Genomic DNA, 111,881 nt, shown 5'->3' with positions numbered 1-111,881 from the left:
AACAGCGCCAAGGCTGAGTGTGATTGTGCTTCAAGCCCGGCAGCTAGTGCGCTGCCGGGTTGATTATTTGTTATTACAGCGATATTATCTCGCGCCCTATTTCTTGGCTTCCGGGGCGTAGGTAGCTGTCAATTGGAGTCCCACTGAATGGCCCGTATTGCAGGCGTTAACATTCCAGATAACAAGCATACTGTTATCTCGCTGACCTACATCTATGGTGTTGGTCGCACTACTGCACAGAAAATTTGTGCAGAGACTGGGGTAAACCCAGCAGCAAAGATCAAAGATCTGAGCGACGAGCAGATTGAACAGCTGCGTGGCGAAGTGGCGAAGTTCACCACTGAAGGTGACCTGCGTCGCGAAATCAACATGAAAATCAAGCGCTTGATGGACCTCGGTTGCTATCGCGGTCTGCGTCATCGTCGTGGTCTGCCAGTACGCGGTCAGCGTACCAAGACCAACGCGCGTACCCGTAAAGGTCCGCGTAAGCCGATCCGCAAGTAATCGCCCCAGCGAATCGACAGGAAAATTATCATGGCAAAACCTGCTGCTCGTCCTCGTAAAAAAGTTAAAAAGACAGTGGTTGATGGCATCGCCCACATCCATGCATCTTTTAACAACACCATCGTGACCATTACCGACCGTCAAGGTAACGCTCTTTCCTGGGCTACCTCCGGTGGTTCGGGTTTCCGCGGTTCCCGCAAGTCCACCCCGTTTGCTGCTCAAGTAGCTGCTGAACGTGCTGGTCAAGCTGCGCTGGAATACGGCCTGAAAAACCTCGACGTAAACGTCAAAGGTCCAGGTCCAGGTCGTGAATCCGCAGTCCGCGCTTTGAACGGCTGTGGCTACAAGATCGCCAGCATCACCGACGTGACGCCAATCCCGCACAACGGGTGCCGTCCGCCGAAGAAGCGCCGCGTGTAATCCAGGAGATTGTAAAGAATGGCTCGTTACATTGGTCCAAAATGCAAACTCGCTCGTCGCGAAGGCACCGATCTCTTTCTGAAGAGCGGCGTGCGCGCGATCGAATCGAAGTGCAACATTGAAGCAGCACCTGGTATCCACGGCCAACGCCGCGGTCGCCAGTCCGACTACGGCACCCAACTGCGTGAAAAGCAGAAGGTCCGTCGTATCTACGGCGTTCTCGAGCGTCAATTCAGCGGCTACTACAAAGAAGCTGCTGGCAAGAAAGGTGCAACCGGTGAAAACCTGCTGCAACTGCTCGAATGCCGTCTGGACAACGTTGTATACCGTATGGGCTTTGGTTCGACTCGTGCCGAATCCCGTCAGCTGGTATCGCACAAGTCGATCAGCGTAAACGGTCAGACCGTTAACGTTCCGTCCTACCAGGTTCGTGCTGGTGACGTGGTCGCTGTTCGCGAGAAAGCAAAAAACCAACTTCGCATTGTCCAAGCTCTCGATCTGTGTGCCCAACGTGGCCGCGTAGAATGGGTAGAAGTAGACACTGAGAAGAAGTCGGGCGTTTTCAAGAACGTTCCAGCTCGCAGTGATCTGTCCGCCGACATCAACGAAAGCCTGATTGTCGAGCTCTACTCCAAGTAAGGGCTAGAAAATAGGTGCATCCATGCAGATTTCGGTAAATGAGTTCCTGACACCTCGCCACATTGATGTGCAAGTTGTCAGTCCAACCCGCGCCAAGATCACGCTCGAGCCTCTCGAGCGTGGCTTTGGCCACACCCTGGGCAACGCGCTGCGCCGCATCCTGTTGTCCTCAATGCCCGGCTGTGCAGTAGTCGAGGCCGAGATTGACGGTGTGCTCCACGAGTACAGCGCCATCGAAGGTGTACAGGAAGACGTAATTGAAATCCTGTTGAACCTTAAAGGTCTGGCTATCAAGCTGCACGGCCGTGACGAAGTTACGCTGACCTTGTCGAAGAAGGGTTCGGGGGTGGTTACCGCTGCCGATATTCAGCTGGATCATGATGTCGAGATCGTTAATCCCGATCACGTAATCGCTAACCTGGCGTCTAACGGCGCCCTGAACATGAAGCTCGTAGTAGCTCGTGGTCGTGGTTATGAACCGGCAGACTCGCGTCAGAGCGATGAAGACGAAAGCCGCAGCATCGGTCGCTTGCAGCTTGACTCTTCGTTCAGCCCGGTTCGCCGTATCGCATACGTGGTGGAAAACGCCCGTGTCGAACAGCGTACTAACCTGGACAAGCTGGTTATTGATCTGGAAACCAACGGTACCCTGGATCCTGAAGAGGCTATCCGCCGTGCTGCAACCATCCTGCAACAGCAGTTGGCTGCGTTCGTCGACCTCAAAGGTGACAGTGAGCCAGTGGTTGTCGAGCAGGAAGACGAGATCGATCCGATCCTGCTTCGCCCGGTTGACGATCTGGAACTGACTGTACGTTCGGCTAACTGCCTTAAGGCGGAAAACATCTACTACATCGGCGACCTGATTCAGCGTACCGAAGTAGAGCTGTTGAAGACTCCGAACCTGGGCAAGAAATCCTTGACTGAAATCAAGGACGTTCTGGCCTCCCGCGGTCTGTCCCTCGGCATGCGCCTCGACAACTGGCCGCCTGCAAGTCTTAAGAAGGACGACAAGGCGACTGCCTGATCGTCGTAATCACCGAACGTAGTGTTTGGTAAGGAATGAACCATGCGTCATCGTAAAAGTGGTCGTCACCTGAGCCGCACCAGCTCGCACCGCAAGGCCATGTTCCAAAACATGGCGGTGTCGCTGTTCGAGCACGAGCTGATCAAAACTACTCTGCCAAAAGCTAAAGAACTGCGCCGCGTTGCCGAGCCGCTGATCACTTTGGCCAAGACAGATAGCGTTGCTAACCGCCGTCTGGCTTTCGACCGTACTCGTTCGAAAGCTATCGTTGGTAAGCTCTTCAACGACCTGGGCAAGCGTTACGCTACCCGTGAGGGTGGCTACCTGCGCATCCTCAAGTGCGGTTTCCGCGCTGGCGACAACGCGCCTATGGCGTACGTCGAGTTGGTTGATCGTGCTACTGCTGGCGAAGCTGTATCTGCCGAGTAAGACGTCAGTCTGAAACAAGGAACCGGGCCTAGTGCCCGGTTTTTTGTGCGCGTTCGAAAAGTCCTATTAGGTATTCTCTATCGATTGCCATGGGTTAATGAATTGGAAGCTGTCATCTAGTTCGTCAATACTCCCTCTCAGCCGATTAGCCGGCCGTTTGAGACTGACAAAGGATGAGATCCCATGAGCCAAAGCAAAACGCTAACCACTGCAAGTGGCGCACCCGTCGCTGACAACCAGAATTCTCGCTCCGCCGGCCCGCGTGGCCCGCTGCTGCTCGACGATTTTCACCTGATCGAGAAGCTGGCCCACTTCAACCGCGAAAATATCCCGGAACGCCGTGTGCACGCCAAAGGCTCAGGCGCCTACGGTACCTTTACCGTTACTCGCGATATCACCCAATACACCAGCGCCAAGTTGTTCGAGACAGTTGGCAAGCAAACGCCAACCTTTCTGCGGTTCTCCACTGTCGGTGGTGAGCGCGGTTCGGCGGATACCGAGCGCGATCCGCGCGGTTTTGCGTTGAAGTTCTACACCGAGGAAGGCAACTGGGACATTGTTGGCAACAACACGCCGGTGTTCTTCATTCGTGATCCGCTGAAATTCCCGGACTTTATCCACACCCAGAAGCGCCTGCCGCAAAGCAACCTGAAAAGCGCACAGGCGATGTGGGACTTCTGGTCGCACTCTCCTGAGGCGCTGCACCAGGTCACCATCCTGTTTTCCGATCGAGGCATTCCCGACGGCTACCGTCACATGCACGGCTTCGGTAGCCACACCTACAGCCTGATCAACGCCAATGGCGAGCGTCATTGGGTCAAATGGCACTACAAGACCAAGCAGGGGATCAAGAATCTCGCGCCTGCAGAGGCCGCGCGCCTGGCAGGTACCGATCCGGATTACGCCCAGCGCGACTTGTTCGAAGCCATTCTGCGTGGTGACTTTCCGAAATGGCGTGTGTGTATCCAGATCATGACCGAGGCCCAGGCTGCAGCGCACTACGAGAACCCATTCGACGTGACCAAGACTTGGTCGCAGAAGGAATTCCCGTTGATCGAAGTCGGCGAGTTGGAACTCAATCGCAATCCACTGAACTACTTTGCCGAAGTCGAGCAAGCCGCGTTCGGCCCAAGCAACATGGTGCCAGGCGTCGGTCTGTCGCCAGATCGCATGCTGCAAGGTCGTGTGTTCGCTTACGCGGATGCGCACCGCTACCGTGTCGGCACCAATCACCAGCAGTTGCCGGTCAACGCGCCACGAAGCCCGGTGAACACCTATCAGCGCGATGGCTCGATGGCTTTCGGCAGCAATGGTGGGGCGGCACCGAACTACGAGCCCAATAGCTACATCGAGTCGCCAAAACAGGCGCCTCGTTACGCCGAGCCTGCGCTGGCCTTGAGCGGTGCGGCCGATCGCTACGATCATCGTGAAGACACCGACTACTACAGCCATGCCGGCGCGCTGTTCCGCCTGATGAGTGACGAGCAGAAAGCGCTGCTGGTTCATAACATCGCTGGAGCCATGTCGGGTGTTTCAAGCGACGTCGTCGATCGCCAGTTGCAGCACTTCTTCAAGGCCGATCCCGCGTATGGAGAAGCAATTGCAACGCTGCTCAACGTACAGCTTAACGAAGTCTAAATGAGAAGCAGAACCGCCCTTGTTTGGGCGGTTTTTGCGTTATTTAAGCTGCTTTTCTCAGAATATCTTCGCTTTTATTGCGTCTTCCCAGTGACGTTATGGTCAGGTTGGTTCAAACTACAGACTTTCAAGCAGGGAGATGTAGGGCGATGCAAGGCCACCCAGACGTTATCGATTACCTCAACACGTTGCTGACCGGCGAACTGGCCGCGCGTGATCAATATTTCGTCCACTCGCGGATGTATGAGGACTGGGGTTTCACCAAGCTCTACGAACGAATCAACCACGAGATGGAAGAGGAAGCAGGGCACGCTGATGCACTCATGCGCCGAATCCTGATGCTCGAAGGCACGCCGCGGATGCGTCCGGACGATCTCGATGTGGGCACCACGGTGACAGAGATGCTCGAAGCTGACCTGCGCCTGGAGTACAAGGTCCGTGCCGCGCTGTGCAAGGGCATCAAGCTCTGCGAGCAGCACAAGGACTATGTCAGCCGCGAAATGCTGCGGGTCCAGTTACACGACACCGAAGAAGATCACACCTACTGGCTCGAGAAGCAGTTGGGCCTGATCAAGTTGATCGGTCTCGAGAATTACCTGCAATCCCACGCCTGATTGCGGCGAATACAAAAAGCCCCTGTCACTGATGAAGTGACAGGGGCTTTTTCATGGGGCCCGATTAAGCCCGGTCGCGCTCCAGCAAAGGCTTGAGGTAGTAACCGGTGTGAGACTGTTTCATCTCGGATACTTCCTCAGGCGTACCGACGGCAATGATCTGCCCGCCCTTGGAACCACCTTCCGGCCCCAGGTCTACCAGCCAGTCAGCGGTCTTGATCACGTCGAGGTTATGCTCGATCACCACCACGGTGTTGCCGTGGTCGCGCAGGCGATGCAACACGTCCAGCAATTGCTGGATGTCCGCGAAGTGCAGGCCGGTAGTGGGTTCGTCGAGGATATACAGGGTCTTGCCGGTATCACGCTTGGACAGCTCGCGGGACAGTTTCACCCGCTGGGCTTCACCGCCGGACAGCGTGGTCGCCGATTGCCCCAGCTTGATGTACGAGAGGCCGACGTCCATCAGTGTTTGCAGCTTGCGCGCCAGGGCCGGTACCGCATCGAAGAACTCCCGGGCTTCCTCGATGGTCATCTCGAGGGTTTCATGGATGCTCTTGCCCTTGTACTTGATCTCGAGGGTTTCACGGTTGTAGCGCTTGCTCTTGCAGACATCGCAGGGCACATAGATGTCCGGCAGGAAGTGCATTTCCACCTTGATCAACCCATCACCCTGGCAGGCCTCGCAGCGTCCGCCCTTGACGTTGAAGGAGAAGCGCCCAGGGCCATAACCGCGAGAGCGGGATTCCGGCACGCCGGCAAACAGCTCGCGAATCGGAGTGAACAGGCCGGTGTAGGTGGCCGGATTGGAACGCGGCGTACGACCGATGGGGCTCTGGTCGATGTCGACGACCTTGTCCAGATGCTCCAGGCCCTTGATGCTGTCGTGAGCGGCAGCTTCGAGGGTGGTTGCACCGTTGAGTGCCGTGGCGCTCAGCGGAAAGAGCGTATTGTTGATCAGCGTCGACTTGCCTGAACCGGACACGCCGGTCACGCAGGTCAGCAGGCCGATCGGGATCTCCAGGTCGACATTGCGCAGGTTGTTGCCACGGGCGCCCTTGAGTGTCAGTGAAAGCTTCTTGTTGCGTGGCGTACGCTTGGCCGGCACCGCGATCTTCACCCGGCCCGACAGGTACTTGCCGGTCAGGGAGTCGGGATGCGCCATTACCTCGGCCGGCGTACCTTCAGCGACGATGTGCCCACCGTGAACCCCCGCGCCCGGGCCGATATCCACGACATAGTCGGCCAGGCGAATCGCATCTTCATCGTGCTCGACCACGATCACCGTGTTGCCGATGTCTCGCAGGTGTTTCAGGGTGCCGAGCAACCGGTCGTTATCGCGCTGGTGCAGGCCGATCGAGGGTTCGTCGAGGATGTACAGCACGCCGACCAGGCCGGCGCCAATTTGGCTGGCCAGGCGAATGCGCTGGGCTTCACCACCGGACAGGGTGTCCGCGCTCCGATCCAGCGACAGATAATCGAGGCCGACGTTGACCAGGAACTGCAGGCGTTCGCGAATTTCCTTGAGGATCTTGTCGGCAATCTCGCCACGACGGCCAGTCAGCTTCAACCCACCGAAATAGTCGCAGGCATCGCCGATGGGCAGGTTGGTCACCGCCGGCAGGGTTTTCTCGCCGACCCACACATGCCGTGCCTCGCGACGCAGGCGGGTGCCGCGGCAATCTGGGCAGGACTGGGTGCTGAGGAACTTGGCCAGCTCTTCGCGCACCGAGGCCGACTCGGTTTCGCGGTAGCGACGTTCCAGGTTCGGCACGATGCCTTCGAACGGGTGCGAGCGCTTGACGATATCGCCCCGGTCATTCAGGTACTTGAAGTCGACATTTTGCGAACCGCTGCCGTGCAGGATGCTCTTCTGCTGATCGGCCGGCAGTTCGTTGAACGGCACTTCCAGGCTGAACTTGTAGTGGGAGGCCAACGAGCCGAGCATCTGGAAGTAATAGACGTTGCGCCGGTCCCAACCGCGAATCGCACCTTCGGCCAGGGTGAGTTCACCATTGACCAGGCGCTTGATGTCGAAGAACTGCTTCACCCCCAGGCCGTCGCAGGTCGGGCAGGCGCCGGCCGGGTTGTTGAAGGAAAACAGCTTGGGTTCAAGTTCGCTGATGGCATGCCCGCAGATCGGGCAGGCGAAGCGTGCGGAGAAGATCATCTCTTCACCCGGCTCGTCGTCCATCGGCGCCACCAGGGCGATGCCGTCTGCCAGCTTCAGCGCGGTCTCGAAGGATTCGGCCAGGCGCTGTTGCAGGTCGGCACGCACCTTGAAACGGTCGACCACGACATCGATGGTATGTTTTTTCTGCTTGTCGAGCTTGGGCGCTTCATCAAGCTCATACAGCTTGCCGTTGATCCGGGCACGGACGAAACCTTGGGCGCGCAGCTCTTCGAAGACTGAGAGGTGCTCACCTTTGCGCTCGCGGATGACCGGGGCCAGCAGCATGAGCTTGCTGCCTTCAGGTTCGGCGAGGACCAGGTCGACCATCTGGCTGACGGTCTGTGCTTCCAGGGGAATGTCGTGATCCGGGCAGCGTGGAATGCCGACGCGTGCATACAGCAGGCGCAGGTAGTCGTAGATTTCGGTGATGGTGCCGACGGTCGAGCGCGGGTTGTGCGAGGTCGACTTCTGTTCGATGGAGATCGCCGGCGACAGGCCTTCAATGGTGTCGACGTCAGGTTTTTCCATCATCGACAGGAACTGCCGGGCATAGGCCGACAGCGACTCGACATAACGGCGCTGGCCTTCGGCGTACAGCGTGTCGAACGCCAGGGAGGACTTGCCGGAGCCGGACAGGCCGGTGATGACGATCAGCTTGTCCCTTGGCAGGGTCAGGTCGATGTTCTTCAGGTTGTGGGTTCGGGCCCCACGAATCAGGATCTTGTCCAAAGTGGCCTCGCTCGGCGGGCGTCGAAAACGTAGGAGTATACGGCCAAATACTGGATGGATGCACACTATCGAATACTGGTTTTGTCGCCTTACATGAAAGCTCTGTCATCTACACGTGGCAAAGCGTCGCGATATACCCTGTCAATCGATGGGACTGGTAGAATCGCCGCCGGTTCACATGAGGTTTTTCCATGCACGATCCCCACAGCGAGCGCATGAGTGGCAGCGAGACCCGCGCGGCAAGCGGTCTGGCCCTGGTGTTCGCCTTCCGTATGCTTGGCATGTTCATGGTGTTGCCGGTTCTGGCGACCTACGGCATGGACCTGGCAGGAGCGACCCCGGCCCTCATCGGGCTGGCGATTGGCGCTTACGGCCTGACCCAGGCGATTTTCCAGATTCCCTTCGGTTTCATTTCCGACCGTATCGGCCGCCGCCCGGTGATTTACCTGGGGCTGATCGTTTTCGCCCTCGGCAGCGTCCTGGCGGCCAACGCCGACTCGATCTGGGGCGTGATCGCCGGGCGCATCCTGCAAGGCGCCGGGGCGATTTCCGCGGCGGTGATGGCGTTGCTGTCAGACCTGACCCGCGAGCAGCATAGGACAAAAGCGATGGCCATGATCGGCATGACGATCGGCCTGTCGTTTGCGGTCGCCATGGTGGTAGGGCCGTTGCTGACCCGTGCTTTCGGCCTGTCCGGATTGTTCCTGGCTACCGGTGGCATGGCGCTGTTCGGCATTGTCATTGTGATGTTCATGGTGCCGCGTTCCACGGGGCCGTTGCAGCACCGTGAATCCGGTGTCGCCCGCCAGGCGCTGATACCAACGCTCAAGCACCCGGACCTGCTGCGCCTGGATCTTGGTATCTTTGTGTTGCACGCGATGTTGATGTCGAGTTTCGTTGCCTTGCCCCTGGCGCTGGTCGAGAAAGCCGGGCTGCCCAAGGAGCAGCATTGGTGGGTGTACTTGACCGCGCTGCTGATTTCCTTCTTCGCCATGATTCCGTTCATCATCTACGGCGAGAAGCGACGCAAAATGAAACGAGTTTTACTCGGCGCCGTCGTGACGCTGATGCTCACTGAGCTATTCTTCTGGCAGTTCGGCGACAGCTTGCGGGCCCTGGTGATTGGAACCGTGGTGTTTTTCACCGCCTTCAATCTGCTGGAAGCTTCGTTGCCGTCGCTGATCAGCAAGGTTTCACCGGCAGGCGGCAAAGGCACGGCGATGGGGGTCTACTCCACCAGTCAGTTCCTCGGTTCGGCACTGGGCGGCATACTCGGTGGCTGGCTGTTCCAGCATGGCGGTCTGTCGGTTGTGTTCCTTGGATGCGCCGGTCTGGCTGCCCTCTGGCTGGCCTTTGCTGTTACCATGCGTGAACCTCCCTACGTGACAAGCCTGCGCTTGCCATTGTCGCCCGAGGCGATCCGCGAAGCGGGGCTGGTTGAGCGCCTGAAGGCCGTCGTAGGGGTAACAGATGCAGTGATAGTCGCTGATGAGGCGGCCATTTACATCAAATTGGACACCGAACTATTGGATCGCACCACCCTTGAAAGCCTGGTGAACAACCCGGCCGGGGCAGCGTGCGTAGCCTAGGAGAACGTAATGGCCCGTGGGGTTAACAAAGTCATATTGGTCGGCACTTGCGGCCAGGATCCTGAAGTTCGTTACCTGCCGAATGGCAACGCCGTGACCAACCTGAGTCTGGCAACCAGCGAACAGTGGACCGACAAGCAAACCGGTCAGAAAGTCGAAAAAACCGAATGGCACCGTGTGTCGATGTTCGGCAAGGTCGCAGAGATCGCCGGCGAGTACCTGCGCAAAGGTTCGCAGGTCTACATCGAAGGCAAGCTGCAGACCCGCGAGTGGGAAAAAGACGGTATCAAGCGTTACACCACCGAAATCGTGGTCGACATGCAAGGCACCATGCAACTGCTGGGCGGTCGTCCACAGCAGGGTGACCAGCAAGGCCAGGGCGGTGGTAACAACTACCAGCAATCCGCCCCACGCCAACAGGCTCCGCGTCCACAGCAGTCGGCCCCGCAGCAGTCGCGCCCGGCTCCTCAGCAGGCCGCTCCGCAGCCGGCCCCGGACTTCGACAGCTTTGATGACGATATTCCGTTCTAAAACAGCTGTAAGCCCTAAGCTACAAGCGGCCAGCTGAAAAACAAAACCCGCGCTTCGATCTGAAGTGCGGGTTTTTTTTGCGGTGAAGTTTCTTTAAATGGAATTTCAGTTCGCGAGGAATTCGTCCGTCGACACCACATTGGCGTAGGCAAAGCCCAGGGCCGACATGAACGCCGCATGTACATGCGCTGCCGGAACGGTCACGCCGTTGAACTCCAGGTCCCGGGACGCACAGGCATCATGGATTACCGTGACGCTGTAACCGAGGTCGTTGGCGGCGCGGGTGATGCCGTCGACACACATGTGGCTCATGCTGCCGACCACCACCAGCTCCTTGATGCCTTGCTCGTCGAGAATGGACTGCAGTTCGGTTTCACGGAACGAGTTGACGAAGTGCTTGAGCACTACCGGCTCATTGGCCTGGTTGAGGACTTTAGGGTGCAGCTTCGCGCCGTCGGAGCCCGGGGTGAAGAACGGTGCGTCTTCGGAAGTGAATTCGTGGCGGATGTGCACCACCGAATCGCCGGCATCACGGAAGGCCTTGAGCAGGCGGACGGCGTTGTCCGCGGCGGCATCGGCGCCGGCCAGCGGCCACTTGCCTTGTGGGAAGTAGTCTTTTTGGATATCGACTACGATGAGTGCTTGCTTGGCCATGACTGTTTCCTCGGAGTGCGGTTTGGGTGTGGAATGGAGTATTGACCCTGGCCGACCGTCCGGGGATTGGCCGCACCGACAATAGAAGGGGGAAAACTGACAATGGATGCACAAAGGGCGATCGCCGAGCTGGGCGTGTTGATCTATCCCGGCGCGCAGATGGCGGCGGTGCATGGTTTGACCGACCTGTTCGGTGTGGCCAACCGGATCGCCGCCGAGCATCAAGAGGCTCGCTTGCCCTTGCTGCGGGTCAGCCATTGGCAGGTCGATGGCGAGCAGGCGCCAGTTCGTGTCTATGACAGCCATCCCGCGACCGACGGCGCATTGGTGGCGGTATTGATTCCCCCGTCGATTGCCGGGTTTACCGAGGGCCAGGCGCCGCAGACGCTGCTTCACTGGTTGCGCCAACAACACGGCAGAGGCGCGACCCTCGGTGGCGTCTGCGTGGGGTCGCTGTTGTTGGCTGAAAGCGGACTGCTCGACGGTCGCAGCGCCACCACTCACTGGACTTCGGCAAAGTCCTTCAGCGAGCGTTACCCGGCAATCAAACTCAAGGCCGACACACCCATCGTCGATGACGGCGACCTGATTACCACAGCCGGGCTAATGGCCTGGTCTGAATTGGGTCTGCGCTTGGTGGATCGTCTTTTGGGGCCATGCATTGCCACTGGCACTGCGCGTTTTCTGGTGGTGGAGCACAGCGACAGCGCCAGTGAGTGCGGCAGCAATTTCGCGCCGATTCTCAACCATGGCGATGCCTCGATCCTCAAGGTTCAACACTGGCTGCAAAGCACCGGGGCCACGGATGTCTCGCTGGCGACGATGGCTGAGCGGGCAGGGCTGGAAGAGCGTACGTTCCTGCGCCGTTTCCGCTCGGCGACCGGGCTCAAGCCAACGGAGTACTGCCAGCATCTGCGAGTCGGCAAGGCCCGTGAAATGCTCGAATTTACCAACGGCACCATCGATCACATAGCCTGGACCGTGGGGTATCAGGATCCGGGGGCGTTTCGTTCGACGTTCAAGAAGATTACCGGGCTGGCGCCGAGTGATTATCGGGCACGGTTCGGGGTTACGCCGAGTGTTGCAGCCCGTTAGAAGCAGCATGGACCGTGCAAAATGCCAGAGTGTCGAAGTGGGTCGTGCAGAATAAAGCAGGCGAGTTGCCACTATCGTTTCTGCGACAGGCTGATTTACATAGCATTTTTCTAAAGAAGCGGTTGGCCTGAACCCTGCACCCCATCCGCTACATTCATATCGCGACAACTGAAGGGGGACGCATGACCCCAACAAACCGCAAGAAACTGCTCGTCGCCCATTCGGTGCGCGCCGATGCACCGGTTCACGAAGTCGAAACCAATCGCGCGCTGGCTCGTTGGCTTGCGCAAATCCTCGGGCTCAAATTCGGCGGCAGTTTCGACCCCCAAGTGCACAGCGACCGAGACATCTATCTGTTGCCGACCCAGACCCTGGTGGGTGCCGCTGCCGCCCTGCAGTTGGGCGTCAAGGGACCGGAGGATTTGTGGGGCGGTTACGTCGAGCATGATTTCATCTGCACCAAAGCCATCAGCCATGGTTTGTTGAATAGACATGCCCATGCACCGCCAGGCTGGGCGCCGTTGTTTTCCGAGCGGGTGCGCACCGTGGTGCTTGATGGTCTCAGTGTTTTCTCGTTCGACGATGCGCGGCCGGCGGCGGAGCATCTGCTCTACAACGGAACGATCCGCATCAAGCCGATTCATGCCTGCGCCGGGCGTGGTCAGGAAGTCATCAAGAGCCTCGACCAGTTCGACGAAATCCTCGCCCGTCCCGAAGCGAAAGCGCTATTCAGTGAAGGCGTGGTGCTGGAGCAGGACCTGGACCAGGTGATTACCCACAGCGTTGGGCAGAGTTTCATCGGCGAAAAGGTGCTCAGCTACTGTGGTGATCAATACTTGACCAAAGACGCCCACGGCGAAGAGGTCTATGGTGGTTCCAACCTGTTGGTGGTGCAGGGTGGCTACGACGATCTGCTGACCCTGGATTTGCCCGACGGTGTGCAACTGGCGATCCGGCAGGCCCAGGTGTTCGACGATGCCGCAGACGAAGCCTATCCCGCTTTCTACGCCTCACGGCGCAATTACGACATCGCCCAGGGCATCGCCAGTGATGGCCAGCAACGCAGCGGCGTGCTCGAGCAATCCTGGCGCATGGGCGGCGCCAGCAGCGCGGAAGTGGCGGCCTTGCAGAGCTTCGTCAACGATCCGGGGATGCGCGCGATTCGCGTGTCTTCGGTGGAAACCTACATCGATCAACCGCTGCCGGCGGACGCCATCGAGGTGTACCGCGGGCCGGCGGAAAACAGTGACTTCCTCCTCAAGTACGTAACGGTCAAATCCTATGACGGCTAGAAGCGAAAGCATTCAAATCGACATCGACGACGAACAGATGAGCGGGACTTTTCTCAGCCCCAAATCGAAAGTCCCCGGCGTGTTGTTTGTGCACGGCTGGGGCGGTAGCCAGGAGCGCGACCTGGAACGGGCGAAGGGCATCGCCGGATTGGGTTGTGTGTGCCTGACCTTCGACCTGCGCGGACACACCGGCGGTACAGGTATTCCGCTGACCCGGGTAACCCGCGAAGACAACCTGCGCGACCTGCTGGCAGCCTACGACCGGCTGCTCGCGCACCCGGCGCTGGATACGTCAGCGATTGCCGTGGTCGGCACCAGCTACGGCGGTTACCTGGCCGCGATCCTTACCTCGCTGCGGCCAGTACGCTGGCTGGCGTTGCGGGTTCCGGCGCTGTACCGCGACGATCAATGGCACACGCCCAAGCGCGATCTGGACAAGCTCGACCTGCGCGATTACCGCAGCACGCTGGTGCGCGCCGATAGCAACCGGGCGCTGCATGCCTGTTCTGAATTTACCGGGGATGTTTTGCTGGTGGAGTCGCAGACCGATGACTACGTACCCCACGCGACCATCATGAGTTATCGCGCGGCGTGTCAGCAGACCCATTCGCTGACCCACCGCATCATCGACGGTGCCGATCACGCACTGAGCGATCCTGTATCACAGCAGGCCTACACCTCGATCCTGGTGGACTGGATCACGGAAATGGTGGTGGGTGAGCGGTTGAGCATCATTCAGTCCTCATAAAAAAAGCCAAAGATCGCAGCCTGCGGTGCAGGAGCTGCCGCAGGCTGCGATCTTTTGATCTTGCGATTAACTCTTAGGTTTTCTCGAGATCCGCAACGACTTGGCCTTGGCCTCCACCAGCAGGTACATCACCAGCGTGATCAACAGCGGCAACAGGAAATAGATCGCCCGATAGGCCAGCAACCCCGCCACCAGGCTGCCCCTCGAGACCTCGTGTTGCAGCAGTGCCACGAACACCGCTTCCAGCACACCGAGCCCGGCCGGAATGTGGGTGATGACCCCGGCGATGGCGCTGATCAGCAGCACGCCCAGCACCAGCGGATAATCCAGCTTGCTCGGCAGCAGGGTGAAAATCACCGCGGCCATCAGCGACCAGTTCAGCGCCCCCAGGGCCAGTTGCAGGATCGCCATGCGCAGCGACGGCAGGTTGATTTCCACCCCGCGAATCGCCCACTCCCGACGTTTGGAAAACTGGCACGCCACCAGATACCCCGCACTCACCAGCAGCAGCAACACACCCACCGCCTGTAGCGCGCCGCTGCTCAGTTTCCAGCCTGGTGGCATGCGCACCAGCCCGCTGCTGAACACCGCCCCGGCAATCACCATGTAGCCAAACCAGTTGGTCGCCAGGCTCAGGCCGAGGATTTTCGCAATGTTGGCTTTGCTCACACCGAGCCGCGAGTACAGGCGATAGCGCATGGCGATGCCGCCGACCCAGGCGCTCAGGTTGAGGTTGAAGGCGTAGCTGATGATGCCCACCGGCAGGATCTGTTTCCACGTCAGGTCCTGGCGGATGTAGGTGCGGCCAATCAGGTCGAAACAGGCGTAGACCAGAAAACTCACCAGGGTCAGGCCGGACGCGATGATCAAGGTGCGCACTTTGAAATCGGCCAGGGTGTCGAACACCTCGTTCCATTCGATGCGTTGGGCGAACATCGTCAAGAGGATGATCAACGCCAGGAAAAACAGCATTGTCAGCGGTCTTTTCCAACGGCTCCAGCGCGACTTGGCCGAGTGCTCGGCGTGGGATGCCGCCTGTGCTTCAGTGCGGCTCATGTTGATTGCTCCCGGTCGGTGGGGTGAATGCTTTCAAGCGTGGTTTGTGCGCGGGCAACCAACCGGCCCATGCCGGAAAATGCCGCAGGAAGTGGAACACCAGGAAGCCCACGGTCATGTGCCAGATTCGCCCCCGTGGGGCCTTGTCCACCGACATGGCCTTGCAATGGTGATCGGCGAGTGCTTCGAGCCGTTCGAACAGGTCCCGGTTGAAGGCACGGTCACGGATCAGCACGTTGGCCTCCAGGTTCATCGACAGGCTCAACGGGTCCAGGTTGCTGGAGCCGACGGTGCTCCAGTCTTCGTCCACCAGCGCGACCTTGCCGTGCAGTGGCCGGTCGCAGTATTCGAAGATTTTCACCCCGGACTTGAGCAGGTAGTCGTAGGTCATGCGCGCCGCCAGCTTGGCCACCAGCATGTCCGGCTGCCCCTGCAAAATCAGACGCACTTCAACGCCGCGGCGCGCAGCGTTGCGAATTTCGCGCAGCAACCGGTAGCCAGGAAAAAAGTAGGCGTTGGCGATGACCACGCGCCTTTGCGCCGTGCGCAGCGCCAGGCGGTAAACCTCTTCGATGTCGGTCGAATGCTCGGCGTTATCGCGGTACACCAGCCGCACCTGGCCATCGTGATCGGTAACGACCAGTTCCGAGCGCCGTTGCCGACGGCGTTGCCACCAGTATTTGGCGCGGGCCGGGCGACCGCATTGCAGCAGGGCAAAGTGATGGATGTCGGCCACCGCCGGGCCTTGCACTTCCACCGAATAGTCCTGCTTGGCTTCCGGGCCGAAGTCGGCCAGATGATCGGCGGAGAAGTTGATCCCGCCAATGAATGCAAGCGTTCCGTCTACCACCACGATCTTGCGATGCAGGCGGCGGAACCAGTTGGTGCGGATGCCCAGGCGCTTTGGGGCCGGGTCGAACATCTGCAAGTGCACGCCAGCAGCGCTCAAGGCGGTGAGATACCCGGCAGTCAGCTCGCCGCAGCCAAACCCGTCGAAGCTCGCGGTGACGCGTACGCCCCGTTGAGCCGCCTCGATGAGCACGGACTTCAGTTCTTCGCCGACCTTGTCCTCGAACACAATGAAGGTTTCCAGGAGAATCTCGGTTTTAGCCTGGCGCATGGCCTCGAATACCCTGGGGAAATAGGCTTCGCCGTTTTCCAGCAGTTCAACCCGGTTGTTGCCTTGCCAGCCGTACTCGACGTCGACCCTTTGCGGCTCGCTCATGGGCGGCGCGGCTATCGTTTTTTCCAGCGCGGCTTTTTCCATCGACGGGCTGCTCATAGCTCAATCTCCACCGACAACGGTGCGTGATCCGAAAGGTGGGACCAGGGCCGGGTGGCCAGAACCTGCGGACGGCTGGCCTTGAGGTTGCGCACATAGATGCGGTCCAGGCGCAGGGTCGGCAGTCGTGCAGGAAAACTGCGTGCCGGCTTGCCATGGTGCTCGGCGAACACTTCGCGCAAACCGCAGGGTTTGAGCAGGGCATCGGCGCGTTGGCGCCAGTCGTTGAAATCACCGGCCACGATCACCGGCGCATCGGCAGCTAACGACTCAAGACGGCGCCCCAGCAATTTGAGCTGTTCATTACGATGGGTTTCGCGCAAGCCAAGATGGACGCATATGGCGTGCACCTCCGGGCCTTCGCCCGGCAGGCGCAGCACGCAATGCAAAATGCCGCGGTTCTCGTGGCCGCTGATGGACACGTCGAGGTTATCGTGGCGAACGATCTGGAATTTCGACAGCAAGGCGTTACCGTGATCGCCGGCCGGATAGACCGCGTTGCGGCCATAGGCAAACTGCGGCCAGAGCGTGTCGGCGAGGAATTCGTACTGGGGTATCGCCGGCCAATTGTCGTAGCGCTTGGGGTGTTGTTCGTGGGTGCCGTGAACCTCCTGCAGAAACACCACGTCGGCAGACACGCTGCGCACCGCTTCGCGCAGTTCAGGCAGGATGAAACGCCGGTTCAACGCCGTGAAACCCTTGTGGGTGTTGACCGTCAGTACGGTGAAGCGGTGCACCGTGCTATCGATGGTCGCCTGCTCGTCGGTGGTGCCAACCGGTTCGGAAATGCTCATGGCAACACTCCTTCGGCAGCCGGTTCACCGGGGGCGGTGAGCAGCTCTTTGTCGAGGTCGAAGCGTTCCAGCAAGCGACGCGCATCGAAGGGTGCACGGACCTTGATGTCGTTATCGAAATAGCAGAACACTTCCCGGGACTTGCGCGCCCTGGGTTTCAGGCGCGGCGCGATCAGATGCGGGTCAGCCGGTTGCCGTCCATGGTGCCAGGCCTCGATCCGGTCGCCCCAACGCTTCAATGCCTGAGGGGTGTAGCCGCTGGCGTAGAGCGCTTCGGCACCGTGCAGGCGAAGGTACACGAAGTCGCTGGTGAGGTCCTCGCGATACGGCCATTTGCCGGCGGTATCGGCGATGACCAGGGCCGTATTGTGGCGTTTGAGCAGGCGGACAAATACCGGGTCGATGAAGCTTTCGTTGCGGATTTCCACGGCGTGTCGCAAGGGCTGTTTCCTGCTCGCCTTCAGGCTGGCGTGGCCGTTCACATGCGAGTCGTGCTGGCGGGCGAGGGCGGCGGCCTGTTCGGTGTCGTGGGGCAGTTGCTCGAGGAAAGTATCGAACAGTTCGGCGTCGAATTTGAAGTTGGGTGGAAACTGCCAAAGAATCGGGCCGAGTTTTTCCTTGAGTTCCAGCACTCCGGAGGCGAAGAAATTCGCCAGGGGTTTGTGGATGTCACGCAGGCGCTTGATGTGGGTGATGAAACGCGGGGCTTTGACGCTGAACACAAAGTGCGCCGGGGTTTCGGTATACCACTGGGCGTAGCGTTCGGGCCGTTGCAGGGCGTAAAACGATCCATTGATCTCGATGCTGTTGACCGCCCGTGAGGCGAATTGCAATTCGCGCTTCTGGGCCAGGCCCTTCGGGTAGAAATCCCCCCGCCAGGGCGTGTAGCGCCAACCTGAAATGCCGATGTGAATCGCCGCCATGTCGCCTCCCGTCTGACTGCCCCCTGATCTTTTGATGACTGTGGGGCGGGGGCGAAAGTTTCGGCGGGGCTACGGACGGTATTTCTCGAGCCACCACGACGCCCGTGGGAGCCGGCTTGCTGGCGATAGCGATATGTCGGACACACCCGTGTCGAATGTGCCGCCGCCATCGCCGGCAAGCCGGCTCCTACAGGGGGATCAGTGACCGGCGATGACGTGGTTTGAACCCGTGGCATAGACCGGGCCCAGCCGATCCAGGCGACCGCTCCAGGCCGTCAATGCCAACGCTACCAACACCACCAACCCGCCGATCCACGCGGTATGGATCAAGCCCATGTGTGCGACGATCAAGCCACCACCCCACGCGCCCCCTGCGATACCGAGGTTGAACGCGGCGATGTTCAGGCCGGAGGCCACGTCCACCGCATTCGGCGTGTGATGTTCAGCCTGGCGCACCACATACACCTGCAACGCCGGCACGTTGCCGAACGCCACGGCGCCCCAGACGAGTACGGTCGCCAGTGCCAGCCATGGATTGCCGGCGGTGAAGGTCAGCACGAACAGCACGGCGGCGAGCAGGGCGAAGATGATTTTCAGGGCGCTGATCGGGCCACGCTTGTCCGCCAGTTTGCCGCCCCAGAGGTTGCCGACGGCCACCGAGATGCCGTAGACCAGCAGCACCAGGCTGACGGTGCTGGCGCTGAAGCCGGAGATATCCTGAAGGATCGGCGCCAGGAAAGTGAAGGCGATGAACGAACCACCGTAACCGACTGCCGTCATGGCATACACCAGCAGCAGGCGCGGTTGCTTGAGCACTTGCAGCTGCTGCAACAGTGAGGCGGGTTTGCTGTGGGCGATGTTTTTCGGCACATAGAGCAGGCTACCGATAAAGGCGATCACACCCAGGGCCGATACGGCGAGGAAGGTTTCACGCCAGCCGAAATGCTGACCGATGAAGGTCCCCAGCGGGACGCCGGTGACCAGGGCCACGGTCAGGCCGGTGAACATGATCGCGATCGCGCTGGCGGCTTTTTCCTTGGGCACTAGACTGGTGGCGATGGTCGAACCGATCGAGAAAAACACCCCGTGCGCCAGGCCGGTGACGATCCGCGCCAGGATCAGCGACTCGTAGCTGGGCGCCTGCCAGGCCAGAAGATTGCCCAGGGTGAACAGCACCATCAATGACAGCAACAGCAGTTTACGCGGGACTTTACCGGTCAGGGCGGTCAGTATCGGGGCGCCGACGGCGACGCCCAGCGCATACAGGCTGACCAACAGGCCGGCCGACGGCAGGCTGACACCTAGGTCGGCGCCAATGGTAGGTAACAGGCCAACGATGACGAACTCGGTCGTCCCGATGGCAAAGGCGCTGAGGGTCAGCGCGAGCAAGGCAATGGGCATGACTGCAACTCCGGTGGGATGATTTGATGGAGCGCAGTGTCAGGGTTCCGGTTGTGCGGAAAAATACAGGGATGAGCATTTGATATTTGTCTTGAGCGCAAAGATTGCCGGGTATTGGCCGGCCAGCAGCGAACTAGTCCGGCATTTCTCGATCAGTTCCTTACAGTCCTATCCAGAGGAGCGGATGCCTTGATCAGGCTCAAGACGGCGATATTAGTGGGGGCGCTGTTGTTGTTCGGCAGCGAGGAACTGCAGGCGGCGGCCATACCGGGCGTGCCGGCCGCCGCCACGCCGGCGGCACACCCTGAGCCTTTGGTCCAGGGCGGGTTGCTGGGTGCCATCAGTTCGAGCATCGACGACGTCCAGAGCAAGCTCAATCTCGACAGGGACCTGCTCGACGCCTGGCGTTTGCGCGCTGACCGTGCGGCCGATGAGGTGGATCAACTGGTCAATCGCCCATCGGCGCGCTCAAGCTGGAGCGTGGCGGGGGACTTCCTGTTGCTGACGGCAGTGTGGGCGGGTGTCTTCGGCCTACTCTGGATGTTCGGCAAGTTCTTGACCGAACGCCTGTGCCGCCATCGGGTGCTGCTCAGCCGAGAGCGTGGGCAGGCCTTGCTGGGTTATGTCTTGCCTTACAGCATCCCGGCGGTGATCAGCCTGCCGTTGACGATTTATGCCAGCCAGTTATTGCCGGTATCGGCCGGCAGGGCGCTGGCGTTGTGTTTTGCCTATGCCACCAGCAGCGGCGTGTTCGCTTCGTCATTAGTGATGTCCCTGGTGGTGCTGTTCAATGTCGGTCACAAGCGCCGGGCGGTGCAGATCATTCGCCAGGACAGCCCACGACCACTGTTCGCGATCGGCTTCCTGGTCGCCCTGAGCGACGCCTTGACCAGCCCGCAGATCGCCCATCAACTGGGCAACAACCTCACCAGCAGCATCGCCGTGTTCACCGGCCTGGCCGCCTCGATTTCCTTTGGTTTGCTGGTATTGCGCATGCGCCGTCCGGTCGCCCAGGTGATCCGCATCCTGCCGCTGGCCCAACGGCGGGCACAGCCAGCCTTGCGCGAAACCCTGCGGATTTTTTCCGGGCTCTGGTACTGGCCGATCCTGTTGATGGTGCTGGTCTCGATCATCAACCTGATCGGCATTGGCGATGACAACCAGCAAGTGCTGCGCAGCGCGCTGTTGACCACGGTGTTGCTGATTGCCACGGTGTTTCTCAGCACGACGCTGCATCACCTGTTCAAGACCCGCAGCGAGTCCGACGTGCGCCGCAGTGGCGCCTACAAGGAACGCTTCCTGAGCCTCTCCCACGCGTTGTTGCGCATTGCCATGGCCATCGTGTTCATCGATGTCCTCGGACGAATCTGGGGTGTGTCGCTGTTCGATTTTGCGGTGAGCAATGCCGTGGGGCGGGCGATCAGTGATTCCTTGAGCCATATCGGCCTGATCTTCCTGGTGACGTGGATGGTCTGGGTGGTGCTCGACACGGCGATCCAGGAAGCCCTGAAACCACCGGCCAGCAAACGCGGGGCGCGCCAGCCGAGTACGCGGATCAAGACCATCCTGCCGTTGCTGCGCAATGCGATCAAAATCATCCTGGTGGTGATCTGCGCCATCACCACCATGGCCAACCTTGGCATCAATGTCGCGCCGTTCCTGGCCGGTGCCGGGGTCATTGGCCTGGCCATAGGTTTCGGCTCTCAGCAACTGGTGCAGGACGTGATCACGGGATTGTTCATCATCATCGAAGACACCCTGTCCATCGGTGACTGGGTGGTGCTCGATTCCGGGCATGCCGGCACGGTCGAAGGCCTGACCATCCGCACCTTGCGCCTGCGCGACGGCAAAGGCTTCGTGCACTCGGTGCCCTTTGGCCAGATCAAGGCCGTGACCAACCAATCACGGCAATTTGCCTATGCGTTCTTCTCCGTGCAGTTCACCTATGACACCGATGTCGACAAGGCCATCGAGCTGATTCGCGAGGCCGGGCATTCGATCAGTGAAGACCCGTTCCTGCGGTACAACCTGCAAGGTCCGCTGGATGTGTTCGGCGTCGACAAGATGGACCTCAATGGCGTGGTGCTGACGGCACAGTTTCGCACCGTGTCGGGCGGGCAATATGCGGTGAGCCGGGCGTTCAACCAGCGTTTGAAAAAGCTTGTGGATAACAGTCCGTGGGTGCATTTCGCGCAGACTTATCCACAGCAGGTTTTAGTGCAGAGGCCGGCGGCGGAGCCTGTGCATGATGGGGCGGCTGAGCCGGAGCATGCGGCGGTGTTGATGCCGGATCGGCCTCGGCCCCAATAAATTTGTCGGTTTTGATGGCCCCATCGCCAGCAGGCTGGCTCCCACAATGGATCTGGGTACACCGGTCCATTGTGGGAGCTAGCCTGCTGGCGATAGGGCCCGCCCAGACAACCTCAATGCCGGATCAGCTTGTTCTGCACTTCAGCCATGGCCTGCTGATCCAGCTCAAGCCACATATACTGCTTGCCCGCAATCTGCGCCGCAGCCGGCAGGCCATCGCGATACACCAGCCGATTACTCGCCAGCGCCGGCACTTTCGCACCGGGCAACAGGGTGCCGGCGAGGTTCAGCGGATCGACCCCGCACACCGAGATCAAGCTGCCGTCATGGGGTCGACGGCGGACTTCGCGCAGCAATGGAATCGCCTCCGGCAGCGCGAATTGCTCGCCCGCCAGGCCACTGACAAAACGTCCGCCACGAATCTCACCCCGCGCTTCCAGCCGATGGAAGGTGCGCAGCAATTCCCGCCAGCTCGGCAGCCAATCGGCTTCACGCTCCAGCAAGCGCCAGAACACCACGCCGTAGCGGCGCAACAAGGTCATGGCGATGTGTTCCAAGGTGTCGGCGGGGGTTGGCGTTGGTCGCGGGTTATCCACAGCCGGCGTCACCACCGCGCGTCGCAAAAGTGCCCAGCGCCCGGCGTCGTCCATGCCGCCGACAAAGGCCCCGCGCCCGCGTCGGCTGCTACGCTGCTGGCGCTTGCTGGCCGGTGTGATCAGCGCCCGCAGGCCGGCAAAACTGTCGGCGTTCACCAACCCCGCACCCACCAGTTCCTGCAGGGCGATTTCCAGTTCTGCGCGCAGCAGGTGTGCTTCGTGGATCAGCTCATCGAAAAACAGCGCGCCGTGCTGGCTGAGGGCGGCGTGAACCTTCTGGGTCTTGGGCGACAGTTCGCTGACCGGCGTCTGCTCGGTCAAGTCGCTCCAGATACCGACCCGATTACGCGGCAACAACACGATCGGCGTGCTGCGCAGGGCGGTGCCGGTGCCGCGATTGCGCGCGGTCAGTCGGGTCCAGGCCAGCTTTCCGCTGCGGCACGCATCATCGAGCCAGGTGGGCGAATAGTCCTTGAGCCGCGCGGGCAGCAGTTCGCTGTCCCAGGCCGAAGCGGCGGCGGGGTAGCCTTCGAGCTGAGTGACGATCGCCGGCAACACCGCGCTGCCCTGGCCGCGGGTGGCGTTGGACAGGTGCTGCCAGTCGAACAGGAATCGCATGAAGTCCTGCAAGGCCACGGGCTCGATTTCCCGGCGCAGGCGCTTGACGGTGTAGCGATGAATCCGCGCCAGCAAATGACGCTCGCACCATTCTTCCTCGGCGGTGCAAGGGGTGAAGCGCCCGCGCAGCACATACCCTTCGCCTTCCAGTTGCGCCAGTGCCTGGCTGACGTCCATGGCCGGCAATTCGAGGGGTTCGGCAATCGCCTGCAGTGGCAGTGGACCAAAGGCGCTGAGCCGCGCTCGAATCACTTCAACCACTGCGTCGTCCGGTGCCCAGGCCAGATCGAAACCTGGCAGAGCCTGCAAGTGTGGAGACAGATCCGCGTGTGGATAAATCGCCTGCAGGCACGTCAGTCGTTCCAGCGCCAGCCACAGTGACCGGCTGATGCGGCAGGCTCGACCGCTGTCAGCCAGGTCATTCAGCCATTCCAGCCAGTGCGGGTTGGCGCGGGCCTCGGCGTCGGTGATGCAGGCCAGGCTCATCAAGGTCTCGTGCATCTCATCGACGTTGCCGGGCGTGGGCCAGGCCTCTTCACGCACCGTGTCAATGGCTTCGGCGTCCAGCGCCCCCAGGTCGTCAGTGGACTGCGGCTCGCTCCAGCGACGGTTGAGCACCGCCTGGGTGCGGCGTTCCTCCAGGGGCGCATCGTCGAGAAAGGTGTAGGGCCTGGCGCTGAGGATTTCCGCGGCCAGGGGCGAGGGCGCGGGCAGGTCGCGGCTGATCAGGCGAATCTCGCCGCGTTCCATGCGCCGCAACAGGTCCAGCCAACCGTTGCTGTCCATGGCGTCGTGCAGGCAATCGTCCAGGGTCTGCTCCACCAGCGGATGGTCGGGGATGTCGCGCTCGCCTACGAGGTTTTCCACGCAGGCGATCTGGTCTGGGAACACGCTGGCGGTGAGGTCTTCGCTTTTCATCCGCTGGATCTGCGGCGGCACTTTGCGCCCACCGCGATAGCGCGGCAGCGCCAGCGCCACGCCGGCATTCCAGCGCCAGCGCACGCCAAACAATGGCGCATCGAGCACGGCCTGAATCAGGATGTGCTCGGCGGTGTTGCTGTGCAGGTAGCGCCACACGTCAGTTAGTTCAAAACTGTGGCTGCTGGACATCGACAACACGATGGCGTCCTCGCTGGCGGCGGCTTGCAACTCGAAGTTGAAGGTACGGCAGAACCGTTTGCGCAAGGCCAGGCCCCAGGCGCGGTTGATACGACTGCCGAACGGGCTGTGGATAACCAGCTGGGTGCCACCGGACTCGTCGAAGAAGCGCTCCATCAGCAAGGTGTCTTGGGATGGCAACGCGCCCAGTGTCTGCCGCGCGCGGGCGAGGTATTCCACCAGTTGTTCGGCGCTGGCCAGGTTAAGGCCCAGGGTCTGGGTCAGCCAGTCGAGGGCGGGCTGCAAGTTGCCCGGCGTCTCGCCGAGCAGGGTATCGAGCCGGGCCTGCAAGCGCGCCACGGCAAACGACAGTTCGGCGCTGCGACCCGGTGCCTCGCCGAGCCAGAACGGAATGGTCGGCGGCTGACCCTGGGCATCCTCGACCCGGACCTTGCCGGTTTCGACCCGCAGGATCCGGTACGACGTATTGCCCAGCTGAAATACATCCCCGGCGATGCTCTCCACCGCGAAGTCTTCGTTGACGCTGCCGATGTTCAGCCCTTGGGGCTCGAGCAGAACGCTGTAGTCGGCATTGTCAGGGATGGTCCCGCCGCTGGTCACCGCCGTCAGCTTGGCGCCCCTGCGACCGCGCAGGGTGCGGCTCACGGCGTCGCGATGCAGATAGGCACTGCGGATACCCTGGCGCCCGTCAAAGCCCTCGGCGAGCATCTGCAGCAGCGCCTGATAGTGTTTTTCGTCGAGGCCGCTGTAGGGCGAGGCGTTGCGCAGCATGTCCAGCAACGCCTGCTCCGGCCATTCCTGGCAACTGACTTCGGCGATGATCTGTTGCGCCAGGACGTCCAGCGGCGCCTCGGGGATCAGCAGGGTGTCGAGCTCACCCCGGCGCACGCAGTCGAGCAGCGCGACGCATTCGATCAGGTCGTCGCGGGTAGTGGCGAACAGGCGGCCCTTGGGTGTACCGCCGACCTGGTGCCCGGAACGTCCAACCCTTTGCAGAAAACCGGCAATCGAGCGCGGCGAGGCGATCTGGCACACCAGGTCGACATCGCCAATGTCGATGCCCAGCTCCAGCGACGCGGTGGCGATCAACACCTGCAGCTCGCCACGCTTGAGCCGCTGTTCGGCGTCCAGGCGAAACTCCTTGGCCAGGCTGCCGTGGTGGGCGGCCACTGCTTCTTTGCCGAGGCGTTCGCTCAGGTGTCGGCTCAGGCGCTCGGCCAGACGTCGGGTGTTGACGAAAATCAGCGTAGTTCGGTGCTCGCGGGCAAGGGCGGCAAGACGGTCATAGACCAGCTCCCAGACATCGTTGGCCATCACCGCCGACAGCGGCACGGGTGGCACTTCGATGCCCAGGTCACGCGGGCGGGCGTGGCCGATATCGACGATCTCGCAGGGGCGATCACGACCGACCAAAAAGCGTGACACCGCCTCGATGGGTTTTTGCGTGGCCGAGAGGCCGATGCGCACCAGCGGTTTGGCGCACAGCGCCTGCAGGCGTTCGAGGCTCAGCGCCAGGTGGCTGCCGCGCTTGCTGGCGGCGATGGCATGGATCTCATCGACGATCACCGTACCGGTGGTGCTGAGCATCTGCCGCCCGGAGTCGGAGCCGAGCAGCACGTAAAGCGATTCCGGGGTGGTGACCAGGATGTGCGGGGCGGTCTTGCGCATCGCCGAGCGGTCTTTTTGCGGGGTATCGCCGGTGCGCACGGCGGTGCTGATCCGCAGTTCGGGCAGGCCCATCACCCGCAACTGTTCGGTGATGCCGGCCAACGGGTCTTGCAGGTTGATCTGGATGTCGTTGGACAGCGCCTTGAGCGGCGAGACGTAGACCACCAGGGTTTCGTTTGGCAGGCCTTCAGAGTTTTCCAGGCCACGGTGGACCAGGTCGTCGATCACGGCGAGAAAGGCGGTAAGGGTCTTGCCGGAACCTGTGGGGGCGGCAATCAGGGTCGAGCGGCGCTGGCGGATCAACGGCCACGCCCGAGCCTGGGCGGCGGTGATCGTCGCAAACGTCTTGCTGAACCAGGCGCTGACGGCGGGGTGGAAGCCGGCCAGGGCACTGTCGGCGGGGATAGGCAGGTTCATGGGGCAATTTATGCGGGTGGGGGCGGGAAGTTGCAAGTACCGCTGAGGGATCTCTGTGGACTGACAGGGCCCCTTCGCAGGCAAGCCCGCTCCTACAATGGGCCGGTGTACGTAAATCCATTGTGGTGCGAGCCTGCTCGCGAAGAGGCCAGTAGCAGCACCACAAATCCCGCACATCTACACTTTACGGATGACGGTTGCGCACTAAACCCGCAAAATGCAACGATTCCGGCAACTATCGATGACATCGCCCGCGGGCGCTGTCGATAAAACCATTGTTCCAATCAGACTGGGCCTGCTGACTCTATGCGAATGCGCCTTATGTTACTGGGCGGCGGAAATGCCCTTGGGCAGGCGCTGATTCGCCTCGGTGCGGAGGAAGACATCGGTTTCCTCGCCCCCCGCCCACCCCAAGACGGCTGGGATGCCGCGAGCCTGACTCAACTGCTCGACGACACCCGCCCGGACGCGTTGATCAACCTCGCCTACTACTTCGACTGGTTCCAGGCGGAGACGGTCAGCGAACAGCGCCTGGCCGGGCAGGAGCGGGCGATCGAGCGCCTGGCTGAACTGTGCCAGCATCATAACATCGTCCTGGTGCAGCCCTCGAGCTACCGCGTGTTCGACGGCTCCCGGGCGACCGCCTACAGCGAAAAAGACGAACCGCTGCCGCTGGGCCTGCGTGGCCAGGCCTTGTGGCGGATCGAGCAAAGCGTGCGCGCCACCTGCCCGCAACACGTGCTGTTGCGTTTCGGCTGGCTGCTCGATGACAGTCCCGACGGCACGCTCGGGCGGTTCCTCGGTCGCGCCGAGCAACCCGAGGAACTGCTTCTGGCCGACGACCGCCGGGGCAATCCGACTCCGGTGGACGACGCGGCACGGGTGATCATTTCGGTGCTCAAGCAACTCGACTGCAGCGCGCCGCTGTGGGGCACCTACCACTACGCCGGGCATGAGGCGACCACGCCGCTGGCCCTGGGCCAGGCGATTCTCACCGAAGCCCGCGCCTTGCACCCGCTGGCCATCGAAGCGCCGACCGCCCAGGCCCACGCCGCGCGCCCGGACGCCGCGGAAGAACCGCAACACGCGGTGCTGGCCTGCAAGAAAATTCTGCACACCTTCGGAATCAAGCCACGCGCCTGGCGTGCGGCCCTTCCGAGCCTTCTGGACAGGTTCTATCGTCATGGCTGATCGCCCCGTTCTGATTACCGGGGGTGCCGGTTTCATTGGCTCCCATCTCACCGACGCCTTGCTCGCCAAGGGCTATTCGGTAAGGATTCTCGACGATCTGTCCACCGGTAAACCCGGCAATCTGCCGCTGGACAATCCCAAGGTCGAGCTGATCGTCGGCGACGTAGCCGATGCCGCCCTGGTCGCCCGTACGATGGCCGGTTGCAGCGCCGTGGCGCACCTGGCGGCAGTGGCGTCGGTACAGGCGTCGGTGGACGACCCAGTGAAAACCCACCAGAGCAACTTCATCGGCTCGCTGAATGTCTGCGAAGCCATGCGCCAGTCGGGCGTCAAGCGCGTGCTGTTCGCCTCCAGCGCGGCGGTGTATGGCAACAATGGCGAGGGCGAGTCAATCGATGAAGACACGCCCAAGGCGCCGTTGACGCCCTACGCGGTGGACAAGCTGGCGAGCGAGCAGTACTTCGATTTCTACCGGCGCGAGCATGGGCTGGAACCGGTGATTTTCCGCTTCTTCAACATCTTCGGCCCACGCCAGGACCCGTCCTCGCCGTATTCCGGGGTGATCAGCATTTTCAGCGAGCGCGCGCACAAAGGCTTGCCGATCACCGTGTTTGGCGACGGCGAGCAGACGCGGGACTTTCTCTACGTCGAGGATCTGGTCGATTTGCTGGTGCAGGCCATCGAGAAACCCCAGGTGGAAGAGGGCGCGGTCAACGTCGGCTGGAACCAGGCGACCAGTCTCAAGCAGATGCTTGCGGCCCTTGAGGTCGTGGTTGGCCAGCTGCCACCGGTGAGCTACGGCCCCGCGCGCTCAGGTGACATTCGGCATTCCCGGGCTAACAACCGGCGTCTGCTGGAGCGCTTCCGGGCGCCCGAGCCGACACCGTTGAGCGTCGGGCTGGCACGGTTGCTGGGACAATAGAAAAAGGCGCCGGTTGAGGCGCCTTTTTTTTGTTGCTGATCATTCCCGTCCACAGAGCATGGGAACGACCCATCCACCACCACGTGAATACTTAGAACTTGTAACCCAGACCGACCATGTAGATGAACGGATCGACATCCACGTTCACCCGTGCCCGGGTGCCCGGTGCCACGGCATCGTTTTCCACGGTCGCGCGGGTATCGATGTCGATGTAGCGCACTTGGGCGTTGATCATCACATTGTCGGTCAGCATGTAATCCGCACCGACCTGGAACGCCATGCCCCAGGAGTTTTCTGCCTTGAAGTTGCTGAAGCCGTTGGCCTGGGCTTGGCTGCCGACATGCTCGTCGTAGATCCAGGTGTAATTGATACCGGCGCCGAGGTACGGCTGGAAGTCGGATTTGGCATCCAGCGGGTAGTACACCACGCTGAGGGTAGGTGGCAGGTGTTTCAGCGTACCGAGTTTGCCGTTGGCTGCACTCAAGGCGGTGCCCTTGAGTTTGACGTCATGCTCGAACGGCGTGGCCGCGAGCAACTCGATCCCCCAGTTGTTGGTGATCATGTAGGCAACGTTCAGACCCAGTTGCGTGTCGCTGCTCATGGTCGCCTTGCCACCCAGGTCGGCGCCGCTCAGCGGACCCTGATCGACCTTGACCGTGGAACTGTCGGCCTCCGGGTTGACGGTAATCGCACCGGCACGAAGGATGATGTCACCGGCTTCGTGGGCGTGGGCGAACGGGGCTGCAAGCGCCAGCGCTACCAGCGAGGCACCGAGCAAGGACTTGTTCATGGGGGGCTCCAGAGGACGTTAAAATTCTTCGATGTCCAATGGTAAGGCGGCTAACGATTCGGTCTTTTGACTCAGCTCAATGAAATCGTGATGGGTTTGGTATTTGTGGTGTTTTCGATGGCCTCATCGCCAGCAGGCTGGCTCCCACAGGGACAGGCGATTCCTTGTGGGAGCTAGCCTGCTGGCGATGACTATCGACCAAACAACACACGACCACCGGATTCACTCCGGTAATTCATACAGGTAGATCTTGTCCGCCTCCATCTGGTACCCGGCATCCGCCAACTCACTGGTGGACGACTTGACCTGCATCGCCCCCTCGATCCAGTACGGCTGATACAGCTCGTCGAGCTTCACGCCGACTGCGCTTTTGACATGCACGATCTGGTTCGACGGCGGTGGCGGCACGTGGATGCAGGCGCCGAAATACGGCACCAGCAGAAAGTCCGTGGTACGACCTTCTTCACTCACTTCCAGCGGCACGATGTAGCCCGGCAAACGAATGTTCTGCCCGTCGAGGGCCTTGACCACCGGGGCGTTGGGCATGTCCTGCTTCGCCGCTGGTGCCGATTCGGCGGCCAGTGCATCGCTGATCTTCGACAGGTCGTGCAGCGGCGTCATGTTCGGCACTTCTGGCGCCGCATCCGGCGGAATCATTTCCGACCAGGTCAGCTCTTTCGGCTGGGCCGCCCACAACGGCAGGGCGACCAACATCAACAGCGCAAAGACAGCGCGGGGCATTTCAACGTCCTCATAAACGGATCGACAGGCCATCGGCCAGGGATTGGCGATAGGCGCGCCAGGCTGGCACGCTGCCCATCAGCAACGCAGCGATCAGGATGCCACCGAGTAGCGTCCATTCATATTCACTCGGCCACGCCAGCGGCAGAAACAGGCCGTAATTGGCTTGCACGTAACCCTGGGCCGCCGCGATACCAACGTAAAGCAATGCCACGCCGGCCGCCACACCGGCCAACGCCAGGGCAAACGCCTCCAGCACCAGCAGCGTCGCGACGTGCCACGGCCGCGCGCCCACCGACCGCAGGATCGCCATCTCCCGCCGGCGTTCGTTGAGACTGGTGAGAATCGCCGTGAGCATGCCGATCAACCCGGTCAGCACCACGAACAGCGACACCACGAACAACGCTTTTTCCGCAGTGCTCATCAAGCTCCATAGCTCTTGCAGCGCCACGCCCGGCAGGATCGCCAGCATCGGTTCGCCGCGGAATTCGTTGATGTCGCGCTGCAGGGCAAAGGTCGAGATCTTGCTGTTGAGGCCGAGCATGAACGCGGTGATCGCCTGGGGTGTCAGGTCCATGTTGCGCGCCTGATCGGCGCTGATCCGCCCGTTGCCACGGGCCGGCACGCCGTTGTGCCAATCGACGTGAATGGCTTCCATACCGCCGAGGCTGATGTGCAGCGTGCGGTCCACCGGGGTGCCGGTGCGCTTGAGGATGCCGACCACGGTGAATGGCTTGTCGTCGTGCTTGACCAGGCTGATCACGGCCACGCCATGGGCCAGCACCAGTTTGTCGCCGAGTTTGTAGTGCAGCGCGTCCGCGACTTCGGCACCGAGCACCACTTCGAAGGGGTCGGTGGCGAAGGCACGGCCCTCGGCCAGTTCCAGGTGTTGCTGGCGGCCGTACTGATAGTGTTCGAAATACGCCTCGGTGGTGCCCATCACCCGATAGCCGCGATGTGAATCGCCTAGGGACATCGGAATGGCCCACTTCACTTTCGGGTTGCTGGCGAAGTGTTCGAAACTGTCCCAGCGGATGTTGTTGGTGGCGTTGCCGATGCGAAATACCGAGTACAGCAGCAGGTTGACCGAACCGGAACGCGCGCCGACGATCAGGTCGGTGCCGCTGATGGTGCTGGCGAAACTGGCCTTGGCCTCGGTGCGCACCCGCTCCACGGCCAGCAGCAGGCACACCGACAGGGCGATGGCGAACGCGGTGAGGATCGCGGTGAAACGGCGGTTAGCCAGGCTGGCCATGGCTAAACGAAACAGATACATCTCAGACCTCGGACGGGGTGGCGGCGCGATTGAGCTCGGCCAGCGACAGGTTGCGATCGAACAGCGGCGCCAGGCTCTGGTCATGGCTGACGAACAGCAGGCTTGAGCCGGCCTCGCGGCATTCGGCGAACAGCAGGCGAATGAAGTTCTCCCGGGCGTCGTAGTCCAGGGCCGAGGTCGGCTCGTCGGCGATCACCAGTTCCGGCTGGCCGATCAGCGCGCGCGCGGCGGCCACTCTTTGCTGCTGCCCGATGGACAGGGAGTCGGCGCGGCGCGCGAGGATGTTGTCATCCTTCAAGCCCAGATGGGCGAGCAGGGTGGCGGCTGCCTGGTCGATGCTGCCGTGGCGCTGTTTCGCCCGCTCGGCGCGCAGTTTCGAGAAGTGGCAGGGCAGTTCGACGTTCTCGCGCACAGACAGAAACGGCAGCAGGTTGAACTGCTGGAAGATGTAGCCGGTGTGATCGACACGAAAGTGATCGCGGGCACCGGCCGAGAGTTCGGTCAGCTCCTGGCCGAGCAGGCGAATGCTGCCACGATCGGGCTTTTGCACACCGCCGAGCAGGCCCAGCAGGGTGGTCTTGCCGCTGCCGCTGGGGCCCTTGAGGAACAGGGTTTCCCCAGGTGAAAGGCGAAACGCCGGGATATCCAGCAAGGGCGGATGACCGGGCCAACTGAAGCCCAGGTCGGACAATTCGATGAGTGCTTGGGTCATGGTGCCGATTTCATGAACATTGATGACCTGTAGGAGGTAGATTCAGAATTTGAGGGAGGCAGCCGTGGCCGTCACTTCAACCCCTTGCTGCCCGTTCGGGCCGATCAGTTGTACTTCAATTTTCTGAGTTGCCGGGAAGCTGTTGAAGATATTCGCCAGATCCAGAGTCTTCAGCGCGCTCGGCGTGGCGCAGGTGAATTGATAACGGGCGTGGATCTCGCTGTGTTCATGGTGGTGTTCATCGGCGGCCTCTGGCGTGTCGCCAAACAACGGGCTTTCCAGCTCCTGGTTTTCCACCATACAACCCGCGGCCTTCGGCAGGCTGAACAGCGCCAGCGGTTGCTCGAGTCGAGCTCGGGCCGCAGTAACCTTGGCTTTGTCGACGTCGGTCGCGGCGACGTGCTCGAAACCCACCAGGTTCATCGCCGGACTGTCCAGCTCCAGCGCCAGGGTTTGGCCGTCCAGCGCCGCGTTCAGGCGAGCGACACCGTGCTCGTGCGCGCCAAGGCTGCCGTGTTCATGGTCGTGATCATGTTCGTCGGCGGCGTGGGCGACAGCCAGCGGCAACAAGGCAAACGGCAGGGCGAGAAGCAGGTGACGCATGGCGAGTCTCCGAAAGACAAGATGAAAAAAATGTTATGTAATCTTATAACATGATGCGCAGAGTGTGACTGCCTGCTTGGCGTTGCACAAGCCCCATGGGAGCATGGGTGCGAAGAATTGTTCGGGAGCTGACTCATGTTGCGAATTCGCGGAAGCATCGGCGACTGGCCGGTGGACTTGACGCTGGAGATGGATGAAGCCGATTGGGCGCGGCTGGGCGCGCAGTTAAAAGTGGAAAAGACCGAGGTCAGTGCACCAGCGGCGAAACCACTGAATCAGGACGATGCGCTGTGGCAGGTTGCCCGGGATTTGCTGCGCAAGGCGGGGCAATTGAGCGGGCCGGATCTGCTCGATCAACTGGAAGGGCTGACCGGCAGCGCGGCGGCGGGCAAGCGCCTGTTGGTACGCTTGCGGCACAGCCCGGATGTGAAGGTGGAGAGCGGCGCAGATACGCCGATTTACCGCTGGCTGTAGGAGCGAGCATGCTCGCGATGGACGTGATGCCTGGCGCGTTTCTACAGACAGTACGCGTCATCGTTGACGCCCATCGCGAGCATGCTCGCTCCTACAGGGGCTTGTTAATACAACGCGGCGAATAACTTGCGGCGGTAAGTGGTCACCAGCGGATGGTCATTACCCAGCAACTCGAACACCTGCAGCAAGGTCTTGTGCGCCAACCCTTCGCTGTAGCTGCGATTGCGGATGAACAGCTTGAGCAGTCCATCCAGCGCCGCGTCGTATTGCTGGCGGGCCAGTTGTTGAACGGCCAGTTGGTAGACCGCTTCATCGTCCTGCGCGTTTTTCGCCAGGCGTGCCTTCAGGTCGGCGGCATCCGGCAAGTCCTTGGCCTGGCCGAGGAACTTGATCTGCGCCTTGGCGCCGGCCAGGGCAGCCTTGTGTTCATCGTTCTTGACCGCGTCGAGCACGGCTTGCGCTTCGCCCAGCTCACCCCGCTCGGTGAGGCAGCGGGCGTAAAGAATCAGCGCCTTGGCGTTGGTGTTGTCTTCGCCCAGCAGTACTTTGAGCAGGGCTTCGGCATCGGCGAAGCGGCTGTCGTCGAACAAGGCCTGGGCCTGTTCGAACGGATCGGCGGCGGCCGGTGGCGGCATTTGCACATGGGGCTCGAGCAGCGCGCGCACGGCCGACTCCGGCTGTGCACCGGCAAAACCATCGACCGGCTGGCCATCCTTGAACAGCACCACGGTCGGCAGGCTGCGAATACCGAAGCGGGCGACGATGTCCTGTTCAAGGTCGCAGTTGACCTTGGCCAGCAGCAGCTCGCCCTGATAGCTCTCGGCAATGGTCTGCAGCATCGGCATCAGCACCTTGCAGGGCGCACACCATTCGGCCCAGAAATCCACCAGCACCGGTTTGTGGAAGGAATTCTCGATCACCGACTGGTCGAAATCGGCAGTCGTGGCGTCGAAGATATACGGCGTTTGCTGACTCATGGGCAATCTCTTGGAAGCGTGAATGTGCTCACTATAAGGTCTGGCGCAAAAGATCGCAGCCTGCGGCAGCTCCTACAGGTAAACCGCATCCCCTGTGGGAGCTACCGAAGGCCGCGATCTTTTGGCGGCTTCAGCCGCGCCGCGCGTGGTAGAGGCTCACATGCCGAAACTCTTGCGGCTCGGCCAGGTCCGGCAGGGTCATGGCTTCGAGCATTTCAATGCGCCGGTACAACGGATGACAAAAATCCCGCACCCGCGAATCCGCAACCAGCGCTTCCCGACCGCGACTGAGGAATTCATCCAGCAACGGCAGGTTCGCCCGGTCATACAGTACGTCCGCCACCAAAATCAGATCAAAGCGATCGGCCTCGGCAAAAAAATCCGTCGAGTAATCAAGCTGCACGTTATTGAGCTCGGCATTCGCCCGACAGGCGGCAATCGCCAGCGGATCCAGGTCACAAGCCACTACCTCCAGCGCACCGGCCTTCACCGCGGCAATCCCTGCGACTCCGGAGCCAGCACCGAAATCCAGCACCCGTTTGCCCTCGACCCAGTGCCGATTCTCGGCGAGGTAGCGAGCCACGGCCAGCCCGCTGGCCCAGCAGAAACTCCAGTACGGCGGATCATGCAGAATCCGCCGGGTTTCTTCCGGGCTGAACGCGCGGTCCATGTTGTCGCCATCGATCAGCCACAACTTCAAGTCGGTCCCTGGTAATTCACAGGCGACCAGGCGCGCATCGCCCAGCAGTTCACCCAAGGCCTGTTGCAGGTCGTGCGGTGCACTCATGGTGCTTTGACAAACTGCAGCTGGCCCAGGGCCTGGGTGGTCGGCTGGGAAATCCGCTGTGACGGCAGATGCAGGATCAACTGGCCGGACTGGCTGGCGCGGCCACGCAGTTCTACACGGGCACCGGCCGGGAACGAGTCCGGGTTGAAGCGCAAGTGAAACGGCAGCACCTGGTTGTTGCCGATCAGGCTCGAACTGGCCAGCAATTGCTGTGGACGGTCTTTATCGTCGATCACCAGCAGCGCCAGCTCCACTTCAGCACCTGCTGGCACACCTTGCAGCGTACCGCTCAGTTCGCGCTGATACGCCGGCAGCGGGCCGAGGTTCGCCGATTCCCGGGCTTTCTTCTGCGCTTGTTCCGGTGCAGGGCCTGATGGCGGCTGCGGCTGGGGTGCATCGCTGCTGCAGGCGACCAACAGACTGAAAAAACTGAGCAAAACGAGTGGTCTCAGGGACATTTGCGGCTCCGGCAACACGTGATCCATATATAGCCAATCTGTATACCGCAAACCCTATGGCTTGTCTTGCCACCGGGATGCGCTACCATGGCCCTCCCTTTTTTTGTTGCCTGCCACCATGCACTGTCCCTTCTGCGGTGCCAACGACACCAAGGTCATCGACTCGCGTCTGGTCGCCGAGGGCGAACAGGTGCGCCGCCGGCGTGAATGCCTGGCCTGCGGCGAGCGTTTCACGACGTTCGAAACCGCTGAACTGGTGTTGCCGCGCCTGATCAAAACCGACGGTAGTCGCCAGCCGTTCGACGAAGAAAAACTCCGCGCCGGCATGCAGCGTGCGCTGGAAAAGCGCCCGGTGAGTGTCGAGCGCCTCGAATCGTCGCTGGTGCACATCAAACACAAACTGCGCGCCACCGGCGAACGCGAGGTCAAGTCCCTCGTGGTCGGTGAGCTGGTGATGGCCGAGCTGCAAAAGCTCGACGAAGTCGCCTACATCCGCTTCGCCTCGGTGTATCGCCGCTTCCAGGACCTCAATGAGTTCCGCGAAGAGATCGATCGCCTGGCCCGGGAACCGGTGAAAGAATGACCACCTCCGCCGAACTTGCCATCCTCGACGCCCATTACATGGCCCGTGCCCTGGAACTGGCGCGCAAAGGTCATTACACGACCCACCCGAACCCGCGAGTCGGCTGCGTGATCGTGCGCGACGGGCAGATCGTCGGCGAAGGCTGGCACGAACGCGCCGGGGAGCCCCACGCCGAAGTCCACGCCTTGCGCGCCGCCGGTGAGCTGGCCCGGGGCGCGACCGCTTACGTGACCCTCGAACCCTGCAGTCACCACGGTCGCACGCCACCGTGCGCCGACGCGTTGGTCAATGCCGGTGTGGCGCGGGTCGTGGCGGCGATGCAGGACCCGAACCCGGAAGTGGCCGGTCGTGGTCTGCAACGCCTGGCCGAGGCCGGTATCGCCACGATGAGTGGGGTGCTGGAAGGCGAGGCGCGCAAGCTCAATCAGGGCTTCCTCAAACGTATGGAACAGGGCTTGCCGTTCGTGCGGGTCAAGCTGGCCATGAGCCTGGACGGTCGCACGGCGATGGAAAGCGGCGAAAGCCAATGGATCACCGGGCCCGCGGCGCGTTCGGCGGTGCAACGCCTGCGTGCCCAGGCCAGCGTGGTGCTGACCGGTGCCGACACCGTGCTGGCGGACAATGCCCGCCTGACCGTGCGTGCCGACGAACTGGGCCTGGACGCTGCACAAACCGCGCTGGCGATGAGTCGTCCGCCGCTGCGCGTGCTGGTCGACGGGCGTCTGCGGGTACCCCTGGATGCGCCGTTCTTCAAGGCCGGCCCGGCGCTGGTCGCCACCTGTGTCGCGGTGGAAGAGCAATACGCCAATGGCCCGGAATGCTTGATCGTGCCCGGCTATGACGGCCAGGTCGATCTGCGTCAGCTACTGGTCGAGCTCGCCAACCGTGGCGTCAACGAGGTGTTGGTCGAGGCCGGTCCGCGGCTGGCCGGCGCTTTCGCCCAGCTGGGGTTGGTGGACGAGTTCCAGATTTTCATCGCCGGCAAGTTCCTCGGCTCTTGCGCTCGGCCGCTGCTGGATTGGCCGCTTGCGCAAATGAAGGATGCGCCGCAACTCAAGATTACTGAAATTCGCGCGGTGGGCGATGACTGGCGAGTCATTGCCATTCCTTCCCCAACAGCGAGCGTATAATTCTCGGCCATCGTTTCAGCGCTGGCCCTGTTCTCGAGGAGGACTCCATGTTTACCGGCATCATCGAATCCATCGGCAGTATTCGTGCATTGACCCCTAAAGGCGGAGATGTGCGGGTCCACGTCGAAACCGGCAAGCTCGACCTGAGCGACGTCAAGCTGGGCGACAGCATCGCGGTCAACGGCGTGTGCCTGACGGCAGTTGAACTGCCGGGCAACGGCTTTGCGGCTGACGTCAGCCGTGAAACCCTGGACTGCACTGCCATGAACGACCTGAAAAGCGGCAGCCCGGTCAATCTCGAAAAAGCCTTGACCCCGACCACTCGCCTCGGCGGGCATCTGGTCAGCGGTCACGTCGACGGCGTGGGCGAAGTGGTTGCCCGTACCGAGAACGCGCGGGCCGTGGAATTCCGCATTCGCGCGCCGAAGGACCTGGCCAAGTACATCGCCCATAAAGGCTCGATCACCGTCGACGGCACCAGCCTGACCGTGAATGCGGTCGATGGCGCCGAGTTCCTGCTGACCATCATTCCGCACACCCTGAGCGAAACCATCATGGCGTCGTACCAGCCAGGTCGCCGGGTGAACCTGGAGGTGGACTTGCTGGCGCGTTACCTGGAGCGCCTGCTGTTGGGCGACAAGGCCGCAGAGTCGACCGCTGGCAGCACCATTACCGAAAGCTTTCTGGCCCAAAACGGCTACCTCAAATCCTGAGCTCTAATTTCGAAAGAAGGGGGGTGCCTTGTGGCGCTCAATAGCATCGAAGAACTGGTTGAAGACATCCGCCAAGGCAAGATGGTCATCCTCATGGATGACGAAGACCGCGAGAACGAAGGCGACCTGATCATGGCCGCCGAGTGCTGCCAGCCCGAACACATCAACTTCATGGCCAAGCACGCCCGTGGCCTGATCTGCATGCCGATGAGCCGCGAGCGGTGCGAACTGCTCAAGCTGCCGCTGATGGCACCGCGCAACGGCTCCGGCTTCGGCACCAAGTTCACCGTCTCGATCGAAGCGGCCACCGGCGTCACTACCGGCATCTCCGCCGCCGACCGCGCGCGCACCGTGCAAGCGGCAGCCGCCCGTGATGCCAAGGCTGAAGACATCGTCAGCCCGGGCCACATCTTCCCGCTGATGGCCCAGGCCGGCGGCACCCTGGCCCGCGCCGGCCACACCGAAGCCGCATGCGATCTTGCGCGCATGGCCGGTTTCGAGCCGAGCGGGGTGATCTGCGAAGTCATGAACGACGACGGCACCATGTCCCGTCGCGCCGAACTGGAAGCTTTCGCCGCCGAACACAAGATCAAGATCGGCACCATTGCCGACCTGATCCACTACCGGATGATCCACGAACGTACCGTTCAGCGGATTGCCGAGCAGCCTCTGGACAGCGAACTGGGCCAATTCAACCTGGTGACCTATCGTGATTCCGTGGAAGGCGACGTGCACATGGCCCTGACCCTGGGCAACGTGTGCGCCGAAGAACCGACCCTGGTGCGCGTGCACAACATGGACCCGCTGCGCGACCTGCTGATGGTCAAGCAACCGGGCCGCTGGAGCCTGCGCGCCGCCATGTCCGCGGTTGCCGAGGCCGGCAGTGGCGTGGTGCTGTTGCTCGGCCACCCGCTCGATGGCGACGTGTTGCTGGCGCATATCCGCGAAACCGCCGATCACGCGGCCGTGAAAAAACCGACCACCTACAGCACGGTGGGTGCCGGTTCGCAGATCCTGCGCGACCTGGGCGTACGCAAAATGCGCCTGATGTCGGCACCGATGAAATTTAATGCGATATCCGGTTTCGACCTGGAAGTTGTAGAATACGTGCCCTCCGAATAATGACCGGTCGTATCCGGCCCTGTATTCGCGGTTCAAATATCACTGAGGGGCGCGTACGAGACGCGTCCCGGCTCTTTAAGAGATCTATCGAATGACCCTGAAGACCATCGAAGGTACCTTCATCGCCCCTAAAGGCCGCTATGCTCTGGTAGTGGGCCGTTTCAACAGCTTCGTCGTTGAAAGCCTGGTCAGCGGTGCTGTTGATGCCCTGGTTCGCCATGGCGTGAGCGAAAGCGACATCACCATCATCCGCGCCCCTGGCGCCTTCGAAATCCCGCTGGTTGCGCAGAAAGTCGCTCAGAAGGGCGAGTTCGCGGCAATCATCGCCCTGGGCGCGGTCATTCGTGGCGGTACTCCGCACTTCGAATACGTGGCTGGCGAGTGCACCAAGGGCCTGGCCCAGGTGTCCATGGAGTTCGGCGTTCCGGTCGCTTTCGGCGTGCTGACCGTTGATTCCATCGAGCAAGCCATTGAACGTTCCGGCACCAAGGCCGGTAACAAAGGTGCCGAAGCTGCCCTGTCCGCTCTGGAAATGGTCAGCCTGCTGGCGCAGTTGGAGGCCAAGTGATTAGCGACGAAAGCGATCGTTTCAACCCGCGCGATCCAAAACCTGCGGATGCTGGCAAGCCATCGAAAAGCGTCAAGCGTCGCGAAGCCCGTCAGCTCGCGACCCAGGCGCTGTACCAATGGCACATGGCCAAGCAGTCGCTGAACGAGATCGAAGCGCAGTTCCGGGTCGATAACGATTTCACCGATGTCGACGGTGCCTACTTCCGCGAGATCCTGCACGGGGTGCCGCAGTTCAAGACCGAAATCGACACGGCGCTCACGCCTTGCCTGGACTTGACCATCGAAGAGCTGGACCCGGTTGAACTGGCGGTTCTGCGCCTGTCCACCTGGGAGCTGCTCAAGCGCGTCGACGTGCCGTACCGCGTTGTGATCAACGAGGGTATCGAACTGGCCAAGGTCTTCGGTTCCACCGACGGCCACAAGTTCGTCAACGGTGTACTCGACAAGCTGGCCCCACGTCTGCGTGAAGCTGAAGTGAAGGCGTTCAAGCGCTAACAGCGCTTGGATCTGCGATGGGTGAGTTTGAGCTGATCCGCAATTTCTTCGCCGCCGCGCCTTGTGCGCAGGGCGGCGAAGGCGTTGCCCTCGGAATCGGCGACGACTGCGCCTTGCTGGCTGTGCCCCCCGGGGAGCAGTTGGCGATTTCTACCGATACGCTGGTGGCCGGTGTGCATTTCGCCGACCCCTGCGATCCGTTTCTGCTCGGTCAGCGCTCGCTGGCCGTGGCCGTCAGCGACCTGGCCGCCATGGGCGCCACTCCCGTTGCCTTTACCCTTGCCCTGACCTTGCCGACGGTGACTGCCGATTGGTTGCAGGCCTACGCCCGTGGTTTGAACCTCATGGCACAGAACTGCGGCGTGGCGCTGGTGGGCGGCGACACCACCCGCGGCCCCTTGAGCCTGACCATGACCGTGTTCGGTCGGGTGCCGGCCGGCCAGGCCTTGACCCGCAGCGGTGCGCGGCCCGGCGACTTGCTGTGTGTCGGCGGCGAGCTGGGCAATGCCGCTGGCGCCTTGCCGCTGGTGCTCGGTGAGCGTGGCGCTGAAGCCGCCATCGCCGATCCGTTGCTGGCGCATTACTGGTCACCCCAGCCGCAGCTTGGCCTGGGGCAGGCGTTGCGCGGCAAGGCCACTTGCGCCATGGATATCTCCGACGGTCTGCTCGCCGATTGCGGGCATATCGCCCTGGCTTCGAAGGTCGGCGTGCTGATCGAACGGGATCGCTTGCCGCTGTCCAAGGCACTGCTTGCCTTCCTCGGCCAGCCGGGTGCGCAGAGCGCAGCCCTGAGCGGCGGCGACGATTACGTCCTGGCCTTCACCTTACCGTCCGTCGAGTTGCCGCAATTGGTGGCCGATGGCTGGCCGATCCATGTGATTGGGCGGATCGTGGCGGGGCAGGGCGTGACGCTGCTGGACACCGATGGGCATGACATCACCCCGCAAACCCGGGGCTATCAACATTTTCGGGAGACACCGTGACAGATCATCCCAAACAGGTCCCGGCGGAATTCGTCCCGCCATCGGTCTGGCGCAATCCGTGGCATTTCCTGGCGTTCGGCTTCGGCTCGGGCACCTTGCCAAAGGCTCCGGGCACCTGGGGATCGCTGGTTGCGCTACCCTTTATCCCGTTATGGCAGATGTTGCCCGACTGGGGTTACTGGCTGATGCTGGGCATCACCATGCTGTTCGGCTTCTGGCTGTGCGGCAAGGTGGCCGACGATTTGCGGGTACACGACCACGAAGGCATCGTCTGGGACGAGATGGTCGGAATGTGGATCACCCTGTGGCTGGTGCCGGAAGGCTGGCAGTGGTTGTTGGCGGGGTTCCTGATGTTTCGCTTCTTCGATATCCTCAAGCCGTGGCCGATTCACTGGGTTGACCGGCATGTGCATGGAGGCGTCGGCATCATGCTTGATGATGTATTGGCCGGGGTGTTTGCCTGGTTGGCGATGCAGGGGCTGGTATGGATTTTCGCCTGAGGGATTAATTAGGGAGAACTAGGGATGGCTCGACGCTGGTTGGTAGCGATGGTGTTTGCGGTGTTCGGTGCACTTGCCCAGGCGCAGGAGGCATCCACCCCGCCATCCGTGATTCATCTGGCCAGCGAAGACTGGGAAGACTATACCGCTGCCGACGGGCATGGCCTGGGCTGGGACGTATTGCGCAAAGTCTTCGAGCCGGCGGGGGTCAAGCTGGACATCCGCAGCGAGCCCTATGTGCGCTCGCTGGGGTTGGCCGAGCGCGGTGAGGTCGACGCCTGTGTCGGCTCCTACCATGGCGAATCCAGCGATGTGCTCTACCCACGCTGGAACTTCGATACCGACCATATCTATGCACTGGGCTTGGCCAGCATCGCGCAACCGACCCCGCAAACCCTGGGCAATTACCGGTTGGCGTGGGTGCGAGGCTACGATTACCAGGATTATCTGCCCAATATTCGCCGCTACAACGAAGTGCTACGGCGTACCGGCATCGTTTCGATGCTGACGCAAAACCGTGCCGACTTCTACATCGATGCACTGACCGAAGTCGATTGGGTGCTCAGTCGGGCGAAGGACCCTTCCCAGTTCCGCCGCACGCATATCGCCGAATTGCCGCTGTACCTGTGCTTCGCCAAGACCCCGGCGGCCCGCAGCCTGATGGAACTATTCGACCAGCGCATGGCGCAATTGGTGAAAAGCGGTGAGCTCAAGCCGATCTTCGAGCGCTGGAAACAACCCTATCCGTTCGATGAGAATGAGCAGCTATCCGGTCAGTAATCAAACTTTTAGATTGTTATGGCCGATAATTCAGCCTAAGCGTCGGTTGGAACCTGCTGTTACAATGCCGGCCTGCGAATCTTCAGACTTTTAGATCAGGAGCACACAGGTGCCTGTCGTTTTTGTCGCCGCTTCCAAGCTGCCAACGCCTTTTGCGCAATTCATCATGCACGGATTTCTCGATGAGGCCACCGGTCGCGAGCACGTCGTGCTGAGCCTGGGTGAGATCGCCGACGGCGCCCCGGTACTCGGCCGGCTGCACTCCGAATGCCTGACTGGCGATGCCTTGTTCAGCCAGCGTTGCGACTGCGGCTCGCAACTTGAGGCCGCACTGCAAGCAATCGCCCGTGAAGGTCGGGGCGTATTGCTGTACTTGCGCCAGGAAGGCCGTGGCATTGGCCTGCTGAACAAGATCCGTGCCTATGAGCTGCAGGACGGTGGTGCCGACACCGTTGAAGCCAATGAGCGCCTGGGCTTTGCCGCCGACCAGCGTGACTACGCCATGTGCCTGCCGATGCTCGAGCACCTGGGGGTGAAATCCCTGCGCCTGATGACCAACAACCCGCGCAAGGTCAAAGCCTTGACCGACATGGGCATCGTGGTCGCCGAGCGCGTGCCGCTGCACACCGGGCACAATCCGCACAACAAACTCTACCTGGCGACCAAGGCCAGCAAACTCGACCACATGATGGGCAACGAACATCAGGGCGAGGTAGGCCGGGCGTGACCCGCGGCCAGGTGCGGCGGCGACTGTCCGTCAACTGGTGGCAATACCTGGCATTGGCCTTGTTGCCGCTGTTCGTGATCAACGCGGTGTTCGGCCAGAGTGAGGCCATCCTGCCGGTGCTGGCGATGCCCTTGTTCATCGCCGGTGTCGCCTCGATGTTTGTCAGCCTGAAGTTCTTCGGCGGCTACAAACATGCGTTGATCGCCACCCAGAAAGCCCTCGACACCCCTGAAGAACCAAGCGCCTGGATCAGTCTGGCGGCCAAGCGGCGCACGGCGTTCCTCGCCGCAGGCCTGCCGGCGTGGATCGGTGCATTGGCGGTGTTCGTCGGCCTCGAAGCGGTGCCGTTGATGCTGCTGGCGCTGTCTACCGCCGTGCTGTTCTACCTCTACCGTATCCCGCGTCAGCTCGGTTGATGCGTCCTGCCTGGCTGGCAGTGTTGCTGCTGGCCATCAGCGGCTCGGTCGAGGCGGTCGAACGGGTTGTCAGTCTCGCGCCGTCACTTTCCGAAATGGTTGTCGAACTGGGTTCGGCCGACTTGCTGGTCGGCGTGCTGGACGCTGGCGAGCGTCCCGCTGAACTCAAGGATTTGCCCTCCGTGGGCCGTTACGGCCAGCTGGACATGGAGCGGCTGCTCAGCCTCAAGCCCGATTTGCTGCTGCTCTGGCCCGGCAGCGTCGGCCCGGCCCAGCGCGAGCAACTCAAGCGTCTGGGCATCCCGACCTACGTCGCCGAACCCCATGATTTCGAACAACTCACCGCGCAGATCGAGGCGATTGCGTTGCAGCTTGGCCGGCCTGAACGTGGGGCGGCGTTGGCCGGTGGTTTGCGTCAGCGGCTGGCTGAGCTGCGTCAGCGCTATAGGCGCGACCAGCCGTTGCGGGTGTTTTATCAGGTCTGGGACCGGCCGCTGTATACCGTTGGCGGTGGGCAGATCATCAGCGCTGCGCTTGAAGTGTGCGGGGCACGAAACGTGTTCGGCGACCAGGCGCTGCCGGCACCGCAGGTCAGTGTCGAAGCGGTCCTGCAGCGCGATCCCGAGGTAATTCTGGCCGGTGATCAGGCGCAATTGGCTGCGTGGAAGGTGTGGACGCAGGTGGCGGCGGTGCGGCAGGGGCAATTGCGGTTGGTGACGGATAAAGGCCTGGAGCGGCCGAGCGGGCAGATGATCGAGGCAACTGCAACCCTGTGCCAGTCAATCGCCCCCGATCGCTAAGACCGCGGCGTCTGTAATCGCGGGCAAGCCATCCGGTTCAACCGCAAACCTGTAATCAACCACAAAACCTGTGGGAGCGAGCTTGCTCGCGATGGGGCCAGCGCAGACACCATCAGAGCCCAGGCGTCCAAGTCACTCCGAACATCCATGCCCGACCCTCTTCGCGGTACCCGTACTGGCTGCCTTCATGGCTGTACAGCGCTCGGCTGTATCCTTTATCGAGCAGGTTATCGACCTTCAACTCCAGGCTGACCCCGCGGTTAAGTGCCCAACTGCTACGCAATCCCAGCAACCCATAACCACCCAATGGCTGTTGATTGTTCAAGTCATCATAGCTGCTGCTCACGGCTTGCCAGCTGGCACCCAGGCCCAGGCGGTCGAACTGTCGATCCAGATCCCAGCTCAAGGTACGCCGGGCACGACGGGCCAGGGTGTGCCCCGTGTCGCGGTCCCGCGGGTCGATGATCGCCACGCCAAGGTTGCTCTGCCAGCCGAACAACTCCTGTTTCAACGCCGCTTCAAAGCCGTTGATCCGCGCCGAGGCGACGTTTTCCGGTCGTGAGTTGCTGCCGAAGATGATCGCGTCTTCGAGGTCCGTGCGGTACAGCGAAGCTTCCAGGCGACTGTTTTCGGTCAGTTGGCTGCGCCATTGCAGCTCATAGCTTTTCGAGGTTTCGGGTTTCAGGTCCGGGTTGCTGAAATCCGGGTAGTACAGGTCGTTGAAGGTCGGTGCGCGGAAACCTTCGCTGTAGGTCAGCAGCACATCGTTGTCCGGGTTCAGCGGCAGGGTGAAGGTGCCGCTCCAGCTGTTCTGGCCGCCGAACTGCTGGTTCTGGTCGCGGCGCAGGCCCAGCTCGGTGGAGAAACTCTCGGCCTGGTAGCGATGCTGGATAAACGCCGCGCGGTTCCAGCGGCTGTCCTCATCGAACGGTGTGCTGCTGTTGACCCGGTCCTCGTACCAGTCACCGCCGAGGATCAGGCTGTTGTGCTCGTCGAGTGTCAGGTCGTTCTGCCAGTTCACCGAGTCGCGGTAAGTGTTGAACACGCTGCGTTCGTCGCTGAGCTTGTCGAACGTCTTCTCGCGGTTTTCGCTGTGGCCGAATTCGACGCGGGTTTTCCACAAGTCGTTGACCCGTGCGTCGACGTAGCTGCTGACACTGCTCACATCGAATTCGTTGTAGGGCTGCTGCTGGACTGATTCGAAGGTGTTCAGGTCGAAGCGGCCGAACGGATTGTCGAACTCGCTCTTGCCACGGTTATCCAGCAGGTTGGCGCCGATCTCGACGTCGTCGCTGAGGGCGTGACTCAGGCTCAGGCTCAGGGATTTGTTACGGTACGCGTCGTGATCGCCGTCGCTGGGGTAGGACTCATGGGTGCGGTCACTGCCAGCAGTTTCATCGAGGCTGGCGCCGAGGTTGAAACGGGTCTGCTCATCGCCACCGGACAAGCCTATGCTTCGCTCCCAGGTCTGGTTGCTGCCAAAGCCAACATGCAGGCGTGGCTGCAGGCCGGGTTCGCTGCCACGCCGGGTAAAGATCTGGATCACGCCGCCAATCGCATCGCTGCCGTAGATCACTGAACGGGAGCCGCGCAGCACTTCCACGCGCTCGACCTGTTCGATGTTGATGTGTTGCAGGTTGCTGTCGCCGGAGGACGAGTTGCCGATCCGTTGGCCGTCCACCAGCACCAGGCTCTGGGCCGACTGCGTGCCGCGAATGTAGATCCCCGGCAGGCTTGCGCGCCCGCCGGTTTGTGCCACTTGCACCCCCGGTACGCGGCGCAGCAGATCGGTGACGCTGTTCGGTTGCAGCCGGTCGATGTCTTCGCGGGTGAACACCGTGTTGGCGGCGCTGCTGTCGTTGCGTGCTTCAACCTGGCGGTTGGCGCTGATCAGCATGTCGGGCAGCTTCAGGGCCTGGTCGCGTTCGAAGGAGTCGGCCAGCAGGTGTCCGGACGGCAGAAGAGTCAGCGTCAGGGCGAGGCGAGAGAAATTCATGGTCAATTTTTGTGCATCAAGGACGGCGCGGTCCTTGTAGGAGCTGGCTTGCCAGCGAAGCTCTTGGCGTCCTTGAGGGCGCCTTCGCCGGCAAGCCGGCTCCTACAGGGGATGGGGTTTAGGCGTTGAGCAGTTGCAGACGTTCGCGGATCGAGGCTTCGATCCCGGCTTCATCCAGCCCACACTCAGCCAGCATTTGCGCCGGTTTGGCGTGCTCGACGTAAATATCCGGCAAGCCCAGGTGCAGCACCGACTTGAGGATGTTCTCGCGGGCGAGGAACTCACTGACCGCACCACCGGCGCCGCCCATGATGGCGTTTTCTTCGACGGTCACCAGCAGTTCGTGGCTGCCGGCAATTTCTCGAACGAGCGCCTCATCCAGCGGTTTGACGAAACGCATGTCGACCACGGTCGCGTCCAGCGTCTCGGCGACTTTCAGCGCCTCGGCCAGCTGTACGCCGAACACCAGCAGGGCGACCTTGCTGCCCTGGCGGCGAACCACGCCCTTGCCGATTTCGATCGGTTCGAGGTCTTTCTCGATGGTCGCATTCGGACCATTGCCGCGCGGATACCGCACGGCTGCCGGGCCGTTGTACAGATGGCCGGTGGTGAGCATCTTGCGCAGTTCGTTTTCGTCACTCGGGGTCATCACCAGCATGCCGGGGATGCAGCGCAGGAACGACAGGTCGAAGCTGCCCGCATGGGTCGGGCCGTCTTCGCCTACCAGGCCGGCACGATCGATGGCGAACAGGACGTCGAGGTTTTGCACTGCGACGTCGTGCACCAACTGGTCGTAACCGCGCTGCAGGAAGGTCGAGTAGATCGCCACCACCGGCTTCGCGCCTTCGCAGGCCATGCCGGCCGCCAGGGTCACGGCATGTTGCTCGGCAATCGCGACGTCGAAGTAGCGCAGCGGGAAACGCTCGCTGAAGGCCACCAGGTCCGAGCCTTCCTTCATCGCCGGGGTGATCCCGACCAGGCGCGGGTCGGTCGCCGCCATGTCGCACAGCCATTCGCCGAACACGCCGGAGTACTTCGGCCCGCTGGCTTTTTTCGGCGGGTTGGCTGGCGCATCGACAGGTTCGAGCTTGGTGATGGCGTGGTAACCGATCGGGTCGACTTCTGCCGGAGCGAAGCCTTTGCCTTTCTTGGTGACGATATGCAGGAACTGCGGGCCCTTCAGATCACGCATGTTGCGCAGGGTGGCGATCAGGGTGGGCAGGTCGTGGCCGTCGATCGGGCCGATGTAGTTCCAGCCCAGCTCTTCGAACAGCGTGCCGGGCACCAGCATGCCTTTTGCGTATTCTTCGGTGCGACGGGCGATTTCCCAGGCGCCGGGCAGGCGCGACAGCACTTTTTTACTGCCTTCGCGCATGCTCGCGTAGGTGCGGCTGGAAAGGATCTTCGCCAGGTAGTTCGACAAGCCGCCGACGTTGCGCGAGATCGACATGTCATTGTCGTTGAGGATCACCAGCATGTTGGCGTCCACTTCCGGGGCGTGGTTCAGCGCTTCGAACGCCATGCCGGCCGTCAGTGCGCCGTCGCCGATCACGGCAATCGCCTTGCGCTCGCTGTTCTGCAGGCGGGCGGCAATCGCCATGCCCAGGGCTGCGCTGATCGAAGTACTGGAATGGCCGACACCAAAGGTGTCGTACTCGCTCTCGGAGCGGCGCGGGAAGGCGGCAATGCCGTCCTTCTGGCGCAGGGTGCCCATGCGCTCGCGACGACCGGTGAGGATCTTGTGTGGATAAGCCTGATGACCCACGTCCCACACCAGCCGGTCGTCCGGGGTGTCGAAAACGTAATGCAACGCGATGGTCAGCTCGATGACGCCCAGGCCTGCACCGAAATGCCCACCGGTCTGGCCGACCGTGTAGAGCAATTCCAGGCGCAACTCATCGGCCAGGGTTTCCAGCTCGGCTTCGCCTAACCGGCGCAGGCCGTCCGGCGTGTTCGCGCGGTCGAGCAGGGGCGTGGTCGGGCGCTTGCGGGGAATCTCATGGAACGTCGTGGGCATCAGGCGAATCGTTATAGGTATAAAAGATGCGGCAGTTTACCTGATGCATCGGCCCCTGCCCACGCGTTGGTCTTTTTTGGCGGATACGCCGTCAGCTGCGACGCGAGACGATGTAACGGGCCAGCTCGCGCAGGGGCTCGGCAGCCGCGTCAAACGGTCGCAGCGCATGCAGCGCCTGATCGCGCAGTTCCAGGGCGTAGGCCTTGGCGGCGTCGAGGCCGAGCAGTGCCGGGTAAGTCGGCTTGTCTCGGGCAATGTCGGCGCCCTGGCGTTTGCCGAGGGTTTCGGTATCGCTTTCGACGTCGAGAATGTCGTCCTGGACCTGGAATGCCAGGCCGATAGCCTGTGCATAAGTCTGCAGGGACTTGAGTTCGTCCTTCTCGGCACGACCACTGGCCAGGGCGCCGAGCTTGACGCTGGCTTCGATCAGCGCGCCGGTCTTGTGCCGGTGCATGTATTCGAGCGCCTGCTGATCGAGCTTCAGGCCGACCGAGCCAAGGTCGATGGCCTGGCCGCCGACCATGCCCGCCGGGCCTGCCGCCAGTGCCAGCGCACTGACCATTTGCAGGCGTATCTCGGCGTCGGCATTGCTCAGGCGCGGGTCGAGCAGGGCGCTGAACGCCAGGCTCTGCAAACCATCGCCAGCGAGGATCGCGCAGGCTTCATCGAATTTCTTGTGCGTAGTCGGCTGGCCACGACGCAGGTCGTCGTCGTCCATGGCCGGCAAATCGTCGTGCACCAGCGAATATGCGTGGATCAACTCCACCGCGCAGGCCGCGCCGTTGGCTTGCTCGGCCTTTCCGCCCAGGGCTTCGCAGGCAGCGTAGGCCAGCAGCGGGCGCACGCGCTTGCCGCCATTCATCACGCTGTAGCGCATGGCCTCGTACAAACGAGCGAGCTCAGGGCTCGGCGCGATGAACAGGGTTTCCATGGCGGCGTTGACACGGGCCTGGCTGGTCGCCGAATACGCTGCAATCATTCTGGTTGATCCGCGTCGAAGGGTTCCTCGGCCAACTCGCCGTCACGCTCGAGCAGCACCTGGACCTTTTGCTCGGCCTGGGCCAGCGCCGCCTGGCAATCGCGGGTCAGGCCGATGCCTTGCTCGAAAGCGGTCAGCGAGTCTTCCAGCGATAATTCGCCATTCTCCAGACGCTCTACCAGCGTTTGCAGGTCAGCGAGGGATTGTTCGAAATCCAGTGCAGCTTTTTTGCGGGCCATGGCGGCGATTTCCGGTTGACGTTAAACCGGCGCGACACTAGCAGATAGGGGGTTTATGGGCAAATACACTGGCGTCGCAAGCCCCCTGCGGCAGCCCCTACAGCGGGTCAGGATAATTGATCTGATACCGGGTACTGCGTCCGCCACCCGGTAGTCGTATCAGGCAGCCCTTTGCCAGCAGTTCAGTCAAGTGACGGGTCGCGGTCGCTTTGGATACTGTCGCCACTGCTTGATATTGCGCGGCGCTGATCCCGCCCTCGAATCCTCGCTCCCCGCCATCGAGCAAGCGATTGAGCACCTTGGTCTGCCCGGCCGACAGCCCGGATTGCCGGTGAGCCTGCCAGAACCGCGCTTTGCCCAGCACCGACCCGATCCGCGTCATGGCCTGCTGCAAGCTGCGCAACAAGGTCTGGAGAAACCACTCCAGCCATTCAGTGATATCCAGAGTGGCTTTCTGACTGTTTTCCAATGCGCGGTAATAGCCGGAGCGATCTTCCAGGATGCTCGCCGACATGGCGTAGAAACGAATCGCTTGAGCCTCGCCCTGAGCCAGTGCAAGGTCGGTGATGGTTCGAGTCAGGCGGCCATTGCCGTCATCAAAGGGGTGAAGCGTGATGAACCAGAAATGCGCGATCCCGGCCCGCAGTAACGGGTCGAGCCCCGCCTGATTCCGGCTGCTTTCAAACCAGCCCAGGAAGCTGTCGACCTGGCGCTCAAGGCCATGGCGCGGTGGCGCTTCGAAGTGGACGGTCGGCCTGTCGAGGCGACCAGGCACGACTTGCATCGGATCATCGCCACGCAATGCGCCGACCCGGATGCTGCGGCTGGCGAGGTCGGTGTCTTGATCAGGAAACAACCACTCTTGCCACCCAAGCAATCGTTGCAGTGTCAGTGGTTCAGCGAGACGCTGCGTCGCATCGAGCATCAACTGCGCCAGACCTTCGCTGCGCTGGCTGACATGGTTGCCATCAAGTTGCTCCAGCCCCAGCCGTCGCGCCAATGAAGAACGCACCGAGCCTACATTCAACTGCTCACCTTCGATGGCGGAGGAGGTGACGATGTTTTGCAGCAATGCATCCAGTTCACTTTGCGCACTAAGCGAGCCGCCCACGGAACTGGCCATGCCCATCAATCGACCTTGTGCCTGGACGCACTCGCGCAGCAACGGTGCCAGTCGTTCGGCGTTCCAGGTGAAACTCGGCCAACCGGGCTGCTGCCAGATCCAGAAAGGAGCCATGAACTCGTTACTCTTGAAGGTGTGAGCCGATTACAAAGGATATTCGGCTCACATAATGAGCCGAATATGATCTTTATTCGGCTCACCGTCCAGCCATCGGCGTGATTCACAGCGCATTTTCAGCGTTCTCCGATTGTTAGGAACAGCCCCAGCGTCTAACCTTCGCGCCATCTACGACCCGCGAGTAGGGGTCTTTCAGACGAAACGCAGTATCCGTATCTGTAACGTGCCGAGGATCAGGCGCAAGGTTTCGTCATGCATGGCAGGAGGCGTCACATGCGCTCATTTCTTTTGCTGCTGATCGGCTGGGTCAGTGCGTCCGCCCTGGCCGCGCCGAATGCCGAGCTGTCGGAACCGGTGGGCGGCTGGCGCTTCAACGGTTTGCTCGACCGTACGGAAAACTCCCAAGTCGCCTATCCCACGCCACCCATCGACCGTGGTGTGCAGCGCAATCGCACGATGATCCAGGGCCAGCTCAAGGCCATCGGTACGCAGCGCGGGCCCCACACGTTGGCGGTCAACGGCAATCCGTTGAACCTGTACACCGACGATCAGGGTCGTTTTGCCCGGCCATACGCATTCGGCGCCGGTTCCAACAGCGTCGAAGTGCGCAGCGCTGAAGGCCAGTCGCTCAAGCGCGTGCAGTTCTATGAAGCCAATAACCTGCGCACCCCGGCGCGGATTCGCGTGGTGCTGGGCTGGGACGATCCGAAAGCCGAACTCGACCTGCACATCGTGACCCCGGACGGCCAGCACGCGTTCTGGGCACGGCCGGCGATGAGCAATGGCGGCGGCCTGGACCCGGACGGCGTCGACGGCCCGGGTCCGGAAATGTTCACCATGACCGCGCCACTGCATGGCACCTATCTGGTTTACGTCAACTATTGGGGCAACTTCGGTAGCGGCGGCTATAACTTCGATGAGACCAGCAACCAGAACGAGGTCATCACCTCGCAGATCAACCTGGTGCTCAACGAAAACACCGTCGACGAAAAACGCGAAACCTTCATCGTGCCCCTGCGTGCGATCGGTGACCTGCTGCTGGTCAAGACTTTCAACTATTAAGCATCCCGCTCCACGGATGAACTGGGTTTTGTGAAATGAGCGATAGCACTATTTTACCGGCGGCCGAAACACCGAGCGCCAAGCCGTCCCGCCGTTGGCCGGTCATTGTGGCCGGGCTGTGTCTGGTCGCGGGTGTGGCCGCTGGCATGGGCTGGTTGATGCATAAATACAAAGCCCCGGCCCCGCAACTGGCGGCTGAAAAGCTCGGCATGAGCCGCCCCGATGGCCTGCTCGAAACCCATTCCCTGAGCCAGTTGCCCAAGGACCTGCTGGCTGTGCCGTTCCTGAAGGAAACCCTGACCGAAGATTTCGTTTTCTATTACCAGGCCCACGCCGATCGCCTCGGGCTGATCGGCAGCCTGCGGCGGATCATTTACGAACATGACCTGAAGTTGCAGGACACGCTGATCGAGCAACTGTTCGATCAACCGGCGGACGTTGCGTTGTGGCGCGGGGCGGACGGCCGGCTCAAGGATTTTCTGCTGGTGATGGATCGCGGTGGCCTGGCCAAGGTACTGGAGCCGCTGGCCAAAGTGGCGCTGGATGATTCGCAGTTGAGCAAACTTGCGGACGTGAAAGTCGGCAATGACGACGTGGCGCTCTATCAGCTCACCTACAACGCCAGCAAGGCGCTGCTGTTTGCCTCCCACGGCGACAAACTGGTGGTGCTGTCGAATCCGGCCAAGCTCTACGATCCGCAAAGTGGGGCGGAGCAGGAAGCGGGCGGCGTCTCGACCCAGGCCATCGCAGCGCTGCTCAACGGCGACAAACTGTTCCCCGAAGCCTTTGGCCTGCAGCCCCGCGCGCCAGAGGTGAAACAGCGGCTGTCGGTCAATGCCAGCGTGCTGGCCCTGGGGTATCAGCGCTTCATTCCGAACTTCGCCGGGTTGCGCTTCGACATGGACGACAAGGGATGGCACAGCTTCCTCGCCATGGATGAACTGGACAATCAGCCGGACTTCGATTTCAAACCGATCTGGCAAGCCATGCCCATGGGCGCCAGCGCTTGCGTGGCCCTGCCGCTGGCGGCCGAACAACAGCAGCCGCTGCTGCTCAAGCTCGGTGCCGACGAGGCCGCCGCCCAAGCGCTGACCGAGCACATGGCCGGCGCGGCGGGCCTGTGCTGGTACGCCGATTCGCGGCTGTACACGCCGCTGCTGGTGGCTAGCCTCAAGGATGAAGACAGCGCCAGCCTCGATGGCGAACTGGGCAGGCTGTTCGGCTCGATGGTCGGCGCTTATGAGGGCAAGGTTGAGGAACATGCGTTCCCGGTGATCGAGAAACAGGAAGGCCTGAGTCATCAATGGCAGCGCCAGGTCAGTTCCAGCTTCGGTCCATATGCGGCCAAGGATGCATCCGATCCCGATCAGATCACCGGCAAGGCATTCATGAAAGTCAGCCTGGCGCGTCACGGTTCGACACTGCTGTTTTCCCTCGACGACAAGCTTCTGGACAAGGCCCTCGGCACCCTCGACAAACGCTTCCCGCCGATGGCCGACGTGGTGCCCAAGGACCTGCTGATGCCGGTGTATTTCGGCCCGGACTCCATGGCGCAACTGATGCAGCAGGAAACCCTCGACAGCCTGCCGCAGGACATGGAGCCGGTGTTCTACAACGCAGCGCAAACCTACCTGATCCCCAAACTGCGCAAACTCGGCGGTTACGGCAAGTACGCGTTGACCCTGCCCGAAGGCAGCGAGCCCGATGGCCACTGGCAATGGCTGCCGCTGGAGTGGAAAGCGCTGTGACAGCATTGATCCGAAGCCTCGGCCTGTTGGCGTTGCTGCTGGGCAGCCGCGTGTTCGCCATGGAAACGCAAGCGCTCGACCCACAGCAATCCCAGGTATTCCGCGCCTGGTTCGTGCGCATCGCCCAGGAGCAACTGAGCCAGGGCCCGAGCCCGCGCTGGTATCAGCAGGACTGCGCGGGGCTGGTGCGTTTCGCCGCCAACGAAGCGCTGAAAGTCCATGACGATAAATGGCTGCGCAGCAATGGCCTGTCCAATCGCTACCTGCCGCCGGAGTTGCAACTGAGCGATGCCCAGCGCGGCCTCGCCCAGCAGTGGCAGCAGGGCGGCGGCAAGGTCGGGCCATACGTCAACGCGATCAAGCTGATCCAGTTCAACAGCCATCTGGTCGGCCGCGATGTCGCACAGGCACGCCCCGGCGACCTGATGTTTTTCGATCAGGGCGACGACCAGCACCTGATGATCTGGATGGGCCGCTACATCGCCTATCACACCGGCACCACCACCCCCACCGACAACGGCATGCGTTCGGCAAGCCTGCAACAACTCATGACATGGAAGGACACCCGATGGATACCCGATGCAGCCAATCCCAACTTCATCGGCGTCTATCGACTGAATTTTCTCTCCCAATGACCGGTGCCCGCATGCTGCGTTTTCTGTCTCTGTTGTTGGTCTTGGTGCTGCCTTTATCGGTGGCCAACGCCGAAGACACTGTCGAGCCGAGTGGCTACACGCCGGTGGCCGGTGAGAGCTTTTTCCTGCTGGCCGACAGCAGTTTCGCCAGCGACGAACAGGCGATGGTGCGGCTCGAAGCGCCGGGTCGCGACTACCGCCGTTTGCGCATGGAGCCCTATGGCGGCGCCGACATTCGCGTGTATCGCATCGACAAGCCGCTGGACTTCCTCAAGCGTCAGAAGAACCTGCACCGGGTGGTCAGTGACGGCCAGTTCAAGGGCGAAGGCTTGTCGAATACGCTCGCCTACTTGTGGGACAACTGGTACCGCAAATCCCGCCGGGTGATGCAGCGGGCGTTTTCCTACGAGTCGCGTAAACAAGTCACCGAGCAAGTGCCGGAACTGAAAATGGGCAGCGCCATGGCCGCGCCAACGCCCTACGACGCGCAGCCACAATTCGCCCTGATCCCGGGCCTGCCGGTGGTCAGCCAGTTTCGCTATCCGCTGTGGCAAGCCAAACCAATCCAGCCACCTGAAGGCGTCAACCTCGCCGGGTCTTCCAGTGAATTCGTCAGTGTCGCGCCGGGCAACGTCTACATCCCGTTGGGCAACTTGAAACCGGGGCTGTATCTGGTGGAAGCGTTGATCGGCAAGTACCGCGCGACCACCATGGTCTTCGTCTCCAACACCGTGGCCGTGAGCAAGATTGCCGGGGATGAACTGCTGGTGTGGGCCGCGCGCAAGCACGAGGGCAGTTCGGTGCCCGAGGTCAATGTGCTGTGGACCGATGGCCTTGGAGTGATGAGCAGCGGGGCGACCGACGCCGATGGTTTGCTGCGCCTGAAACACGTCAGCCCCGAGCGCTCGTTCGTGATCGGCGAGGATGAAGAGGGCGGGGTTTTCGTTTCGGAAAACTTCTACTACGACAGCGAAATCTACGACACCAAACTCTTTGCCTTCACCGATCGCCCGCTGTATCGGCCAGGGGATTGGGTGTCGCTGAAAATCGTCGGGCGCGAGTTCAAGAATGCCAGGGATTCGGTGCAGCCAGCCGCGGCCGAGGTCAATGTGACGGTGCTCGATGCGACCGGTACGGCACTGCAAAGCCTGGACCTGAAACTCGATTCCAAGGCGGGCACCCAAGGTCGTTTCCAGTTGCCCGACAACGCCGTGGCCGGTGGTTATGAGTTGCGTTTCAACTACAAGGATCAGGCCTATAGCAGCGCCTTCCGCGTGGCTGAATACATCAAGCCACACTTCGAGATTGCCCTGAACCTGGCCAAGCAGGATTACCGCACCGGCGAGCCGGTCAAGGGCAACCTGGTGCTGCTGTATCCGGATGGCAAGCCGGTGGCCAACGCCAAATTGAGCCTGAGCCTGCGCGCCCAACAATTGTCGATGGTCGACAACGAGCTGCAATACCTCGGGCAATTCCCGGTGGAGCTGACCAGCACCGAACTGACCACCGACGCCAAGGGCAACGCCGTCCTCGATCTGCCGGCTGCGGAAAAACCGAGTCGCTACATGCTCACTGTGTTCGCGAGCGACGGCGCGGCGTATCGGGTCAAGACCACCAAGGAAATCCTCATCGATCGTGGCGCGGCGAATTTTCGCTTGAGTGCACCGCAGCGCTTCAGTGCGGTGGGCGACAAGGTTGCGTTCAGCTATGTCAATGAAAGCGAACAAAGTGCAGCGGTCACCCCGAGCAGCTATGGCTGGGTTCGCCTGGAAGACCAGAGCACGGGTAAAGGTAAACTCGCGGTAACCGACAAAGGTTTCACCCTGGCCTTCGAGCGGCCGGGGACTTACAACCTGACGCTCAAGGATGACCACGGCCGCACCCTCGGCGCCACCGGCCATTCCGTCACCGGAGAGGGCGTCAAGGCCGTACCGGGAACCGTGGAAATCGTCCTCGACAAACCCGAGTACAAGGCCGGTGATGAAGCCTTGGCGTTGATCACTTTCCCCGAGCCGATCAGCGATGCGCTGCTGTCGCTGGAGCGCGACAAGGTCGAGGCCACGGCGTTGCTGTCCAAGGGTGGCGCCTGGTTGAAGCTGGAAAAACTCAGCGACACCCAATACCGCGCGCGCATTGCGGTGCAGGACAGCTTCGCGCCGAACCTGACCTTCTCGGTGCTGTACACCAAGGGCGGCCAGTACAGCTTCCAGAACGCCGGGATCAAGGTGATCACGCCGCAGATCGACGTGGCCATCGCCACTGATAAAGAGACCTACCGCCCCGGCGACACGGTGTCGGTGGACCTGACCACGCAGTTCGCCGGAAAGCCGATTCCTGCGCATCTGACGGTCAGTGTGGTCGACGAAATGGTCTATGCCTTGCAGCCGGAAATCGCCCCGAGCATCGACCAGTTCTTCTACCATCCACGCCGCAACAACGTGCGCACCAGCGCCAGTCTGTCGTTCATCAGCTACGACGTCGCGTTGCCAGGCAGCCCCGGCGCTCCGGGCAAGGCCAACCGCAGCGAGCGCGGCGTGAAGGTGCTGGAGCGGCCGCGTCGCGAAGACGTCGACACCGCCGCCTGGCAACCGGAGCTTGTCACCGACGCCAACGGCAAGACCCGGTTCACCTTCAAGATGCCGGACTCGCTGACTCGCTGGCGTATCACCGCCCGGGCGATCGCCGATGACGGCCAGGTCGGGCAGAAGAAGCAGTTCGTGCGCTCGGAGAAACCGCTGTACCTGAAGTGGAGCGGGCCGAACACATTCCGCGCGGGTGACAAACCGGATCTCGGCGTATTTGCTTTCAGCCAGGCGCAAAACCCGGTCAAGGCTGAGCTGGTGATTCATTACGCGGGCAGCGAACAACGGGTGCCTGTCACGCTCAACAGCGGCATCAACTACCTGCCGTTGCCGGCGTTCGAGTGGGTCAATGGCGAGTGGACTGCCGAACTGGTGCAGGACGGCAAAACCGCCGATGCCCTGGCCGTGCGCCTGAGCGTTACCGGCGAAGGCTGGCAAGTCACGCAAAGCCAGCGCCTGGACGTGGCCGGCGCAGAGACGCCGCTGACCTTGCCGGCGGATGCCACGGATATTCGCCTGCGCCTGGATGACAGCCCGCAAGCGCTGTTCCGTGCTGCCCTCGATGACTTGCTGGGCTACCCGTACGGCGGCGTCGAGCAAACCGCCAGTGGCTTGCTGCCGTTGAGCATCGCCTATCCAGCCCTGTCGCCGAACCCGCAGGTTCGCGATCGCCTGCGCCTGATCATGCAGAACAGTCGCCTGCGCCTGGTGCTAATGGCCGGTCCTTCGGCGAGCTTCACCTGGTGGGGCATGGACGGCGAGCCGGATGCGTTTCTCACCGCCTACGCCTATTACGCCGACTGGCACGCCAGCCGGGTGCTGGAACTGAGCCTGCCGCCGGAGCATTGGCAGCGGGTGTTGGAGGTGTACGCGAAACAGGCGAAGAACACGCCGCTGCTGCAACGGGCACTGATCCTGTCGTTCGCCAAGCAGATGCGGTTGCCGGTCAATACCTTGCTCAGCGGATTGATGGAAGACCTCATGCAGGCAGGTGAGGGACGAGCCGCGAACGTCACGGACGTGACGGGCGATAGCCTGGTCATGGGGGATCCGGATTCGGCGTTGGGCCTGGCCGCTGCCCGGGTCTTGACCGCCTCGTTGGCCGGGCAATCGAAGGTCGCTTTGCCGGACGCGTTCAAGCGGCAACTGGCGGACGCGCAGCAGCGCCTGGCCACCAGTTCCGAGCCGTTTGCCGAGGCGCTGGATGCGTCGCTGCAGCCTTTCGATCAGGCCCATGCGCAAGCGTTGTTGCAACGTTTGCTGCCACAGCAGTCCACCCTGGAGCGTGCGCTGGCACTGACCTGGTTGCAACGCAGCATCGAACAAACCGCGCCAGCCGTGGCCCTGAAACCGGGTGACGGCTGGAAGCAGGAGCAGGGCGCCACGGGTGAGGTTTATTGGACATGGCAAGGCGCGCAGGTCCCTGCCGTACTGTCGCTGAGCGGTGCGCAAGAACGTCCACTGAGCGCCGCGTTGAGCTTCCAGAGCCAGCAGCCAGCGGTCGATCCGCTGCCCGTGACCATCACCCGTCGCCTGTCGCGACTGGTGCCGGGAGATGAAGCGTTTACCTTCAAGCTGCAGCCGGTCGGCAATGCGCCGCTATCCAGCGACAGCCTGTACCTCGACGAAGTGATCCTGACCAGCAAAGCCGCCAGCCCCCTGCGCTATGGCTTGCTCGAAGTGCCGCTGCCACCGGGCGCGGATGTCGAACGCACGACTTGGGGCATCAAGCTCATGGGCAAGGCCGGGACTGAACCGACGGCGCTGGAGAAGGCCCGTTTCGAGCCGGGACAAATGGCCTACGCCGTGCCGGTGGATGCCTTGAGCGGCGAACTGCGCCTGCGTCACCTGGTGCGTTTCTCGCAAAAAGGCCAGTTCAACCTGCCGCCGGCGCGCTTCACCCAGGTCTACGCGCCGCAGCATCAGGCCCGGGAGCAGAAACCGGCGCTGGGTCAGGTGACGGTTCACTGACATGTATCGGCCTTGGGTCTGGTTGCTGCTGAGTCTGATTCCCGCGCTGGCCACCGCGCAGGAGGAACCGCTGCGGCTGGCCTTCAAGGACCAACTGCTGACGTTGAGCCACACGCAGCTGCTGTCGCGCGAACCCTTGTCCGACAGTCTGCAGGCACCCCTGGGCAGTGTCTGGAAGCTGTTTGTGTACGCCTGGCTGGTGGATACCGGCGCGCGTGAGCCGGCGTATGAGTGTCGCGGCCAGTCGAAAGAGGAAGTTTATTGCTGCGCTGTTGGTGGCAAGGTCGAGCGGGATCAGGCGTTGGTGAAGTCTTGCGGGCTGTATTTCGAGCCGGCGCGACTGGCGCTCGACCCTGGCGCCTGGCGTGAATATTGGCAGGAACGACAGGCGCCCGAATGGCTGCTGGACTTGCCTTCACTGCAGCCCGCCACCCGGGTATCGGTGGTTGAATTGTTGCGCGCGCTGGCGCTGATGCCAGCGCAGGACCAGGCACGTCGCGTGTTGCTGGATGTGGTGCTGAACGCGGCGGATGGCAACGTCGTGGGCGAGCTCGGTAGCCGCTTGCGGGTAAAGACCTGGAGCTGGCTGGGGGATCACGATGCTGCCTCGCGTCAGGGTGGTTTCGCCGGTTGGACGTCGGATGGCACGCCGATCTGGGCAGGGGGACGCGGAACCAGCCAGCGGGTCCTGCGCGATTATGCTCAGGCGCTATCGGCGGTGGTGCCGACGTCCTGGCCGGCGGAAGCGGGGCAGTGTGTCGAGGTCGATTTGTTCTCGCGCTATCCACTTCAACGGGTTTTGTCTGGTGATGGTGTGGTGTCCTCCGCCCAGTTGCAGGGCGACTACCGCGTCGAGTTCGTCAATGGCAACCAACTGGATATCCACAGTGACGGCGAACTGTTTTTACTCAAGGACAAGCTGGTCGCCCGACTGGATCGCGAAGAGTATGTCGCCCGAGTTCTCCAGCGTGAGGCCAGTGCCGAACCCGCGGAAGCCGCCAAGGCCCTGACCGTGGCCATCCGCACTTACCTGCTGCAAAACGCCACGCGTAACGGTGATTGCCTGAGCATCGACGACAGCAGCCAACGCCAACGGGTTGCCCCACGCCCGGCCACCGCACAGACGCGCGCCATCGCCGCCTGGACCAGCGACCTGGTGCTCGCCGGCAGCACGGTGACTTACCACTCCACCCAGCCGGGCCTGGACAAATTGTCCTGGCAACAAGCCGTGGAACAAGCCAACGCCGGCCAGCGTTACGACGCCATCCTGCTCCACGCCTACCCACGCGCCAGCCTCAGCCGCTGGGACAACCCGGTTGCCTCCTGCGAAGCGCTGCCCGCGGCGCAAGACTGGCTGCAAAAGCAGCGCCGCAGCTGGCGCCCCCGTCTGGAAGGTGAAGCCGGCTACAACGAAGTCAGCACCTTCGCCGTATGCCGCCTGGCGTTCGGCCGTCCCTTCGTCGACCGCGAACGCCAGCGTATATACGTGCGCGGCGTGCGCTCGCTGCAAGACCGCCTCGACCTGACCCACGAATACCTGCACCTGGCCTTCGAAGCGCACCCCAACGGCCAGGATGAAACCTACATCGAAGGGCTCGCCCGTCACCTCTTGCTGGAATAGACCATGAACCATCGTTATCCACAGGTCTTGCTGCTGCTCTGCGCGTTCGCCATGCTATCGCCGGCAACCGCCACCGACAGCGTCAAACTCGACACCCCTTCAGGTGGCTGGCGAACCGGCGCCGCCGAAGGTGAAGGCGAGAGTTTTCGCCAGGTCGTCAACTACCCGGCCTCGTCGGTGAACACCCCGGCAGGCCAGGCCAACACCGCGCGCATCGCCGGCCAGATCAAAGCCGCGCCGAAGAACGGCGAACCCGGACGGCTGATCGTCAACGGCGTCAGCATGCCCCTGAAAATCGACCCGGCAGGTGGCTTCGATCGACCGTTCTCCTTCCCCAACGGCAGCAACAGCGTCGAAGTCCGCAGCCCAGACGGCCAGCAACGCCACCGGACACAATTCCTCAACGCCAGTGGCGGAGCAACCCCAGCCAAACTGCGCGTGCTGCTGGCCTGGGACAGCGACGGCACCGACCTCGACCTGCACCTGATCACCCCGGACGGCGCCCACATCTGGTACGGCGACCGCGTCGTGGCCAATGGCGCCGCACTCGATGTCGACGTCACCACCGGCTACGGCCCGGAAATCTTCGCCATGCCTGCGCCGATCAAGGGGCAGTACCTGGTGTATGTGAACTACTTTGGCGGAGGGTATCGCAGCGATGAAGAGGGGCAGGAGGATGCGGTGCAACCGCTGACGACGGCGCAGGTGACGGTGATTACCGAGGAGGGGACGCCCAGCGAGAAAATGGAGACGTTCCTGGTGCCGATGCGGGCGGTGGGGGAGTTGACGCTGGTGAAAAGCTTCAGCTATCCGTGAGTCAGGCTCGCCCCACCGCTCTTTGCATTACTTCGCGACCACCAGCGGGGGTGGCTGCCAGCTGCCGTTGCCAGCTGGAAGAATTGAAGGCGGAGTGGTCTTCGGCCAGTAGAGGCGCATCACCATATAGACCGTATCGTCAGGCGCCGGCAACCAGTTGGCCTCCTTCGCTTTGCCCGGCGAATCCTTCTGGATGTACAGGGTCAGCGAACCATCCGCGTTCTTTTTCATGCCCGACAGCATCGGTGAATTGATCAGGTAGCGGTTGATCGGGTTCTTGATCAGCAACTGGCTCTTGCCGTCGTACAGGGTCACCGACCAGAAGGCATTAACCGGTGGCAGTTTGCCGGCGGGGAAGGTGAGCGTGTAGTTGTGTTTGCTGGTATCCAGCGTCTGGCCAGTGCCGTCGGTGCGCGTGTAGGGGTACATCGCCTCGGCGGCGTCATTGCCGTACAAGCCACCCTTTGCAGCGCCGGCCCGTTTCAGCCAGTCGGTCTGGTAGAACGCCTGGTCACCGAAGAACGCGCCGATGTTCCAGCCGTTGATATTCTTCATGCCGCCAGAGAGAAACTTGTCGACCTTTTCGTCGCCGGCCTTCATCCCGAGCAGGACCGCGGCCTTGTGCTCGAGCGAGAGGTCCTTGAATTCAAAGTTCCGGCCGGGACCTACCCCGATGCTGGCCAGCCTGGCCCGGATCGCCTTGTCGTCAGCCGATGCTGGCACATACTGCATCGCGGCCGACAGGTACTCGAAGAAGTTGGCCTTGATGCCTTCCGTGGTAGCCGGTACGAAAGAAATCTTCGGCGCAGCGGGTGGCGCGGGTTGATGGAGGAAGGCGGACAACGGCTGGATCTTGTAGCCTGCTTGCACCTTCTCGACATTTGGCATATCGGCCGGATTGAACAGCTGGGTCCGAATCAGTGTCAGGCCGAAAGGGGTCGTGGAGGTGAACACCTTGTCGATGCCTGGAGGTGTCGTGCCCTTCCAGTCGGGGCCTGCAACCAAATAGCTCCCGGGCGCACTGGCAGTTGCCCGACTGCCGATGTAGCCATAGTTATAGGTGTTGCCGTCGATCAGTTGAATCGAGTAATAGCGCTGTTTGGAGACTGCCGGCACCGTGATCACCAACGGCTCCGCGCGCAGGTCGGCCCAGAGTATCGAGTACGGGGTGTCGCTGTTCGGCGTAATGACAGCGGTATCTGCAGGCGTCGCGACCCGATGCTCGTTGTGCAGTTGATTGAAGGGAGCCTTGAACTGACTTGAATTGGGGTCCACCGCGAACTCGTTCATCACGGCGTAGTTCATGACCAGCGGCAAGCCGTAGATAAAGCCTTCCTCGGCGATCGCCTTGGTCTGCTCAAGACTCGGCGCGGCCACGCCCTTAACCACATCCGCCTTGTCTGCCTGCGCAATCGGATCGTTCTTGCTCGCGCACCCCGCGAAAAGCGTTGAACCCGCTACGACAACTGCCGCAGCCATCGTCCAGCCCCTGTATGACATCCTGTTCATTTTCACCTCGTTAGTTTTGAGCAACTGCAGGTTATGGGCAGTCGCAAAAAAAACCGGGAATCAGGTCCGCGGACAGCATGCAGACATCAGAAATGCATCTTGCATTTTCGGACAGCCAGCGAGAGGTATAGCTCGGATTTTCGGGCAGTGCATACGAGGGGGTGATATCTCGCCAGGCGAGCCAGGACGGCTTCCACTCAAAAGCCCGGAGGGCGTTACCCCAAGTTTCTTCAGGCAGGTATGTTTTTTGGCGGGCATTAAAAAGCCGGCTTGTGGCCGGCTTCTCGGGGACTGGCTTGGTTCATTTTTGGTAAACCGCGCCAGCCTTCAAAACGTACACCCGGATCTTGCGTCCGGCTGTGGGACTTGGCGAGAAAGTCATCTGCCTTGTCGGTGCGATCAGGGCCGCTTGGCGGGGTGATGCGCAAATGTGGGGCGCAGCATACTGATTTTTTTGCAGAATTCCCAGCCTGGTGTGTGAGGTTGGGGTTCCTGGGTGTTCGGGTTGGGTGGTCTGGTGGTTGATCACTGGAGCGGCCAGAACCTTTTGTAGGAGCGAGCATGCTCGCGATGGACCCGAGAACGCTGCGAGGTGCCAGGCTTCCTGCGTAATCGTTGACGTCCATCGCGAGCATGCTCGCTCCTACAGGAACGGTAGCGGTGGCCGTCGTTTGTTGAGTGTCGACCACCAGAACACCCAGCCCAGTACCCGGATGTTCTGTTCTTCGATTTGCGCGGGGCGAAAGATTTCATCGGGGTAATCGGCGCGGTTATGGCTGCGCAAGCGCAGGGCATTGCCCGGCATTCGGTGCAGGTATTTGATGCGCAGCATGCCGTCGTGTTCGATGGCGTAGATCTGGCCATCGACAATCTGGGTCAGCCCGCGGTCGATCGCCAGGGTAGAGCCGTCATCGATTTTCTCGGCCATGCTGTTGCCGATCATGGTGGCACAGATGGCATCGGCGTGATTGATTTCCAGGGAGTCGAGGTGGCTGCGGGGCAGGCTCAGGCATTGTGCGCGGTCTTCGATGACGTGGGTCTTTTTGGAGCCGGGGGCTGTAATCACTTCCTTGTAGAAGGGCAATTCGATGTCGGTGGGCTCGAGCACCGTATAGACACCACGGATCGCCTGGGCGTCGAAGGTATTGCCGGTGTCGTCGACCAGGCGCAGGTGCCTGGCATCTTTCGAGCCGTCGCCGGTTTTCAGCCAGTCGCTGTTGACCGAGAGTTTTCGGGCGACTTCTTCCATGCAATGGGCGGGCACGCCGCGGGTGTACCAGTTGTGTACATTTTGCGGAGCCGTATCCAGGAATTCGGCGAATCCTGTCGTCGTGATGTTCGCTGCTTCAAGGAGCGCTTTAAACCGTGGGCCGCTAGTGTTTTTTTTCATGAACGGGAGTCTACTGGCGCCGGTCAGGGCTTTGAATAAACGGCTCGTTCAAATTTCGCGGGAAATTTACGACTGGATGTGAGACGCGTTGGGTGAAAAATAAACAGGAAAACCCGAAAAAGCCGCGCATTAAACAAATCGTTTAATCAGCCATAGGCGCGCAGAAAAAACCCCGGATCAACCGGGGTTCTTCTTGAAGCCTGCAGTTGCTCTTAACCTTTGTAGGCAGCAACCGACTTGGTGATCGCTTCGCGGGCGGCGTCTGCGCCGGCCCAGCCTTCGATCTTGACCCATTTGCCTTTTTCGAGATCTTTGTAGTTCGCGAAGAAGTGCTCGATCTGCTGGATCAGCAGCGGCGGCAGGTCGGTGTATTCCTTCACGTCGACGTACAGCTGGGACAGCTTGTCGTGTGGAACCGCGATCACTTTGGCATCGCCGCCGCCATCGTCGGTCATGTTCAGGATGCCGACTGGACGCGCGCGGATCACCGAGCCTGGAGCAACCGGGTAAGGAGTTACCACCAGCACGTCGAGGGGATCACCGTCGTCCGCCAGGGTGTTCGGGATGTAACCGTAGTTGGCCGGGTAGAACATTGGGGTGGCCATGAAACGGTCAACGAACAGGCAATCGCTGTCTTTGTCGATTTCGTATTTGATCGGCGCGTGGTTGGCCGGAATCTCGATCGCGACGTAGATGTCGTTCGGCAGGTCTTTGCCAGCCGGAATCTTGCTGTAGCTCATTGGGCGTTGCCCCCGTTAGTTGACCAGAAACACTTGGCCGGATTGACCAAAAAGTGGCGGCGATTATAGGCATATTCCTACGTCGGCGCCACGTACCAGAGGTCGTGTAGACCTTAGTCGTGTGCCTGATAGACCGGGTTCTCGGCCAGAAGTTGCCGCAGCCTTGCCAGTGGGTCCTGGCGATAGAACAGCTTTAGTTGCTCATAGACCTGTGGATAAGCCTCGTGCAGCAAATCCGGGGCACTGAAGAAGTATTCGCTGGTGACGGCGAAGAACTCGGCAGGGTTTTGCGCCGCATACGGATCAATGGCGGTCTCGGCGTCCGGATTGCGTTCCAGTTGACGGTCGAGATCGTCGTAGGCTTCCTGCATGACCCTGGCCCAGTCGCTGACTCGCATGTCGGGGTGCAGCGGTGGCAAGCCGTTGGCGTTGCCATTGAGCATGTCGAGTTTGTGCGCCAGTTCGTGGATCACCAGGTTGTAACCTTCCCAGCCGCCGCTGGCCATGACGCCCGGCCAGGCCAGGATGATCGGCCCTTGCTGCCAGGCTTCGCCGCTGTGCTCGCCGTCCCATTCGTGCTCGACACCACTGGCATCACGATGGCGCTGGGGGCTGAGGAAATCGTCGGGGTAGAGCACGATTTCGTGAAAGCCCTGGTACCAGTTCAGGTCACCCAGGTGCAGCAACGGCAATTGCGCCTGGGCGGCGAGCAGCAGGCGTTGTTCCTGATGCAGTTCGACACCGGGCAGGGCGGTGAGGTGTTTGTCCTGCAGGAACAGTACGCAGGCTTCGCGCAGCCATTGGTCTTCGGCGGCGCTGATGCCATCGAGAAAGCTCAGGTGATGGCGCACCCGCTGCCACATTCCATCGGCTATCGGGTGCTTGGCCAGGATGCGCCGGCGTCGCCAGGCGCCAAGGGACCACATGCTGTCAGCGTGATGCGGTTTTGGAGTTCGAGCCGCCAAAGCGGCTGCGCACAATGCCAATGATCATCGGCACCAGCGACAGCAGGATGATGCCCACCACCAACAGCGACAGGTTGGATTTGATGAACGGCACGTTACCGAAGAAGTAACCCAGGGTGACCAGGCCACCGACCCAGAGAACCGTGCCCAGCACGCTGAAGGCGAAGAAGCGCGGGTAAGGCATTTTCGCGACGCCGGCGACGAAGGGGGCAAAGGTGCGAATGATCGGCAGGAAACGCGCCAGGGTCACGGTTTTGCCGCCGTGCTTGTCGTAGAAGTCGTGGGTTTGCTGCAGGTAGTCGCGCCGGAAGATCTTCGAGTTCGGGTTGCTGAACAATCGCTCGCCGGCCGTTCGTCCGATGATGTAGTTGGTGCTGTCACCGAGGATCGCCGCCAGCATCAGCAAGCCGCCCAGCAACACCGGATCCATGCCACCACCGGCCGCAACGGCGCCGGCGATGAACAGGAGTGAATCGCCGGGCAGGAAGGGCATGACCACCAGGCCGGTTTCACAGAAGATCACCAGGAACAGAATGGCGTAGATCCATGGCCCGTAGTTGGTGACCAGCAAATCGAGGTAGACATCGAGATGCAGGACGAGATCGAGCGGGTTGAAATCCATGGACGGCACCTGTGGTAACGGCCCGACTCAGCAGGCCTACGGATGACTTCGCGTAAGACTACAGACAGGAGGTAGTTTTTCTTACAAGTCGGAAAGAACGGGATTATACGGGCTGGGAAGTGAAAAGCGCGTAGGGTTTGTAGCAGGGGATTTCGGCTTGTATTGAAGAAAAGACCGCAGCCTTCGACCGAAAGCTGCGATCTTTTTGACCTTACAACTCGTCGCTGATCGGCAACACGTAGTTCTTGAACTCGGTGTCTTCCTTGAATCCGATGGATTCGTAGGTTTTCTGCGCCACTTCGTTGTTGCTGCTGGTGGAAACGCGCATGCGTACGGCATTGGTTTCCTTGGCCATTTTCTTCGCGGTGCGGATCAGGTTGTCGGCCACCAACTGGCGGCGTGCATCTTCGGCGACATAGATATCGTTGAGGATCCACACGCGTTTAAGCGAAAGCGAAGAAAAGCTCGGGTACAACTGACAGAAGCCCAGCAGTCTGTTGCTGTCATCGTCGGACAGGGCCAGGTAGATCACCGATTCCTTGCGGCGCAGGCGCTTCTCGAGGAACGCCCGGGACGAGTCCGGATAGGCCAGGGAGCCATAAAACTCGCGATATTTGACGAACAACGGGGTCAGCTGGTCCAGGTGTTCGAGGGTCGCTTGAATAATCCGCATGGTAGGTCTCGTCTTCAAGTGGCTGTCTTCACGTGCTTTGGCGGCAAAGGGTACTCACTGGCAGCCGTGCGTCGATCCTGCCTGAAAAGGGTGAGAAAGTGCAATGCGGAAGCGGTTCAGGATTGGGGCGTATCAAGTAGGAAATTTCCCTTCATGTCCGCTCCTGCGTCCGATTCCAGCGTTTGCACCTGCGCTTCGTCCTTCAGATTGACCCCGGATAACTGTCGCCGGCATGCCTCGCGCATCAAATACAGCAAACGGTGTGCCGCCATGCCGTAAGTCAGGCCTTCAAGGCGCACATTCGAGATGCAGTTGCGATAGGCGTCGGTCAGGCCGACCTTTGGATTGTAGGTGAAATATAATCCCAGGCTGTCTGGAGAGCTCAGGCCAGGGCGTTCGCCGATCAGGATCACGGTCATTTTTGCACCCAACAGTTCGCCGATCTCGTCGGCTACAGCGACCCGGCCCTGTTCCACCAGCATCACGGGCGCCATGGACCACCCGTCGGTGGAACTCTGCTCTGCAAAGCGCGCCAGGAACGGCAGAGTATGGCGATGCACCGCCAATGCCGACAATCCATCGGCTACCACGATGGCCAGGTCGACCCCGCCAGGATTGGCTGCTGCGTATTCGCGCAGGGTTCGGGCCGACCCATCGCTCAATTTGCGCCCCAGATCGGGGCGCTGCAGGTAGCTGTTGCGATCAGGTGCTGCGCTGTGCAGCAACAGGCTCTGACGGCCCCGTTCGGCCAGTTGCTCGCTGAGGGAGGCATGATCAAACGGCAAGTGCACCGCGTCTCGCGCCTGGGCGTGGGCAAATTGAAAGTCCAGCTGGGCACGGGTGGGCAGGCTGGTACCGGTGCGGCCCAGGGCAATGCGTGCGGGCGTCAGGCGTCGCAGCTCCAGCCACGGGTTGTGCGGATCGAAGGGTGGTTTTTCCATATCACTCATCCCAATTGCGCCAAGGCCTGGCGGAAGGCCGGCGGCAGGCTGTTACCGAACAGGACCTTGCCGTCCGCCTGAGTGAAGATGCCCATTTTCGCCAGCCATTGCTCGAACTCCGGCGCAGGCTTGAGCCCCAGCGTCTGCCGGGCGTAAAGCGCATCGTGGAACGACGTGGTCTGGTAGTTGAGCATGATGTCGTCGGAACCGGGAATGCCCATGATGAAGTTGATCCCGGCCACTCCGAGCAGGGTCAACAGGGTATCCATGTCATCCTGGTCGGCCTCGGCGTGGTTGGTGTAGCAGATATCGCAACCCATCGGTACGCCCAGCAGCTTGCCGCAGAAGTGGTCTTCGAGGCCGGCGCGGATGATCTGTTTGCCGTTGTAGAGGTATTCGGGGCCGATGAATCCGACAACGGTGTTCACCAGGAACGGATTGAAATGGCGGGCCACTGCGTAGGCCCTGGTTTCGCAGGTCTGCTGGTCGATGCCGTGGTGCGCATTGGCCGACAGGGCGCTGCCCTGGCCAGTTTCGAAATACATCAGGTTCTTGCCAAGCGTGCCGCGATTGAGGCTCAAACCGGCGTCGTAACCTTCCTTGAGCACATTCAGATTGATGCCGAAGCTGGCGTTGGCCGCCTCGGTGCCGGCAATCGACTGAAACACCAGGTCCAGGGGTACACCGCGATTGACCGCTTCGATTGAGGTGGTGACGTGGGTCAGCACGCAGGCCTGGGTCGGGATTTCGTAGCGCTGGATGATCGCATCGAGCATTTCCAGCATGGCGCAGATCGAGGCGATGCTGTCGGTGGCCGGGTTGATGCCGATCATGGCATCGCCATTACCGTGCAGCAGGCCATCGAGGATACTCGCGGCGATACCGGCCGGTTCGTCAGTGGGGTGATTGGGTTGCAGGCGGGTGGACAGGCGACCGCGCAGGCCGAGGGTGCCGCGGAATTGCGTGACGACGCGAATCTTCTGCGCCACCAGGACCAGGTCCTGTACGCGCATGATCTTCGAGACGGCCGCCACCATTTCCGGGGTCAGGCCGGGGGCGAGGGCGCGAAGCACCTGTTCGTCGGCGGCGTCGCTGAGCAACCAGTCGCGAAAACCGCCGACGGTGAGATGGCTGACCACCGCGAAAGCCTGCTTATCGTGGGTGTCGATGATCAGTCGGGTAACTTCATCGTCCTCGTAGGGGATCAGCACTTCCTGGACGAAGTGGCTCAGTGGGATGTCGGCCAACGCCATCTGCGCCGCCACGCGCTCGCCGTCATTGAGGGCGGCGACGCCGGCCAGAAAGTCCCCGGAGCGGGCCGGGGTGGCCTTGGCCATCACTTCCTTGAGATTCTCGAAACGGTAGGTCTGGGCGCCGACGGAATGGGCAAATACGGCCATGGGCGGTGTCCTCCTGATTCTGTAGATGACTCAAATTCATTGTGCACTTCAATATGGCGTTGCCGGGCAATGCGCCCGGCGCCGGTGCAACTAGATACCTTCGAGCATAGCGTCCGCCGGTGCTTCGGAGCGTTGCCGCGCGGTCAGTTGGAAATACAGGTAACCGGCGGCCATGAAGCCGAGGAAGACCAGGCCGATCAAGGTGTTGAACCACGCCATCGCGACCAGGCACACCAGCGCCAGGAACAGGGCAATCCCCGGTACGATCGGATAGCCCGGCGCGCGGAAGGTGCGTTCGAGGTTCGGCTCGGTTTTACGCAGCTTGAACAAGCTCAGCATACTGATGATGTACATCACGATGGCACCAAATACCGACATGGTGATCATTGCCGCCGTCAGCGACATGCCTTGCAGGTTGACCAGGCCATCGCTGTAGATGGCGGCAATGCCGATCACCCCACCGGCCAGGATCGCCCGATGCGGGGTCTGGAAGCGCGAGAGCTTGGCCAGGCTGCGCGGCAGGTAACCGGCGCGGGCCAGGGCGAAGAACTGGCGCGAGTAGCCGAGAATGATCCCGTGGAAACTCGCCACCAGGCCGAACAGGCCGATCCAGACCAGCATGTGCATCCAGGTTGAATTGTTGCCGACCACCGTTTTCATGGCCTGGGGTAGCGGGTCGTTGATGTTTGCCAGCTGGCGCCAGTCGCCAACGCCACCGGCCATCACCATGGTGCCGATGGCCAGGAACACCAGGGTCAGGATGCCGCTGACGTATGCCCTGGGAATCGTGCGTTTCGGGTCCTTGGCTTCCTCGGCGGCCATGGCTGCGCCTTCGATGGCGAGAAAGAACCAGATGGCGAAGGGAATGGCCGCAAAAATGCCGGGAATGGACGCGATGGTGAACTCACTGGAGCCCGACCAGCCATTGAGTACGAAGTTGCTGAAGCTGAAGCCTGGCGCGACCACGCCCATGAACACCAGCAGTTCGGCAACGGCCAGCACGGTCACCACCAGTTCGAAGGTGGCGGCGATGCTGACGCCGAGAATATTGAGGGTCATGAACACGAAGTAGGCGCCCACCGCGGCTATTTTCGGGTCCAGTTCCGGGTATTGCACGTTGAGATAGGCGCCGATGGCCATGGCGATGGCCGGCGGTGCGAAAACGAATTCGATCAGGGTGGCGATGCCGGCGATCAGTCCGCCTTTTTCACCGAAGGCTCGCCGACTATAGGCAAACGGACCGCCGGCATGGGGAATGGCTGTGGTCAATTCGGTGAAACTGAAGATGAAGCAGGTGTACATCGTTGCCACCATCAGTGCGGTGACGAGGAACCCCAGGGTCCCTGCGGTGCCCCAGCCGTAACTCCAGCCGAAGTATTCGCCGGAGATCACCAGGCCAACGGCAATGCCCCATAGATGCAGGGTGCCGAGCGTGGGTTTGAGCTGTGTGGAAGAAGTCATAAGTCCTCGCTGTCTTTTTATTTTTTGATTTTGTTGGACTTTCGGGAGCTGCGTTTGGGTGTGTAGCGGGCACGCAAGGGCCGTGCCAGAGCGGCCAGGCCTTGAGTGGTTGTGTCATTCAGGACGCCATCGCTGGCAAGCCAGCTCCTACAGGTGCGGTGTGATCCCTGTAGGAGCTGGCTTGCCAGCGAAAGCCGTTACACGGTGTCGGGCCGGGTTAGAAGAAGCCCAGCGGATTGATGTCGTAGCTCACCAGCAGGTTCTTGGTCTGCTGATAGTGGTCGAGCATCATCTTGTGGGTTTCACGGCCGACGCCAGACTTCTTGTACCCGCCAAACGCGGCATGCGCCGGGTACAGGTGGTAGCAGTTGGTCCAGACACGACCGGCCTTGATCGCGCGGCCCATGCGGTAGGCGCGGTTGATATCGCGGGTCCAGAGGCCGGCGCCCAAGCCGAACTCGGTGTCGTTGGCGATGGCCAGGGCTTCGGCTTCGTCCTTGAAGGTGGTGATGCTCACCACCGGGCCGAAGATTTCTTCCTGGAATACGCGCATCTTGTTGGTGCCCTTGAGCAGGGTCGGCTGGATGTAATAACCGGAGGCCAGGTTGCCTTCGAGTTTTTCCACCTTGCCACCGGTCAGCAGCTCGGCACCTTCGCCCTTGGCGATTTCCAGGTACGAAAGAATCTTGTCGAATTGCTGCTCGGAGGCCTGGGCGCCGACCATGGTGTCGGTGTCCAGCGGGTCGCCACGTTTGATTTGCAGGACTTTCTTCATCACGACGGCCATGAACTCGTCGTAGATCGATTCCTGCACCAGTGCGCGGGAAGGGCAGGTGCAGACTTCGCCCTGGTTGAAGAACGCCAGCACCAGGCCTTCAGCGGCTTTTTCGATGAAGGACGGTTCGGCCTTCATGATGTCTTCGAAGAAGATGTTCGGCGACTTGCCACCCAGCTCCACGGTGGACGGAATGATGTTTTCGGCTGCGCATTTCATGATGTGCGAACCGACTGGGGTCGAGCCGGTGAAAGCGATCTTGGCGATGCGCTTGCTGGTGGCCAGGGCTTCGCCGGCTTCTTTGCCGTAGCCTTGCACGATGTTCAGTACACCGGGTGGCAGCAGGTCGCCGATCAGCTCGACCAGTACGGTGATGCCCAGTGGGGTTTGCTCGGCAGGCTTGAGCACCACGCAGTTACCGGCGGCCAGGGCCGGGGCGAGTTTCCAGGCGGCCATCAGGATCGGGAAGTTCCACGGAATGATCTGCCCGACCACGCCCAGGGGTTCATGGATGTGATAGGCCACGGTGTTACCGTCGATTTCGGCAGCGCTGCCCTCCTGGGCGCGGATGCAGCCAGCGAAGTAGCGGAAATGGTCGGCGGCCAGCGGGATGTCGGCGTTGAGGGTTTCACGCACGGCTTTGCCGTTGTCCCAGGATTCGGTGATCGCCAGCAGTTCCAGGTTCTGTTCGATGCGGTCGGCAATTTTCAGCAGCACCAGCGAGCGAGCCTGGGCGGACGTGGCGCCCCAGGCATCGGCGGCCGCGTGGGCAGCGTCCAGGGCCTTGTCGATGTCTTCGGCCGTGGAGCGTGGGAATTCGGCAATGGGTTGGCCATTTACTGGCGAGGTATTGGTGAAGTACTGACCTTTGACAGGCGCGACGAACTCGCCGCCGATGTAATTTCCGTATTTGCTCTTGAACGAAACGATAGCGCCTTCAGTACCGGGGTGAGCGTAACGCATGATGGTTTCTCCTTGGTTCTTGTGCTTATAAGGAAGACGCGCGTGTGCGCTTGCTTTAAGCGTAGAGCAAGGGTCGGGCCACTGCCTTGCAGGTCATGTAAATCAAGGCCTTGCGCGGTTTTTGTCGGACGGGCGGAGAGTGCATGTGACGGTATCGGTACAGTGCTTGTGACACTTTGTACCGTTTCTGGCACAGGATGTGACTGGTCGGTCTTGCCAGCATTGCAATGCAGGCCCGGCTGGAGGATGCTCGGCATCACCGCATGCACGGGTCGCCGAGCCCCGGGGAGAATAATAAGAAATGCACGACAACCATTTGAGCCGCCATGCCCAGCAGGTGTTGACCGTAGCCCAGGGCAAGGCCCACCTGCAGGGACCTGGCAGTGACCCGTCCATCGCCCGTTCCTGGCTGCGCTGTCTGGAGGACTATCACCTCGACCCGGCCCTGACCATGGCACCGACGGTGCTGGAGCATGGCCGCGTCCTGGAAAGCCGCGAACGCTTGCAGCAGGTGCTGCACATCGCCGGCAATGAAATGACCAGCCTTCACCAGCAACTTTCCGGTGCCGGCCACGCCGTGCTGTTGACCGATGCTCGTGGGGTGATCCTCAACTGCGTGACGGCACCGGCCGAACGCAAGATTTTCGAACGTGCCGGCCTCTGGCTCGGAGCCGACTGGAGCGAGGCCTGTGAAGGCACCAACGGCATCGGCACCTGCCTGGTGGAGCGCCAGTCGCTGACCATTCACCAGGACGAGCATTTCCGCGGGCGACACACGGGCCTGACCTGTTCGGCAAGTCCGGTATTCGATCCGCACGGCGAGCTGCTGGCGGTACTCGACGTGTCCTCGGCGCGGCACGAGGTATCGCGCCAGAGTCAGTTTCATACCATGGCCCTGGTCAATCTTTCGGCGAAGATGATCGAGAGCTGTTATTTCCTGCGTTGTTTCGATAATCAATGGCTGCTGCGTTTTCATCTTCAGGCCGAGTCCGTCGGTTTGTTCAGCGAAGGGCTGCTGGCGTTCGACGGTGAAGGGCGAATCTGTGCAGTCAATCAGAGTGCGCTGAACCTGCTGGGGCATATCCGTGGCGGCTTGCTGGGCAAACCGGTGGAGGCGTTTTTCGACTGCTCGCTGGACGAACTGCTCGGCCGCGCCAGCATCAATGCCAGCGCCAGCTGGCCACTGCGCACCCGGGACGGACGCAACCTGTTCGCCGTGTTGCGCGGGCAGTCGCGTAAAGTGCCGGTGCCGCTGGTGCCGGGCCCGGTGTTTGAAGAGCGCCCGCGTTTGTCGGGCATCTGCCTGGGCGATCCCACGTTGCAGGCGGATTTCCGCAAGGCCCTGCGCGTGTACGAACGGGACGTGCCCTTGCTGATCAACGGCGAAACCGGTTCTGGCAAGGAAGCCTTTGCCAAGGCCGTGCACCAGGCCAGCCAGCGCGCGGAAAAAGCCTTCGTCGCCCTCAACTGCGCGGCGATCCCCGAAAGCCTGATCGAGAGCGAGCTGTTCGGCTATCGCGGTGGCAGTTTCACCGGTGCGCGCAAGGAAGGCATGCGCGGCAAGCTGCAGCAGGCCGATGGCGGGACCTTGTTCCTCGACGAAATCGGCGACATGCCCTTGGCCATGCAGACCCGTTTGTTGCGCGTGCTGGAAGATCGGCAAGTGGTTCCGATCGGCGGCGAACCGGAGTCGGTCAACGTGCGGATCATCAGCGCCACGCACCGCAACCTGCTGGAGCGGGTGCAGGACGGCAGTTTCCGCGAGGACCTGTATTACCGGCTCAATGGGCTGGAAGTCGCGTTGCCGGCGTTGCGCGAGCGCAGTGACAAATCGCAGTTGCTCGACTTCTTGCTGGCTGAAGAGGCGAGGGGGGAGACCGTGCTGATCGACGAGCCGGCGCGAGAGGCATTGTTGGGATTCGCCTGGCCGGGCAACGTGCGGCAGATGCGCAATGTGTTGCGTACGTTGGCCGCGCTGTGTGACGGCGGACGGATCGGGTTGGATGACCTGCCGGCGATGATTCGTCAGGCGCGGCCGGTGGTTGTGCCGGCCATTGAAGCGCCTTGCGAACATCCCCTGGAAGATGCCGAGCGCCTGGCGCTGTTGAATGCGCTGGAGCACACGCGCTGGCATATGACGAATACGGCTGAGCAGCTGGGGGTCAGTCGCAATACCCTGTATCGAAAGATGCGCAAGCACGGTATCGCCCGCTAGACCGCGTCGCACCCATTCGCGAGCAAGCCCGCTCCCACAGGATATGGGCTGAATTCACAATTGTGGAACTGCCGCAGGTCTACTGTGGGAGCTAGCCTGCTGGCGATGGCGTCCTTGGGAGCGAAACAAAGGTGCGATTTTCCCCTCCCTAAGCTAACCTGCGGCCATGTTTTACGAGGTCGACTATGCACATTCATATTCTGGGTATCTGCGGCACTTTCATGGGTTCGATGGCGGTCCTGGCCAAAGAGCTCGGCCATCACGTGACCGGCTCCGATGCCAATGTCTACCCGCCGATGAGCACTCAGCTCGAGGCGCAGGGCATTGAGTTGACCCAAGGCTACGACCCGGCGCAACTGGACCCGGCCCCCGATCTGGTGGTCATCGGCAACGCCATGTCGCGCGGCAACCCGGCGGTCGAATACGTGCTGAACAAAGGCCTGCCGTATGTCTCCGGCCCACAGTGGCTGGCCGACCACGTGCTGCAGGGCCGCTGGGTGCTGGCGGTCGCCGGTACGCATGGCAAGACCACCACCAGCAGCATGCTCGCCTGGGTGCTGGAGCACGCGGGCATGAGCCCGGGCTTCCTGATCGGCGGCGTACCGCAGAATTTCTCGGTGTCTGCGCGCCTAGGTGGCACGCCGTTTTTCGTGATCGAAGCCGACGAGTACGACAGTGCGTTCTTCGACAAGCGCTCCAAGTTCGTTCACTACCGTCCGCGCACGGCGATCCTGAACAACCTGGAGTTCGACCACGCCGATATCTTCCCGGATCTGCCGGCCATCGAGCGGCAGTTCCACCATCTGGTGCGGACCATCCCGAGCGAAGGCCTGGTGATTCATCCGACTACCGAGCCGGCTTTGTTGCGGGTCATCGAGATGGGTTGCTGGACCCCGGTGCAAACCACCGGTGCCGGCGGGCAGTGGCAGGTCAAGCTGCTCAGCGAGGATGGCTCGAAGTTCGAAGTGATGTTCGAAGGCGTCGCACAAGGCGTGGTCGATTGGGACATGACCGGCCAGCATAATGTGGCCAACGCCTTGGCCACGCTGGCTGCGGCGCGCCATGTTGGCGTGGTGCCGGCCATGGGCATCGCCGCATTAAGTGCCTTCAAGAGCGTGAAACGACGGATGGAAAAAGTCGCAGAGGTGCGCGGCATCACTATCTATGACGACTTTGCTCACCACCCGACGGCCATTGCCACCACGCTCGATGGCCTGCGCAAGCGCATTGGCGATGCGCCGTTGATTGCGATCATCGAGCCGCGCTCCAACTCAATGAAGCTTGGCGCGCACCGTGACGGCTTGCCGGAGAGCGTGGTCGATGCCGACCAGGTGATCTGGTATGCCCCGGCCAATCTCGGCTGGGATCTGGCCGGCACCGCCGCACTCTGCACGGTGCCGTCGATTGTCAGCGACTCGTTGGAAGGCATCATCGAGCGGGTTAAGAGCCAGGCCCAGCCGGGCACCCACGTAGTGATCATGAGCAACGGTGGCTTCGGCGGCCTGCACGGCAAGCTGGCCGAGGCGCTCAAATGAGTAACGGCCCGGACCGCATCACGCTGGCGATGACCGGCGCTTCCGGCGCCCAGTACGGCCTGCGCCTGCTCGATTGCCTGGTGCGCGAAGAACGCGAAGTGCACTTCCTGATTTCCAAGGCCGCGCAACTGGTGATGGCCACCGAAACCGACGTCACGCTGCCGGCCAAGCCACAGATGATGCAGGCCTTCCTCACCGAATACACCGGTGCCGCCGCCGGGCAGATCCGGGTCTACGGCAAGGAAGACTGGATGTCGCCGGTGGCCTCGGGCTCCGGCGCGCCGGCGGCGATGGTGGTGGTGCCGTGCTCCACCGGGACCCTGTCGGCCATCGCGACGGGTGCTTGCAACAACCTGATCGAACGCGCCGCCGATGTCACGCTCAAGGAGCGTCGTCAGCTGATCCTGGTGCCCCGTGAAGCGCCATACTCGAGTATCCACCTGGAGCACATGCTCAAGTTGTCGAACATGGGTGTGACGATTTTGCCGGCATCGCCGGGTTTCTATCATCAACCACAAACCATCGACGACCTGATCGATTTCGTCGTGGCGCGGATCCTCAATCTGCTGAACATTCCCCAGGACATGCTGCCGCGTTGGGGCGAATACCATCTGACCAGCGATGAGTAAGTGGCTGGCTATAGTGCTGGCGTTACAGCTGGCGGGATGCGCCACGGCGCGTACGCTGGATGCGGCCAAGCCGGGAGCGCCGGTGGTGTACTCCGGGACGCGGCTGGATTTGTATGCGTTGAATGGCGGTTGCTGCGCGATGGACCGTTTTGGCGCCGAGGCACCGAGCTATCCGGGCGTTGATCTGCCGGCCAGTGCGTTGCTCGACACGCTGCTGTTGCCGTTGTCGATACTGACGGTGATCGGCGTGAGTTTCCAGGCAACCGGCGGGTTGTAGGAGAGCGCTTCGCGCTCTATTCGCGGGCAAGCCCGCTCCCACAGGGTTGTGTGTGATCCACATATTTTGTAATCACTGGAAAACTGTGGGAGCGGGCTTGCCCGCGATGAGGCTCGCCCAGGCAACACACAATTATTTGCCGAGCTTCCTGAGCTCATCCGACTCGACAATCCGCACCCCATCCTGCTCCTCCAGAGCCAGGCGCCACATCGCGCGGGCCAACTGGCACGCTTCTATGCCTCGGTACTTGCCGGGAATCAATTTGGACAAGGGCCCGGCGAACTGCTCGCCCAGGCGTGGCTGGGTGCGCTCGCCCAGCAGCAGCGATGGACGGCAGATGGTCAGCTGCGGCCAGTCCTGCGCGCGCAAGGCATGCTCCATTTCGCCTTTGACCCGGTTGTAGAAAATCGAGGATCTGCGATCGGCGCCCAGGGCGCTGATCACGATCAGGTGCCGTGCGCCCATCTCCCGGGCACGTTTGGCGAACGCCACCACCATGTCCAGGTCCACCGCGCGAAACGCTTGTTCCGAGCCGGCCTGCTTGATGGTGGTGCCCAGGCAGCAGTAGGCGATGTCGACGCGGCCGTTCAATTGCGGCAGGAACTCAGTGGGATCGCCCACCGGGTTTTCCAGGTGCGGATGCGCGGCCAGTGGCCGGCGCGAGGGGGCCAATACTCGCGATATCGTTGGCTCGTTGAGCAAGCGATCGAGTAAGTGTTCACCGGTCAAACCCGTGGCTCCGGCAAGTAACACGTGCTGAGGCGTCAAGTACATAGTGTTTCTCCCTTGATACTGTTCAGCTTAGTTGTTCTTTGCATCCTTGCTGTCAATGGAGACACTTTGCAGGGCTTTTCGTGCCTGCTGCTTACGTAACAGTTGCCAGTGGGAGAGCACGGTTTTCGGTGCCCATATCTGCGGCTCGGAGGCTTCGAAACCGTCTGCCAGCTCGCGCTCGGCGACGGTGGCCTTGGCCAGTTTGAAGGCTTGTTCCAGGTCATCGGTCTGGTTCAGCGCCTGGGCGAACAGGGCGTCGCCGAAGTAGGTGAAGTTGGCTTCTTCGGAACAGCCGAAGGACACGCGGTCAGCTCGCGAGGCGGTCATGATCAGGGTACGTTCGTCCTTCAGGGCAGGGATGAAACCGCCGGAGTAGCAGGACGAAATCACGATGATCTTGTCGCGGTTTTTCAGTGGTGCGAGGACGGCGGCAAGCTCATCGGCCGGCAGGTCCGCAAGCTCCATGCGCGGTTGGTCGAGCACCAGTTCGTGCTCGCTGCTGCCGTGGCTGGTCAGGTAGATGAACACCAGGTCTTCCGGGCCGCTGCGTTCGGCCAGCGTCAGGGCGGCACGGCGCAGGTTTTCCCGAGTGGCCATGGGGCGGTCGCCGAGGTGGTCGCGATGGTTCACCAGGCGGATCTGGCCATAGGCGCCGAAGCGACTGGTGAGCATGTTCGCAACATAGTCGGATTCACGCAGGAATACGCTCTGCTTGCCGTCGCCGCCGAGGGTCAGGGTGTAAAGCTCCACTGCCGGGGTCGAGGCTGGAACGTTGGTCAGTGCATCCTCGAGCAAGCGCCCCTGGGCCAGCAAGCCAAGTTCGAGGGTGTCGGGCAGCAATTTACCCTCGGCGTCGCGCACGCGCTGGCCGTTGATCCAGGTGCCACTGAGCACGGCGCCGTCGGTGAGGACCAGGGTGCCGCGCCCGGAATAACTGTCGTTGTCGAACTGGCCGGTGTAGAAGCTGCCATCGGCCAGGTTCAGGCGCCCTTGGCCGGTGAAACGCCAGTCGCTGAAGTGGCCGATGTAATGGCTGCCGTCGGCGCCGATCAGTTCGCCCTTGCCGTTGAGCGAACCTTCCTTGAATTGACCCAGCCATACGTCGCCGTCGGCGTTTTCATAACGACCCTTGCCGTGCAACTGGTTGCTTTTGAACCCGCCGACATAGATGTCGCCTTCGGCGCTGTTGAAGGTTCCGTTGCCTTCCAGCTGACCGTCGACGAAGTGTCCGGTGAACTGATTGCCGCTGCCGTCGCTGCGTTGGCCATCGCCATTGGGCTTGCCGTGGGCGAACTGGCCCTGATAGGCGCTGCCATCTTCGAGCTCCAGGCGGCCGAGCCCTGAATACTGATCGGCCTTGAACTCGCCGCGGTAGAGCATGCCGTGTTCTTTGAGAGTGCCTTCGCCGTCGCGTCGGCCCAGCTTGAAGCCACCGGTGTAGCTGCCGCCGCTGGTGGTCAGGGATCCCTGGCCATCGAACAGGCCTTGCTTGAACTGCCCGCGATAGACCTCGCCATTGCTGCCATGCCATTCACCCTGGCCATGCCACTGGCCCTGGTCGAACTCGCCGGCGTACCAACTGCCGTTCGGGTAGTCGATGCGGCCCTGGCCCTGCAGCAGTCCGTTGACCAGCTCACCGCGATAGCGTCCACCGTCCGGCAGGCGGGCGTCCGCGGGCAATAGCGATTCGCCGTCGCCGCAAGCGGTGAGCATCAGGGTCAAGGCGAGGAGTGCAAGTGGGCGCATAGCGGGTTCCGGGCAATTAGGCGACCGAGTATGCCGCAGCTATGAGTCCATATACAGCCGGTAGAAAAGCAGCAGGTGCGAAACAGCGTGTGCTGCTTCGCATCCGTGAGGGTTTACACGAAGCAGAGCGACAGGGATTCGGCGACGTACGCCGGTTTGTCCATGCCTTCGATTTCCAGTGTGGCGATGGCCTTGAGCAGCCATTGGCCAGGTTTTTTCTCGGTGACCTCGGACAGTTCGACCTTGAGGCGCACCCTCGAATCGACCTTGACCGGCTGAATGAACCGCACGCTGTCCAGGCCATAATTGACCACCATCTTCAAGCCTTCCGGCATGACGAGGATGTCTTCCATCAGTTTCGGAATCAGCGACAACGACAGAAAGCCGTGGGCAATGGTGCCGCCAAAAGGTGTTTGCGCAGCTTTGACCGGGTCGACGTGGATGAACTGATAGTCCCCGGTGGCTTCGGCGAACAGGTTGATGCGCTCCTGATCGATGGTGAGCCATTCGGAACGTCCGAGTTCCTTGCCGATATGATCTTTGAGCTCTGCGACGGGTACGTAGGGCATTGAGACTCTCCTTGGGTTCATCGATTTTATAGTTTTTAGGTGGGGGGATTTGACCTCCCGGATTTACCACTTTAGATCACCATGGCAAAACGCTGCGGTCAACAGACCATGCTTATGGCGAATGCCGATCCATAGCGCAAGCGTGCTTATAATGCGCGGGCCAATGCGGTTGACGGATTTTTGCGGGAGATCTTTGATGTTGTTACGTGGCCTGACCTGGCTGGTGCTGTTCCAATTGCTCGGCACCGCGATCAATCATTTGTTCTTGCCCTTCCTGCCGGGGCCGATCATCGGCCTGCTGTTGTTGCTGATATTTCTGATCTGTCGTGGCCAGGTCGGTGAGCCGCTGAACCTTGCAGCCAGCAGCCTGCTGCGCTACCTGCCGTTGCTGCTGGTGCCACCGGCCGTCGGGGTGATGGTGTACGCCGCGGATATCGCCGCCGATTTCTGGGCCATTGTCGGCGCGCTGGTGTTGTCATTGTTGCTGTCGATGGCGTTTGCCGGAGTGCTCATGCAGCGCATGGTCAAGCGCCATGTTCACCCTGGGGACGGCCAATGATCCTTGACTGGCACGGCGCCTGGACGTCGGTGATTCATCATCCATTGTTCGGCATCGGCATCACGCTCGGCGCCTATCAGCTGGTGCTGGCGGCGTTCGAGAAAACCCGCTGGATCTTTTTGCAGCCCGTGCTGGTCTCCATGATGCTGGTGATCGGTGTGCTGGTCGGCTGCGGCCTGACCTACGCCGAGTACCGCAAGAGCACCGAGATCCTCAGTATTCTGCTCGGTCCCGCGACGGTCGCGCTGGCCGTGCCGCTTTACCTCAATCTACGGCGGATTCGACAGTTGTTCTGGCCGATATTTACTACGCTGGTGATAGGCGGTGTAGTCGCCACGTGCATGGGCGTGCTGCTGGGCTGGTGGTTCGGGGCCGAACACATGATCCTGATGACCATGGCGCCGAAATCGGTGACATCGCCTATCGCGATGCTGGTGGCCGAACAGATCGGCGGCGTCGCCGCGCTGGCGGCGGTGTTCGTGTTGATCACCGGGGTGATCGGGGCGATCTTCGGCCCGAGCCTGTTGACCCGACTCGGTGTCCACAGTCCCGAGGCCCGCGGCATGGCACTGGGCATGACCGCCCATGCGGTTGGCACCGCGGTGGCGATGCAGGAAAGTGACGAATGTGGCGCCTTCGCGGCGCTGGCGATGAGTTTGATGGGCGTGGCCACGGCAGTGTTCCTGCCGTTGGCGGTGTCGATGGTGGTGTAAGGAATATGTCTATGAGTCTGCCGCTTTTTCCGCTGAACACGGTGCTGTTTCCGGGTTGCATCCTCGACCTGCAGATTTTCGAGGCGCGCTATCTGGATATGATCGGTCGCTGCATGAAACAGGGCGGCGGTTTCGGCGTGGTGTGCATCCTGGACGGGAGCGAAGTCGGTATCGCGCCGCAGGGCTTTGCCATGGTCGGTTGTGAAGCGCGCATCACCGATTTTCAGCAGCAGGACAATGGCCTGCTGGGGATCAGGGTAGAGGGCGGGCGTCGGTTCAACGTGTTGACGACCGAAGTCCAGCGCGACCAGTTGATCCTTGCCGAGGTCGAATGGCTGGAAGACGAGCCCGAGCAGCCGCTGCAGGACGAAGATGCCGATCTGGTGGCCTTGCTCAAGGCCCTGGCCGAACACCCGATGGTCGAGGCGCTGAGCATGGGCACCGAAGCGACGGGGCAGCAATCACTGGCCAACCAGCTGGCGTACCTTTTGCCCTTTGCCGAAGTGGACAAGATCGATCTATTGCAGCTTGATGATCCGCAACAACGCCTGGATGCGATTCAGGCGTTGCTGGATGAGTTGCAGGGCGAGTTGTTTGCCTGACATCACCAGAAGATCGCCGCCTTCTGTAGGAGCTGCCGCAGGCTGCGATCTTTTGATCTTTAATACGCATACCTCAACATCGTATGCGGCAAATGTCTCAATACGAAAAACCCGAACAACGCCACCAGCGATGGCAACACCAGCCACCAGACCCTGGGCGGCATGGCATTGAGCGAAGTCTGGCGCTGGCTCAGCCACAAACTCGCCGCACAAACACACGACGCCAGCATCGCGCCCGCCAGCACATCCGTCGGCCAGTGTGCGCCGAGGTATACCCGGGACAGGGAAATCGCCAGCGCCGGCAGGCACGCCACCAGCAACCAGGTCAGGCGCATCCGTGGCGGTTGCCCGCGACCGGCGAGTACGGCGAGGGTCAGGAACAGTGCAAACGCCCCGGATGCGTGCCCGCTGGGCATGCTGTAGCTGGTCAGCGGGTCGCTCAATACCTCCGGGCGCACGCGGGCAAAAAAGTGTTTGGTCAGGGTGTTGCCCAGCGCGGTGCAGAGCAGGGTGGTGGTGGCGAAGATCAGCTGGCGCCATTGCCGGGTTATCAGTAGCAGCACAACCAGCAAGGCGCTGAAAATCAGCATGTTGCGGAATTCGCCAATCAGGGTGAAGACCACCGCCACCTCATCGAGCATTGGACTGCGGTGTTCCTGTACCAGGGTCATCACCCCCTGATCGAGGGCGTTCAGGTGCGGGTAGCCGATGAACAGTCCCGCCAGGATCAGGAAGCTCATGCCGGCAATGAACACTGTGGCCTTGCGATGGCGGCGCAGGCTGCTGGTCGCGCTCAGCCCGACCATGACCGCAATGCTGCCGGCAACGATGCCGGCCTCAAGCCAGAAGCCTTCGGGCAGTGGCAAGCGAATCGCCGCGCCCGTGGCCCAGCCCGGCAGCAGGTATGCCACGGACCAACCCGCGCCAGCCAGCAGGCTCACCGCGAAGAACCGCGGGAAGGGCATGTCGAACATCCCGGCGACCATCGGCAGCATGGGGCGCAAGGGGCCGATGAAGCGCCCGACCAGCAGGCTGGCGATGCCGTAGCGCTGGAAATAGGACTCTGCCCCGGCGATCCATTCCGGGTGATGACGCAAGCCGGGCAGGCGTCGGATGTTCTGATGGAAGTGCCGGCCAAGGAAATACGAAACCACGTCGCCGAGCACGCCGGCGAGAAATCCCAGCAACAACGTTTCGCTCAACGACAGTGCGCCGCTGCCAGCCAGTACCGCCACGGCGAACAGCAATACGGTGCCAGGCACGATCAGGCCGGCAATCGCCAGGCATTCCACAAAGGCCACGATGAATACCGCCGCGGCCAGCCATTGCGGGTTGACCGTCAACCAGCCGGTCACGCTATCGAGCCATGGGCCCATAAAAACAACTCCATTGAATGTTCGATTGGCCCTTGTGGGAGCGAGCCTGCTCGCGATGGCGCAACTTCAGTCAGTAATGATGTTGAATATACTGGCCTCATCGCGAGCAGGCTCGCTCCCACAGGGTATTCCTTCAGTTTCGGGTTCCGGGCATTGTCAGGTCAGCAGGATGTAATCGCGACCTTCGACCTGGCCCCGTCGCAGCGGGTTCCGCGTGCAATAGGCGGCATAGGCCGCGTCGACGAAGCGGTACATCAAGTGTTCATCGCGCCCGTGGGGGATGCCCAGGCGGGTGGCCTGGATGATGTGTGCGGGTGTCTGCCCAACATCTTCCACCAGCAGCACCTCATGATCGAAGCGCTTGGCGTCCCAGACCGGCACCTTCAGACCCAGGGACTTGCAGAGCAGTGTCTGCCCCGCGCAGAGCTTTTGCGAGGGGCGAGGGCGACCTTTGGCGTCGGGGTTGTTCAACAGCATCTGCGCCAGGCTTGCCGGCCCGCTCAATTCGTCGACCCAAGGGTAGGCGGATTTGATCAGCACGGCATTGCCCGGGCCTTGAGCGCTGAAGTTGAGGGAATCGCCACCGCGGGCGTAATACATATAGATGTGCCCGCCGTCCAGAAACAAAGCTTTACGCTTTTCTGTGTAGCCGAGGGAGGCGTGACTGCCTTTTTCTGCGCAGTAATAGGCTTCGGTCTCGATGATTCGCGCGCTGAGCCACAGGTCGCCGACTCGATGGCGGATGACTTTTGCGAGTAAATCGCGGGCGAGAATTTGCGCGTCGCGGTTGAAAAACGCGTCCGGGAGGCCCTTGGGCAGACTCGCGGCGGACGCACGAACAGTCAGGTTGGTCATGATAACGACGTTTATCAGGGCTGATTGAGTCGTGATGATAACAATTTGCAGCTTAATCCCGGCTGAACGTCGGCAAATTGCCCTCGATTTCGACCATCCGCCCGTCACCGCTGTTAGTCGGCGGACGCGACAGCTATAATCTGCCGCTTTACTCTTTACCAAGACCTTAGCAAAGACCACTCCAGACCATGACTGAGTCCGTTCTTGACTACATGACCCGCCTGGGTCGCGCTGCCCGCGAGGCTTCCCGCGTGATCGGCCGTGCCAGCACCGCGCAGAAAAACCGCGCGTTGCAGGCGGCTGCCAATGCGCTGGATGCTGCCCGCGGCGAATTGACCGCTGCCAATGAGCTGGACCTGGCGGCTGGCCGCGCCAATGGTCTGGAGCCGGCCCTGCTCGAGCGTCTGGCGCTGACCCCGGAGCGGATCGACGGCATGATCGTTGGCCTGCGCCAGGTCGCTGCGTTGCCCGACCCGGTCGGTGCGATCCGCGACATGAGCTATCGTCCGTCGGGTATCCAGGTGGGCAAGATGCGCGTGCCGCTGGGCGTGATCGGGATCATCTACGAGTCGCGGCCGAATGTGACCATCGATGCAGCCAGCCTTTGCCTGAAGTCCGGCAACGCGACCATCCTGCGCGGCGGCTCCGAAGCCATTCATTCCAATCGTGCCATCGCCGCCTGCATCCAGCGCGGCCTGGCGGAGGCCGATCTGCCGGCCGCCGTGGTACAGGTGGTCGAAACCACTGATCGCGCTGCCGTTGGCGCGCTGATCAGCATGCCTGAGTACGTCGACGTCATCGTGCCCCGTGGTGGCCGTGGCCTGATCGAACGCGTCAGTCGTGACGCCCGGGTGCCGGTGATCAAGCATCTGGACGGGATCTGCCACGTTTATGTGAGCGAACACGCGGACCTGGCGAAAGCCCAGCGCATCGCGTTCAACGCCAAGACTTACCGCTATGGCATCTGCGGGGCGATGGAGACGCTGCTGGTCGATCAAATCGTTGCTAAAGATTTCCTGCCGGCGATGGCGGCCCAGTTCCGCGAAAAAGGCGTCGAACTGCGCGGTTGCGAACGCACGCGGGCAATCATCGATGCCGTGGCGGCCACGCAAGAGGACTGGAGCACCGAGTATCTGGCGCCCATCCTGTCGATTCGCGTGGTCGACGGGCTTGACCAGGCCATCGAGCACATCAACCATTACAGCTCCCATCACACCGATTCGATTGTCAGCGAACACCAGGGCGACACCCGGCGTTTCGTGGCTGAAGTCGATTCTTCGTCGGTGATGATCAACACCCCGACCTGCTTCGCCGATGGCTTCGAATACGGATTGGGTGCCGAAATCGGCATTTCTACTGATAAGCTGCACGCCCGCGGTCCGGTCGGTCTCGAAGGCCTGACCTGCGAGAAGTACGTCGTGGTCGGTGATGGCCAGTTGCGCGGACAGGAGCCGGTCTGACTTGGGCGACCTCGACCCGTCAGCCCCGGTAACCGCCAGCGCGCCTGCACCTCGACGCATCGGCGTCCTGGGCGGGACCTTCGACCCGGTGCACGTCGGCCATTTGCGTGGTGCGCTGGAAGTCGCCGAATCGTTGGCGCTCGATGAGCTGCGCCTGACACCCAGTGCCAGGCCACCCCATCGGGGTACGCCGCAAGTCTCGGCGAAAGACCGTCTGGCGATGGTCGAGTGCGCGGTGGCCGGTGTGGCACCGTTGGTGGTGGACGCCCGCGAATTGCAGCGGGACAAGCCGTCCTACACCATTGATACCCTGGAGTCGATGCGTGCCGAAATGGCTGCCGAGACCCAGGTTTTTCTGCTTTTGGGCTGGGACGCATTTTGCGGCCTGCCCACTTGGCACCGCTGGGAAGAGTTGCTCCAGCATTGCCATATCCTGGTGTTGCAACGCCCGGATGCCGACAGCGAACCGCCGGATGCCTTGCGCAACCTGCTGGCAGCGCGCTCGGTGAGCGACCCGCTGGCCCTCAAGGGGTCGAGCGGACAGATTGCATTCGTCTGGCAGACACCGCTCGCGGTATCCGCCACCCAGATCCGTCAACTGCTGGCCAGCGGTAAGTCGGTACGTTTCCTGGTGCCCGACGCGGTCCTGGCCTACATCGATGCGCACGGGCTTTACCGTGCGTCGAACTGAATAGGAGTGCTTCAAGGCACGTAGCAACAACGTGTAAAGAAGCGCCCGAACATACGAGCAAAACGAGTTTTATATGACGAGCAACAACGAAAGCAAAGTAAAACGCAAAGGCACGTTCAAGAGCGCCCCGCTGCCTGAGAAGGTCCTGGCTGCCGAGCCGCCTAAAGGCGACGAGCTGGTCAAGATCGCCGTAGCCGCCCTGGAAGACGTCAAGGCCCAGGACGTGTTGGTGATCGATGTTCGCGACAAGCAGAGCATCACCGACTACATGATCATCGCCACCGGTACCTCCAACCGCCAGATCGGCGCGATGCTGGACAAGGTCCGCGAGGCCGTCAAAGCCCTGGGTATCAAGCCGCTGGGTGAAGAAGGCAAGGGCGACAGCGACTGGGTATTGTTGGACATGGACGATGTGATCGTCCACATGATGACCTCCAATGCCCGCCAGTTCTACGACCTGGAGCGCCTGTGGAAAGGTGCCGAGCAGAGCCGTGCCGCTGACGGCAAACATCACAGCCCTGAAGTCGGTCATGAGCATTTCACCAAGCTCAACAAAGACCAGGAATAAGGAACGGCTGTGCGACTGCGACTGATCGCCGTCGGTTCACGCATGCCAAAATGGGTGGAAGAAGGCTGGCATGAATATGCCAAGCGTCTTCCGTCCGAACTGGCGCTGGAACTGGTGGAAATACCGCTCAATACCCGTGGCAAGAACGCCGACGTGGCGCGCTTCATCCGTCAGGAAGGCGAAGCCATGCTGGCCAAGGTCGGGCCGAACGAGCGCGTTGTCACCCTCGAAGTCCACGGCAAGCCCTGGAGCACCGAGCAGTTGGCGGTCGAGCTCGATCGCTGGCGGCTGGACTCGCGCACGGTCAACTTCATGGTCGGCGGCCCCGAAGGGCTGGCGCCGGAAGTCTGCGCCCGTGCCGATCAGCGCTGGTCGCTATCACCGCTGACGTTGCCGCACCCGCTGGTGCGAATCCTGATCGGCGAGCAGCTGTATCGTGCCTGGACAGTGCTGTCCGGTCACCCTTACCACAAGTAGTTGTGCCCTCATGTCCCAACCGATCCGCATCAAGGACCACGAAAAAGACGCCCGTCTGGTGCGTGGCCGCGTCGTGTTCGGGGCCATTGCAGTGGTACTGCTGATCGGTGTACTGATCGCGCGCCTGTATTTCCTGCAGGTAATCCAGTACGAGTATCACTCGACCCTGTCGGAAAACAACCGCGTCCATGTGCAGCCGATTCCGCCGACTCGCGGCTTGATTTTCGACCGCAACGGCGTGGTGATTGCCGACAACCGGCCCAGCTTCAGCCTGAGCATGACCCGCGAGCGCTCTGGCGACTGGCAGCAAGTGCTCGATGTGATCGTCGAAGTGCTGGAGCTGACGCCCGAGGACCGGGTGATTTTCGAGAAGCGCATGCGCCAGGGGCGACGGCCGTTCGAACCGGTGCCGATCCTGTTTGAATTGACCGAAGAGCAGATCGCCCGCATTGCCGTGAACCAGTTCCGCCTGCCCGGGGTGGAAGTGGTCGCGCAACTGGTCCGTCACTATCCGCAGGGCGCGCACTTTGCCCACTCGGTGGGTTACATGGGGCGCATCAACGAGAAAGAGCTGAAGTCTCTGGATCCGGTGAGTTACAGCGGTACCCATCAAATTGGCAAAACCGGCATCGAGCGCTTCTACGAGCCGGAGCTGCACGGTCAGGTGGGTTACGAGGAAGTCGAGACCAACGCGCGGGGCCGTGTATTACGGGTACTCAAGCGTACTGAACCGATTTCCGGCAAGGACATCGTCCTGAGCCTGGATATCAAATTGCAGGAAGCCGCTGAAGCCGCGCTCGGTGGTCGTCGTGGTGCGGTGGTGGCCCTGGACCCGAAAACCGGCGAGGTGCTGGCGATGGTCAGCCAGCCGAGTTTCGATCCGAACCTGTTCGTTACCGGCATCAGCTCCAAGGCCTATTCCGAGTTGCGCGATTCCATCGATCGGCCGCTGTTCAACCGTGTCCTGCGGGGCCTGTACCCGCCGGGTTCGACCATCAAGCCGGCGGTAGCGATCGCTGGGCTGGATGCGGGCGTGGTGACCGCTTCATCCCGGGTGTTTGACCCGGGCTACTACATGCTGCCCAACTACGATCACAAATACCGCAACTGGAACCGTACCGGCGACGGTTTTGTCGACCTGGATACGGCGATCATGCGTTCCAACGATACCTACTTCTATGACCTGGCCCACAAGCTGGGAATCGATCGGTTGTCGGCGTACATGACCAAGTTCGGCATTGGCCAGAAGGTCTCCCTGGACATGTTCGAAGAATCGCCGGGGCTGATGCCGACCCGGGAATGGAAGCGTGCGACCCGCCGACAGGCGTGGTTCCCGGGAGAAACGCTGATTCTCGGGATCGGCCAGGGCTACATGCAGTCGACGCCATTGCAGCTGGCCCAGGCCACGGCGCTGGTGGCCAACAAAGGCATCTGGAACCGCCCGCACCTGGCCAGGACCATCGAAGGCCAGAAGCCGGTGGATGAGAACCCGATACCGGACATCATCCTGCGTGACCCGTCCGACTGGACCAAGGTCAACCACGGCATGCAGCAAGTGATGCATGGTGCCCGTGGTACGGCGCGCAAAGCCTCGATCGGTGCGCAATACCGGATCGCCGGCAAGAGCGGAACGGCCCAGGTGGTTGCCATCAAACAGGGCGAGAAGTACGACCGTTCCAAGGTCCAGGAACGTCACCGCGACCACGCCCTGTTCGTTGGCTTCGCGCCGGCCGACAATCCGAAGATCGTGGTATCGGTGATGGTCGAGAACGGTGAATCCGGTTCCGGCGTGGCCGCGCCGGTGGTGCGTCAAGTCATGGACGCCTGGCTGCTGGGCCCGGACGGCCGCCTGAAGCCAGAATACGCCGACCCTATCAGTGCAGAGGCAACCGCCCGTGATGAATAATTTTGATCGCATGCTCTCCAGCGAGGATGTGATGCGTCGTCGTGCGACGCTGCTGCAACGCCTGCACATCGACGGCCCGCTACTGATCCTGCTGCTGACCCTGGCTGCCGGCAGCCTGTTCGTCTTGTATTCGGCCAGTGGCAAGAGCTGGGATTTACTGGCCAAGCAGGCGACGTCGTTCGGCATCGGCTTGGTGTCGATGATCGTTATCGCTCAATTTGAGCCACGTTTCATGGCTCGCTGGGTGCCGATCGGTTATGTGATCGGCGTGCTTTTGCTGGTCGTTGTCGACGTCATGGGCCACAACGCCATGGGTGCCACGCGCTGGATCAATATTCCCGGAGTCATACGCTTCCAGCCTTCGGAATTCATGAAGATCCTGATGCCGGCGACCATTGCCTGGTACCTGTCCAAACGCACCTTGCCGCCGCAGCTCAAGCATGTCGGCATCAGTCTGATGCTGATCGGCATCCCGTTCATTCTCATCGTGCGGCAACCGGATCTCGGCACGTCGCTGCTGATCCTGGCTGGCGGCGCCTTCGTACTGTTCATGGGTGGCCTGCGCTGGCGCTGGATTCTCAGCGTGCTGGCGGCCGCCGTGCCCGTGGCGATCGCCATGTGGTTCTTCATCATGCACGACTACCAGAAGCAGCGAATCCTGACGTTTCTCGACCCCGAAAGCGATCCGCTGGGCACCGGCTGGAACATCATCCAGTCCAAGGCCGCGATCGGTTCCGGTGGCGTGTTCGGCAAGGGCTGGCTGTTGGGTACCCAATCACACCTGGATTTCCTGCCGGAAAGCCACACCGACTTCATTATTGCGGTAATGGGGGAAGAGTTCGGCCTGGTGGGCATTTGCGCGTTGCTGTTGATCTACTTGCTGTTGATCGGTCGAGGGCTGGTGATTACCGCCCAGGCGCAGACATTGTTCGGCAAATTGCTGGCTGGCTCCTTGACCATGACATTTTTTGTGTATGTTTTCGTCAACATCGGTATGGTCAGCGGCCTGTTACCAGTAGTGGGGGTGCCGTTGCCGTTCATTAGCTACGGAGGAACTTCGCTGGTGACACTGCTGTCAGCGTTTGGGGTTTTGATGTCGATCCATACCCATCGCAAGTGGATCGCGCAGGTTTGAATAAGGTGAAGAGTTCAATGCAAGCAATGCGTGGCTGGGCGACTCGATACGCGCCATGGGTCGGCCTGGTAAGCATCCTTGGTACTGCGCAGCACGCGTTGGCCGGCGATTACGAAGGCTCGCCCCAGGTGGCCGAGTTCGTCGGTGAGATGACCCGCGACTACGGCTTCGCCGGTGAGCAACTGATGGGCGTGTTCCGCGAGGCGCAGCGCAAGCAATCGATCCTGGACGCGATTTCGAAACCCGCTGAACGGGTCAAGCAGTGGAACGAATATCGGCCGATGTTCATTACCGATGCACGTATCGCCCGCGGTGTGGATTTCTGGCGCCAGCATGAGGCGGTACTGGCCCGTGCCGAGCAGGAATACGGCGTACCGGCGCAGGTGATTGTTTCGATCATTGGCGTTGAGACCTTTTTTGGGCGCAATACCGGCAATTTCCGGGTAATTGATGCCTTGTCGACTCTCGGATTCGACTATCCTCCCCGTGCCGAATTTTTCCGCAAGGAATTACGTGAGTTCCTGCTGCTGGCCCGGGAAGAGCAGGTCGATCCGCTGACCCTCAAGGGCTCCTACGCTGGCGCCATGGGCTTGCCGCAGTTCATGCCCAGCAGCTTTCGCGCCTACGCGGTGGACTTCGACGGTGACGGCCACATCAATATCTGGAACAACCCGGACGATGCCATCGGCAGCGTCGCCAGTTATTTCAAGCGACATGGCTGGGTCGCCGGCGAGCCGGTGGTCAGCCGCGCCGATGTGCGGGGCGAACAGGTGGACGAAGGTTTGACCACCGGTATCGAACCGACTAAAACCGTCGGAGAGTTGCGGGCCCTGGGCTGGTCAAGTCATGATGCGCTGCGCGATGATATGCCGGTTACCGCATTCCGCCTGGAAGGCGACAATGGGCCTGAGTACTGGATGGGCCTGAAGAATTTCTACGCGATCACGCGTTATAACCGCAGCGTGATGTACGCCATGGCCGTACATCAACTGTCTGAACAGCTGGTCCAAGCACGGGGCGTCAAGTAATGCGGGCATTGCCTATGAATAAACCCCTGAAGCTGATGGCATTTGCCGCGTTGGCAGTGCTGGTCGCCAGTTGTTCGACCAGCCGCGCGCCGGCCCAGAAATCGTCCCCCGCCGTGCGCTCAGCGCCGGGGCTGGACATCAACCGTGCGCACAAGGATGGCGCGCCATGGTGGGACGTCGACGTTTCACGCATCCCGGACGCCACGCCAACCCTGCACACCGGCCCGTACAAGGCCGCCCCTTATTCGGTACTGGGCAAAACCTACTTTCCGCTGCAAGAGTCCAAGACCTACGTGCAGTCGGGCACGGCGTCCTGGTACGGCACCAAGTTCCACGGTCAGAACACCGCCAACGGCGAAGTCTATGACCTGTACGGCATGAGCGCCGCCCACAAGACTCTGCCATTGCCAAGTTACGTCCGGGTGACCAACCTGGACAACAACAAGACAGTGATCCTGCGGGTCAATGACCGCGGGCCGTTCTACTCCGACCGGATCATTGACTTGTCCTACGCGGCCGCCAAGAAGCTCGGGTATGCCGAAACCGGTACCGCACGGGTCAAGGTCGAAGGCATCGATCCGCAGCAATGGTGGGCGGCCAAGGGCCGTCCGGCGCCTTTAATGCTCAACGAGCCGCAAGTCGCGCAGAATAGCGCCCCGGTCATTACGGCTTCGGCCGGCACCGTCGAGCAATGGACTCCGCCGCCGCAGCAACACGCCGCCGCTGTCGTTCCTGTACAAATCGATGCAAAAAAAAGCGCTTCTGCACCAGCGTCTGGCCAGTATCTGCAGGTGGGCGCGTTCGCCAACCCGGACGCTGCCGAACTGCTGAGATCCAAGCTCAGCGGGATGGTGAGCGCTCCGGTGTTCATCAGTTCGATCGTGCGCAATCAACAGACGCTGCATCGGGTGCGCCTGGGGCCGATCGGTTCTCCGGGTGAAATCCAGCAAGTGCAGAACAGCGTGCGCCTGGCCAACCTCGGTTCGCCAAGCGTAGTGACCGAGTAAGCCACTGAGTAATACGTAGAACTTGATTGACGGTTCATCTGCGGTTTTGGGGGATGAACCAGGTTGTTGGCTCGTTGAAGAACAAAAGCCCGGCAAGGGTTACAGAGTGAGCAGCTGAACACGCGATGGCCCGTTAGAAGGCTGTCTGAATAGTTTTGCCCTCGGGCAAGTTTCCATTAGCGATTTCGAGAGACGGATGAACATCACCACCTTTGCCAAACGCCTGTGCCTTCTAGTCCCGCTGCTCCTCTCGCCTGCCGCATTCGCGGTCGAGATGATGCCGTCGCCACCACAACTGGCCGCCAAGGCCTACGTGCTCATGGACGCCAGCAGCGGCAACGTGCTGGTCGAAAACAATGGTGACCAGCGTCTGCCGCCAGCCAGCCTGACCAAGCTGATGACCGCCTACATCGCGACCCTCGAAATCCGTCGCGGCCAGATCGGTGAAAACGATCCGGTGACCGTCAGCGAAAACGCCTGGCGTACCGGCGGTTCGCGCATGTTCATCAAGGTCGGCTCGCAAGTGACCGTCAGCGACCTGCTGCACGGCATCATCATTCAGTCGGGTAACGACGCCAGTGTTGCGCTGTCCGAGCACATCGCCGGCAGTGAAGACGCGTTCGCCGACGTGATGAACAAGACTGTTGCCGACCTGGGCATGACCAATACCCACTTCATGAACCCGACCGGTCTGCCGAATCCTGAGCACTACTCGTCGGCCCACGACATGGCGGTGCTGGCTCGCGCGATCATCCACGAAGATCCGGCTCACTACGCGATCTACTCGCAGAAAGAGTTCTTCTGGAACGGCATCAAGCAACCTAACCGTAACCTGCTGCTGTGGCGCGACAAGACCGTCGACGGCCTGAAAACCGGTCACACCGATGAAGCCGGCTACTGCATGGTGTCTTCGGCCGTACGTGATGGCATGCGTCTGATCGCCGTGGTGTTCGGCACCAACAGCGAAGTGGCCCGCGCCGCCGAAACCCAGAAGCTGCTGACCTACGGTTTCCGTTTCTTCGAAACCCAGACCTTCTATCAGAAGGGCGCCGAGCTGGCCCAGGCTCCGGTCTGGAAGGGTTCGACCAACCAGGTCAAGGCCGGCCTGGCTGAAGACCTGACCATGACCCTGCCAAAAGGCCAGCTGAAAAAGCTCGCCGCCAGCATGACCATGAACCCGCAACTGGTTGCGCCAATCGCCAAGGGCGACGTGATCGGCAAAGTCGAAGTCAAACTGGAAGACAAGGTGGTGCACAGCGCCGACCTGATCGCTCTGGATGGCGTCGAAGAGGGTGGTATCTTCCGTCGCATGTGGGATAGCATCCGTCTATTCTTCTACGGCTTGTTCAACTGATAGTGTGCACCAGCATGGCCCCCGCGCTGATCCGGCGTGGGGCTATGCCCGTCGCCACGGCTTACGCTTACGAGGCCGTTACGCCATGACCGATACCGAAGTAAAGGCGCCTAAGATCGAATTCCCCAACGTTGATTACCCGGTTAAGGTGATCAGCGATACCGGTGTGGGCAACAAGGACAAGATCATCGCGATCGTCAAGAAACACGCGACGATCAACCATGACCGCGTGGATGAGCGCCAGAGCACCAACGGCAAATACACCACGATCCAGTTGCACATCGTCGCGACCGACCAGGACCAGCTGTACAACATCAACAGCGAACTGCGGGCCACCGGTTTCGTTCACATGGTGCTGTGATGTCCGCCGCGGTGGGTTTTCGCGAGCTTGGCCAGATGGCTTACGAGCCGGTCTGGCACGCCATGCAGCGCTTTACCAACGAACGCGGCAGCGATGCCGCGGACGAGATCTGGCTGGTCGAGCACCCGCCGGTCTTCACCCAGGGCCAAGCCGGCAAGGCGGAGCACTTGCTGCTGCCGGGAGATATCCCGGTGGTGCAGGTCGATCGCGGTGGCCAGGTGACGTATCACGGCCCCGGTCAACTGGTGGCCTACCTGTTGCTGGACGTACGCAAGCTGGGTTTCGGCGTACGAGACCTGGTCAGTCGCATGGAGTCATGCCTGATCGAGCTGCTCGCCAGTTACGGGGTGACCGCCGCGGCCAAGCCGGATGCTCCGGGTGTGTATGTCGATGGAGCGAAAATCGCTTCCCTGGGTCTGCGGATCCGCCACGGTTGTTCCTTTCATGGCCTGGCCCTGAACGTGGACATGAACCTGGAACCGTTTCGACGGATTAATCCCTGCGGCTACGCCGGGCTGGCGATGACCCAGCTGAGCGATCACGCAGGATCGATTGAATTTGCCGAGGTAAGTGCCCGGCTGCGCGCGCAGCTCGTCAAACACCTCGACTATGCTGAGCAGACGACCCTGACGGGCGGAATCGACTGATATGACTACTGATGCAGTGCAAACCATGATCCCGACGCTCGATGTCACCGAGCGCCCGGCCCCACGTGCCAAGGTTGAAGCCGGCGTCAAGCTGCGCGGCGCCGAGAAGGTTGCACGCATCCCGGTAAAGATCATTCCGACTACCGAACTGCCGAAGAAGCCTGACTGGATTCGCGTGCGCATCCCGGTTTCTCCGGAAGTCGACCGCATCAAGGCCTTGCTGCGTAAGCACAAGCTGCACAGCGTGTGCGAGGAAGCGTCCTGCCCGAACCTGGGCGAGTGCTTCTCCGGCGGCACTGCGACCTTCATGATCATGGGTGACATCTGCACCCGTCGTTGCCCGTTCTGCGATGTCGGCCACGGCCGTCCGAAGCCACTGGACGTCAACGAGCCGCAAAGCCTGGCGATTGCCATCGCCGACCTGAAGCTCAAGTACGTGGTGATCACCTCGGTGGACCGCGACGACCTGCGTGACGGCGGTGCCCAGCACTTTGCCGACTGCATCCGCGAAATCCGCAAGCTGTCGCCGAACGTACAGCTCGAAACCCTGGTCCCGGACTACCGTGGCCGCATGGACATCGCCCTGCAAATCACCGCCGCCGAGCCGCCGGATGTGTTCAACCACAACCTGGAAACCGTGCCGCGCCTGTACAAGGCTGCGCGTCCGGGTTCGGACTACCAGTGGTCGCTGACCCTGCTGCAACGCTTCAAGCAGATGATGCCGCACATTCCGACCAAATCCGGCCTGATGCTGGGCCTGGGCGAGACCGACGAAGAAGTCATCGAAGTCATGAAGCGCATGCGCGAGCACGACATCGACATGCTGACCCTGGGCCAGTACCTGCAACCGTCGCGCAGCCACTTGCCGGTACAGCGTTTCGTACACCCGGACACCTTCGCCTGGTTCGCCGAGGAAGGTTACAAAATGGGCTTCAAGAACGTTGCTTCCGGCCCGCTGGTACGTTCTTCGTACCACGCCGATGAGCAGGCGAAGCTGGTCAAGGCCGAGTTGATGTCGTCCTGATCCGGCCATGAAAAACACAGCCCGCAACGTTCAATCGGCCTTGCGGGCTTTTTTTGCCTGTCTCACAGCGACATCAGTCTTTTCCTGCGACATCGCGATGCTTGATCCGCTTCTGTTTGTCTTCGTTCCTGACTAATGTGTGCTTGATGCTTTCACGCAGGGAGATCCATGGATGAACGCAAGACCCGACCCGACGCTCATTCCCCACACGCCCGTACCGGCCTTGCCGATGCAAGGGCTGATCGCTGTTATCGCGCCTGCAGGTCCGGCCGCGCTGGACACCAAGAAAGCCATCGCCTGGATGCGTGCTCGCGGGTATTCGCTGCGGATTTTTCCCGGGGTGTTCGAGAAGGACGGCTACCTGGCCGGCAGTGATGATGTGCGACTCAATGACCTGCACGCCGCGTTCACCGACCCTGAGGTAGACGCCATCATCTGCCTGCGCGGCGGATACGGCACCCCGCGGTTGCTTGATCGTATCGATTTCCAGCTGCTGCGCCACAATGCCAAGCCATTCATTGGCTATAGCGATATCACCGCACTGCATTTGGCGATCAGCCGCTATGCGGGATTCGTGACCTTCCATGGCCCGCTGCTCAACGCCGATCTGCTGGGTGAGCGGCTGCCACCGACCGAGTCCTCGTTCTTCAACATGCTCAGGGGGCAGTGCAGGGCCGGTATGGTGCTTGCCCACCCGGTTGGTCGCCCCTTGACCACAATCGTGCCAGGCGTAGCTTACGGGCGTCTTCTAGGTGGCAACCTGTCGATGATCGCCGCGACCATGGGCACGCCTTACGAGATCGATGCCGCGGGTGTCATTCTGTTTATCGAAGACATCAACGAGCCGCTGTATCGCATCGACCGGCTGCTGACCCATCTGCGCCTGGCGGGCGTGTTGCACAAGCTGCGTGGGGTTCTGGTGGGCGATATTGCGGGTGTAGAGGCGCAGGCCCTGGACCGACTGCTCAAGCAGACCCTGGAACCCTTGTGCATCCCGGTGCTGTCCGGGTGGCGCAGCGGGCACTGCAATCCGAACCTGACGCTGCCGATGGGCGCGCTGGTGAAATTGGATGCGGGTAACCAGCAATTGGCGTTGGAACAGAATGTCGTAAGGCGCTAAACCTCGCCCCCTGTAGGAGCGAGCTTGCTCGCGATGGACTCAAGAGCGCCGCGTTTAGCCAGTTAAAACGCGTTATCGTTGACGACCATCGTCGGAACGCCGCCCGGAGCAAGCTCGCTCCTACAGCAGTGGATAAAGCCTTCAGCGGTTGCGCAATCCTTCCAGCAACTGGTGCGTCGGATACCCATCCGCCGGCCAGCCAAACGACTGCTGGGCGCTGCGTATCGCCTTGCGGGTATTGGCGCCGATGATTCCGTCGGCAGTGCCCGCGTCGTAGTTCTGCGCGCTCAGCAGGTTCTGCAGTTCGATTCGCTCGGTGCGGCTCAGCGGCAGATCATCCTTGGGCCACGTGCCACTGATCAATCCTGCGCCATTGAAGCGCTCGGACAGCAGGCTCACCGCCAAGGCGTAGGACGACGAGTTGTTGTACTTGAGAATTGCCCGGAAGTTGTCGAGCACCAGGAAGGCTGGACCGCGATAGCCTGCCGGCAACAGCAACGCCGCCGACAGTTGCTCGGAGCCTGCCGGGAACTGGCCGCCGTTGGGCAGCACCACGCCCAGTTGCCGCCATTCGGCGACGCTCTTGCGAATCGAGCCATCGGCGAGGATGTAGTTGAAACTGCCCGGCAGCTGTACTTCAAAGCCCCACGGCTGGCCTTTTTGCCAGCCGGAGCTTTGCAGGTAGTGGGCGGTCGACGCCAGGGCGTCGGTGGCGCTGCCCCAGATATCGCGGCGACCGTCGCCATCGAAGTCCACGGCGTGGGTGTTGTAGGTGGTCGGGATGAACTGGGTCTGGCCCATGGCGCCCGCCCAGGAGCCAAGCATTTTCTCGGGTTCGATATCGCCTTGCTGGAGGATCTGCAGGGCGGCGATCAATTGCGCGTGGGCGAAACCAGGGCGGCGGCCTTCGTAGGCCAGGGTCGCCAGGGAGTTGATCACCGACTTGCTGCCCTGGAACTGGCCGAAGTTGCTTTCCATGCCCCATACCGCGACCAATGCCTGGCGGTCGACGCCGTAGCGCTGTTCGATGCTTTGCAGGATGGCGGCGTACTGGTCGACCAGTGCCTGGCCTTTGCGAACGCGCAGCGGTGACAGGGCGCCATCGAGGTATTCCCACACCGGTTTTGCGAATTCCGGTTGGCTGCGGTCGGCGCGGATCACGCTCGGATCAAAGCTGACATTCGCGAAGGCGCGGTCGAACAGGTCGGCACGGATTCCGGCGGCCAGGGCGTCCTTGCGAAAACCCGCTTGCCATTCGGCGAAGGTCTGGGTTGGCTGGATGTCGAGATTTTCGCCGGTCGGAGTTACAGGTGGAACGACCGCAGGGGCGGTGGCGACAGGCAAAGTCTGAATCGGCTGGGCGTCGGCGGCGGTGGGTTTTTCGGCGCAGGCGACTAGCAAAATGAGGCTGGAGGCAGCAATCAATTGGCGAAACTGCCAACGGCGGGAAAGACAAAGGGGCATGCACGGGTCCAGGGAAAACGAATCAGGTACAGACCTTAACATGTTGCGCGGATGCTTGCCTTTCAGGCCGCCAGAAAGTAAGAAGCCTCCCAGTTGTCAGACTGGAAGGCTTCGCGGCGGTAGCTGCCTTTACCCTTGCCTGCTCGTTCCTGACGGCTGCGGAACAATGGCTGGGCGATGATGGATTTGGCCTTGTTGGGGCCGTGTTTGGACGGCTTTTTGCTCATGATGGGCTCTCGCAAGTGAGGGGGGGCGGGGCAAATCATCGGCCGAAGTTGGGTTTCTGTCTATAGGGCGGATGGATGTGGTTTTTGTAGGAAGAAAGATCAAAAGATCGCAGCCTGCGGCAGCTCCTACAGAGGCTGCGATCTTTTGATCTTATTCAGCAGGCAACGACAAACGCTGGCCAGCCATCAACAGCGTCAGGCGACTCAAGCTCATCCACGGCGAACCCGCCGCCTGGCCCTTGATCTGCGCGTCGATGCGTTGGGCCTCGAGCAACAATTGCGCCCAGCGTTGTGCCGAATAGCGTTGCAGGGCTTTGCTCATCAGCGGTTTGCGCTTGTCCCAGACCGGCGGCCTGGCCTGGCTGAAAGCTTTGTCCAGTGGCGTGCCCTGGCTGTACTGCAATGAAATGTTGGCCAGCAGGCGCAGTTCCCGGGCAAGGGCCCAGAGAATCACTGGGGGCTCGACGCCCTCACCGCGAAGCCCTTCGAGCATCCGCAGGGCGTGGGCGGCTTCGCCATTGAGAATGGCGTCGGTCAAGCCGAAAACGTCGAAGCGCGCACTGTCGGCCACCGCCGCCTGTACGGTTTCGATAGTGATCTGGCCGCCTTCGGCCATCAGCTTGAGCTTTTCGATTTCCTGGGCGGCGGCCAGCAAGTTGCCCTCGACCCGAGCGGCGATCAGCTCGACGGCGTCCTGGCTGGCGGACAGCCCGGCCTGGGACAAACGCTGACGGATCCAACTGGGCAACTGGTTGGCATCCACCGGCCAGATCTGCACGAACTGGGTCTGTTGGCCTTCGACCAGCGCCTTGCCCCATTTGGTTTTCTGCGCGCTGCCATCGAGCTTCGGCAGGCTGATCAACAGCAGCGTGTCTTCGGCCGGCCGCGAGCAGTACTCAATGAGTGCGGCAGCACCTTTATCGCCGGGTTTGCCGGAAGGCAGACGCAATTCCAGCAGGCGTTTTTCGGCGAACAGCGACATGCTGGCGCCGGCTTGCAGCAAGGTGCCCCAGTCGAAACCAGCATCGGCGGCGAACACCTGGCGTTCATCGAAGCCTTGTTGGCGAGCGGCCGTGCGGATGGCGTCGGCGGCTTCCTGGCATAGCAAGGGGTCATCGCCACTGATGACGTAGACCGGCGCGAGGGCGCCTTGCAGGTGTTTGGCGAGTTGGGCGGGAGCGAGCTTCATAAGAGGGGGCGAACGGGGCGCCAAGGCGCCCCGTAAGTCTTACTGCCGAGGCAGTTCGATGGGCGACTGACGCGGCGTTTGCGCTTCAGCTTTCTGCGCCGCTTCCAGTGCTGCGGCTTCTGCCTTGGCCTTGGCTGCAGCCGTCTGCTGCAACTGGTCCAGCTGGGCCGGGGTGAATTGCTGCAGGCGCAACATCATGCGTTGAACCAGCTCGCGTCGCATTTCCCGGCGGGCATCGCTGGCCTCCTGGTCGGAACCTACCAGGTTGTTGCCGTCATGGATGAACACCTTCTGCACTTCGATTTTGTCGCTCAGCAGGGGCAGGTTGCCCTGGCCACGAATGTCATAGTTGAGCACGGTGTTCAGTTGATATTCGCCCGTACGACCGGCGCCAGCGTAGCTGAGGATGCGCTGGGATTCCTGCTGGTTGGTCAGGATGAGTTCGTACGGGGCGCCTTTGTAGACCTTGACGCCACTGCTGACCAGCGTCTGGCGCAATTGCGTCACCGTTTCGCCGTAAGCGTCGCGGGCGCTCAGGTCGAGTTCCGTGATCGCCAGTTCGGTGGTGCCGGTGCCACGCAGCTGGAAGCCGCAGGCGCTCAACAGGACCGCGAGGCCTATCACCAGCAAGTTGCGTTTGATCATTGTGTAGCTCCCCTTGAAACCATGTGGGCCAATCAAGTGGCCCGAAAGGTTTTGTTCGGCGCCCGGCATGGCCAGGCGCCTTATCCAATTAGCTGGCGACGATGTTGACCAGTTTCCCGGGCACCACGATCACTTTGCGAATGGTCAGACCATCGACGAAACGCAGCACGTTCTCGTTGGCCCGTGCGGCGGCTTCGACTTCTTCGCGAGTGGCGCTGGCCGGCATTTCGATCTGGCCGCGCAGCTTGCCGTTGACCTGGATGACCAGCGTCAGGCTGTCCTGCACCAGCGCGCTTTCGTCCAGCTCCGGCCAGGCGGCGTCGATCACCGGATCGGCGTGACCCAGGCGATGCCACAGCTCGTGGCTGATGTGCGGGGTGATCGGAGCCAGCAGCAGGGTTACGGTTTCCAGGCCTTCCTGAACCAGTGCGCGATCCTGCTCGGTGCCTTGCGCGGCTTTTTCCAGCACGTTCATCAGCGTCATCACCTGGGCGATGGCGGTGTTGAATTTGTGGTTCTGGCCGACGTCGTGGCTTGCTTGCTTGATGGCCTGGTGGATCGAGCGGCGAATGACTTTCTGCTCGTCGTTCAGGCTGGCGACGTCCAGTTTGCCGGGCAGGCCCTGGGTGACGTGCGCTTGAGCCAGGCGCCAGACGCGCTTGAGGAAGCGGTGCGAACCTTCAACCCCGGAGTCGGACCATTCCGCGCTCATGTCAGGTGGCGAGGCGAACATCATGAACAGGCGGCAGGTGTCAGCGCCGAACTGGTCGATCATCGACTGTGGGTCAACGCCGTTGTTCTTCGACTTTGCCATCTTCTCGGTGCCACCGATTTCCACCGGCAGGCCGTCGGCGATCAGCTTGGCGCTGATGACCTTGGCCTTGCTGTCGCGTTCGAGCTCGACGTCCGCCGGGTTGAACCAGGTGTAGGCACCGTTGGCTTCGCGACGATAGTAAGTCTCGGCGATCACCATGCCCTGGGTCAGCAGGTTCTTGAATGGCTCGTTGGAGCTCACCAGGCCTTCGTCGCGCATCAGCTTGTGGAAGAAGCGCGCGTAAAGCAGGTGAAGAATGGCGTGTTCGATGCCGCCGATGTACTGGTCCACCGGCAACCAGTGGTCGGCCGCGGATTTTTCCACCAGGCCGCCTTCGAAGTGCGGCGAGGCGTAGCGGGCGTAGTACCAGGAGGACTCGACGAAGGTGTCCATGGTGTCGGTTTCACGCTTGGCAGGCTGGCCGCATTTCGGGCAGCTGCACTCGTAGAACTCGGGCATGCGCGCCAGTGGCGAACCGGCGCCATCGGGTACGACGTCTTCCGGCAGCACGACAGGCAATTGATCTTCCGGCACCGGCACGTCACCGCAAGTATTGCAGTGGATGATCGGGATCGGGCAGCCCCAGTAGCGCTGACGGCTGATGCCCCAATCGCGCAGGCGGAACTGGGTGCGCGAGGCACCGAGATTTTTCTTGATCAGCGCGACTTCAATCGCGTCGAAGGCGCCCGCGAAGTCCAGGCCGTCGAACTCGCCGGAGTTGATCAGCGTGCCGTGTTCGCCATAGGCGTCTTGCCACGGGGCCGGGTTGGTGTCACCAGAGCTGGTACGCACTACCGATTTGACCGGCAGGTTGTACTTGTGGGCGAATTCGAAATCGCGCTCGTCGTGGGCCGGAACAGCCATCACCGCGCCGTCGCCGTAGTGCATCAGCACGTAATTGGCGACCCATACCGGCAGCTTTTCGCCGGTCAACGGGTGCTCGACGAACAGGCCGGTTGGCAGGCCTTTTTTCTCCTGGGTGGCGACGTCGGCTTCGGCGACGCTGCCGCCCTTGCATTCAGCGATGAACGCTTGCAGCTCAGGGTTGTTCCGGGCGGCGAGGGAGGCCAGGTGGTGCTCGGCGGCCACGGCGACGTAAGTCGCTCCCATGAGAGTGTCCGGACGGGTGGTGAAGACTTTCAGTGCACCGGCTTCGCCGATGGAGTCGACGTTGTACGGGAACTGCACTTCCATGCCGCGGGATTTGCCGATCCAGTTGCGCTGCATGGTCTTGACCTGTTCAGGCCAGCCAGTCAGTTCGTCGAGGCTCTCCAGCAGCTCATCCGCGTAGGCGGTGATCTTGAAGTAGTACATCGGGATTTCGCGCTTTTCGATCAGCGCGCCGGAACGCCAGCCGCGCCCGTCGATTACCTGCTCGTTGGCCAGGACGGTCTGGTCGACCGGGTCCCAGTTCACGGTGCCGCTTTTCTTGTAGATCACGCCTTTTTCGAACAGGCGAGTGAACAGCCATTGTTCCCAGCGGTAGTAATCGGGTTTGCAGGTGGTCACTTCGCGCGACCAGTCCACCGCCAGGCCCAGGCTGCGCAGCTGGGATTTCATGTAGGCGATGTTCTCGTAGGTCCACTTGGCGGGCGCTACGTTGTTCTTCATCGCGGCGTTTTCCGCCGGCATGCCGAAGGCGTCCCAACCCATCGGTTGCAGGACGTTCTTGCCCAGCATGCGCTGGTAGCGGGAGATCACGTCGCCGATGGTGTAGTTGCGCACGTGCCCCATGTGTAGCTTGCCGCTGGGGTAAGGGAACATCGACAGGCAGTAGTAGGTCTCCTTGCCTGGCTGTTCACTGACTTCAAAGGACTTTTGCTCGTCCCAGAACGACTGGGCGGCGGCTTCGATTTCACGGGGCTGATATTGTTCGTGCATGGCTACTTTTGAACTGAATAGGGGTGGCCTAATCCTCTTCAATGCGACCCTGGATGGTGAGTGCGCCAATTCGGCGTTTCGGTGTCCAGAGGAGCTGGAAGTGGAGTTACAGGAAGCGCCGTAGCATACATGACCGCACTCTATCGAGGGAAACCCTGATTACTGTCGCGCGTCTCGCAAAAACCGCTGCGAGGGCCGTTGGTCGCGGCGTCCAGCCGGTTTGTCGATGGAAGCTAAGCTCTAAATGGGGAGTAGGTCTTATCTTCCAATGAGGTGAGGGATGGTTGAGTCACGGCAAAAAGCTACGAAACCGGAGTTGTACGAAAGACTGATCGATCGTTTGGGCATGGCCCTTGATGCAGCCAAAACAGCTGGTCGGCTGCGCGATGAACGCCCTTTGGAACTGGAGTTGCGTGGCCTCAGCCCCGCAGAGTTTGCACTGGTCAAGGCGTACCTCGATCGCAGTGAGCGTGAAACGCAGGGATGCTTGTCTGAAGCAGTGAAGCAACTCGACGCACCACGTTCGGCCAAGATCATCTGGCTCAAGGACAAAATACCTGGCAGAGACGCGGTAAAGGTCCGGTCCCTGCAGTTCAAATAGCGCATAGAGCCATGCTCCACGGTTTTTTGAAGCATAGTCCTTCCGTATTTATTGTCGCATTGCGTCAACCCACTTAGGCTTCGGGCATCTTTGAGGAGATGCCCGATGCCTTTTCGCTATTTCGTGAAACACCTTCTGATGCCGCCTGGCGTTCTTATTCTGTTGCTGGTGCTCGCCTGGTGGTGGCGCCGCTCAAGACCGCGCCTTGCCGGTGGGTGCTTTGCGCTGGGCGTGGGCGGTTTCTGGTTGATGAGCCTGCCGGTGATGGTGCAGTGGGGGGCCGGGGTCCTTGAGCGTGAAGTACCGTTGGCTGTCGACGAATGGGCAACCCTGGCCAGGCGCGCCGATGCGATCGTGGTGCTGGGGGCCGGGCGCGAAAGGGGTGACCTGGCCTGGGGCAGTGATCAACCCACCGGAATGGCCCTGGAGCGAGAACGCTATGCCGCTCGCCTGGCAAAGGCCTCGGGCTTGCCGATCCTGACCAGTGGTGGCTTGCATTACGGCTCGCCACCCACCGAAGCCAAAATGATGGCTGACTCAATGCGCGATGATTTTGGCGTGGCTGTGCGGTGGCAGGAAGGGCAAAGCCGAACCACCTGGGAAAACGCGACATTCAGCGCCGAAGTCCTGTTGCCTGAGGGCATCAAGCGCGTGGTGGTGGTCACCCAGGCCTGGCACATGCCGCGCGCGGTCTGGAGTTTTCAGAAGGCCGGGTTTGAAGTGGTCCCGGCGCCAGTCGGATTTCTGGGCGTGGACAACGCCGAGCCGCTGGGCGGCTGGATGCCGGAATTCAAGGCGATCTGGCGTAGCGGGCAGTTGTTGAATGAGGCAGCGGGGCAGGTCGCCTATTGGCTTTTCTACCGTTGACCCGTTCTGTAGGAGCCGGCTTGCCGGCGAAGGCTTCTTCGCTGGCAAGCCAGCTCCTACAGGGTTCATGCGTCGTCGGTCTAGACGGTCTTGGCCATCCGGCTGGCATTCAACGCCCAGCCAAACAACAGCACACAAACAATGATCAATGGCCACGACCGCCATTGCAGGTACGGTGTGAGGTTGTGCATCGGCACCACTTCGCCGTACAGGATGCCGCGTTCGAACTGCGGGATCTGCGTGGTGATCTGGCCAAACGGGTTGATCAGGCCGGTCACGCCATTGTTGGTGGCGCGGATCATCCAGCGACCCGCCTCGAGCGCGCGCATCTGCGCCATCTGCAAGTGCTGCAGCGGGCCAATGGACGTGCCGAACCAGGTGTCGTTGCTGATGGTCAGCAGCAGTTCGCTTTGCGCGGCAAGGCCGGCGGCGAACTCCGGGTACACCACTTCGTAGCAGATGAACGGCGCAATCTGGTAACCCTTGGCTTGCAGCATGGCCTGGTCGGAAGGACCGCGGGCAAAGTCCGACATGGGCAGGTCAAAGAACGCGATCAGGCCCCGCAATACATCTTGCAACGGCACGTATTCGCCGAACGGCACGAGCTTCTGCTTGAGGTAGGTGCCATCGCCTTCGCCGACCACGGTAATACCGTTGTAGAAGCGTTTCTGCTGGTGGACGACTTCGCGGATAGGCACGCCGGTAATCATCGCCGAATCGCGCTCGGCGGCAAATTTCCCCATCATGTCCAGGTAGCCCTGGGCAGACTCCTTGAGCACCGGGACCGCGGTTTCCGGCCAGATCAGCAAGTCGACCCGTTTCGAGCTGAAGCTCATGTCGCGGTACAGCTCCAATTGCGCGTTGAGCTGCGCCGGGTCCCACTTCATGCTCTGTTCGATATTGCCCTGGATCGCCGCGACACTCAGTGGCGCGCCTGCCGGGCTGGTCCAGGCGTGTTGCTTGAGTGCCATGCCGGCCACCCACGGGCCTGCCAGCAGCACAACGCCCACGGCGATGAAGCCTTTGCGTGCGGTGCGCACCAGGCGCATGGCGTTGTAGATCAATGCAGCTGTCAGGGCCAGGGTGAAGGATATCAGCCACATCCCACCAACAGGCGCGAGGCCGGCCAGGGGGCCATCAAGTTGACTGTAACCGGAGTAGAGCCATGGGAAACCGGTCAGGAACCAGCCGCGAAAGGCTTCCTGGCCGACCCACAGCGCCGCAAATGCCAGGGTGTCCGCCAGCGGCGCTTCGTTGCGCCGCAGCCAGCGCGCCCAAATCCAGGCGGGCAGGGCGAAGAACCAGGCAATCGCCGCCGTGAAGATCAGCATCAGGAAGCCAGCGAGCAGTACTGATGCGCCACCGAAGTGATGAATGCTGTAGTAGATCCAGCTGGTACCGGCGCCAAACAGGCCGAAGCCGAAACACCAGCCACGTCCCAGGGCCTGGCGTGGATTCAGTTCACGCAAGCCGGCATAGAAAAGCCCGACCGCCAGCAATGCCAGTGGCCAGATATCGAATGGCGCCAGGGCCAGGGTGGTGATTGCACCGGCCGCCACGGCCAGCAGGTTACCGGGCCAGCCGGGGCGGGTTGTCCAGCGCATTTCGATCCTTAGGTTTTACCGGGCGATAGGTGTCAGTCGCAGCAAATGAATCCGCCGACTGTCGGCGTTCAGGATGCGGAAGCGATAGGCGCCGATTTCAGTGATTTCGTTGCGTTTTGGCAAGTGCCCGAACGCGCTCATCACCAGGCCGCCCACGGTGTCGAACTCGTCGTCGGAAAATTCGCTGTCGAAGAACTCGTTGAAGTTCTCGATCGGCGTCAGGGCCTTGATCAGGAAATCACCGCTGGGCAGCGGCTTGATGTAGCTGTCTTCCTCGACGTCGTGCTCGTCTTCGATGTCGCCGACGATTTGTTCCAGCACGTCTTCGATGGTCACCAGGCCCGCCACGCCGCCGTATTCGTCAATGACGATGGCCATGTGGTTGTGGTTGGCGCGGAACTCACGCAGCAACACGTTCAGGCGCTTGGACTCCGGCACGAAAGTGGCCGGGCGCAGCAGGTCCTTGATGTTGAAGCTGTCGCCGTTCTCCCTGAGGATCAACGGCAGCAAGTCCTTGGCCAGCAACACGCCCATCACGTCATCGTGGCTTTCGCCGATCACCGGGTAGCGGGAGTGGGCCGAATCGACCACGGCGGGGAGGAACTCGCGAGGTGTCTGGGTCGCCTTGATGCTGATCATCTGCGAGCGCGGAACCATGATGTCCCTTACTTGCAGGTCGGCAACCTGGATGGCGCCTTCGACGATGGCCAGCGCTTCGCTGTCCAGCAGTTTGTTCTGGTGTGCATCGCGCAGCAGCTCCAGCAGCTCCTGGCGGTTCTTCGGCTCGTGGGCAAAAGCCTGGGTGAGTTTACCCAGCCAAGACTTCTGCCCGTTGCTCGATCGATCTTCGCTCATAGCGATTACTCTGAATCCTTTGTTGTTTCGGTAGGGGGTGCTTCGATTTCGTCGTCCGCGTACGGATCCCGATAGCCCAGTTCTGCAAGCAACGTTCGTTCCAGTGCTTCCATCTCTTCGGCTTCGTCATCTTCTATATGGTCGTAACCGAGCAGATGCAAGCAGCCGTGGATCACCAGATGCGCCCAGTGGGCCTTGAGTTCCTTGCCCTGCTCGGCGGCTTCGCGCTCGACCACCGGCACGCAGATCACCAGGTCGCCCAGCAGCGGGATGTCGAGAAACTCGTCCGGCACATCGGCGGGGAACGACAAGACGTTGGTGGCGTAGTCCTTGTGCCGCCAGGTGTTATTCAGTTCGCGGCCTTCGTCTTCGTCAACCAGGCGAATGGTCATTTCCGAGTCGGCGATGCGCTGGCGCAGGGCCAGTTCGCACCATTGGCGGAACTCGGCTTCACTGGGGGCGGGCGCTTGGGTCGCGATTTGCAGATCAAGCTCAAGCATCGCGGCGGCTATCCCTGGCGGCGGCATCATCGGCCGCTTTGGTTTCGAAGCGCTCGTAGGCTTCGACAATCCGTTGCACCAATGGATGACGCACAACGTCCTTGGGCTGGAAGTGCGTGAAGCTGATACCCGGCACATCCTTCAAGACTTCGATCACGTGGTGCAGCCCGGACTTGGTGCCGCGCGGCAGGTCGACCTGGGTGATGTCACCGGTGATGACGGCCGTGGAGCCGAAGCCGATCCGGGTCAGGAACATTTTCATCTGTTCGACCGTGGTGTTCTGGCTTTCGTCGAGGATGATGAAGCTGTTGTTCAGCGTCCGGCCACGCATGTAGGCCAGTGGCGCGACTTCGATCACCTGGCGCTCGATCAGCTTGGCGACGTATTCGAAGCCGAGCATTTCATACAGCGCGTCGTAGAGCGGGCGCAGGTACGGGTCGATTTTCTGTGACAGGTCACCGGGCAGGAAGCCGAGTTTTTCACCCGCTTCGACCGCCGGACGCACCAGCAGGATGCGCCGGATCTGCTCGCGTTCCAGCGCATCAACCGCACAGGCAACGGCCAGGTAGGTCTTGCCGGTACCGGCCGGGCCAATGCCGAAGTTGATGTCGTTGCCGAGGATTTCCTTCACGTAACGCAATTGATTCAAGCCGCGAGGGCGAATCATGCCTTTCTTGGTGCGCAAGGCGACGGAGGCTTCGGCGGGCGAGTGGTTGTCCAGCGCTTCGACGGCGGATTCCTGCAGGAACAGGTGCACCATGTCCGGCGACAGCTCGGTACCCTTGGTTTCGCGGTACAGGCGGCGCAGGAGGTTTTCCGCGGAGGTGGTGTGTTTTGGCTCGCCGATCAGTTCGAACTGGTTTCCGCGGTTGCGGATCTCGATGGTCAGGCGCTGTTCGATCAAGCGCAGGTGCTCGTCGAATTGCCCGCACAGATTGGCGAAGCGGCGGGCCTCAAAGGGCTCGAGGATGAAACGATGTGGTTCGATGGGTGCGTTCAAGGTCGTATTTAGCCGCCCTGGGGCAATTGGGATGATTCAAGGATAGCGCCAGTGGCGCGGCTGCGAAAGCTCTTAAATGAGGCAACCCGATTCCTGCCTTTGGCGCGGACTTTGTAGGAGCGAGCTTGCTCGCGAACGCGGTGTGTCAGCTACATCAATGTCGACTGACGGCCTCTTCGCGAGCAAGCTCGCTCCTACAGGGGGATCCAGTGTTATTGGATCAGCGAGCCCCGCAGCGAGTGTGGCTGTGCGGCATCGATGTGCACATCGGCGAACTGGCCGATCAGGGTCGGATTGTCGCAGCGGAAGTTGACGATACGGTTATTCTCGGTCCGGCCTTGCAGCTCACCGGGGTCTTTCTTGGAATAATCGGTTACAAGAATCCGCTGAATCGAACCGACCATCTGTCGGCTGATCTCGAAACCTTGCTGGTTCAGGCGATGTTGCAGGGCGTTGAGGCGCTCTTTCTTCAGCTCTTCCGGCGTGTCATCGGCCAGGTCGGCGGCGGGTGTACCCGGGCGCTGGCTGTAGACGAAGGAGTAGGAGAAGTCGAAGCCGACGTCCTGGATCAGCTTCATGGTCTGTTCGAAGTCTTTTTCGGTCTCGCCGGGGAAGCCGACGATGAAGTCCGAACTGATGCAGATCCCCGGCACGGCGGCGCGCAGCTTGCGCAGTTTGGATTTGTATTCCAGCGCGGTGTGGTTGCGCTTCATCGCCGCGAGGATGCGGTCCGAACCCGATTGCACCGGCAGGTGCAGGTGTTTCACCAGTTCCGGCACGTCGGTGTGGGCCTGGATCAGGCTGTCGGAGAATTCCAAAGGGTGCGAGGTGGTGTAGCGGATGCGGTCGATGCCATCGACCGCGGCGACCACGCGGATCAGTTCGGCCAGGTCCGCCAGGCGACCGTCGTGGGTCTTGCCGCGATAGCCGTTGACGTTCTGTCCGAGCAACGTCACTTCGCGCACGCCGTGTTCGGCCAGGTGAATGATTTCGGCAATCACGTCGTCGAACGGCCGGCTGACCTCTTCACCACGGGTGTAGGGCACTACGCAGAACGTGCAGTACTTGCTGCAACCTTCCATCACCGACACGTAGGCGCTCGGGCCGTCGATGCGTGGTTCGGGCAAATGGTCGAATTTTTCGATTTCGGGGAACGAGACGTCGACCTGCGGCAGCTTGCTGATGCGCGCGGCGTCGATCATTTCCGGCAGGCGGTGCAAGGTCTGCGGGCCGAACACCACGTCGACATAGGGCGCGCGATCGCGAATGGCGGCACCTTCCTGGCTGGCCACGCAGCCACCGACGGCGATCACCATGTCCGGGTTGGCCAGTTTCAGTTCGCGCCAGCGGCCCAGCTGGGAATAGACGCGGTCCTGGGCGCGCTCGCGGATCGAGCAGGTGTTGAGCAGAATCACGTCGGCATCTTCAGCGCGCGCGGTGACTTCCAGGGCCTGGTGTTCGCCCAGCAGATCGACCATGCGCGAGCTGTCGTACTCGTTCATCTGGCAACCGTGGGTTTCGATGTAAAGCTTCTTGGCCATGGACAGGGTCATCACGTGATTCAAAGAACCGCGCATTATAGGGAACATGTACTCAGGTTCCTACCGCTGCGCGTCCGGCGGCTATGCTATAGTTCGCGCCCTCATTTTTATCCCCGATGTGTTTCGCCTGCCATGACCAAACGTGAAGCTCCAATCTACAAGGTGATTTTCCTCAACCAGGGCCAGGTGTTCGAAATGTACGCCAAGCAGATCTATCAAAGCGATCTGTGGGGCTTCCTGGAAGTGGAAGAGTTCGTCTTTGGCGAGCGCACACAGGTAGTCGTAGACCCGAGCGAAGAGAAGCTCAAGGCACAATTCGAAGGGGTCGTGCGCAGCTTCGTGCCGATGCATTCGATCGTGCGCATCGACGAGGTCGAGCGCCTTGGCACACCGAAAATCAGTGAAGCCCGCGGCACGGTCGGCAATGTGATGCCGTTTCCGGTGCCGATGCCTGAGAAGTAGGCCTTGTAGGAGCGGGCTTGTCGGGTCGCCGCATCGCAGCGAAGGGGCCGGAAAGGTCGATGCAGAAATCAGGGCAGCGGCGCGAACGGCGTCCGCCCATCGGCGCTCTGCAATTCCATCAGGTATTTTCGGAAAATTTGCCCCAGCACCTGGGTGGCGACTTCCAGTTCCTGGCGGGGCATTTGCTCGGCGACTTCGTCGGCGGTGTCCAGCGCTTCTTCCGCGCCATTGACCGCGGCCATCTTCAGCACGATATACGCCTGAATGTTATTGGCGGGTACGCCTTCGCCATGAAAGAACATGGTGCCGAGTTTGAATTGAGCCTGGGCGTGGCCTTGCAGCGAGGCCTTTTCGAAGTAGCTAAGGGCCTTGTTGAGATCGCGTGGCGCGTTTTTACCGTCATAGTAGAACTCACCCAACTCGTATTGCGCTTGAGCATCCCCTTCATCCGACGCTTTCTGGCAGGCGGCGAGCGCCTGGGCCAGGTCTTGCGGCTGGGTATTGAGGGTGCAGCGACCCATCGCTGGGATTAACAACGAGTTACCGCCTGCTTGTGCGAGCGCGAGCAGTGGCTGAAGGAGCAACAGGCAGCCCAGTGAAAGGGCGCGGCCGGTGCGGTTCATGGGAATCGACTTACCTCTGAGGGGCGCGCGGACCCATCGAGGGGATCCAATAAGCGCGCATTATGAAATAAGCAGGGCCAACCTTACAAAGTCTTTACTCGTTTTTCTGCTGCGCGGGAAATATATCGCCCACTTTGCTCGGGATTATTAGCCGATAAGTAGGAAAAAGGGCAGGAGTGTACGAAAAAGCTGACGCCGGCAATGGCCAGCGTCAGCGATATGGCGTTACTTCAGTGCAGCAAATGCGCGCTCGGCGGCATCCAGGGTCAGTTTCAACTCGGCGTCGCCGTGGGCGATCGAGGTGAAGCCGGCTTCGAAAGCGCTTGGCGCCAGGTAGACGCCACCTTCCAGCATCAGGTGGAAGAAGCGGCCGAACAAGGCTGCGTCGCTGGCCATCACGTCATCGAAGGTCACGATGTCGTCGGCGCCACTGAAGTACAGGCCGAACATGCCGCCGGCCTGGGTGGTCACGAAGGGAATACCTGCCGCATCGGCACGCACTTGCAAGCCGTCGAGCAGGCGAGTGGTGTAGTCGGTCAGCTCGTCGTGGAAGCCCGGGCGGCTGATCAGGCGCAAGGTGGTCAGGCCCGCCGCCATCGCCAGCGGGTTACCCGACAATGTACCG

The 111,881-nt window shown here is 61.4% G+C and carries 106 protein-coding genes (2 of these 106 cut by a window edge); 58 read left to right on the top strand and 48 right to left on the bottom strand.

The annotated features are described in order from the left end of the window. The 8 genes from rpmJ to bfr all read left to right on the top strand — a co-directional run. Positions 1-17: the final stretch of a 50S ribosomal protein L36 gene (gene rpmJ, locus ACYP2Q_RS21185; RefSeq protein WP_002555468.1), read on the top strand. It extends 100 nt beyond the left edge of the window; the window shows 17 of its 117 coding nt (coding positions 101-117); its start codon lies beyond the left edge, outside the window; it ends in the stop codon at positions 15-17. 130 nt (positions 18-147) lie between these two features. Beyond that, complete coding sequence (gene rpsM, locus ACYP2Q_RS21180; protein WP_009045849.1) at positions 148-504, top strand: 30S ribosomal protein S13; 357 nt, start codon at positions 148-150, stop codon at positions 502-504. 30 nt (positions 505-534) lie between these two features. Next, on the top strand, positions 535-924 hold the full coding sequence (gene rpsK, locus ACYP2Q_RS21175; protein ID WP_002555466.1) for a 30S ribosomal protein S11: 390 nt from the start codon (positions 535-537) through the stop codon (positions 922-924). A gap of 18 nt (positions 925-942) precedes the next feature. After that, the gene (rpsD, locus tag ACYP2Q_RS21170; RefSeq protein ID WP_003176404.1) at positions 943-1,563 is read left to right on the top strand and encodes a 30S ribosomal protein S4; all 621 of its coding nucleotides are present in this window, start codon (positions 943-945) and stop codon (positions 1,561-1,563) included. Between the two features lie 22 nt (positions 1,564-1,585). Beyond that, a complete protein-coding gene (locus ACYP2Q_RS21165; protein ID WP_007970428.1) occupies positions 1,586-2,587 on the top strand; it encodes a DNA-directed RNA polymerase subunit alpha in 1,002 nt (333 codons plus the stop codon). Between the two features lie 42 nt (positions 2,588-2,629). Next, positions 2,630-3,016 (top strand): 50S ribosomal protein L17, encoded by a 387-nt coding sequence (rplQ, locus tag ACYP2Q_RS21160; protein ID WP_007970429.1) that lies wholly within the window; start codon positions 2,630-2,632, stop codon positions 3,014-3,016. Positions 3,017-3,199: 183 nt separating this feature from the next. Beyond that, positions 3,200-4,654: a catalase gene (locus tag ACYP2Q_RS21155; RefSeq protein WP_459732304.1), complete on the top strand. Its 1,455-nt coding sequence runs from the start codon at positions 3,200-3,202 to the stop codon at positions 4,652-4,654. Positions 4,655-4,803: 149 nt separating this feature from the next. Next, a complete protein-coding gene (bfr, locus tag ACYP2Q_RS21150; protein WP_007970123.1) occupies positions 4,804-5,268 on the top strand; it encodes a bacterioferritin in 465 nt (154 codons plus the stop codon). A gap of 64 nt (positions 5,269-5,332) precedes the next feature. On the opposite strand, the gene uvrA is transcribed toward bfr, so the two are convergent. Then, the gene (gene uvrA, locus ACYP2Q_RS21145) at positions 5,333-8,167 is read right to left on the bottom strand and encodes an excinuclease ABC subunit UvrA (protein WP_323607757.1); all 2,835 of its coding nucleotides are present in this window, start codon (positions 8,165-8,167) and stop codon (positions 5,333-5,335) included. 191 nt (positions 8,168-8,358) lie between these two features. Here uvrA and ACYP2Q_RS21140 point away from each other — a divergent pair, with 191 nt between their 5' ends. Together ACYP2Q_RS21140 and ACYP2Q_RS21135 are read left to right on the top strand one after the other, a co-directional pair. Further along, on the top strand, positions 8,359-9,756 hold the full coding sequence (locus ACYP2Q_RS21140; RefSeq protein ID WP_323607759.1) for an MFS transporter: 1,398 nt from the start codon (positions 8,359-8,361) through the stop codon (positions 9,754-9,756). A 9-nt stretch (positions 9,757-9,765) separates the two neighbouring features. After that, positions 9,766-10,287, top strand: coding sequence for a single-stranded DNA-binding protein (locus ACYP2Q_RS21135; protein ID WP_020799826.1), 522 nt, complete (start codon positions 9,766-9,768; stop codon positions 10,285-10,287). A 105-nt stretch (positions 10,288-10,392) separates the two neighbouring features. On the opposite strand, the gene ACYP2Q_RS21130 is transcribed toward ACYP2Q_RS21135, so the two are convergent. Then, a complete protein-coding gene (locus ACYP2Q_RS21130) occupies positions 10,393-10,941 on the bottom strand; it encodes a cysteine hydrolase family protein (protein WP_459732303.1) in 549 nt (182 codons plus the stop codon). A gap of 102 nt (positions 10,942-11,043) precedes the next feature. Here ACYP2Q_RS21130 and ACYP2Q_RS21125 point away from each other — a divergent pair, with 102 nt between their 5' ends. The 3 genes from ACYP2Q_RS21125 to ACYP2Q_RS21115 all read left to right on the top strand — a co-directional run bounded on the left by ACYP2Q_RS21125 (position 11,044) and on the right by ACYP2Q_RS21115 (position 14,076). Then, positions 11,044-12,036, top strand: a complete 993-nt coding sequence (locus tag ACYP2Q_RS21125) for a GlxA family transcriptional regulator (RefSeq protein ID WP_459732302.1) — start codon at positions 11,044-11,046, stop codon at positions 12,034-12,036. Positions 12,037-12,218: 182 nt separating this feature from the next. Then, complete coding sequence (locus tag ACYP2Q_RS21120) at positions 12,219-13,328, top strand: DUF3182 family protein (RefSeq protein ID WP_459732301.1); 1,110 nt, start codon at positions 12,219-12,221, stop codon at positions 13,326-13,328. Continuing rightward, positions 13,318-14,076: an alpha/beta hydrolase family protein gene (locus tag ACYP2Q_RS21115; protein ID WP_459732300.1), complete on the top strand. Its 759-nt coding sequence runs from the start codon at positions 13,318-13,320 to the stop codon at positions 14,074-14,076. Before ACYP2Q_RS21120 ends, ACYP2Q_RS21115 begins: the two co-directional genes overlap by 11 nt. A 66-nt stretch (positions 14,077-14,142) precedes the next feature. Here ACYP2Q_RS21115 and ACYP2Q_RS21110 read toward each other — a convergent pair whose 3' ends face one another. The 5 genes from ACYP2Q_RS21110 to ACYP2Q_RS21090 form a co-directional block, all read right to left on the bottom strand. Further along, positions 14,143-15,132, bottom strand: a complete 990-nt coding sequence (locus tag ACYP2Q_RS21110; protein WP_459732299.1) for a lysylphosphatidylglycerol synthase domain-containing protein — start codon at positions 15,130-15,132, stop codon at positions 14,143-14,145. Further along, a complete protein-coding gene (gene clsB / locus ACYP2Q_RS21105) occupies positions 15,119-16,414 on the bottom strand; it encodes a cardiolipin synthase ClsB (RefSeq protein ID WP_459732298.1) in 1,296 nt (431 codons plus the stop codon). The genes ACYP2Q_RS21110 and clsB overlap by 14 nt, the downstream gene beginning before the upstream one ends. Next, positions 16,411-17,208: an endonuclease/exonuclease/phosphatase family protein gene (locus tag ACYP2Q_RS21100; RefSeq protein WP_459732297.1), complete on the bottom strand. Its 798-nt coding sequence runs from the start codon at positions 17,206-17,208 to the stop codon at positions 16,411-16,413. The genes clsB and ACYP2Q_RS21100 overlap by 4 nt, the downstream gene beginning before the upstream one ends. Next, a complete protein-coding gene (locus ACYP2Q_RS21095) occupies positions 17,205-18,131 on the bottom strand; it encodes a DUF72 domain-containing protein (protein ID WP_459732296.1) in 927 nt (308 codons plus the stop codon). Before ACYP2Q_RS21095 ends, ACYP2Q_RS21100 begins: the two co-directional genes overlap by 4 nt. 198 nt (positions 18,132-18,329) lie before the next feature. Beyond that, positions 18,330-19,532, bottom strand: a complete 1,203-nt coding sequence (locus tag ACYP2Q_RS21090) for an MFS transporter (protein WP_459732295.1) — start codon at positions 19,530-19,532, stop codon at positions 18,330-18,332. Positions 19,533-19,721: 189 nt separating this feature from the next. On the opposite strand from ACYP2Q_RS21090, the gene ACYP2Q_RS21085 reads away from it, so the two are divergent. Further along, positions 19,722-21,842 carry a mechanosensitive ion channel family protein gene (locus tag ACYP2Q_RS21085; RefSeq protein ID WP_459732294.1) on the top strand — a complete coding sequence of 707 codons (2,121 nt, stop codon included), beginning with the start codon at positions 19,722-19,724 and terminating at the stop codon, positions 21,840-21,842. 113 nt (positions 21,843-21,955) lie between these two features. Here the strand turns inward: ACYP2Q_RS21085 and ACYP2Q_RS21080 are convergent, their stop codons facing one another. Then, positions 21,956-26,260, bottom strand: coding sequence for a DEAD/DEAH box helicase (locus ACYP2Q_RS21080; RefSeq protein ID WP_459732293.1), 4,305 nt, complete (start codon positions 26,258-26,260; stop codon positions 21,956-21,958). Between the two features lie 306 nt (positions 26,261-26,566). On the opposite strand from ACYP2Q_RS21080, the gene ACYP2Q_RS21075 reads away from it, so the two are divergent. Beyond that, on the top strand, positions 26,567-27,451 hold the full coding sequence (locus ACYP2Q_RS21075) for a sugar nucleotide-binding protein (RefSeq protein ID WP_046815894.1): 885 nt from the start codon (positions 26,567-26,569) through the stop codon (positions 27,449-27,451). Next, a complete protein-coding gene (locus ACYP2Q_RS21070) occupies positions 27,444-28,373 on the top strand; it encodes an NAD-dependent epimerase/dehydratase family protein (protein ID WP_459732291.1) in 930 nt (309 codons plus the stop codon). Before ACYP2Q_RS21075 ends, ACYP2Q_RS21070 begins: the two co-directional genes overlap by 8 nt. Positions 28,374-28,464: 91 nt before the next feature. Here the strand turns inward: ACYP2Q_RS21070 and ACYP2Q_RS21065 are convergent, their stop codons facing one another. The 5 genes from ACYP2Q_RS21065 to ACYP2Q_RS21045 all read right to left on the bottom strand — a co-directional run bounded on the left by ACYP2Q_RS21065 (position 28,465) and on the right by ACYP2Q_RS21045 (position 32,495). Then, the gene (locus ACYP2Q_RS21065) at positions 28,465-29,163 is read right to left on the bottom strand and encodes an OmpW/AlkL family protein (protein ID WP_459732290.1); all 699 of its coding nucleotides are present in this window, start codon (positions 29,161-29,163) and stop codon (positions 28,465-28,467) included. A gap of 222 nt (positions 29,164-29,385) precedes the next feature. Next, positions 29,386-29,904, bottom strand: coding sequence for a DUF3299 domain-containing protein (locus tag ACYP2Q_RS21060; protein WP_459732288.1), 519 nt, complete (start codon positions 29,902-29,904; stop codon positions 29,386-29,388). Positions 29,905-29,914: 10 nt separating this feature from the next. Next, complete coding sequence (locus ACYP2Q_RS21055; protein WP_459732287.1) at positions 29,915-31,180, bottom strand: ABC transporter permease; 1,266 nt, start codon at positions 31,178-31,180, stop codon at positions 29,915-29,917. 1 nt (position 31,181) lies between these two features. Further along, positions 31,182-31,892: an ABC transporter ATP-binding protein gene (locus tag ACYP2Q_RS21050; RefSeq protein WP_274074407.1), complete on the bottom strand. Its 711-nt coding sequence runs from the start codon at positions 31,890-31,892 to the stop codon at positions 31,182-31,184. Between the two features lie 42 nt (positions 31,893-31,934). Further along, positions 31,935-32,495, bottom strand: a complete 561-nt coding sequence (locus ACYP2Q_RS21045; protein WP_459732286.1) for a DUF2796 domain-containing protein — start codon at positions 32,493-32,495, stop codon at positions 31,935-31,937. A 135-nt stretch (positions 32,496-32,630) separates the two neighbouring features. Between ACYP2Q_RS21045 and ACYP2Q_RS21040 the strand changes: the two genes are divergently transcribed. After that, complete coding sequence (locus ACYP2Q_RS21040) at positions 32,631-32,969, top strand: hypothetical protein (RefSeq protein WP_459732285.1); 339 nt, start codon at positions 32,631-32,633, stop codon at positions 32,967-32,969. A gap of 104 nt (positions 32,970-33,073) precedes the next feature. Here the strand turns inward: ACYP2Q_RS21040 and trxA are convergent, their stop codons facing one another. From trxA to ACYP2Q_RS21025, 3 genes are all read right to left on the bottom strand, one after another. Then, positions 33,074-33,946, bottom strand: a complete 873-nt coding sequence (trxA, locus tag ACYP2Q_RS21035) for a thioredoxin (protein ID WP_459732284.1) — start codon at positions 33,944-33,946, stop codon at positions 33,074-33,076. 130 nt (positions 33,947-34,076) lie between these two features. Further along, the gene (locus ACYP2Q_RS21030) at positions 34,077-34,733 is read right to left on the bottom strand and encodes a class I SAM-dependent methyltransferase (RefSeq protein ID WP_459732283.1); all 657 of its coding nucleotides are present in this window, start codon (positions 34,731-34,733) and stop codon (positions 34,077-34,079) included. Continuing rightward, the gene (locus tag ACYP2Q_RS21025) at positions 34,730-35,191 is read right to left on the bottom strand and encodes a YbaY family lipoprotein (RefSeq protein WP_459732282.1); all 462 of its coding nucleotides are present in this window, start codon (positions 35,189-35,191) and stop codon (positions 34,730-34,732) included. Before ACYP2Q_RS21025 ends, ACYP2Q_RS21030 begins: the two co-directional genes overlap by 4 nt. A gap of 118 nt (positions 35,192-35,309) precedes the next feature. Between ACYP2Q_RS21025 and nrdR the strand changes: the two genes are divergently transcribed. From nrdR to ACYP2Q_RS20965, 12 genes are all read left to right on the top strand, one after another. Further along, complete coding sequence (gene nrdR, locus ACYP2Q_RS21020) at positions 35,310-35,774, top strand: transcriptional regulator NrdR (RefSeq protein ID WP_003228656.1); 465 nt, start codon at positions 35,310-35,312, stop codon at positions 35,772-35,774. Next, a complete protein-coding gene (gene ribD / locus ACYP2Q_RS21015; protein ID WP_459732281.1) occupies positions 35,771-36,904 on the top strand; it encodes a bifunctional diaminohydroxyphosphoribosylaminopyrimidine deaminase/5-amino-6-(5-phosphoribosylamino)uracil reductase RibD in 1,134 nt (377 codons plus the stop codon). The genes nrdR and ribD overlap by 4 nt, the downstream gene beginning before the upstream one ends. Positions 36,905-36,951: 47 nt before the next feature. After that, the gene (locus tag ACYP2Q_RS21010; protein WP_459732280.1) at positions 36,952-37,617 is read left to right on the top strand and encodes a riboflavin synthase; all 666 of its coding nucleotides are present in this window, start codon (positions 36,952-36,954) and stop codon (positions 37,615-37,617) included. A gap of 30 nt (positions 37,618-37,647) precedes the next feature. Then, entirely contained in the window at positions 37,648-38,739 is a 1,092-nt protein-coding gene (gene ribBA, locus ACYP2Q_RS21005; RefSeq protein WP_459732279.1) for a bifunctional 3,4-dihydroxy-2-butanone-4-phosphate synthase/GTP cyclohydrolase II, read from the top strand. Positions 38,740-38,830: 91 nt separating this feature from the next. Beyond that, positions 38,831-39,307 carry a 6,7-dimethyl-8-ribityllumazine synthase gene (gene ribH / locus ACYP2Q_RS21000; protein WP_003228649.1) on the top strand — a complete coding sequence of 159 codons (477 nt, stop codon included), beginning with the start codon at positions 38,831-38,833 and terminating at the stop codon, positions 39,305-39,307. After that, positions 39,304-39,804: a transcription antitermination factor NusB gene (gene nusB / locus ACYP2Q_RS20995; protein ID WP_008053839.1), complete on the top strand. Its 501-nt coding sequence runs from the start codon at positions 39,304-39,306 to the stop codon at positions 39,802-39,804. Before ribH ends, nusB begins: the two co-directional genes overlap by 4 nt. 17 nt (positions 39,805-39,821) lie before the next feature. Then, positions 39,822-40,787, top strand: a complete 966-nt coding sequence (gene thiL, locus ACYP2Q_RS20990) for a thiamine-phosphate kinase (protein WP_459732278.1) — start codon at positions 39,822-39,824, stop codon at positions 40,785-40,787. Beyond that, positions 40,784-41,287: a phosphatidylglycerophosphatase A family protein gene (locus ACYP2Q_RS20985; RefSeq protein WP_008059518.1), complete on the top strand. Its 504-nt coding sequence runs from the start codon at positions 40,784-40,786 to the stop codon at positions 41,285-41,287. Before thiL ends, ACYP2Q_RS20985 begins: the two co-directional genes overlap by 4 nt. Positions 41,288-41,311: 24 nt before the next feature. Continuing rightward, entirely contained in the window at positions 41,312-42,067 is a 756-nt protein-coding gene (locus ACYP2Q_RS20980) for a substrate-binding periplasmic protein (protein WP_459732277.1), read from the top strand. Positions 42,068-42,176: 109 nt separating this feature from the next. Continuing rightward, positions 42,177-42,794, top strand: a complete 618-nt coding sequence (ribA, locus tag ACYP2Q_RS20975; RefSeq protein WP_459732276.1) for a GTP cyclohydrolase II — start codon at positions 42,177-42,179, stop codon at positions 42,792-42,794. Beyond that, complete coding sequence (locus tag ACYP2Q_RS20970; RefSeq protein ID WP_459732275.1) at positions 42,791-43,210, top strand: MFS transporter; 420 nt, start codon at positions 42,791-42,793, stop codon at positions 43,208-43,210. The genes ribA and ACYP2Q_RS20970 overlap by 4 nt, the downstream gene beginning before the upstream one ends. Next, on the top strand, positions 43,210-44,010 hold the full coding sequence (locus ACYP2Q_RS20965) for a cobalamin-binding protein (protein ID WP_459732274.1): 801 nt from the start codon (positions 43,210-43,212) through the stop codon (positions 44,008-44,010). Before ACYP2Q_RS20970 ends, ACYP2Q_RS20965 begins: the two co-directional genes overlap by 1 nt. A gap of 112 nt (positions 44,011-44,122) precedes the next feature. Here ACYP2Q_RS20965 and ACYP2Q_RS20960 read toward each other — a convergent pair whose 3' ends face one another. The 5 genes from ACYP2Q_RS20960 to ACYP2Q_RS20940 all read right to left on the bottom strand — a co-directional run bounded on the left by ACYP2Q_RS20960 (position 44,123) and on the right by ACYP2Q_RS20940 (position 50,478). Then, positions 44,123-46,006 (bottom strand): TonB-dependent receptor domain-containing protein, encoded by a 1,884-nt coding sequence (locus tag ACYP2Q_RS20960; RefSeq protein WP_459732273.1) that lies wholly within the window; start codon positions 46,004-46,006, stop codon positions 44,123-44,125. A 118-nt stretch (positions 46,007-46,124) separates the two neighbouring features. Further along, positions 46,125-48,023, bottom strand: coding sequence for a 1-deoxy-D-xylulose-5-phosphate synthase (gene dxs, locus ACYP2Q_RS20955; protein WP_459732272.1), 1,899 nt, complete (start codon positions 48,021-48,023; stop codon positions 46,125-46,127). 91 nt (positions 48,024-48,114) lie between these two features. Then, positions 48,115-49,002, bottom strand: a complete 888-nt coding sequence (gene ispA / locus ACYP2Q_RS20950; protein WP_459732271.1) for a (2E,6E)-farnesyl diphosphate synthase — start codon at positions 49,000-49,002, stop codon at positions 48,115-48,117. Beyond that, positions 48,999-49,241: an exodeoxyribonuclease VII small subunit gene (locus ACYP2Q_RS20945; RefSeq protein ID WP_007894317.1), complete on the bottom strand. Its 243-nt coding sequence runs from the start codon at positions 49,239-49,241 to the stop codon at positions 48,999-49,001. Before ACYP2Q_RS20945 ends, ispA begins: the two co-directional genes overlap by 4 nt. Positions 49,242-49,338: 97 nt before the next feature. Then, on the bottom strand, positions 49,339-50,478 hold the full coding sequence (locus tag ACYP2Q_RS20940; RefSeq protein WP_459732270.1) for a Fic family protein: 1,140 nt from the start codon (positions 50,476-50,478) through the stop codon (positions 49,339-49,341). Between the two features lie 276 nt (positions 50,479-50,754). Between ACYP2Q_RS20940 and ACYP2Q_RS20935 the strand changes: the two genes are divergently transcribed. The 6 genes from ACYP2Q_RS20935 to ACYP2Q_RS20910 are packed head-to-tail and all read left to right on the top strand — an operon-like array spanning position 50,755 to position 60,916. Further along, positions 50,755-51,543: a YfaP family protein gene (locus tag ACYP2Q_RS20935; RefSeq protein ID WP_459732269.1), complete on the top strand. Its 789-nt coding sequence runs from the start codon at positions 50,755-50,757 to the stop codon at positions 51,541-51,543. Positions 51,544-51,578: 35 nt separating this feature from the next. Next, the gene (locus ACYP2Q_RS20930) at positions 51,579-53,291 is read left to right on the top strand and encodes a DUF2138 domain-containing protein (protein WP_459732268.1); all 1,713 of its coding nucleotides are present in this window, start codon (positions 51,579-51,581) and stop codon (positions 53,289-53,291) included. Further along, complete coding sequence (locus tag ACYP2Q_RS20925) at positions 53,261-53,926, top strand: DUF1175 domain-containing protein (protein WP_459732267.1); 666 nt, start codon at positions 53,261-53,263, stop codon at positions 53,924-53,926. Before ACYP2Q_RS20930 ends, ACYP2Q_RS20925 begins: the two co-directional genes overlap by 31 nt. Next, positions 53,923-58,479: an alpha-2-macroglobulin family protein gene (locus ACYP2Q_RS20920; protein WP_459732266.1), complete on the top strand. Its 4,557-nt coding sequence runs from the start codon at positions 53,923-53,925 to the stop codon at positions 58,477-58,479. The genes ACYP2Q_RS20925 and ACYP2Q_RS20920 overlap by 4 nt, the downstream gene beginning before the upstream one ends. A gap of 1 nt (position 58,480) precedes the next feature. Further along, complete coding sequence (locus ACYP2Q_RS20915) at positions 58,481-60,100, top strand: DUF2300 domain-containing protein (protein WP_459732265.1); 1,620 nt, start codon at positions 58,481-58,483, stop codon at positions 60,098-60,100. A 3-nt stretch (positions 60,101-60,103) separates the two neighbouring features. Then, complete coding sequence (locus tag ACYP2Q_RS20910) at positions 60,104-60,916, top strand: YfaP family protein (RefSeq protein WP_459732264.1); 813 nt, start codon at positions 60,104-60,106, stop codon at positions 60,914-60,916. Positions 60,917-60,943: 27 nt separating this feature from the next. Here ACYP2Q_RS20910 and ACYP2Q_RS20905 read toward each other — a convergent pair whose 3' ends face one another. The 10 genes from ACYP2Q_RS20905 to exaC all read right to left on the bottom strand — a co-directional run bounded on the left by ACYP2Q_RS20905 (position 60,944) and on the right by exaC (position 72,355). Then, positions 60,944-62,416, bottom strand: coding sequence for a DUF1254 domain-containing protein (locus ACYP2Q_RS20905; RefSeq protein ID WP_459732316.1), 1,473 nt, complete (start codon positions 62,414-62,416; stop codon positions 60,944-60,946). Between the two features lie 652 nt (positions 62,417-63,068). Beyond that, positions 63,069-63,815 carry a S24 family peptidase gene (locus ACYP2Q_RS20900; protein ID WP_459732263.1) on the bottom strand — a complete coding sequence of 249 codons (747 nt, stop codon included), beginning with the start codon at positions 63,813-63,815 and terminating at the stop codon, positions 63,069-63,071. A 212-nt stretch (positions 63,816-64,027) separates the two neighbouring features. Continuing rightward, positions 64,028-64,555: an inorganic diphosphatase gene (ppa, locus tag ACYP2Q_RS20895; RefSeq protein ID WP_003205933.1), complete on the bottom strand. Its 528-nt coding sequence runs from the start codon at positions 64,553-64,555 to the stop codon at positions 64,028-64,030. 113 nt (positions 64,556-64,668) lie between these two features. Continuing rightward, on the bottom strand, positions 64,669-65,481 hold the full coding sequence (locus ACYP2Q_RS20890; protein WP_459732262.1) for a M90 family metallopeptidase: 813 nt from the start codon (positions 65,479-65,481) through the stop codon (positions 64,669-64,671). A gap of 4 nt (positions 65,482-65,485) precedes the next feature. Continuing rightward, positions 65,486-66,142 carry a DedA family protein gene (locus ACYP2Q_RS20885; RefSeq protein ID WP_459732261.1) on the bottom strand — a complete coding sequence of 219 codons (657 nt, stop codon included), beginning with the start codon at positions 66,140-66,142 and terminating at the stop codon, positions 65,486-65,488. A 211-nt stretch (positions 66,143-66,353) separates the two neighbouring features. Beyond that, a complete protein-coding gene (locus ACYP2Q_RS20880) occupies positions 66,354-66,815 on the bottom strand; it encodes a GNAT family N-acetyltransferase (RefSeq protein ID WP_077186306.1) in 462 nt (153 codons plus the stop codon). Positions 66,816-66,931: 116 nt separating this feature from the next. Further along, complete coding sequence (gene eutC / locus ACYP2Q_RS20875) at positions 66,932-67,756, bottom strand: ethanolamine ammonia-lyase subunit EutC (RefSeq protein WP_459732260.1); 825 nt, start codon at positions 67,754-67,756, stop codon at positions 66,932-66,934. Between the two features lie 5 nt (positions 67,757-67,761). Further along, positions 67,762-69,156 (bottom strand): ethanolamine ammonia-lyase subunit EutB, encoded by a 1,395-nt coding sequence (locus ACYP2Q_RS20870; protein ID WP_459732259.1) that lies wholly within the window; start codon positions 69,154-69,156, stop codon positions 67,762-67,764. Between the two features lie 90 nt (positions 69,157-69,246). Continuing rightward, positions 69,247-70,617, bottom strand: a complete 1,371-nt coding sequence (eat, locus tag ACYP2Q_RS20865) for an ethanolamine permease (RefSeq protein WP_459732258.1) — start codon at positions 70,615-70,617, stop codon at positions 69,247-69,249. Positions 70,618-70,834: 217 nt separating this feature from the next. Then, a complete protein-coding gene (exaC, locus tag ACYP2Q_RS20860) occupies positions 70,835-72,355 on the bottom strand; it encodes an acetaldehyde dehydrogenase ExaC (protein WP_077185798.1) in 1,521 nt (506 codons plus the stop codon). A gap of 301 nt (positions 72,356-72,656) precedes the next feature. On the opposite strand from exaC, the gene ACYP2Q_RS20855 reads away from it, so the two are divergent. The 4 genes from ACYP2Q_RS20855 to ACYP2Q_RS20840 all read left to right on the top strand — a co-directional run bounded on the left by ACYP2Q_RS20855 (position 72,657) and on the right by ACYP2Q_RS20840 (position 77,011). Beyond that, positions 72,657-74,570: a sigma-54-dependent Fis family transcriptional regulator gene (locus tag ACYP2Q_RS20855; RefSeq protein WP_459732257.1), complete on the top strand. Its 1,914-nt coding sequence runs from the start codon at positions 72,657-72,659 to the stop codon at positions 74,568-74,570. A gap of 185 nt (positions 74,571-74,755) precedes the next feature. Next, entirely contained in the window at positions 74,756-76,105 is a 1,350-nt protein-coding gene (gene mpl, locus ACYP2Q_RS20850) for a UDP-N-acetylmuramate:L-alanyl-gamma-D-glutamyl-meso-diaminopimelate ligase (protein WP_459732255.1), read from the top strand. After that, entirely contained in the window at positions 76,102-76,734 is a 633-nt protein-coding gene (gene ubiX / locus ACYP2Q_RS20845; protein ID WP_274074444.1) for a flavin prenyltransferase UbiX, read from the top strand. Before mpl ends, ubiX begins: the two co-directional genes overlap by 4 nt. Continuing rightward, a complete protein-coding gene (locus ACYP2Q_RS20840; protein WP_459732254.1) occupies positions 76,727-77,011 on the top strand; it encodes a YceK/YidQ family lipoprotein in 285 nt (94 codons plus the stop codon). Before ubiX ends, ACYP2Q_RS20840 begins: the two co-directional genes overlap by 8 nt. A gap of 132 nt (positions 77,012-77,143) precedes the next feature. On the opposite strand, the gene ACYP2Q_RS20835 is transcribed toward ACYP2Q_RS20840, so the two are convergent. From ACYP2Q_RS20835 to ACYP2Q_RS20825, 3 genes are all read right to left on the bottom strand, one after another. Then, on the bottom strand, positions 77,144-77,785 hold the full coding sequence (locus ACYP2Q_RS20835; protein WP_459732253.1) for an oxidoreductase: 642 nt from the start codon (positions 77,783-77,785) through the stop codon (positions 77,144-77,146). Positions 77,786-77,812: 27 nt separating this feature from the next. Beyond that, complete coding sequence (locus tag ACYP2Q_RS20830) at positions 77,813-79,531, bottom strand: C13 family peptidase (protein WP_459732252.1); 1,719 nt, start codon at positions 79,529-79,531, stop codon at positions 77,813-77,815. 113 nt (positions 79,532-79,644) lie between these two features. Further along, positions 79,645-80,100 carry a MaoC family dehydratase gene (locus tag ACYP2Q_RS20825; protein WP_459732251.1) on the bottom strand — a complete coding sequence of 152 codons (456 nt, stop codon included), beginning with the start codon at positions 80,098-80,100 and terminating at the stop codon, positions 79,645-79,647. Between the two features lie 196 nt (positions 80,101-80,296). On the opposite strand from ACYP2Q_RS20825, the gene ACYP2Q_RS20820 reads away from it, so the two are divergent. Genes ACYP2Q_RS20820 through ACYP2Q_RS20810 form a run of 3 tightly spaced genes read left to right on the top strand, consistent with a single transcriptional unit; the run spans position 80,297 to position 81,974 of the window. Beyond that, positions 80,297-80,659, top strand: a complete 363-nt coding sequence (locus ACYP2Q_RS20820; RefSeq protein WP_459732250.1) for a CidA/LrgA family protein — start codon at positions 80,297-80,299, stop codon at positions 80,657-80,659. Beyond that, entirely contained in the window at positions 80,656-81,372 is a 717-nt protein-coding gene (locus tag ACYP2Q_RS20815; RefSeq protein WP_459732249.1) for an LrgB family protein, read from the top strand. The genes ACYP2Q_RS20820 and ACYP2Q_RS20815 overlap by 4 nt, the downstream gene beginning before the upstream one ends. An 11-nt stretch (positions 81,373-81,383) precedes the next feature. Further along, complete coding sequence (locus tag ACYP2Q_RS20810; protein ID WP_459732248.1) at positions 81,384-81,974, top strand: LON peptidase substrate-binding domain-containing protein; 591 nt, start codon at positions 81,384-81,386, stop codon at positions 81,972-81,974. 59 nt (positions 81,975-82,033) lie between these two features. Here the strand turns inward: ACYP2Q_RS20810 and ACYP2Q_RS20805 are convergent, their stop codons facing one another. Together ACYP2Q_RS20805 and ACYP2Q_RS20800 are read right to left on the bottom strand one after the other, a co-directional pair. Further along, positions 82,034-83,350: a bifunctional DedA family/phosphatase PAP2 family protein gene (locus tag ACYP2Q_RS20805; RefSeq protein ID WP_459732247.1), complete on the bottom strand. Its 1,317-nt coding sequence runs from the start codon at positions 83,348-83,350 to the stop codon at positions 82,034-82,036. A 156-nt stretch (positions 83,351-83,506) separates the two neighbouring features. After that, positions 83,507-84,205: a DNA-3-methyladenine glycosylase gene (locus tag ACYP2Q_RS20800; protein WP_459732246.1), complete on the bottom strand. Its 699-nt coding sequence runs from the start codon at positions 84,203-84,205 to the stop codon at positions 83,507-83,509. Positions 84,206-84,393: 188 nt separating this feature from the next. On the opposite strand from ACYP2Q_RS20800, the gene ACYP2Q_RS20795 reads away from it, so the two are divergent. From ACYP2Q_RS20795 to ACYP2Q_RS20735, 13 genes are all read left to right on the top strand, one after another. Continuing rightward, positions 84,394-85,665, top strand: a complete 1,272-nt coding sequence (locus tag ACYP2Q_RS20795) for a glutamate-5-semialdehyde dehydrogenase (RefSeq protein ID WP_459732245.1) — start codon at positions 84,394-84,396, stop codon at positions 85,663-85,665. Position 85,666: 1 nt separating this feature from the next. Continuing rightward, positions 85,667-86,356, top strand: a complete 690-nt coding sequence (nadD, locus tag ACYP2Q_RS20790) for a nicotinate-nucleotide adenylyltransferase (RefSeq protein ID WP_459732244.1) — start codon at positions 85,667-85,669, stop codon at positions 86,354-86,356. 73 nt (positions 86,357-86,429) lie between these two features. After that, complete coding sequence (rsfS, locus tag ACYP2Q_RS20785; RefSeq protein ID WP_008065972.1) at positions 86,430-86,924, top strand: ribosome silencing factor; 495 nt, start codon at positions 86,430-86,432, stop codon at positions 86,922-86,924. A gap of 9 nt (positions 86,925-86,933) precedes the next feature. Further along, positions 86,934-87,401 (top strand): 23S rRNA (pseudouridine(1915)-N(3))-methyltransferase RlmH, encoded by a 468-nt coding sequence (rlmH, locus tag ACYP2Q_RS20780; RefSeq protein ID WP_007937439.1) that lies wholly within the window; start codon positions 86,934-86,936, stop codon positions 87,399-87,401. Between the two features lie 10 nt (positions 87,402-87,411). After that, positions 87,412-89,307: a penicillin-binding protein 2 gene (gene mrdA, locus ACYP2Q_RS20775; RefSeq protein WP_459732243.1), complete on the top strand. Its 1,896-nt coding sequence runs from the start codon at positions 87,412-87,414 to the stop codon at positions 89,305-89,307. A 31-nt stretch (positions 89,308-89,338) separates the two neighbouring features. After that, positions 89,339-90,442 carry a rod shape-determining protein RodA gene (rodA, locus tag ACYP2Q_RS20770; protein WP_459732315.1) on the top strand — a complete coding sequence of 368 codons (1,104 nt, stop codon included), beginning with the start codon at positions 89,339-89,341 and terminating at the stop codon, positions 90,440-90,442. A gap of 17 nt (positions 90,443-90,459) precedes the next feature. Beyond that, on the top strand, positions 90,460-91,470 hold the full coding sequence (mltB, locus tag ACYP2Q_RS20765) for a lytic murein transglycosylase B (RefSeq protein ID WP_459732241.1): 1,011 nt from the start codon (positions 90,460-90,462) through the stop codon (positions 91,468-91,470). Continuing rightward, complete coding sequence (locus tag ACYP2Q_RS20760) at positions 91,470-92,477, top strand: septal ring lytic transglycosylase RlpA family protein (RefSeq protein ID WP_459732240.1); 1,008 nt, start codon at positions 91,470-91,472, stop codon at positions 92,475-92,477. Before mltB ends, ACYP2Q_RS20760 begins: the two co-directional genes overlap by 1 nt. A 196-nt stretch (positions 92,478-92,673) precedes the next feature. Further along, positions 92,674-93,831: a D-alanyl-D-alanine carboxypeptidase family protein gene (locus tag ACYP2Q_RS20755; protein WP_459732239.1), complete on the top strand. Its 1,158-nt coding sequence runs from the start codon at positions 92,674-92,676 to the stop codon at positions 93,829-93,831. Between the two features lie 85 nt (positions 93,832-93,916). Next, positions 93,917-94,192, top strand: coding sequence for a DUF493 domain-containing protein (locus ACYP2Q_RS20750; RefSeq protein ID WP_020798754.1), 276 nt, complete (start codon positions 93,917-93,919; stop codon positions 94,190-94,192). Further along, positions 94,192-94,839, top strand: coding sequence for a lipoyl(octanoyl) transferase LipB (gene lipB / locus ACYP2Q_RS20745; protein WP_459732238.1), 648 nt, complete (start codon positions 94,192-94,194; stop codon positions 94,837-94,839). Before ACYP2Q_RS20750 ends, lipB begins: the two co-directional genes overlap by 1 nt. Before the next feature lies 1 nt (position 94,840). Continuing rightward, a complete protein-coding gene (gene lipA, locus ACYP2Q_RS20740) occupies positions 94,841-95,863 on the top strand; it encodes a lipoyl synthase (protein WP_406591207.1) in 1,023 nt (340 codons plus the stop codon). A 172-nt stretch (positions 95,864-96,035) separates the two neighbouring features. Beyond that, positions 96,036-96,983, top strand: coding sequence for a S66 peptidase family protein (locus tag ACYP2Q_RS20735; RefSeq protein ID WP_459732237.1), 948 nt, complete (start codon positions 96,036-96,038; stop codon positions 96,981-96,983). A gap of 141 nt (positions 96,984-97,124) precedes the next feature. On the opposite strand, the gene ACYP2Q_RS20730 is transcribed toward ACYP2Q_RS20735, so the two are convergent. From ACYP2Q_RS20730 to leuS, 5 genes are all read right to left on the bottom strand, one after another. Further along, positions 97,125-98,447: a lytic murein transglycosylase gene (locus tag ACYP2Q_RS20730; protein ID WP_459732236.1), complete on the bottom strand. Its 1,323-nt coding sequence runs from the start codon at positions 98,445-98,447 to the stop codon at positions 97,125-97,127. Positions 98,448-98,509: 62 nt separating this feature from the next. Continuing rightward, positions 98,510-98,674 carry an alternative ribosome rescue factor ArfA gene (gene arfA, locus ACYP2Q_RS20725; protein WP_008035105.1) on the bottom strand — a complete coding sequence of 55 codons (165 nt, stop codon included), beginning with the start codon at positions 98,672-98,674 and terminating at the stop codon, positions 98,510-98,512. A gap of 151 nt (positions 98,675-98,825) precedes the next feature. Next, entirely contained in the window at positions 98,826-99,863 is a 1,038-nt protein-coding gene (holA, locus tag ACYP2Q_RS20720; RefSeq protein ID WP_459732235.1) for a DNA polymerase III subunit delta, read from the bottom strand. A 39-nt stretch (positions 99,864-99,902) separates the two neighbouring features. Beyond that, entirely contained in the window at positions 99,903-100,508 is a 606-nt protein-coding gene (locus tag ACYP2Q_RS20715; RefSeq protein ID WP_459732234.1) for an LPS-assembly lipoprotein LptE, read from the bottom strand. Between the two features lie 88 nt (positions 100,509-100,596). After that, a complete protein-coding gene (gene leuS / locus ACYP2Q_RS20710; RefSeq protein WP_459732233.1) occupies positions 100,597-103,203 on the bottom strand; it encodes a leucine--tRNA ligase in 2,607 nt (868 codons plus the stop codon). A gap of 280 nt (positions 103,204-103,483) precedes the next feature. Here leuS and ACYP2Q_RS20705 point away from each other — a divergent pair, with 280 nt between their 5' ends. Continuing rightward, on the top strand, positions 103,484-103,804 hold the full coding sequence (locus tag ACYP2Q_RS20705) for a hypothetical protein (protein WP_274074465.1): 321 nt from the start codon (positions 103,484-103,486) through the stop codon (positions 103,802-103,804). Positions 103,805-103,909: 105 nt separating this feature from the next. After that, positions 103,910-104,671, top strand: a complete 762-nt coding sequence (locus ACYP2Q_RS20700) for a YdcF family protein (RefSeq protein WP_459732232.1) — start codon at positions 103,910-103,912, stop codon at positions 104,669-104,671. Between the two features lie 80 nt (positions 104,672-104,751). Here ACYP2Q_RS20700 and lnt read toward each other — a convergent pair whose 3' ends face one another. From lnt to miaB, 5 genes are all read right to left on the bottom strand, one after another. Next, positions 104,752-106,275, bottom strand: a complete 1,524-nt coding sequence (gene lnt, locus ACYP2Q_RS20695; protein WP_459732231.1) for an apolipoprotein N-acyltransferase — start codon at positions 106,273-106,275, stop codon at positions 104,752-104,754. A gap of 15 nt (positions 106,276-106,290) precedes the next feature. Then, positions 106,291-107,130: an HlyC/CorC family transporter gene (locus ACYP2Q_RS20690; RefSeq protein ID WP_020798742.1), complete on the bottom strand. Its 840-nt coding sequence runs from the start codon at positions 107,128-107,130 to the stop codon at positions 106,291-106,293. Between the two features lie 5 nt (positions 107,131-107,135). Further along, on the bottom strand, positions 107,136-107,630 hold the full coding sequence (gene ybeY, locus ACYP2Q_RS20685; protein ID WP_459732230.1) for an rRNA maturation RNase YbeY: 495 nt from the start codon (positions 107,628-107,630) through the stop codon (positions 107,136-107,138). Next, on the bottom strand, positions 107,623-108,630 hold the full coding sequence (locus ACYP2Q_RS20680) for a PhoH family protein (RefSeq protein ID WP_459732229.1): 1,008 nt from the start codon (positions 108,628-108,630) through the stop codon (positions 107,623-107,625). The genes ybeY and ACYP2Q_RS20680 overlap by 8 nt, the downstream gene beginning before the upstream one ends. A 212-nt stretch (positions 108,631-108,842) precedes the next feature. Further along, a complete protein-coding gene (gene miaB / locus ACYP2Q_RS20675; RefSeq protein WP_459732314.1) occupies positions 108,843-110,171 on the bottom strand; it encodes a tRNA (N6-isopentenyl adenosine(37)-C2)-methylthiotransferase MiaB in 1,329 nt (442 codons plus the stop codon). Between the two features lie 132 nt (positions 110,172-110,303). Between miaB and ACYP2Q_RS20670 the strand changes: the two genes are divergently transcribed. Further along, positions 110,304-110,633 carry a DUF1820 family protein gene (locus tag ACYP2Q_RS20670; RefSeq protein ID WP_008066015.1) on the top strand — a complete coding sequence of 110 codons (330 nt, stop codon included), beginning with the start codon at positions 110,304-110,306 and terminating at the stop codon, positions 110,631-110,633. Between the two features lie 68 nt (positions 110,634-110,701). Here ACYP2Q_RS20670 and ACYP2Q_RS20665 read toward each other — a convergent pair whose 3' ends face one another. Continuing rightward, a complete protein-coding gene (locus tag ACYP2Q_RS20665) occupies positions 110,702-111,256 on the bottom strand; it encodes a tetratricopeptide repeat protein (RefSeq protein WP_274074470.1) in 555 nt (184 codons plus the stop codon). A gap of 225 nt (positions 111,257-111,481) precedes the next feature. Further along, positions 111,482-111,881: the 3' end of a glutamate-1-semialdehyde 2,1-aminomutase gene (gene hemL, locus ACYP2Q_RS20660; RefSeq protein WP_046815829.1), read on the bottom strand. It continues 884 nt past the right edge of the window; 400 of the gene's 1,284 nt are visible here — the last part of the coding sequence; its start codon lies off the right edge, out of view; it ends in the stop codon at positions 111,482-111,484.

Source organism: Pseudomonas sp. MHK4 (genome assembly GCF_054600775.1).
Note: the sequence above shows the minus strand (reverse complement) of the source record. Positions and strands in the feature narration are given on the sequence as shown.

Excerpts from the sequence above, each read along its gene's own strand:
- ACYP2Q_RS20835 (WP_459732253.1), bottom strand. The coding sequence starts at position 77,785 with ATGTACTTGACGCCTCAGCACGTGTTACTTGCCGGAGCCACGGGTTTG.
- lipA (WP_406591207.1), top strand. The coding sequence starts at position 94,841 with ATGACTACTGATGCAGTGCAAACCATGATCCCGACGCTCGATGTCACC.
- ACYP2Q_RS21050 (WP_274074407.1), bottom strand. The coding sequence starts at position 31,892 with ATGACCCAAGCACTCATCGAATTGTCCGACCTGGGCTTCAGTTGGCCC.
- ubiX (WP_274074444.1), top strand. The coding sequence starts at position 76,102 with ATGAGTAACGGCCCGGACCGCATCACGCTGGCGATGACCGGCGCTTCC.
- ACYP2Q_RS21070 (WP_459732291.1), top strand. The coding sequence starts at position 27,444 with ATGGCTGATCGCCCCGTTCTGATTACCGGGGGTGCCGGTTTCATTGGC.
- thiL (WP_459732278.1), top strand. The coding sequence starts at position 39,822 with ATGGGTGAGTTTGAGCTGATCCGCAATTTCTTCGCCGCCGCGCCTTGT.
- miaB (WP_459732314.1), bottom strand. The coding sequence starts at position 110,171 with ATGGCCAAGAAGCTTTACATCGAAACCCACGGTTGCCAGATGAACGAG.
- ACYP2Q_RS20800 (WP_459732246.1), bottom strand. The coding sequence starts at position 84,205 with ATGACCAACCTGACTGTTCGTGCGTCCGCCGCGAGTCTGCCCAAGGGC.
- ACYP2Q_RS20815 (WP_459732249.1), top strand. The coding sequence starts at position 80,656 with ATGATCCTTGACTGGCACGGCGCCTGGACGTCGGTGATTCATCATCCA.
- ACYP2Q_RS20810 (WP_459732248.1), top strand. The coding sequence starts at position 81,384 with ATGAGTCTGCCGCTTTTTCCGCTGAACACGGTGCTGTTTCCGGGTTGC.
- ACYP2Q_RS20830 (WP_459732252.1), bottom strand. The coding sequence starts at position 79,531 with ATGCGCCCACTTGCACTCCTCGCCTTGACCCTGATGCTCACCGCTTGC.
- ACYP2Q_RS20715 (WP_459732234.1), bottom strand. The coding sequence starts at position 100,508 with ATGATCAAACGCAACTTGCTGGTGATAGGCCTCGCGGTCCTGTTGAGC.
- eat (WP_459732258.1), bottom strand. The coding sequence starts at position 70,617 with ATGACTTCTTCCACACAGCTCAAACCCACGCTCGGCACCCTGCATCTA.
- ACYP2Q_RS20735 (WP_459732237.1), top strand. The coding sequence starts at position 96,036 with ATGAACGCAAGACCCGACCCGACGCTCATTCCCCACACGCCCGTACCG.
- ACYP2Q_RS20705 (WP_274074465.1), top strand. The coding sequence starts at position 103,484 with ATGGTTGAGTCACGGCAAAAAGCTACGAAACCGGAGTTGTACGAAAGA.
- ACYP2Q_RS20960 (WP_459732273.1), bottom strand. The coding sequence starts at position 46,006 with ATGAATTTCTCTCGCCTCGCCCTGACGCTGACTCTTCTGCCGTCCGGA.
- ACYP2Q_RS20760 (WP_459732240.1), top strand. The coding sequence starts at position 91,470 with ATGCGGGCATTGCCTATGAATAAACCCCTGAAGCTGATGGCATTTGCC.
- ACYP2Q_RS21045 (WP_459732286.1), bottom strand. The coding sequence starts at position 32,495 with ATGCGTCACCTGCTTCTCGCCCTGCCGTTTGCCTTGTTGCCGCTGGCT.
- arfA (WP_008035105.1), bottom strand. The coding sequence starts at position 98,674 with ATGAGCAAAAAGCCGTCCAAACACGGCCCCAACAAGGCCAAATCCATC.
- ACYP2Q_RS20910 (WP_459732264.1), top strand. The coding sequence starts at position 60,104 with ATGAACCATCGTTATCCACAGGTCTTGCTGCTGCTCTGCGCGTTCGCC.
- ACYP2Q_RS20900 (WP_459732263.1), bottom strand. The coding sequence starts at position 63,815 with ATGAAAAAAAACACTAGCGGCCCACGGTTTAAAGCGCTCCTTGAAGCA.
- leuS (WP_459732233.1), bottom strand. The coding sequence starts at position 103,203 with ATGCACGAACAATATCAGCCCCGTGAAATCGAAGCCGCCGCCCAGTCG.
- ACYP2Q_RS21100 (WP_459732297.1), bottom strand. The coding sequence starts at position 17,208 with ATGAGCATTTCCGAACCGGTTGGCACCACCGACGAGCAGGCGACCATC.
- eutC (WP_459732260.1), bottom strand. The coding sequence starts at position 67,756 with ATGGAAAAACCACCCTTCGATCCGCACAACCCGTGGCTGGAGCTGCGA.
- ACYP2Q_RS21125 (WP_459732302.1), top strand. The coding sequence starts at position 11,044 with ATGGATGCACAAAGGGCGATCGCCGAGCTGGGCGTGTTGATCTATCCC.
- ACYP2Q_RS21165 (WP_007970428.1), top strand. The coding sequence starts at position 1,586 with ATGCAGATTTCGGTAAATGAGTTCCTGACACCTCGCCACATTGATGTG.
- ACYP2Q_RS21065 (WP_459732290.1), bottom strand. The coding sequence starts at position 29,163 with ATGAACAAGTCCTTGCTCGGTGCCTCGCTGGTAGCGCTGGCGCTTGCA.
- ACYP2Q_RS20885 (WP_459732261.1), bottom strand. The coding sequence starts at position 66,142 with ATGGATTTCAACCCGCTCGATCTCGTCCTGCATCTCGATGTCTACCTC.
- ACYP2Q_RS20925 (WP_459732267.1), top strand. The coding sequence starts at position 53,261 with ATGGCTGCCGCTGGAGTGGAAAGCGCTGTGACAGCATTGATCCGAAGC.
- exaC (WP_077185798.1), bottom strand. The coding sequence starts at position 72,355 with ATGCGTTACGCTCACCCCGGTACTGAAGGCGCTATCGTTTCGTTCAAG.
- ACYP2Q_RS21090 (WP_459732295.1), bottom strand. The coding sequence starts at position 19,532 with ATGCCCATTGCCTTGCTCGCGCTGACCCTCAGCGCCTTTGCCATCGGG.
- ACYP2Q_RS20730 (WP_459732236.1), bottom strand. The coding sequence starts at position 98,447 with ATGCCCCTTTGTCTTTCCCGCCGTTGGCAGTTTCGCCAATTGATTGCT.
- ybeY (WP_459732230.1), bottom strand. The coding sequence starts at position 107,630 with ATGCTTGAGCTTGATCTGCAAATCGCGACCCAAGCGCCCGCCCCCAGT.
- ACYP2Q_RS21130 (WP_459732303.1), bottom strand. The coding sequence starts at position 10,941 with ATGGCCAAGCAAGCACTCATCGTAGTCGATATCCAAAAAGACTACTTC.
- ribD (WP_459732281.1), top strand. The coding sequence starts at position 35,771 with ATGACCACCTCCGCCGAACTTGCCATCCTCGACGCCCATTACATGGCC.
- ACYP2Q_RS21075 (WP_046815894.1), top strand. The coding sequence starts at position 26,567 with ATGCGAATGCGCCTTATGTTACTGGGCGGCGGAAATGCCCTTGGGCAG.
- ACYP2Q_RS21135 (WP_020799826.1), top strand. The coding sequence starts at position 9,766 with ATGGCCCGTGGGGTTAACAAAGTCATATTGGTCGGCACTTGCGGCCAG.
- ACYP2Q_RS20965 (WP_459732274.1), top strand. The coding sequence starts at position 43,210 with ATGCGTCCTGCCTGGCTGGCAGTGTTGCTGCTGGCCATCAGCGGCTCG.
- ACYP2Q_RS20940 (WP_459732270.1), bottom strand. The coding sequence starts at position 50,478 with ATGGCTCCTTTCTGGATCTGGCAGCAGCCCGGTTGGCCGAGTTTCACC.
- ACYP2Q_RS20890 (WP_459732262.1), bottom strand. The coding sequence starts at position 65,481 with ATGTGGTCCCTTGGCGCCTGGCGACGCCGGCGCATCCTGGCCAAGCAC.
- ACYP2Q_RS20690 (WP_020798742.1), bottom strand. The coding sequence starts at position 107,130 with ATGAGCGAAGATCGATCGAGCAACGGGCAGAAGTCTTGGCTGGGTAAA.
- mpl (WP_459732255.1), top strand. The coding sequence starts at position 74,756 with ATGCACATTCATATTCTGGGTATCTGCGGCACTTTCATGGGTTCGATG.
- clsB (WP_459732298.1), bottom strand. The coding sequence starts at position 16,414 with ATGAGCAGCCCGTCGATGGAAAAAGCCGCGCTGGAAAAAACGATAGCC.
- ACYP2Q_RS21025 (WP_459732282.1), bottom strand. The coding sequence starts at position 35,191 with ATGTCCCTGAGACCACTCGTTTTGCTCAGTTTTTTCAGTCTGTTGGTC.
- rodA (WP_459732315.1), top strand. The coding sequence starts at position 89,339 with ATGCGTCGTCGTGCGACGCTGCTGCAACGCCTGCACATCGACGGCCCG.
- ACYP2Q_RS21110 (WP_459732299.1), bottom strand. The coding sequence starts at position 15,132 with ATGAGCCGCACTGAAGCACAGGCGGCATCCCACGCCGAGCACTCGGCC.
- ACYP2Q_RS20915 (WP_459732265.1), top strand. The coding sequence starts at position 58,481 with ATGTATCGGCCTTGGGTCTGGTTGCTGCTGAGTCTGATTCCCGCGCTG.
- ACYP2Q_RS21060 (WP_459732288.1), bottom strand. The coding sequence starts at position 29,904 with ATGCCCCGCGCTGTCTTTGCGCTGTTGATGTTGGTCGCCCTGCCGTTG.
- ispA (WP_459732271.1), bottom strand. The coding sequence starts at position 49,002 with ATGATTGCAGCGTATTCGGCGACCAGCCAGGCCCGTGTCAACGCCGCC.
- lnt (WP_459732231.1), bottom strand. The coding sequence starts at position 106,275 with ATGCGCTGGACAACCCGCCCCGGCTGGCCCGGTAACCTGCTGGCCGTG.
- ACYP2Q_RS21140 (WP_323607759.1), top strand. The coding sequence starts at position 8,359 with ATGCACGATCCCCACAGCGAGCGCATGAGTGGCAGCGAGACCCGCGCG.
- ACYP2Q_RS20870 (WP_459732259.1), bottom strand. The coding sequence starts at position 69,156 with ATGGCCGTATTTGCCCATTCCGTCGGCGCCCAGACCTACCGTTTCGAG.
- mltB (WP_459732241.1), top strand. The coding sequence starts at position 90,460 with ATGCAAGCAATGCGTGGCTGGGCGACTCGATACGCGCCATGGGTCGGC.
- ACYP2Q_RS20840 (WP_459732254.1), top strand. The coding sequence starts at position 76,727 with ATGAGTAAGTGGCTGGCTATAGTGCTGGCGTTACAGCTGGCGGGATGC.
- ACYP2Q_RS21115 (WP_459732300.1), top strand. The coding sequence starts at position 13,318 with ATGACGGCTAGAAGCGAAAGCATTCAAATCGACATCGACGACGAACAG.
- dxs (WP_459732272.1), bottom strand. The coding sequence starts at position 48,023 with ATGCCCACGACGTTCCATGAGATTCCCCGCAAGCGCCCGACCACGCCC.
- rpsD (WP_003176404.1), top strand. The coding sequence starts at position 943 with ATGGCTCGTTACATTGGTCCAAAATGCAAACTCGCTCGTCGCGAAGGC.
- holA (WP_459732235.1), bottom strand. The coding sequence starts at position 99,863 with ATGAAGCTCGCTCCCGCCCAACTCGCCAAACACCTGCAAGGCGCCCTC.
- ACYP2Q_RS20945 (WP_007894317.1), bottom strand. The coding sequence starts at position 49,241 with ATGGCCCGCAAAAAAGCTGCACTGGATTTCGAACAATCCCTCGCTGAC.
- ACYP2Q_RS20750 (WP_020798754.1), top strand. The coding sequence starts at position 93,917 with ATGACCGATACCGAAGTAAAGGCGCCTAAGATCGAATTCCCCAACGTT.
- ACYP2Q_RS20825 (WP_459732251.1), bottom strand. The coding sequence starts at position 80,100 with ATGCCCTACGTACCCGTCGCAGAGCTCAAAGATCATATCGGCAAGGAA.
- ACYP2Q_RS20855 (WP_459732257.1), top strand. The coding sequence starts at position 72,657 with ATGCACGACAACCATTTGAGCCGCCATGCCCAGCAGGTGTTGACCGTA.
- ACYP2Q_RS20805 (WP_459732247.1), bottom strand. The coding sequence starts at position 83,350 with ATGGGCCCATGGCTCGATAGCGTGACCGGCTGGTTGACGGTCAACCCG.
- ACYP2Q_RS20665 (WP_274074470.1), bottom strand. The coding sequence starts at position 111,256 with ATGAACCGCACCGGCCGCGCCCTTTCACTGGGCTGCCTGTTGCTCCTT.
- ACYP2Q_RS20670 (WP_008066015.1), top strand. The coding sequence starts at position 110,304 with ATGACCAAACGTGAAGCTCCAATCTACAAGGTGATTTTCCTCAACCAG.
- ACYP2Q_RS20795 (WP_459732245.1), top strand. The coding sequence starts at position 84,394 with ATGACTGAGTCCGTTCTTGACTACATGACCCGCCTGGGTCGCGCTGCC.
- ACYP2Q_RS20880 (WP_077186306.1), bottom strand. The coding sequence starts at position 66,815 with ATGCGGATTATTCAAGCGACCCTCGAACACCTGGACCAGCTGACCCCG.
- rpsM (WP_009045849.1), top strand. The coding sequence starts at position 148 with ATGGCCCGTATTGCAGGCGTTAACATTCCAGATAACAAGCATACTGTT.
- trxA (WP_459732284.1), bottom strand. The coding sequence starts at position 33,946 with ATGAGTCAGCAAACGCCGTATATCTTCGACGCCACGACTGCCGATTTC.
- ACYP2Q_RS20935 (WP_459732269.1), top strand. The coding sequence starts at position 50,755 with ATGCGCTCATTTCTTTTGCTGCTGATCGGCTGGGTCAGTGCGTCCGCC.
- ppa (WP_003205933.1), bottom strand. The coding sequence starts at position 64,555 with ATGAGCTACAGCAAGATTCCGGCTGGCAAAGACCTGCCGAACGACATC.
- ACYP2Q_RS20930 (WP_459732268.1), top strand. The coding sequence starts at position 51,579 with ATGAGCGATAGCACTATTTTACCGGCGGCCGAAACACCGAGCGCCAAG.
- ACYP2Q_RS20700 (WP_459732232.1), top strand. The coding sequence starts at position 103,910 with ATGCCTTTTCGCTATTTCGTGAAACACCTTCTGATGCCGCCTGGCGTT.
- ACYP2Q_RS21095 (WP_459732296.1), bottom strand. The coding sequence starts at position 18,131 with ATGGCGGCGATTCACATCGGCATTTCAGGTTGGCGCTACACGCCCTGG.
- ACYP2Q_RS20820 (WP_459732250.1), top strand. The coding sequence starts at position 80,297 with ATGTTGTTACGTGGCCTGACCTGGCTGGTGCTGTTCCAATTGCTCGGC.
- ACYP2Q_RS20920 (WP_459732266.1), top strand. The coding sequence starts at position 53,923 with ATGACCGGTGCCCGCATGCTGCGTTTTCTGTCTCTGTTGTTGGTCTTG.
- lipB (WP_459732238.1), top strand. The coding sequence starts at position 94,192 with ATGTCCGCCGCGGTGGGTTTTCGCGAGCTTGGCCAGATGGCTTACGAG.
- ACYP2Q_RS21080 (WP_459732293.1), bottom strand. The coding sequence starts at position 26,260 with ATGAACCTGCCTATCCCCGCCGACAGTGCCCTGGCCGGCTTCCACCCC.
- ACYP2Q_RS21030 (WP_459732283.1), bottom strand. The coding sequence starts at position 34,733 with ATGAGTGCACCGCACGACCTGCAACAGGCCTTGGGTGAACTGCTGGGC.
- ACYP2Q_RS21055 (WP_459732287.1), bottom strand. The coding sequence starts at position 31,180 with ATGTATCTGTTTCGTTTAGCCATGGCCAGCCTGGCTAACCGCCGTTTC.
- mrdA (WP_459732243.1), top strand. The coding sequence starts at position 87,412 with ATGTCCCAACCGATCCGCATCAAGGACCACGAAAAAGACGCCCGTCTG.
- bfr (WP_007970123.1), top strand. The coding sequence starts at position 4,804 with ATGCAAGGCCACCCAGACGTTATCGATTACCTCAACACGTTGCTGACC.
- ACYP2Q_RS21155 (WP_459732304.1), top strand. The coding sequence starts at position 3,200 with ATGAGCCAAAGCAAAACGCTAACCACTGCAAGTGGCGCACCCGTCGCT.
- ACYP2Q_RS20905 (WP_459732316.1), bottom strand. The coding sequence starts at position 62,416 with ATGTCATACAGGGGCTGGACGATGGCTGCGGCAGTTGTCGTAGCGGGT.
- ACYP2Q_RS20980 (WP_459732277.1), top strand. The coding sequence starts at position 41,312 with ATGGCTCGACGCTGGTTGGTAGCGATGGTGTTTGCGGTGTTCGGTGCA.
- rplQ (WP_007970429.1), top strand. The coding sequence starts at position 2,630 with ATGCGTCATCGTAAAAGTGGTCGTCACCTGAGCCGCACCAGCTCGCAC.
- rsfS (WP_008065972.1), top strand. The coding sequence starts at position 86,430 with ATGACGAGCAACAACGAAAGCAAAGTAAAACGCAAAGGCACGTTCAAG.
- ACYP2Q_RS20755 (WP_459732239.1), top strand. The coding sequence starts at position 92,674 with ATGAACATCACCACCTTTGCCAAACGCCTGTGCCTTCTAGTCCCGCTG.
- ACYP2Q_RS21120 (WP_459732301.1), top strand. The coding sequence starts at position 12,219 with ATGACCCCAACAAACCGCAAGAAACTGCTCGTCGCCCATTCGGTGCGC.
- ACYP2Q_RS21040 (WP_459732285.1), top strand. The coding sequence starts at position 32,631 with ATGTTGCGAATTCGCGGAAGCATCGGCGACTGGCCGGTGGACTTGACG.
- rpsK (WP_002555466.1), top strand. The coding sequence starts at position 535 with ATGGCAAAACCTGCTGCTCGTCCTCGTAAAAAAGTTAAAAAGACAGTG.
- ACYP2Q_RS21010 (WP_459732280.1), top strand. The coding sequence starts at position 36,952 with ATGTTTACCGGCATCATCGAATCCATCGGCAGTATTCGTGCATTGACC.
- ribH (WP_003228649.1), top strand. The coding sequence starts at position 38,831 with ATGACCCTGAAGACCATCGAAGGTACCTTCATCGCCCCTAAAGGCCGC.
- nrdR (WP_003228656.1), top strand. The coding sequence starts at position 35,310 with ATGCACTGTCCCTTCTGCGGTGCCAACGACACCAAGGTCATCGACTCG.